Below are 89,294 nucleotides of genomic sequence, written 5' to 3' on the forward strand. Positions count from 1 at the left end.
CGGGTGCCCGTTCGCCCCGCACATCCCATAGGACGCCCCGGCACTGAGAGACCTCTGAGGCATGCCTGAGCAGCCCCTGTGAACAGACCGGGGCGCGGCGCCCCCTTGAGGCCCCGTCGGGCCTCGGCCGCCGCGCCCCGCCCCCCGCTCATGGGCCCCGCTACTCCGCCTCCACCGGCGGCAGCGTCCCCGTCCGCGCCGCCTGCCCGTACCAGAGCGCGCTCGACTTCGGCGTGCGCGCGAGGGTCGCGTAGTCGACGTACACCGCGCCGAAGCGCTTCTCGTAGCCGTACGCCCACTCGAAGTTGTCCAGCAGGGACCACAGGTAGTAGCCGCGGACGTCCGCGCCGTCGGTGATCGCGCGGCGCACCGCCGAGAGGTGGCCGTGCAGATAGGCGGTGCGCTCCGGGTCGTGGACCTTGCCGTCGGGATCGGGCTTGTCGTCGTAGGCCGCGCCGTTCTCGGTGATGTAGAGCGGCAGGCCGGGGGCCTCGCGCGTGTAGCGCATGATCAGCTCGTGCAGGCCCGTCGGGTCGATCGTCCAGCCCATCTCCGTGCGCTCGCCCGGCGTCTGGTGGAAGGCGACGTCGTCCGCGCCCGGCCACGGGGAGTGGTCGCTCGCGCCGTGGCCGTCGGCGCGCGGGCCGCTGGCGTCCGGGTCGGTCGTCGAGACCAGTGCCGGCGTGTAGTAGTTGAGGCCCAGCGCATCCAGCGGCTGGTGGATCGCCTGCAGGTCGCCGTCGAGGACGTAGGACCAGTCGGTGATCAGCTCGGTCGCCGCGAACAGCGACTCCGGGTACGCCCCGTGCAGGATCGGGCCGTGGAAGACACCGTTGGCCAGGTCGTCGATCTTCCGCACCGCCGCCAGGTCCGCCGGGTCCTGCGGCGAAAGCGGCCTGACCACCGAGGAGTTGAGGCTGAGCGCGAGCGAGTTGCGGGCCGGCATGACCGAGCGGAGGGCCGAAGCGCCCAGCCCGTGCGCCAGGTTCAGATGGTGGGCCGCCCGCAGCGAGGCCTCGGGGTCCGTCCGGCCCGGCGCGTGCACCCCGGAGCCGTAGCCCAAGAACGCGCTGCACCACGGCTCGTTGAGCGTGATCCACTGCTCCACCCGGTCGCCCAGCGCCTCGCCCACGATCTGCGCGTACTCGGCGAACCGGTACGCCGTGTCCCGCTCCGGCCAGCCGCCCGCGTCCTCCAGCTCCTGCGGGAGATCCCAGTGGTAGAGCGTGACGGCCGGCTTGATGCCGTGCTCGAGCAGCTCGTCCACCAGCCGCCGGTAGAAGTCCAGGCCCACCTGCACCGCAGGGCCCCGGCCGGTGGGCTGCACCCGTGACCAGGAGATCGAGAAGCGGTACGCGGACAGGCCCAACCCGGCCATCAGCGCCACGTCTTCGCGGTAGCGGTGGTAGTGGTCGACAGCGATGTCACCGTGCTCGCCACCGGCGGTCTTGCCCGGCGTATGACTGAAGGTGTCCCAGATGGAGGGCGTACGGCCGCCCTCCCGCACCGCCCCCTCGATCTGGTACGCGGACGTCGCGGCGCCCCAGAGGAAGGAGGGGGGAAAGGTCACCGTGGTCGCCTGGTGTGCGGACTCAGACATGGAAGCGCTCCCATAAGAGGTCGTGGAGACCGAAGAGTTGGAGGGGGAGGAGAGGGGCCGAGGCGGCGCTGACCCGGCCCCGAAGGGGCGTATGGCAAAAGCGTTATGACGACCTGTCAGCCCTTGATCGCACCCTGCATGATGCCGCCCACGATCTGCTTGCCGAACAGGATGAACGCGATCAGCAGCGGCAGCGTGCCCAGCAGCGCGCCCGCCATGATCACGGCCTGGTCGGGGACGTAGCCGGTACCGAGGGAGTTGAGGGCGACCTGCACGGTCGGGTTCTGCTGGTTGAGGGCGATGATCGGCCACAGGAAGTCGTTCCAGGCGAACACGAAGGTCAGCAGGCCCAGGACGGCCATCGCGGGCCGTGCGGCCGGGAAGACCACGTGCCACACGACGCGCAGGCTGCTCGCGCCGTCCACTCTCGCCGCCTCGATCAGCTCGGTCGGCAGCGCCTGCACCAGGTACTGCCGCATGAAGAACGTGCCGAAGGCCGTCACCAGGGTCGGCAGGATCACCGTCTGCAGCTGGTTCGACCAGCCCAGGTCCGCCATCCACAAGTACAGGGGTACGACGGCCAGTTGCGGCGGGATCATCATCGTGCCGATGGTCAGGAGCAGCAGCACGCTCGAGAACCTGAACCGCAGCTTGGCGAAGGCGAACCCGGCGAGCGTGGAGAAGACGACCGTACTGACGGTGATGGTGCCCGCGACGAGCACGCTGTTGAACATCGCGGTGCCCAGGCCCGCCTGGTCCCAGGCGGACTGCATGTTCTTGAACAGGTTCCCGCCGAACCACAGCGGCGGCGGCGTCTCGGCCAGCCTCCGGTCGGTGCGCGAGGCCGCGATCGCCGTCCACACCAGCGGCGCCAGCGAGATCAGCGCGAACACGGTCAGGACGATGTACGTCACCGGGCCGGCGTGCAGCTGCTTGCCCGCGCCCATCACCCGGCGGCCCCGGTCCTTCTTCGCCTTCTGGACCTGAGGCAAGGTCAGTTCACTGGTGGTCATTGGGACTTCCTCAGGCGTCGGGTGAGCAGCAGATTGATCACGGCGACGATCAGCAGGATCAGGAACATCGACCAGGCGATCGCGGACGCCTTGCCGAGGTTGCCGATGATCCAGCCCTGGTCGTACATGTACAGACCGAGCGTCTGGTACTGGTGCTCGGAGCCGCCCTTGGACCCGCTGACCCCGCCGAACAGCAGAGGCTCACCGAAGAGCTGGGTCGCGCCGATGGTCGACACCACGACGGTGAACAGGATCGTCGGGCGCAGCTGCGGAATGGTGACGTGCCGGAACTGCTGCCAGCGGTTGGCGCCGTCGATCGCCGCCGACTCGTACAGGTCGGTCGGGATCGCCTGCATCGCCGCCAGATAGATCAGCGCGTTGTAGCCGGTCCACCGCCAGATCACGATCGACGACACCGCGAACTGCGAACCCCAGTCGGACTCACGCCAGTTGACCGGATCGATCCCGACGAAGTGCAGCAGCCAGTTGATCATGCCGCCGTCCCACGAGTACAGCAGCGTGAAGACGAGGGTCGCCGCCGCCACCGAGGTGGCGTACGGGGTCAGCATCACGACCCGCCACACGGTCGAGCCGCGCAGCCGGTAGTTGAGCAGGTGCGCAAGTCCGATCGCCGCCATCAGCTGCGGCACGGTCGAGATCACACCGATGGTGAAGGTGTTCTTGAGGGCGTTCCAGAAGAAGTCCGAGCTGAGCAGGTTCTTGTAGTTGTCCAGGCCCGCCCAGGTCTGGGTGTCCAGCGAGGACAACTGCACGTTGTGCAGCGAGTACCACGCCGTGTACAGCAGCGGGACCAGCGAGAACGCCCCGAAGATGATGAAGAAGGGGGCGATGAACGCGTACGGGGACGCCTTCATGTCCCAGCGGTACAGCCGGCTGCGCCACGAGTCGGGGCCCGGGGGCGGCGTACCGCGACCGTGAGCGCCCCGGGCCGCGCCCGGCGGGGTGCCGGGCGCGGCCTCGGCGCTCGACGCGGGATGCGCGAGAGCCTGCTTGGAGCTGCTCACTGGCCGAGCACGTCCTTGATTTCCTTGGACGCGGCGTCCCAGCCCTGGTCGGGCGTCTTGCCCTTCTGCTCGACCTGGAGGATGCCGACGTCGGTGATCGCGGTGTTGATCGGCTGGTCCTTGATGCCGAAGTACTGGACCGGGATGGTCTTCGCCGAGTCGGAGAAGATCTGCGTGATCGGCGCGTTGTCGAAGTACGCCGTGGTGTCGGCGGCCGGCTTCAGGGTCGGGTACGCCGACGGGGTCGACGGGAAGCTGGCCTGCTTGGCGAAGACCTTCGCCTGCTGCTCGGGCGCGGTCAGCCACTTCGCCAGGGCGACGGCCTCCTTCTGGTGCTTGCTCGCCGTCGGCACGCCGAGGAAGGAGCCGCCCCAGTTGGACGCGGTCGGCGCGGCGGCGACGTCCCAGTTGCCCTTGCCCGAGTCACCGGACTTCTGCTCGATGTAGCCGATCATCCAGGCCGGGCAGGCCACCGTGGCGAAGGTCGCGTTGGCGTAACCCTGGTCCCACGGCTTGTCGAACTGCTTCAGCTTGGCCGACATGTTGCCGGTCGCCACCGACATCGCGACGTCCCAGGCCTTCTTCACGCCGTCGGACTTGTCCCAGATGACGTTGCCGTCCTTGTCGTAGTACCGCTCGCTCCCGCCACCGAGAGCCGCGTTGTAGACGGAGGAGGCCGAGTCCACGAACTTGGTGCCCTTGGGCGCCTTCTTCATGTACTCCTTGCCGACGTCGACGTACTTCGCCCAGTCGCCCTTCCACTGCGCGGCGAGCTTGGTGCGGTCCGTCTCCAGGCCGGCCTTCTTGAAGAGGTCCTTGCGGTAACAGATCGCCATCGGGCCGACGTCGGTGCCGAGCCCGATCAGCTTGCCGTCCTTGGTGGTGGCCTGGGCGTTCTTCCAGTTCAGCCACTGGGACTTGTCGACGTCCTTGCCGAGGTCGACGAACTTGGCGCCCTGCGTCTGCACGGCCTCGGTGATGTTGCCGACCTCGATCGCCTGGATGTCGTCGGTGCCGGAACCGGCCTGCAGACGGGTGAGGACCTTCGGCCAGTAGACGTCGGTGCGGGTGGTGACGTTCTCCTTGATGCTGATGTCCGGGTGCAGCTTCATGTACTCGTCGTAGAGGCCGGCCTGCTTGTAACCGAACACACCGAAGGTGCCGACGGTCAGCGTGGTCTTGCCCTTGGCGTTGCCGCCGCCGTCGTTCGACGAGCTGTCGTCCGAGTCCTTGGAGCAGCCGGCCAGCAGCCCCGTGGTCAGCGCGGCCACGGCCGCGAGGGCCATCAGCCTGCGGGACCGTCGGGTACTCGTGCCCATTTGCGTCCTCCTGTTGCCTGACGTGCCGACCCCCCGGCCAACTGCATTGGTTGGGCCCGTTCTTACTCGCTGCGGCTCGGGCGGGGAACGTGCGGGATGTGTATGTGTCAGGTACTGTGGGAGCGCTCCCACAAGTGATGTGTTGAAGAGTCGTCGGTTCGGGCGGGGGTGTCAAGGGAGCGGACGCGGAGTTATGCGTTCAGTTATCGGGACGTTAACTGGAATCCGAGGGTCCGCGATCCGGTCTCGCGAAGGGGGCTCGGCGGCCCGGAGCGGTGGCTCCCGGCGTGCCGGTCGCCGCGGCCGGCAGGACTGTTAGATTCCAGGCCAACGTAGGTGCATGGGAGGGCGGAGCCAATGGCAACAAGCCACGGAGCGCGCGGCCGGAGCGGTGGCCGGCCCACCCTCGAAGAGGTCGCCGCCCGCGCCGGCGTGGGCCGCGGCACGGTCTCCCGGGTGATCAACGGTTCGCCCCGGGTCAGCGACGCGACCCGCGCCGCGGTCGAGGCCGCGGTCGCGGAACTCGGCTACGTCCCCAACACGGCGGCCCGGGCCCTCGCGGCGAACCGCACGGACGCGATCGCCCTGGTCGTCCCCGAGCCGGAGACGCGCTTCTTCGCGGAGCCGTACTTCTCGGACATGCTCAAGGGTGTGGGCGCCGAACTCTCCGACACGGAGATGCAGTTGCTCCTGATCTTCGCGGGCAGCGACCGCGAGCGCCGCCGCCTGGCCCAGTACCTGGCCGCGCACCGGGTGGACGGCGTCCTGCTGGTCTCGGTCCACGCGGACGACCCCCTCCCGGACCTGCTGGCCCAGTTGGAGATCCCGGCGGTGATCAGCGGCCCCCGCTCCGCCGCCGAGACCCTGACCTCGGTGGACTCCGACAACTACGGCGGCGGCCGCTCGGCCGTGGAGCACCTGCTCACCCGGGGCCGCCGCAAGATAGCCCACATCACCGGCCGCCTGGACGTGTACGGAGCCCAGCGCCGCGTCGACGGCTATCGGGACGCCCTGAGCGACGCCGGCCACGAGGCCGACGACCGCCTCATCGAACCGGGCGACTTCACCGAGGAGGGCGGCCGCCGGGCGATGACGAACCTGCTCGCCCGCCACCCCGACCTGGACGCGGTCTTCGCCGGCTCGGACGTGATGGCGGCCGGCGCCCGCCAGGTCCTGCGCGAGGAGGGCCGCCGCATCCCCGACGACGTGGCCCTCGTCGGCTACGACGACTCGGCCATAGCCCGCCACATGGACCCACCCCTCACCAGCGTCCGCCAGCCCATCGAGGAAATGGGCCGCCGCATGATCGACCTCCTCCTGGAGGAAATCGCCGACCGCCGCCCGGCGGTCTCGCGAGGGCTGGAGCGACGGCAGGTGGTACTGGCGACGGAACTGGTGACCCGTACGTCTTCCTGATCACTGCTTCGGAGGTACGGCGCCCCAGCCCGTCTCCGACAGATCGAACGCCGGGTTGACCGTGCCCACCGGGTCGGCCGAGGTGCTGCCCAGGCTGCGGGCCTCCAGGGCGAAGTGGGCCCACGTACGGACACCGGCGCCTCCCGCACCCTCACCGGCTGCTACATGGCCCTGACCGACGTGGGCCTCGGCCTCGCTCTCCAGATGGCCACCACCATCGCCCAGAACAGCGTCGACCTGCGCGACATGGGCTCGGCCTCCGCCCCTACGAACCTCTTCCTCACGGCGGCCGTCCTCTGCGCGGCGGGCTTCCTCGCGGCGATCCTCGTCCAGGAGGTCCCCCTGCGCGGAAAACCGGCTGCCTCCGTCCGCCCCGCGGCGCATGCTGACACCCATGACTCCCCATCCCCTGCTGGACGTTGACGAGGTCCCAGCCGTCGAGCCGTACCTCCGCTCGGTGGGCGAGGTGTTTCGCGCATTCCGCGAACAGGACTCGGGCAATGTGTCGTACGGAGTCCAACTCCCCGGCGGCGACCGCTGGTTCGTCAAAGAGGCGGTGACCGACCGCGCACAGGAGTCCCTCGACCGCGCCTGGGCCTTCCACCGGGCGGTACGGCACCCGGTGATCGTCCCGCAGCTCCACCGCATCACCGTCCGGGCCGGCGGCCGCACGGCCGCGGTGATGCCCTGGCGCCAGGGCGAACTCCTCTACGGCCTCGCCGCACGCGCCCGCTTCCGCGCCCTGCCCGTCCCGCGCGTCCTCCGCGCCCTGGACCGCATCCTCGACGCCCACCTGGCGGTGGAGTCCGCGGGCCGGGTCGCCGTCGACCTCTACGACGGCGCCTTCCTCTATGACTTCGACGCCGACGCCCTGCACCTCATCGACCTCGACGAGTACCGCCCCGGCCCGTTCGTCCTGACCACGGACCGCCTCCCCGGCTCCCGCCGCTTCATGGCCCCGGAGGAGTGGCGCCGCGGCGCGGTGATCGACATCCGCACGACGGTCTACGTCCTCTGCCGCGCCGCCCGTCTCCTCCTGGACGCCGGGAACGAGGAACGCGCCTGGCGGGGTACGGCGGCGCAGCTGGCGGTGGTGCAGCGGGGGACGCGGGCGGATCCGGGCGAACGGTTCGCGGGAGTGAGGGAGTTGACGGCGGCGTGGTGGGCGGCGACGTCAGGGCGTTAGCGAGAGCAGCCACCGCGTCTCGCCGTCGTGCTCCTCGTCCGTCGGCTGCAGCCCGGCGGCCCGGGCGACCGCAGCCGACGCCGCGTGGTCGGGGTGGATATGGGCGACGACCGTATCCGTGCCGGGCCGCTGCGCGAGCCGGGCGACGAGTGCGCAGGCCGCCTCGGAGGCGAAGCCCCGCCCCTGCCAGGGGGTGCCGACGACCCAGGCGATCTCGGCGGTCGTCCCGGTGATCGTGGCCTGCACGGTCCCCACGAGCCGGAGGTCCGCGCGCAGCCTCAGCACCCAGTTGCACCAGATGACGGCGGGGTCGGGGGAGCCGGCGACGAGCCGCTCGTAACGGACGCGCAGCTCTTCGGGAGAGCTGGGACCGCCGCCGATGAAGTCGTGCAGCGCGGGGTCGGAGAGCGCGGCCGCCATTTCGTCGGCGTGCTCGACGCGGAGAGGGAGGAGATCGAGGCGCAGGGTGCGGATGGTGTCGGTGTGCACGAGACCCTCCAGGGAAACGAATCAGCCGGTGACCCTGTCTTCAGGGTCACCGGCTGATTACTCAGGGTGAGTGACGGGACTCGAACCCGCGACATCCTGGACCACAACCAGGTGCTCTACCAGCTGAGCTACACCCACCATGACCGGCGGTTCACTTCGTGGTTCTCCGACCGGCCGAGAAAAAGTGTACAGGGTCCGAAGGGGTGCTCGTGCACGGCTTTTCCGGCACCCCCTCCGGACCGCTACTGCGCAGGCAGGACGTGTTTCGCGGCGATCGACTTGGCGGTGTCGGAGTCGGGGCCGGGCTGCGGGACGAAGATCGCTTCACGGTAGTAGCGCAGCTCCGCGATCGACTCGCGGATGTCGGCGAGGGCGCGGTGGTTGCCGTTCTTCTCCGGGCTGTTGAAGTAGGCGCGCGGGTACCAGCGCCGGGCGAGCTCCTTGACGCTCGACACGTCGACGATCCGGTAGTGGAGGTAGTCCTCGAGGGTCGGCATGTCCCTCAGCAGGAAGCCGCGGTCGGTGCCGACCGAGTTGCCGCACAGCGGAGCCTTGCCGGGCTCCTTGACGTGTTCCCGTACGTACGCGAGGACCTGTTCCTCGGCATCCGTGAGGGTGGTGCCGCCGGCGAGCTCCTCCAGCAGCCCGGAGTTGGTGTGCATCTGCCGGACCACCTCCGGCATCGTCTCCAGCGCCCGGTCCGGCGGACGGATGACGATGTCGACACCTTCACCGAGGATGTTCAGCTCGGAGTCGGTGACGAGGGCGGCCACCTCGATGAGAGCGTCGTCGGACAGCGAGAGGCCGGTCATCTCGCAGTCGATCCACACCATGCGATCGTTCATGCGACCACCCTAAAGCTGGCTTCGCCTTTTGGGGTGACCGGTGTTGCAGCCGGCCTCGCCCAGGGGGCCCGCGCCCCCTGGGCAGATACCGTCACCGGCTCACGTGCCGCTGCGCTGGCTCGGCAGGCTTGCCCGGCTTGTCACGTACGCCTCACGGCCGTTCTCCGTCGCCGCCGCGGTCGACAGCGACGCGCCCGAGCCCACCGCGCTCGCCGCAGCCCGGCGGCTCTGCAGCGGCACCGGGCCCTCCGGATGCAGCACCGGCGGAGGTCCCGGCGGGCCGCCCGTGCCGTCCACGTCGGCCGGCTTGTCGCTCTGTGGACGACGGGCGCGGTACGCGGCGCGGTAGGCGGCCGGGGACGACCCCAGCTGACGGCGGAAGTGACCGCGCAGGGCCACCGGCGAGCGGAAGCCGCAGCGGCCCGCGACCTCGTCGACCGAGTAGTCCGACGTCTCGAGGAGACGCTGGGCCTGGAGGACGCGTTGCGTGATCAGCCACTGCAGCGGGGCGCTGCCCGTCAGCGAGCGGAAGCGGCGGTCGAAGGTGCGGCGGCTCATGTACGCGCGCGCCGCCAGCGTCTCGACGTCGAACTGCTCGTGCAGGTGCTCCAGCGCCCAGGCGACGACCTCCGCGAGCGGGTCGGCGCCGATCTCCTCCGGTAAAGACCTGTCGAGGTAGCGCTCCTGGCCGCCAGAACGGCGCGGCGGCACGACCAGACGCCGGGCCAGTGCGCCCGCCGCCTCGTTGCCGTGGTCCGTGCGCACGATGTGGAGGCAGAGATCGATTCCGGCCGCCGTACCGGCGGACGTCAGTACGTCTCCGTCGTCCACGAACAGTTCTCTCGGATCCACGTGCACCGACGGGTAGCGCTTGGCCAGCGTCGGCGCGTACATCCAGTGGGTGGTCGCGGGCCGGCCGTCCAGCAGGCCCGCCGCCGCCAGTACGAAGGCGCCGGTGCACAGCCCGACTATGCGGGCGCCTTCCTCGTGCGCCCGGCGCAGAGCGTCGAGTGCCTCCTCCGGCGGCGGGGAAGTGATCGAGCGCCAGGCGGGCACGACGACCGTGCCCGCGCGCGAGATCGCTTCCAGGCCATGTGGCGCGGTGAGTTCCAGGCCCCCTGTGGTCCGCAGCGGGCCTTCCTCGCCGCCGCACACCAGCAGTCGGTAGCGCGGCACGCCGGCGTCCTGGCGGTCGATTCCGAACACCGACAGCGGTATGGAACTCTCGAAGATGGGGCCGCCGCTGAACAGCAGCACCGCGACGATCTCCTTGCGGCGTCGCCCGGAAAGCTTCCGGGCCGCGGCTTCCGGCGCGGCAGTGGAGTCGTGGCTCATACTGCTAAGCCCCCCTCGGTGGTCGCGGCTCCTCGGTTGTGTCGCTCCTGCACGTTTCCCCTCGGTCCTGCACGAGTCCCCCGCCGTAAGACGTCAAGATCGAATCTACTGTGTCGCGTGGTGCCGGAGTGACCAGTTCGGCAACCGGCACATTGTCGACATGGCAACTTGGCGTGAAGCATTCGATCACGAAGCGTTGCACTCGTGGGCCGTGCAGGGAAGTGCGCCTCGTCGCAGTGGCCAATCCCCGTAGGGTACGCCGACCCTCCGCACCCCTTTCCGTGCAGGTCGAACGGGGGTTGGGGGGTGGTCGGGGCAAGGGATGCACGGTGTCCGGAAGTTGGCTGAAAAGCGCCGGGCGCGTGCGCGGAAACCGGTCAGGCGACCGGTGTATTTCCCCCAGTGTGACGTCCGCCTCTGTGAGCGCCCGTGCCACTTCTGTGACGACGCCCCCGGCGCGGTGCATGACCCTCGGCGGGCGGGCCGGCCGCGCCGCGTTCGGACTGGCGCAGCAGGAGGCGGCAGACGGCGGTGACGGCGGCGAGACCGAGGGCCGTGCCGGTGGCGCCGGCGAGGGAGGTTCCGTACCAGAGGAGGACCACGGGGACCAGGACGCAGCTGAAGGCCGCCCATCGGACGACATCGGTCGCGGCGTCCTGGGGCGGGGTGGTCGTACGGGGAGTCTCGGGGTTGGGGTGCGGTCCGGACATGCGGGCTCCCTGGGGCGTGGGTCACGGAGTTCAACGCCTGTTCGAGCGGTCGGTCACTGTGGGAGCCCCCCCTCCCCGGCCGCCGGTAAGTGAATCCTGTGCAAACCGCCTGTACAGCGCAGCAACCATTGCGTTACGGGCGCCCCCTCGTGCATGCTCCCTGGAACCCCCACGCACCGTGGGCGGGATCTGGGCTAAGGAGGCGTGCCGCCGTACCCTTGGGGGTATGGGGTTGGGAAGATGATTCCCGGACACAGCTCCGCTGCACACTGTTGTCCCTCCCATAAAGGATCAAAACGCCGAGACAGCCATGGCCGGTCACGAATTCTTCGAACCCGCGGACCGCAAGCGGCCCGTCGCCGACCCTACGGCGGCCGAGCCCCAGGCGGCGGAAGAGCCACGCCATTCCTGCGATCCCGCTTTCAAGCACGGCGTAGTAGTCGGCTTCGACGGCTCCACGTCCAGTGAGCGCGCCCTCGCCTATGCGATCGGCATGGCTCATCGATCTGGCTCGGGCCTGATCATCGTCCATGTGGCCAACCGGCTGCCCACCACGGTGTGGGCGGGCTGCGAGCCACCGGTCTTCGTCGACGTGCCGGACCACCGCACCGAGGTGCTGGGGCTCGAGCTCGCCTGTGCGGAGTATCTGGCCGAGGTGCCCTGGATCCTCGTCGAGCGCGGCGGCGACATCTGCCACGAACTCGAAGAGGTCGGGCGGGAGTACGAAGCGGATGCGATCGTCGTGGGTTCCACGCACGGGATCGTGGGACGTATCTTCGGGTCGGTCGCCGGGCGGCTCGCCAAGCGCGCCAAGCGGCCCGTCGTTGTCATTCCGTAACTCCTCGTTCTCCCTGGTGAGATGTGCCGGGGGAACGGTCAACTTCCTTTGTGCAGCGTGCAAATCTACTCGTGCGTAGAGGTGTTTGTGCCCTTGTGAAGGGCATATATCGGTCACCGCACAACTGCACATGCATGAAGGGAGCCCGCCGTGGACAACGACGTCTCTGCGGGAAGCGGAACCACTACCGTGGTCGGCCGACTCGCCCTGGGTGTCACCCTGTTGGCGTTCGGACTCGGACACACCGACGTGATCGACGGCGTGTCGGCCGCTGACGCCGTATCACTGGCCCACTACGTAGGCGGCGTTGCGCTGTTCGTCGCCGGTCTCTTCGCCTTCCGTGACCGTGACACCGTGACAGGTACGGCCTACTCGGTGCTCGGCGCCCTGTGGTTCACCTGGGCCGTGACGGCCGGGGCGACCGCGTCCGCCAATGCGGCGGGGCTGTTCCTGCTGCTGTTCGCCCTCGTGACGCTCTCCCTGACCCTCGCGGGCGGGGACCAACTCACGCAGGGGACCTACGGGTTGTTCTTCGTCTCCCTCGTGCTGCTCGCGATCGGGCAGTTCGCGACCAGCGACTCCCTGGCGAAGGCCGGCGGCTGGTTCGCCGTGGCGGCCGGGGCGGTGGCCTGGTACGCGGCGACCGCGGCACTCGCGCACTGGCCGACGGTTCTTCCTCGACGCGCTGCCGGCCGGGGGGTGACGGCCACCGGCTAAAGGGCAGCCGCCGCCGGGGTATTGGGCGGCCCCGGCGATGAATGGACCCCCACGTGTCTGGTGGCGACGCGTGGGGGTCCCTTCCGTCATTCCACCGTCACGGACTTTGCGAGGTTCCGGGGCTTGTCGATGTCCCTGCCCAGGGCCAAAGCCGTGTGGTAAGCGAGGAGTTGGAGGGGGATGCCCATCAGGATGGGGTCCAGCTCGTCCTCGTTCTTGGGGACCACGATCGTCTGGTCCGCCTTTTCCTGGTGCTGGTGGGCCACGGCCAGGATGCGGCCGCTGCGGGCCTTGATCTCCTCCATCGCCGCGCGGTTCTTCTCCAGGAGGTCGTCGTCGGGGACGATCGCGACCGTGGGGAGGGCCGGCTCGATGAGGGCCAGGGGGCCGTGCTTCAGCTCGGAAGCCGGGTAGGCCTCCGCGTGGATGTAGGAGACCTCCTTCAGCTTCAGGGAGGCCTCGCGGGCCACCGGGTAGCCTCGGACCCGGCCGATGAAGAGCATCGAGCGGGCGTCGGCGTACTGCTCGGCCAGCTTCTTGATCTCCTCCTCCTGGTCCAGGATCTCGGTGATCTGCGCCGGCAGCTTCCGCAGGCCCTCGATGATCCGCTTGCCGTCGCGGACCGAGAGGTCACGGGTGCGGCCCAGGTGCAGGGCGAGCAGGGCGAAGGCGACCGTGGTGTTCGTGAAGCACTTCGTGGAGACCACGCAGACCTCGGGGCCCGCGTGGACGTAGATGCCGGCGTCCGCCTCGCGGGCGATCGCCGAGCCGACCACGTTCACGATGCCGAAGACCCGCGCGCCCTTGCGCTTCAGCTCCTGGACGGCAGCGAGGACGTCGTAGGTCTCACCCGACTGGGAGACCGCCACGTACAGGGTGTCCGGGTCGACCACCGCGTTGCGGTAGCGGAACTCCGAGGCCGGCTCGGCGTCCGCGGGGATGCGGGCCAGCTCCTCGATCATCTGGGCGCCGATCATGCCCGCGTGGTACGAGGTGCCGCAGCCCAGGATCTTCACGCGGCGGATCTGGCGCGCCTCGCGGGCGTCCAGGTTGAGGCCACCGAGGTGCACGGTGGAGAAGCGGTCGTCGATACGGCCGCGCAGCACGCGGTCCACGGCGTCGGCCTGCTCGTGGACCTCCTTGTGCATGTACGTGTCGTGGCCGCCCATGTCGTACGACGCCGCCTCCCACTCCACGGTGGTCGGCTCGGACGTCGTACGGGTGCCCTCGGTGGTGTACGTCCGGAAGTCGTCGGCCTTGAGGGTGGCCATCTCGCCGTCGTCGAGAGTCACTATCTGCCGCGTGTGGGCGACCAGCGCGGCGATGTCCGAGGCGACGAACATCTCCTTCTCGCCGACACCGAGGACCACCGGGGAGCCGTTTCGTGCCACCACGATCCGGTCCGGGAAGTCGGCGTGCATCACCGCGATGCCGTACGTGCCCTCGATGACCCGCAGGGTCTCGCGGACCTTGTCCTCCAGCTTCTCGGCCTGGGAGCGGGCGATCAGATGGGTGAGGACCTCGGTGTCGGTCTCGGAGAGGAACTCGACGCCGTCCGCCTCCAGCTTGCGGCGCAGGTCGGAGGCGTTGTCGATGATGCCGTTGTGGACGACGGCGACCTTGCCCTCGGCGTCCAGGTGCGGATGGGCGTTCACGTCGGACGGGGCGCCGTGGGTGGCCCAGCGGGTGTGGGCGATGCCGGTCGTGCCCTTGAAACGGGCCGGGACCTTGGCCTCCAGGTCGCGCACACGGCCCTTGGCCTTGACCATCTTCAGGCCCGCCGTCTTGGGAGACGTGACCACGATTCCCGCCGAGTCGTAGCCGCGGTATTCGAGGCGCTGCAGGCCCTCCAGCAGGAGGGGAGCCACGTCACGCTTCCCGATGTATCCGACGATTCCGCACATATACAAGTCTTCCTAGCCGTAGACGATGCGGCGCAGCTGCCTGAGCGTAAGCTCCGGCGGCGCGACCGCCCGGTATTTCAGGTCCGCCTCGATCCGTTCGAAGATCTCCACGTTAACCAGGCCCTGGGCCTGCAGCTCGCGGTGGCGGCGACGGACGTACTCCACGGTCGTCTCGTCGAAGTAGGCGAGCACGTCCTGGATCACCCGCAGCGCCTCGCCCCGGCTCAGAGGCGTGGACCGCGTCAGATGATCAACGAGTTCGTCGTGCACCCGTAGATCCTGAGGTACCGGCAGTCGTTTCGCAAGAAATCTGCCCGATATCGGGCAGGGCGCTGTTGGGGATCTTATTGACCTCTGTTGAATCGCTTATGAGGCTCTGTTCGCACTCTGTCCATCCTTCGTCTTGTGGTTCGTCGTCTGTGGCGACGAGTTTCAGGCGTCATGGACATTCCTCGTATGGGAGTACCGGAGCAGCTGGCCGAGCGCATGAGCATGGCCGAGCAGCACGAGTACCTGCGCGCGAGATTCTCGCGGCGCAACCTGATGAGAGGCGGTGCCGTGACGATCGGCGCCGTCGCCGGTGGCGCGTTCGTGCCGGGTGCGGTCGCCCAGGCCGCGGTTCCGACGCAGAGCACCGCCCCCGCAACGGAGACGGTCGACGGCTCGCTCGTCGCCCCCTTCGGCCGCCACCTCGCGTGGGGCAACGACCCGCGCACCGAGATCACCGTCTCCTGGCAGGTCCCGGTCGCGGTGAAGAAGCCCTTCATCCGCATCGGCGCCCACCCCTGGGACCTCTCCCGCAAGATCGACGCCGAGGTCCGCAGCCTCTACACCCCGGCGGGCGTCGGCGCGAGCGCCGACCACACGCAGTACTACCTGCACGCCAAGCTCACCCACCTGCGTCCCGGCAAGACGTACTACTACGGCGTCGGCCACCAGGGCTTCGACCCGGCGGAGCCGCACCTGCTCGGCACCCTGGGCACCTTCACCACCGCCCCCGCGCACAAGGCGCCGTTCACCTTCACGGCCTTCGGCGACCAGGGCGTCAGCTACCACGGTCTGGCCAACGACAGCCTGCTGCTCGGCCAGAACCCGGCCTTCCACCTGCACGCCGGCGACATCGCGTACGCCGACCCCGCGGGCGCGGGCAAGACGGCCGACACCGGCTTCGACTCGCGGGTGTGGGACCAGTTCCTCGCCCAGACCGAGTCGGTCGCCAAGTCCGTGCCGTGGATGGTCAGTTACGGCAACCACGACATGGAGGCCTGGTACTCGCCGAACGGTTACGGCGGCGAGGAGGCCCGCTTCACGCTGCCCGACAACGGGCCGGACAAGGCGAACCTGCCGGGCGTGTACTCCTTCGTCTACGGCAACACGGCGATCATCTCGCTGGACCCGAACGACGTCTCCTTCGAGATCCCGGCCAACCTCGGCATCTCCGGCGGCACGCAGACCAAGTGGTTCGAGTCGCAGCTGAAGAAGTACCGGGCGGACAAGGACATCGACTTCATCATCGTGTTCTTCCACCACTGCGCCTACTGCACCTCCACGGCGCACGCCTCGGAGGGGGGCGTGCGACAGGAGTGGGTGCCGCTGTTCGAGAAGTACACGGTGGACCTGGTCATCAACGGCCACAACCACCAGTACGAGCGCACCGACGTCATCAAGGGCAACACGGTCGTCAAGAAGCTGCCGATCGGCGAGACCGCGTACTCCGAGACCGAGGGTGTCGTCTATGTGACGGCGGGTGCGGCGGGCCGCAGCCTGTACGCGTTCACCGCGCCGGACTCCTACGAGGGCCACCTCAACGAGCGTGACACCGTCGCCTCGTTCATCAACACCAAGGACGGCAAGGTCAACGAGACCGTCGCCTGGTCCCGGGTGCGCTACCTCAACTACTCGTTCCTGCGCGTGGACGTAGAGCCCGCCTCGAAGGGCCGCTACGCCAAGCTGAAGGTCCAGGGCATCGCCGAGACCGGTGACCGGATCGACCACTTCACGGTGGCGCGCAAGGCCAAGTAGGCGCACACCCCGAAGGCAGGGTGTACGTACGACAGGCGGTCCTCACATGCGCTTGAGGATCGCCTGTTTGGCCATGTGGAACTCCTCGTCCGTCAGCACTCCCGTGCGGTGCAGCTCGCCGAGCTCGCGCAGCCGCCGCAGCAGTGCGTCGTGCTCGTCCTCGCGCCGGTCGGCGGGGCCGGACTGCTGGGGGATCTGCGGCTTCGCCGGTTCCACGTCCGTCAGGGCCGGCGTCGACGGATGCGGCAGCCGCGCCTGCACGGCCGCGGCGACCAGGGCCATCAGCGGGTCCTTCTTGAAGCCCCACAACTCGACGGAGTTGGGGTCGTACTTGGGCGGCGCCTTGGTGGGCGCGTTGCGTACGGCGAAGCGCAGATGCCCGTTCTCCAGGCCGACCGCGGGCTGCCACTCGACGCCGATCAGGTCGGTGACGGCGAGGGTGCGGGTGCCGGCGGCGGCCTTGGCGTCCTCCGTCTTCCAGTTCCACTCCAGGCGGATGTGCTCGCCGTCGAAGCTCGCGGTGCCGTCGCCGGCGGAGACGGAGAGCGGGACGGGCGGGCCCGGGAGCAGGTATTCGTTCACCGGGTCGGAGGCGACCTCGTCCAGCAGCAGGGCATTGCGGACCTCGTCCACGAAGTACTCGGCGACGCCGTAGCGGTCGGACTCGACGAGCAGCTGGTAGGGGTCGTTGGGCTCGGTGAGGCGGCCGCCGGAGGCGTGCAGCAGCGGGTCGGCGCCGTCGCGCAGCCGCAGCCTCAGCCGCCCGGACTTCTTGCCCTGCTCGAACGAGACTCCCGCCAACGCGCCCAGCGGGACGACGAGTTCACCCAGGGTCCGGCGCAGGAGGCTGACGTTTCTGTCCCGTCCTGGAGTCAGTCGCAGGGCGTCGCCGTCGAAGGTCCACGTGCCGTCCTTCTGGATGATTTCCGCCATGGGGCGATTGTTTCACCGGTTCTACGGCAGAGTGGTCTCTACCAATTCTGGTCCCGGTTGAAGGGAGCGCACGTGAGACGGCACCACAGAACGACTCCGCGCCTGGCCCGCGTCCTCGGATGCCTGCTGCTCGTGGCGGCGGCCGGCGCCTTCACGGCCGGTGCGGCACCGGCTCCGAAGGCCACGGCGACCCCGCTCGACCGGGTGGTTCCGGCACCCACGTCGGTCACGCCGGGCGGATCCCCGTACCGCATCACCCGCGACACGGCCATCCGCGTCGACGGCTCGCACGAGGTGCGCCGGGTCGGCGAGTACCTCGCGGACATCCTGCGCCCGTCCACCGGCTACCGTCTGCCCCTCACCACGCAGGACGGCGGAGGCGTCCGACTCCGGCTGGCCAAGGGCCCGTTCGGCGCCGAGGGCTACCGCCTCGACAGTGGCCGCGGCGGCGTCACCATCACCGCCGCCGAGCCCGCCGGCCTCTTCCACGGCGTGCAGACCCTGCGCCAGCTGCTCCCGGCGGCCGTGGAGAAGGACTCCGTGCAGCCGGGGCCGTGGCTGGTCGCGGGCGGCACGATCAAGGACAGCCCGCGCTACGCCTACCGCGGTGCGATGCTCGACGTCTCCCGCCACTTCTTCACCGTGGCCCAAGTCAAGCGCTATATCGACGAGTTGGCCCTCTACAAGGTCAACAAGCTGCATCTGCACCTCAGCGACGACCAGGGCTGGCGCATAGCCATCGACTCCTGGCCGCGTCTTGCGACCTACGGCGGCTCGACCCAGGTGGACGGCGGTCCCGGCGGCTACTACACCAAGGCCGACTACAAGGAGATCGTCCGGTACGCGGCCTCCCGCTACCTCGAGGTCGTCCCCGAGATCGACATGCCGGGCCACACCAACGCGGCCCTCGCCTCCTACGCCGACCTGAACTGCGACGGCGTGGCACCCCCGCTGTACACGGGCACCGACGTCGGCTTCAGCTCGCTGTGCGTCGGCAAGGACCTCACGTACGCCTTCGTGGACGACGTCATCCGCGAGCTGGCGGCGATCACGCCGGGCCGCTACCTGCACATCGGCGGCGACGAGGCGCACTCCACCAGCCACGAGGACTACGTGAAGTTCATGGACCGGGTACAGCCGATCGTCGCCAAGTACGGCAAGACGGTGATCGCCTGGCACCAGCTGACCGGCGCGCACCCGGCCAAGGGGGCCCTTGCCCAGTACTGGGGTCTGGACGACACCGACGCGGCGGAGAAGGCGCAGGTCGCGAAGGCAGCACAGAACGGGACCGGGCTGATCCTCTCGCCCGCCGACCGGATCTACCTCGACATGAAGTACACCGAGGACACCCCGCTCGGCCAGGACTGGGCGGGCCTGGTGGAGGTGAAGCGGTCGTACGACTGGGATCCGGGCAACTACCTTGCCGGGGCGCCGAGTTCGGCGATCAAGGGTGTCGAGGCGCCGCTGTGGACCGAGACCATCGTGACGAACGCGGACATCGACTACATGATCTTCCCGAGGCTGGCCGGTGCGGCCGAGCTGGGCTGGTCGCCTGCTTCCACGCACGACTGGGACGCCTACAAGGTGCGGCTCGCGGCGCAGGGGCCGCGGTGGGACGCGCTGGGGATCAAGTACTACCGGTCGCCGCAGGTTCCGTGGCCGGCGAAGTAGGCCGAACATGCTGAACGGGCACCCCGGAGGACCGTACTCCGGGGTGCCCGTCCGCTCGATCAGAACCCCGCGACGGGATTTCTCAGGGTTCCGATCAGCTGGAGGGCGCCCGACGGGTCCGCCAGGTCGACCATCTGCTTGTTGTTGCGCAGCTGGAGCCGGTTGAGGCAGGACAGCGCGAACTCGGGCGCGAACATGTCGTACTGCCGGAATTTGTCGGCGAGTTCGGGCACCGAGGCCTGGTACTCACGGGTGACGTCCGCGACCGTCCGCCAGAAGTCGTCCTCCTCCAGGATCCCTTCGGTGGCGAGGTTCGCCGCGAGGAAGCGGAAGAAGCAGTCGAAGACGTCCGTGAAGATCGACAGGAGCTTCTTGTCCTCGGGGACCTCGACGCGCAGCCGCTCGACCGTCGGCGGCAGCACCGCGTCCGGGTCCATGACGGCGATCTCCTCGGCGATGTCCTTGTAGATCGCGCGCTGGACGATGCCGTCCTTCAGGGCGAGGATCACGTTCTCGCCATGCGGCATGTACACCAGGTCGTAGGCGTAGAAGCTGTGCAGCAGCGGGGTGTAGTAGGCCCGCAGGTAGTGCCGCAGCCACTCCGTGGGCGGGAGGCCCGACTGCTCGATCAGTGCGCCCGCGAAGGACGCGCCCTCGTGGTCGACGTGGACGAGGGAGGCCATGGTCGCGAGCGACTCGCCGTCCCGGAGGGCGGACACCGGGCTCTCGCGCCACAGCGCCGCGAGCATCTTGCGGTACGGCGAGTAGCGGTCCGTCGCCTTCTCGTACTCCAGGTGCCGGTAGCCGACGGCCGCCCGCTCACGGATGATCGACAGGCCCGTGGACTTCAACACCGGGTCGCCCTCGACGAGTTGGGCCAGCCAGTCGTTGATCGCCGGGGTCGCCTCCATGTAGGCGGCCGAAAGTCCGCGCATGAAGCCCATGTTGAGGACGGACAGGGCCGTCTTCACGTAGTGCTTCTCGGGGTGCGAGCTGTTGAAGAAGGTCCGGATGGACTGCTGGGCCAGGTACTCGTCCTCGCCCTCGCCCAGGCACACGAGGTGGCCGCGGGCGACCTCGGCGGCGAAGGTGACGGTGAGCTTGTTCCACCACTGCCAGGGGTGGACGGGGATGAGGAGGTGGTCGGCGGGGTCCAGGCCGCGGTCGCGCAGGATGCCGTAGAACCGCTCGACGGTCCGCTCGCCCAACTCGTCCCGTACGAAGGACTCGTACTCGATCCCGACGCCCGCGGTGAACGCCGCCCTGTCGCGGTGCGCGGCCAGCCAGACCAGGCGGACCGGGCTCGCGGTCTCGGGGGCGTACGAGAGGTACTCGTGGATGCCGAAGCCGAGCCGCCCGTTGTTGGCGACGAAGCAGGGGTGGCCCTCGGTCATGCCGGTCTCGATGGCCTGGAAGCCGCTTTTGACGAGCTCGGCGACCGGTATCTGCGGCTTGGTGAGCTTGTAGCAGGTGCCGGAGAGAGTGGAGGAGATCTCCTCCAGGTAGACGGGGAGGATCTCGTCGCTCAGGCCGAGGGTGTCCTTCAGCTCGATGAAGAAGTCCAGGGCGGCGAGGGGGAGTTCGGTCCCGTCCCGGTGGCGGGTGATCGAGTCGGCGTCGACCTGCCAGTGGTCGAGGGCGCGGCGGGTGGCGGTGAAGCGGTAGCGGGTGAGGCCGTCGTCGCTGCGGACGACGTAACCCTCGCCCTGCTCCTCCGGCGTGATCAGCCGCTCGTGCGCGAACTCGGCGAGGGCCTTGCGGATCAGGAGGCGGTTGGCCTTCTCCCAGCGTTCGGGGGAGAGGTGGGCCACGGCGTCGGCGAGCGTCATGCGGACACCCCCGTTGCCGCCAAGAACTGCTCCCGGGTGCAGAAGCTCAGCAACGCTTTCTTCTCCGGCTTCTGGATCTCGCGCTCGGCGACGAACCCGACGGCTTCGTTCAGGGCGTGGACGGCCTTGTTGGAGACGTCCGGTTCGACGACGACACGGTCGACGGCCGGGTCCTCGAAGAGGTGGGCCATGACGGCGGTGATGACGGCCTTGGTGAAGCCGTGGACGGGCGTGTCGGTCGCCGGGGTGAGGAAGTGCATACCGACGTCACCGGGCAACGGCTCGTACAGGCCGACCAGTTCGCGGTGCGCGGGGTCGTACTTCTCCATCAGGAAGGCCGGGTCACCGTTCTGCAGGCCGAGCAGCGCGTGGTGGTGCTCGTCGGCCGCGATGTCCATGTAGGCGCGCTCGACGTCCACCAGGGTGGCGTCCTGCATCATCCAGAAGGCGGCCTTGGGATGGGTGACCCAGGCATGGAGGAGTTCGGCGTCCTTCAGCGGGTCCAGCGGGCGGAAGGTGAAGGTCATACGGCGAACTCCTGGAACGCGATGGTCTTCTCGACCGGGTAGTACTCGGTGCCGAGCAGCTCACGGATGATGTAGCTGTTGCGGTACGCGCCCATGCCCAGGTCGGGGCTGGTGATGCTGTGGGTGTGCACGCCGGCGTTCTGCAGGAAGACGCCCCGGCCCGTGGTGTCGATCGAGTAGTTGCGGGCGACGTCGAAGTTGCCCTGGGAGTCGTAGCGCAGCCGCTCCTTGACCGGCGCCAGGAACTCCGGCTCGGCGTACTTGTAGCCGGTCGCCAGGACCAGGCCCTGCGTGTCGAGCTCGTAGTCCTTCTCCTGCTCCTCCTGGCGGAAGGAGAGGGTGTACGCGCCGTTTTCGTAACGCGCGCCGGTCAGCGCGGAGTTGGTGAGCAGGCGGGTGGGCACGGGGCCGCCGAGGTTCTTCTGGTAGAGCAGGTCGAAGATCTCGTTGATGAGGTCGCCGTCGATGCCCTTGAACAGGCCCTTCTGCTGTTGCGTGAGCCGGTAGCGGGTGGCTTCCGGGAGCTCGCGGTAGTAGTCGATGTACTCCGGGGAGGTCATCTCCAGCGTGAGCTTGGTGTATTCGAGCGGGAAGAAGCGCGGGGAGCGCGTCACCCAGTTCAGGCGGTAGCCGTGGACGTCGATCTCGCTGAGGAGGTCGTGGTAGATCTCGGCGGCGGACTGCCCGGAGCCGACGATCGTGATCGACTCCTTCTGCTGCAGCTCCGCCTTGTGCTGCATGTAGCGGGAGTTGTGGAAGAAGTCGCCGTCCAGGCCGCGCACGGCCTCCGGGTAGTGCGGTGAGGTGCCGGTGCCGAGGACGAGGTGCCGGGCGCGGTAGGTGCCGCCGGCCTCGGTGCGGACGAGGTAGTGCCCGTCCTCGTAACTGACCTCGGTGACCGTCGTGTTGAAGCGGACGCTGCTCAGCTTGTTCGCGGCCCAGCGGCAGTAGTCGTCGTACTCGACCCGCAGCGGGTAGAAGTTCTCGCGGATGTAGAACGAGTACAGACGGCCGGACTCCTTGAGGTAGTTGAGGAAGGAGTACGGGGACGTCGGGTCGGCCAGCGTCACCAGGTCCGACATGAACGGGGTCTGGAGGTGGGCGCCGTCCAGGAACATGCCCGCGTGCCACTCGAAGTCCGGCTTCGATTCCAGGAAGACGCCGTCGAGTTCGTCGATCGGCTCGGTCAGACAGGCGAGCCCGAGGTTGAAGGGACCGAGCCCGATCCCCACGAAGTCATGGGTCTTGGTCGGGTGTTCAGGACGCGCGGTCAAGGGACTCTCCCAGGTACTGCTCGGCGTGGCCGGCTATCAGGTCGAGGACGGCGGCGATGTCTTCGGTCGTCGTCTCGGGGTTGAGCAGGGTGAACTTCAGGTAGTGGCGGCCGCCCACCTTGGTGCCCGCGACCACCGCGTCGCCGGAGGCGAACAGGGCCTTGCGGGCGTACAGGTTGGCGCGGTCGATCTCGGCCGGGTCGGTGACGGCGGCCGGTATGTAGCGGAAGACCAGGGTGGAGAGCGTGGGCTGTACGACCACGTCGAAGCGGGGGTCGGCCGCGAGCAGCCGCCAGCCCTCCGCCGCCAGGTCGCAGACCTCGTCGAAGAGCTCGCCGATGCCGTCGGCGCCCATCACCCGCAGCGTCATCCACAGCTTGAGGGCGTCGAAGCGACGGGTGGTCTGCAGGGACTTGTCGACCTGGTTGGGGATGCGCTCGGTCACCATCCGGCGCGGGTTCAGGTACTCGGCGTGGTAGGTCGCGTGGCGCAGGGTGGCGGCGTCCCGGACCAGCACGGCGGACGAACTCACCGGCTGGAAGAAGGACTTGTGGTAGTCGACGGTGACCGAGTCGGCGCGCTCGATGCCGTCGATGCGGCCGCGGTACTTCAGCGAGGCGAGCAGCCCGCAGCCGTAGGCCGCGTCCACGTGCATCCAGGTGTCGTACTGGCCGCAGAGCTCGGCGATCTCGGGCAGCGGGTCGATGGAGCCGAAGTCGGTGGTGCCGGCGGTGGCGACGACGGCCATCGGGACCAGGCCGTCCTTCTTGCAGCGCTCCAGCTCGCGGGCGAGGGCGACGGTCTGCATCCGCTTGTCGTGGTCGACGGGTATGGAGACCACCGAGTCCTGGCCCAGGCCCAGCAGTTTCGCCGACTTCTTCACGCTGAAGTGGCTGACCTCGGAGGCGAAGATGCGCAGTTTGGCGAGGCTGTCGGTCTTCGACTCCTCGCGGGCCAGCAGCAGCGCCTGCAGGTTGGACTGGGTGCCGCCCGAGGTGAACACGCCGTCGGCGGCCGGGCCCAGGCCGATGCGGGCCGTCGTCCAGTCGATGAGCTTGCGCTCGATCAGGGTGCCGCCGGCCGACTGGTCCCAGGTGTCGAGGGAGGAGTTGACGGCGGAGAGGACGGCCTCGCCGAGCACCGCAGGGATGACGACCGGGCAGTTGAGGTGGGCGAGATAGCGCGGGTGGTGGAAGTAGACCGCGTCGCGAAGGTAGACCTCCTCCAGCTCGTCGAGCACGGCCGCGGTGTCGAACAGCGGGGTGTCGAGGTCGATCTGCTCGATGCGGGGAGCGAGGGCGTCGACCGTGACGCCGGTGAACGGACGCTTGGTGGCGGCGAGTTTGGCGGCCACCCGCTCGACGCCTTCGGTCACGGAGCGGCGGTACTGCTCCGCGGTCGTGTCATTGAGCAGGTGCGAGCGCATGTGGGGTGTCCTCCGGTGGGGGCTGCAACTTGAGGGTGGCAACTTAGGTAAGGCTAACCTAAGTAATGCTGGATCAGGGCAGCATCGACCGTGACCGTGATCACTCCGGTCCCGGTGGTGACTATTCGGCGGTGCGCAGCTGTTCTTCGGTCATTCCCTGGCGCCAGTAGCCGACGAAGGTGACCCGCCGCCGGTCGATCCCGCGCTCGCCGACGAGGTGCCGCCGCAGCGCCTTCACGGACCCGGACTCGCCCGCGATCCAGACGTACGGCCGCTCGGCGGGCGGGAGTTGGGCCTCGCGCAGGGCGTCGAGGGCCATGGGGGACCCCTCGACGCGGTCCGGGTCCTGCACCAGCCAGGTGATCTCGGCGTCGGCCTCGGTCGCCAGGTCCTGGATGTCCCCGGCGTCGTGCACCTCCAGCCAGACCCGGGCACGGGTGCCCGACGGCAGCGACTCGAGGATCGCCGAGACGGCGGGGAGGGCGGTCTCGTCGCCCCAGAGGAGCACGAGATCGGTGTCCTCGGGCGGCCGGAAGCGGATCGCCCGGTTGTCGGCGATCGCAGGCCCGAGGAGGAGTACCCGGTCACCGGCGCCGGCCCGGGCGGCCCACGCGGAGGCGGGCCCTGCCGGGGTGTGCAGCACGAAGTCGATGTCGATCTCGTCGGGCTCGCGCCGCAGGGCCCGCAGGGTGTACGACCGCATCACCGCCCGTACGTCGTCGGGCAGTTCGCGCCAGGCCTGCCACCAGCCGTCGCCGAGCTCGATCGGTACGACGGGCTCCGGCTGGCCCGGGTGCGGGACGAACAACGACAGCGACTGGTCGCGCCCGTCGGAGAAGAAGTGGCGCAGGTCCTCTCCGGTGAAGGAGACCCGGACCAGGGACGGGCCGAGCCGCCTCGTCCGTACGACCTGGAGAGAGAAGAAACGGAACGGGGCGGCTACGGCCGTAGTCATGTCAGCTGACCTTCTTCGCCTTCTCGATCGCCTCGGCAAGGCTGGTGAGCAGCGGGGTGCACTTGTCGTAGGACAGGATCGGCTCGGGGTTGCGGGCGATGACCTGGCCCGCCTTCACCGCCGGGAGCTTCTTCCAGGTCGCCTCGGTGATGTCCGCGGGCTGGATCGCCGACGTGCGGTTGTCCATCATGATGATGTCCGCGTCGTACTTGTCGACGTTCTCCCAGCTCAGCGACTCGTACCAGCCGCCGCCCTTCGCCTTGGCCTTCTCCGACGGCTCGACGAAGTTCACGCCGAGCGCCTTGAAGTACTCGAGGTCGATGGAGAGGTTGGAGCCGGAGACGTAGAACAGGTCCTGGCTCGCGGAGCCGGCCAGCACCTTGATGTTCGGCTTGGCCTTGGTGGCCGCGCGCAGCCGGGCCGCGGCGTCCTCGAAGGCCTTCTTCGCCTCGGTCACCTTGCTCGAAGTGGTGTCCGCGCCAAGGGACTTGGCGAGCGCCAGCATGCGCTGCAGCGGTTCGGTCAGCTGGCGGTCGTAGACGGAGATCCCGACGCTCGGGGCGCCGACGGCGAGGATCTTCTTCTTCGACTCCTCCGGGACGTACCAGAGCGTGCCGGCGTCGTCGAACATCGTGGAGATCAGTGCGTCGGGCGCGAGGGCCGCGTACTTCTCGATGTTGAACTGGCCCCACTCGTTGCCGAGGATCGTGACCTTGCTGATGTCCATGTCGCCGGCCTGGACGTCGGCCTTGCCGTCCTTGGTCTTCGTCGGACCGAAGACGCCCTTGGCCTGGATGCCGTAGTCGTACAGCGCCGCGGCGACGCCGACGAACGCGACGATGTGCGAGGGGACCTTGTCGGCCTTCGCGGTCTCGCCGCGGTCGTCCTTGAAGGACCAGGGGCCGGACTTGGCGGCAGCCGTGTCGTCGCTGCCCGAGCCCCCGCTTTTCGCGTCGTCGTCACCGCAGGCCGCGAGCGCGGCCCCGAGGCCGAGGGCGCCGCCCGCGGCGAGGATGCCGCGGCGGGTGAGGTGGGTGGCACGGGCATTGGGCATGGGTGTGGCCGCTTTCGAACGGGGCGGAGCGCCCGCCGGACAAGTTCAAAGGTAGGTTAGCCTAACCTCAGTCCTTGTCCAGGGGGCGGGGCGCTCCGGGCCCGAACCTGTGGCAAGCCTGTGCGGCAGTGTGTGAGCTGCGTCGCTACGGCCCCTGTGTCAGCCCACCAGTCCCAACTCCCGTGCAATCAGCATCCGTTGGACCTCGCTCGTGCCCTCGCCGATCTCCAGGATCTTGGAGTCGCGCCACATGCGGGCCACCGGGTACTCGTTCATGAAGCCGTAGCCGCCGTGGATCTGGGTGGCGTCGCGGGCGTTGTCGACGGCGATCGTGGAGGAGTGCAGCTTGGCAAGGGCCGCCTCCTTCTTGAAGGGGGCGCCCGACACCAGCCGGGCGGCCGCGTCCCGCCAGGCCAGACGGGCCGTGTGGGCCTTCATCTCCATGTCGGCGATCTTGAACTGGATGGCCTGGTTGGCGCCGATCGGCCGGCCGAAGGCGTGCCGCTCCTTCGCGTACTTCACCGACTCGTCCACACAGCCCTGCGCGAGGCCCGTGGCCAGCGCCGCGATCGCGATGCGGCCCTCGTCGAGGATGCGCAGGAACTGGGCGTAGCCGCGGCCCTGTTCGCCCAGCAGGTTCGCCGCCGGGACGCGGACGTCGGAGAAGGACAGCTCACGCGTGTCCGAGGCGTTCCAGCCGACCTTCGAGTACGGCGCCGCGACCGTGAACCCCGGGGTGCCGGACGGGACGATGATCGACGAGATCAGCGGCCTGCCGTCCGGCTTGCGGCCGGTGACCGCGGTCACCGTCACCAACCCCGTGATGTCCGTGCCCGAGTTGGTGATGAAGCACTTGGTGCCGTTGATCACCCACTCGTCCGTCGACTCGTCGAGGCGGGCCGTCGTACGCGTGGCTCCGGCGTCGCTGCCGCCGTCCGGCTCGGTCAGGCCGAAGGCGCCCAGGATCTCGCCGGAGCAGAGGCGGGGGAGCCACTCCTGCTTCTGCGCCTCGGTGCCGAAGAGGTGGATCGGCATCGCGCCCAGGGAGACACCCGCCTCGAGCGTGATGGCGACCGACGAGTCCACGCGGGCCAGTTCCTCGAGGGCCACGCCCAGCGCCAGGTAGTCGCCGCCCATGCCGCCGTACTCCTCCGGGAACGGCAGTCCGAACAGGCCCATGCGGCCCATCTCGCGGACGATCTCGTACGGGAACTCGTGGTGCTCGTAGAACTCGCCGATCTTGGGCGCCACGACGTCGTGCGCGAACTCCTCGACGGTGCGCCGGAGTTCCTCCAGCTCGGGGGAGAGTCGGTAGTCCATGGCTGTGATCACTGCTCCTGGTGGGAGAGGGCTCGGACGGTGCGGGACGGGCTGGGTCGGCCCAGTTGGTCGGCCATCCACACGCTTGTGGCGACGAGGCGGCCGAGGTCGACTCCGGTGTCGACGCCGAGACCCTGAAGCATCCACACGAGGTCTTCGGTGGCGAGGTTGCCGGTGGCGGACCTGGCGAACGGGCAGCCGCCGAGGCCGCCCGCGGAGGCGTCGACGGTGGTGACGCCGTGCTGGAGCGCGGCCAGGGTGTTGGCGAGGGCCTGGCCGTAGGTGTCGTGGAAGTGCACGCCGATGACGTCGGTCCGTACGCCCTCCTCGTTGAGCAGGGAGAGCAGTTCGAGCACATGTCCCGGGGTCGCGACGCCGATGGTGTCGCCGAGGCTCAGCTCGTCGCAGCCCATGTCCATCAGCGCCCTGCAGACGCGGACGACCTGGTGGAGGGGGACCGCGCCCTCCCAGGGGTCGCCGAAGCACATGGAGAGATAGCCCCGGACATGGACCTGCCGGGACTTGGCACGGGCCACCACCGGCTCGAACATCGCGAGCGCCTCGTCCACCGTGCGGTTGAGGTTGGCCTTCGCGAAGGACTCGGTGGCGCTCGCGAAGACGGCGACGCGGGTGGCTCCGAGCGCGAGTGCCCGGTCGAGGCCGCGTTCGTTCGGCACGAGCACCGGGAGGGCGGCCGGGAGGCCGGAGATCTGCGGGAACAGCTGCTCCGCGTCGGCCAGTTGGGGCACCCACTTCGGGTGCACGAAGCTCGTCGCCTCGATCGTCGTCAGCCCCGCGTCGGCCAGGCGGCGGACGAACTCCGCCTTCACCTCCGTCGGCACCGTCGACTTCTCGTTCTGCAGGCCGTCACGGGCGCCGACCTCGTGGATGCGCACCCGCGCGGGCAGGCCCTGGGCCGGTACGGCCATGGGGAGCGTCATTTCTCCTCCTCCGCCGAGTTCTCCACCGGGGTGATGACCGCGAGCACCTGGTCCATGGCGACCGTCGTGCCGGGGGTGACGTCCAACTCGGCGACCGTGCCGGCGTGCGGCGCGGAGATGACGTGCTCCATTTTCATCGCCTCGACCACCAACAGGCTCTGTCCCACGGCGACTTGGTCCCCTACGGCGACCTTCACCACCGTGACCGTGCCGGGCATCGGCGCGGTGAGCGAGTCGGCGCCCGCATGCCCCGCGCCTGTGAGGGACGCGGCGACCGGATCGTGGTCGCGCACGTGCCAGGCGTCGCCGTCGCGGCCGATCCAGTCGGCGGCGCGGTGGAAGGTGTGGCGGACACCGTCGAGGGTGACGGAGACGGTGTCGTCGGTGACGGCGTGCGTGCCGTGCGTCTCATGCGTGACGGGTTCGCGTCCCGGCACTTTCAGGGGGAACCCAACGGACTTGGGCGCGCCGCCCAGCCGCCAGCCGCTCGGCACCGAGAAGGGATCGGTCCAGCCCTCGTCCCGAGGCCGCAGCGCCTCCAGCCGTACGGCCGCAGCCGCCTCGTACACCTCCTCCGGGACGTCGGCCGACACCAGCGAGTCGACCTCCCGCTCCACCAGCCCTGTGTCCAACTCGCCCGCCACGACCGCCGGATGGGCCAGCAGCCGCCGCAGGAACCCGGCGTTGGTCGGCACGCCCAGCGTCACCGTCTCCGCCAGCGCGGCCCGCAGCTTCCGCAGGGCCGTCTCACGGTCCGGCCCGTACGCGATCACCTTGGACAGCATCGGGTCGTACAGCGAGCCGACCTCCGTGCCCTCGCTGAGCCCGGAGTCGGTGCGGATGCCGTCGCCCTGTGGCTCGCTCAGCTTGAGGACGGTGCCGCCGGAGGGGAGGAATCCGCGGGCCCCCTCTTTGATGGACACAGTCTCGGCGCAGATGCGGGCTTCGACGGCATGACCGGTGAGCGTGACGTCGTCCTGCTTGAACGGCAGTTGCTCGCCCGCCGCCACCCGCAGCTGCCACTCCACCAGGTCCAGCCCAGTGATCAGCTCGGTCACCGGGTGCTCGACCTGGAGGCGGGTGTTCATCTCCATGAAGTAGTACGACGACGGGTCGCCGCCGGGGACGATGAACTCCACCGTGCCCGCGCCCCGATACCCGCACGAGCGGGCGGCCTGCACCGCCGCCTCGCCCATCGCGGCCCGGGTCTCCTCGTCGAGGAGCACGCTGGGCGCCTCCTCGATGATCTTCTGGTGCCGGCGCTGCAGGGAGCACTCGCGCTCGCCCAGGTGCACCACGTTCCCGTGGCCGTCGGCCAGGACCTGGATCTCGATGTGCCGGGGCCGGTCGACCCACCGCTCGACGAGGAGCGTGTCGTCGCCGAAGGAGGCGCGGGCCTCGCGGCGGGCGGCGGCGATCTCGTCGTCCAGCACGGCCAGGTCCCGGACCAGCCGCATGCCCTTGCCGCCACCGCCGGCCGACGGCTTGAGCAGCACGGGCGCACCCAACTCACGGGCCGCATCGGCCAGTTCGGGGTCACGCCCGCCGGGGACGACCGGCACCCCGGCCGCCTTCACCGTCTCCTTCGCCCGGATCTTGTCGCCCATCAGCGAGATGGCCTCCGCGGACGGCCCGATGAACACGAGCCCCGCCTCGGCGCACGCGCGCGCGAAGGCGGCGTTCTCCGCGAGGAAGCCGTATCCGGGGTGCACGGCCTGCGCACCCGTGCGCGCTGCCGCCGCCAGCAGGCGCTCCACGGACAGATAGCTCTCGGCCGCCGGCGCCGGACCGATCCGTACCGCCGTGTCGGCCTCCCGGACGTGCCGTGCGTCGGCGTCCGCGTCGGAGAAGACGGCCACCGAGCGCACGCCCAGCGAGCGGAGCGTACGGATCACGCGGACGGCGATCTCGCCCCGGTTGGCCACGAGCACTGTGTCGAACATGGGTCCCCTCCTCACATCCGGAAGACGCCGAACTGGGGCTCACCCAGCGGCGCGTTGGCACAGGCGGTCAGTGCGAGACCCAGCACCTGGCGGGTCTCCAGCGGGTCGATCACACCGTCGTCCCAGAGACGGGCGGTGGCGTAGTAGGCGTTGCCCTGGTGCTCGTACTGCTGCCGGATCGGCGCCTTGAAGGCGTCTTCCTCGTCGGCCGGCCAGGACTCCCCGCGCGCCTCCAACTGGTCCCGCTTGACGGTCGCGAGGACGGACGCGGCCTGCTCGCCGCCCATGACGGAGATCTTGGCGCCCGGCCACATCCACAGGAACCGGGGCGAGTAGGCCCGGCCGCACATCGAGTAGTTGCCCGCGCCGTACGACCCGCCGACGACCACCGTCAGCTTCGGTACGCGGGTGCAGGCCACGGCCGTCACCATCTTGGCGCCGTGCTTGGCGATGCCGCCCGCCTCGTAGTCCCGGCCGACCATGAAGCCGGAGATGTTCTGCAGGAACACCAGCGGGATCCCGCGCTGGTCGCACAGCTCGATGAAGTGGGCGCCCTTCTGCGCGGACTCGGAGAACAGGATGCCGTTGTTGGCGACGATCCCGACCGGGTGCCCGTGGATCCGCGCGAACCCGGTGACCAGGGTCTGCCCGAACTCGGCCTTGAACTCCGCGAAACGCGAGCCGTCGACCACGCGCGCGATGACCTCGCGTACGTCGTAGGGGGTGCGGGGATCGACCGGTACGGCGCCGTAGAGGCCGTAGGGATCCACCTTGGGTTCCACGGCGGGCTGCACCTCCCAGGGCAGCGCCCCGCGCGCGGGCAGCGTGGCGACGATGTTCCGCACGATCCGCAGTGCGTGCGCGTCGTCCTCCGCGAGGTGGTCCGTCACGCCGGAGACCCTGGAGTGCACCTCGCCGCCGCCGAGCTCCTCGGCCGTGACGACCTCACCGGTGGCCGCCTTCACCAGGGGAGGCCCGCCCAGGAAGATCGTCCCCTGGTTCCGGACGATGACCGCCTCGTCGCTCATGGCCGGGACGTATGCCCCACCGGCCGTGCACGACCCGAGGACGGCGGCGATCTGCGGGATGCCCGCCCCGGACATTCGCGCCTGGTTGTAGAAGATCCGCCCGAAGTGCTCCCGGTCCGGGAAGACCTCGTCCTGCATGGGCAGGAAGGCCCCGCCGGAGTCGACCAGATACACGCACGGCAGGCGGTTCTCCAGGGCCACCTCCTGCGCCCGAAGATGCTTCTTCACCGTCATCGGGTAGTACGTCCCGCCCTTGACGGTCGCGTCATTGGCGACGATCACGCACTCGCGGCCACTCACCCGCCCGATGCCGGCGATCACGCCGGCCGCCGGGGCCGCCCCGTCGTACATCCCGTCGGCGGCGAGGGGGGCCAGCTCCAGGAAGGGCGAGCCCGGGTCGAGCAGGGTGTCCACCCGGTCCCTCGGCAGCAGCTTCCCGCGCGCGGTGTGCCTGGCCCGCGCCTTCTCGCCGCCGCCGAGCCGAGCGGCGGCGAGCTTGCCGCGCAGCTCCTCGGCGAGTGCGAGATGGGCCTGCTCATTGGCCCGCCAGGCCTCCGACGCGGGATCTGCCGCGCTCGTCAGCTCCGGTGCCTCGTGCATCCTGCGGTCCCCTCACCCAGTGGTCGACTGTTAATGAGCGTTAACCATTTCCTCCAGGTTAACGACCGCTAACCTCCCTGTCTAGAATTGCTTCCATGGCCACCAGAACCGACGCCCCCACCCGCCGCGAGCAGATCCTCAAGGAGGCTGCGCGGCTGTTCGCCGAGCGCGGTTTCCACGGGGTCGGAGTCGACGAGATAGGTGCCGCGGTCGGCATCAGCGGCCCGGGCCTCTACCGTCACTTCGCGGGCAAGGACGCGATGCTCGCCGAGCTGCTGGTGGGCATCAGCGGCCAGTTGCTGACGGGTGCCAAGCGGCGCCAGCGGGAGGCGGACGGGACCGCGCCGGAGGCGGTCCTGGACTCGCTCATCGAGGGCCACATCGACTTCGCGCTCGACGACCGCCCCCTGATCACCCTGCACGACCGCGAGCTGGACCGCCTGCGCGACAGCGACCGCAAGCTGGTGCGGCAGCTGCAGCGGCAGTACGTGGAGCTGTGGGTGGGTGTGCTCCGCGAGGTCTACCCGGGGCTCGCGGAACCCGCCGCCCGCTCCGCCGTGCACTCGGTCTTCGGGCTCCTGAACTCGACCCCGCACCTCGGGCGGCCGGGCTCGCTCCCGGGCCGCGGGGTCACGGCGGAACTGCTGCACCGGATGGCGCGGGGGGCCTTCGCGGCGGCCGGGGCGGAGTGACGAGCGTTACGGGATCACCTCTGGACGCCTCTCCCTACCCGCCGGTACCTTAAAGTTCTGAGCAAGCGCTTAGACATGGACCCCTTGAGTCAGGTGGAGGTGGCGGCGGTGCGCCGTACGGTGTTCAACGAGGACCACGAGGCGTTCCGGGAGACCCTGCGCGCCTTCATCGAGGCCGAGGTCGTCCCGGTCTACGACGAGTGGTTCGCCGCCGGCCAGGCGCCGCGCGACTTCTACTACAAGCTCGCCGAGCTCGGCATCTTCGGCATCCGCGTGGACGAGGAGTTCGGCGGCGCCGGCATCGACTCGTACAAGTTCGAGGCCGTGATGTACGAGGAGACGGCCCGCGCGGGCGTCCAGTTCGGCGGCTCCGGTGTGCACGTGCTGCTCGGCCTGCCCTACATCAAGATGCTCGCCACCGACGAGCAGAAGAAGCGGTTCCTGCCGAAGTTCGTCTCCGCCGAGGAGATGTGGGCCCTCGCGATGACCGAGCCGGGCACCGGCTCCGACCTCGCGGGCATGAAGACCACCGCCAAGCTGAGCGAGGACGGCACGCACTACGTCCTCAACGGCGCCAAGACCTTCATCACCGGTGGCGTGCACGCCGACCGTGTGATCGTCTGCGCCCGCACCGCCGCGCCCACCGCCGAGGACCGCCGCCACGGCATCTCCCTGTTCGCCGTGGACACCAAGTCCGAGGGCTACTCCATAGGCCGCAAGCTCGACAAGCTGGGTCTGAAGACCTCCGACACCGCCGAGCTGGCGTTCGTCGACGTGAAGGTCCCGGTCGAGGACCTGCTCGGCGAGGAGAACAAGGGCTTCTACTACCTCGGCCACAACCTCGCCTCCGAGCGCTGGGGCATCGCCTTCGGTGCCTACGCGCAGGCCAAGGCCGCGGTCCGGTTCGCCAAGGAGTACGTCCAGGAGCGCACCGTCTTCGGCAAGCCCGTCGCGTCCTTCCAGAACACCAAGTTCGAGCTGGCCGCCTGCCAGGCCGAGGTGGACGCCGCCGAGGCGGTCGCCGACCGCGCCCTCGAGGCCCTCGACGCCGGTGAGCTGACCCCGGCCGAGGCCGCCTCCGCCAAGCTGTTCTGCACCGAGGTCGCGCACCGCGTGATCGACCGCTGCCTCCAGCTGCACGGCGGCTACGGCTTCATGAACGAGTACCCGATCGCCCGCCTGTACGCGGACAACCGCGTCAACCGCATCTACGGCGGCACCAGCGAGATCATGAAGACGATCATCGCCAAGGACATGGGTCTGTAAGGTCCGCGAAACCCCAGGAAATGACTGGCGGGTACAACTGTCTGCCATGAGCCAGGCACTACAGGGTCTCCTCGATCTGCTCGACCTCGAGCAGATCGAGGAGAACATCTTCCGCGGCCGGTCCCGGTCCGCCGTCGTCCCGCGCGTCTTCGGCGGACAGGTCGCGGCCCAGGCGCTGGTCGCCGCCGGGCGTACGGTCCCCGAGGACCGGCACGCCCACTCCCTCCACGCGTACTTCCTGCGCACCGGTGACCCGGGCGCGCCGATCGTCTACACCGTCGACCGCATGAACGACGGCCGCTCCTTCACCGCGCGCCGCGTCGTCGCGGTCCAGCACGGCCAGCCGATCTTCGCCCTCTCCGCCTCCTTCCAGCGGTACGAGGAGGGCTTCGAGCACCAGGCCCCGATGCCCTCCGCGCCCGACCCGGCCACGCTGCCGACCTCCGCGGAGCGGCTGCGCGGCTACGACCACCTCGCCCCCGCCGTCGTGGAGAAGTTCCTGGAGGCGCGCGAGGCGATCGATCTGCGCTACGTCGACGAGCCGCCGTACGGCAGGTTCGGGGAGCCGCGCGAGCCGCACTCCCAGGTGTGGTTCCGCACCAACGGCAAGCTCGCGGACGACCCGCTGCTGCACGTCGTCCTCGCCACCTATGTCTCCGACATGACCCTGCTCGACTCGATCCTCCTCGCGCACGGCCGCGGCGGCTGGGCGGTCGGCGATGTCGTCGGGGCCTCGCTGGACCACGCGATGTGGTTCCACCGACCGTTCCGCGCCGACGAATGGCTGCTGTACGACCAGGAGTCGCCGTCGGCACACGGCGGCCGCGGGCTCGGTCAGGCCCGTATCTACACGCAGGACGGGCAACTGGCCATCTCGGTCATCCAGGAAGGCGTGGTCCGCGTCCCCCGGTAGGGCCGAAGATTGCGTGCATGACAGAGACGTGGAACTGGCGGGGCGGGCGGATCCGGGAGGCGTTCCTGGAGGCGGCCGACACCGTCGCCGAACTGCTCGCCGAACCCGCCGTGGCGGCGGCCTGGGACGAGCCGAGCGTGCTCAAGGACTTCGGGGTGCGCGGGCTGGCCGGGCACATGTTCTGGCAGGAGCTCGCCCTTCCCGGGATGCTCGCCGCGCCGGTGCCGACCGAGCCGGTCGTGTCCCTGCGCGCGTACTACCTGGAGAAGGTCATCTGGCTGGACGCCGGCGCCGACGCGCCGGTCAGCGCCCGTATCCGGCAGGGCGGCGAGGCCACGGCAGCGGACGGGCACACGGCACTGCACGCGCGGGTGCGTGAGGCGCTCGGGCGTCTGCGGACGGACGTGCCCGGCGCACCCGCCGTGCGTTCCGTCCGTGTCTCGTCCTGGGGCGACTGGTCCCTCGAGCTCGACGACTTCCTGCTCACCCGCCTCATGGAACTCGTCGTCCACGCCGACGACTTGGCGTGCAGCGTGGGACTGCCGACCCCTCGGTTCCCGGAACACGTGACCGCGCCGGTCGTCGAACTGCTGGCCCGCCTCGCGGTGCGCCGCCACGGTGTCGTGGACGTCGTACGGGGGCTCGCCCGCGCCGAGCGCGCCCCCGCATCGATCGCGGCCATCTAGGAGAGACCGGCCTCCGCCAGCAGATACGCCGTCATCGGGTCGTAGTGCCGCGGGCTGACCACGTGGTCGTCCAGCGGGACCACGACCTGGACGGTGCCCTCCGACTCGGCGAGGAAGAGCGCCGGGTCGTTGCAGTCGGCGTAGCCCACGGAGTCGATGCCGTGCTGGCCCGCGTAGCCCGCCCAGCCGTGGTCGGCGACGACCAGGTCGGGCAGCGGGCGGCCCTCCTGCTCCAGGGCGGTGAGGATGGCCTTCATCGGCTCGCCGGAGTGCGTGTGCCACAGGGTGGCGCCGTGCTCCAGGACCGCCACGTCCGCGAGCTGCCAGACGTAGCCCTCGTCGGTCTGCAGCCCCTCCGGGATGACGACGATCTCGCAGCCGGCGGCACGCAGCGCGGCGGCCGTGGCGCGGTGCACGTCGAGCAGGCCGCCCGGGTGGCCGGTCGCGAGCAGCACCCGCTGCTGCCCCTCGGCCGCCTTGCGCAGCCGCGCGGCCATGCGCTCCAGGCCGTCGACGGTCAGCTCGGGGTCGATGGTGTCCTGGCCGTACCGGTACTCGGCGTCGTCGTTCACGCCGACCCGCTCGGCCATCACCGCGAGCACGTCCTGCTCGTCGTTCCAGCGGTCGCCGAGCTCCAGGCCCAGCCAGAAGTTGCGGACGCCGTTCGCCAGCTGGCGGTAGTGGCTCAGATTGTTCTCGCGGGGCGTCGCGACATCGCCCGCGATACGGGTCCGTACAAGGTGGTCGACGAGCTCGGCGCGGCTGGGGGTCCCGGGTATCGGCATGAATCCCATTGTGGGGCAGCGGACTGTGCGAGTCCCTGGCGTCCCGCACGCTGGGACGTGGGTCACGTACTCAGAGTTCTGGTACGCCGTACCTATTGCCGTGCCCCTACGGCTGTCGCAGTGCGAACCACAACTCCATGCGTACGTCCGGGTCGTCGAGGTCCGTGCCGAGGAGTGCCGCGCAACGGGCGACGCGCCCGCGGACGGTGTTGCGGTGGACGGACATCGCCACCGCCGTGCGGTCCCAACTGCCGTGCAGGGACAGCCAGGTGCGCAGCGTCTCGGTGAGGGCCGGGGTGCCGGCGATCGGGGCGAGGAGCGTGCGGGCGTGCGCGGTGGCCTCGTCCGCGGACACCAGGTCGGCGAGCCCGGCCCGCTCGCCGTGCCGGACCAGGGCGGAGCGGGTGGCGCGGGCGCGGGCCAGCGCACGCGCCGCCTGGGTGTCGGCGGACGGCCAGCCGGACGGGGCCACGGCGGCGCTGACGCCCAGCGTCCAGCCCGGCTGTGCGGCCGGTTCGCGGCCGGCGGGCACCAGGACCCGTACGACGTCGTCCGCCAGATCGACCAGCGGCGACCCGAGAGCGGCGCCCAGCGCGGAGGCGGCCATCGCGTCGGGGACCTGCGCGTCCGTCCGCGCATGTACGACGAGCCACCGCTCGGCGCCGAGGAGCGCGGCGACGTCCGCGGGCGGCGCCCCCAGCAGCAGCCGGACGAGCGCCGACGACCTCGCCGCGCCGCTGCCGCTCTGGTGCTCGCCGGTGAGCAGGGAGAGCAGCACGGCGGCGACCGAGGCGATGGTGTGGTCGCCGGGTTCGCGCCGCGGGGCGGCGACGCCGAGGACGAAGCCCTGTCCGGCGCCGAGGGCGTAGGCGGCGAGGTGGGTGCCGGCGGCGGTGTCGGTGGCGGAGGTCGGCGTCCCCGGACCCGAGGGGCGCACGACCTCCGCGAGCTCGGCGAGCGCCTCGCGGACATGGGCCGGCACCGGGCGTCCCGCGGACGCGATCTCCACCCCGTCCGGCCCGTACAGCGCGGCCCGGCCCGCCACCCGCTGCCCCAGCTGCCGCAGCACCGAGGGCACCGGATCCGGGCGGGAGGCGGCGGAGGCCAGGCTCTGCTGGGCCTCCGTCACGCGGCGCAGTTCGGCGAGACGGGCCTGGGCCATCAACTGCCAGACCGCGCGGGCCACCCCGGAGAAGGTGGTCTGCGGCGGGACCTCGATCAGCGGGAGCTCGTACGCGTCGCAGGCCACCACCAGGGCGCGCGGCACCGTGTCGTGCACGGGCGCGAGCCCGAAGCCGAGGGCGGCGCCGCCCGCCGCGACGATCCGCGACACGTAGTCGTCGAAGTAGGTGCCCGAGCCGGCCGCGTCCGGAATGTGCACGCCGGCCGTCAGCAGCAGCTCGCCGCCGAGCAGATACGGGTACGGGTCGGCCATCTCCGAGGTGTGCGCCCAGTGGATGACGATGTCCGGATCGGAGGGGCCCGCGATCTGCTGCAGGGCCAGGTCCTCACGGGCCAGGAGGGACGCCAGAGGCACCGGTGGAGTGGGGGGAACTGCGGGATCCGGCATGGTGTGCGTTCCCTCCATCCGCAGTGGCTCGAATGGATGAAACGTACACTTCGCAGTCGCTTTCCGGCCACCTACTGTCGATCCGGACCGGCCCGGCAGCGACTGCGCGAAGGAGGCCCTCATGGCCGTCGACTACACAGTGATCGTCGTCTATCTCGTCGGCATGCTGGCCATGGGCTGGTGGGGCATGCGCCGCGCCAGGTCGAAGAGCGAGTTCCTGGTGGCGGGACGCCGCCTCGGGCCCGCCATGTACTCCGGCACCATGGCCGCGATCGTTCTCGGCGGCGCGTCCACCATCGGCGGGGTCGGGCTCGGCTACCAGTACGGCCTCTCCGGCGCCTGGATGGTCTTCACCATCGGCCTCGGCCTGCTCGCGCTCTCCGTCTTCTTCTCCGCCCGCATCGCCCGCCTCAAGGTCTACACCGTCTCCGAGATGCTGGACCTGCGCTACGGCGGCCGGGCCGGCGTCATCTCGGGCGTGGTCATGTGGGCGTACACGCTGATGCTGGCGGTCACCTCGACCATCGCGTACGCCACCATCTTCGACGTCCTCTTCGACATGAACCGGACCGTCGCGATCGTCCTCGGCGGCTCGATCGTCGTCGCGTACTCGACGCTCGGCGGCATGTGGTCCATCACCCTCACCGACATGGTGCAGTTCGTGGTGAAGACGATCGGCGTGCTGCTGCTCCTGCTGCCCATCGCCGTCGTCAAGGCCGGCGGCTTCTCCGAGATGAAGGCCAAGCTGCCGACCGAGTACTTCGACCCGCTGGGCATCGGCGGCGAGACGATCTTCACCTACGTCCTGATCTACACGTTCGGCATGCTCATCGGGCAGGACATCTGGCAGCGCGTGTTCACCGCCCGCAGCGACAGGACGGCGAAGTGGGGCGGCACGGTCGCGGGCACCTACTGCCTCGCCTACGCCCTCGCCGGAGCCGTCATCGGTACGGCGGCCAGGGTGCTGTACCCGAAGCTCGGCAGCCCGGACGACGCCTTCGCGACCATCGTCAAGGACGAACTGCCGGTCGGCGTGCGGGGGTTGGTGCTCGCCGCCGCCCTGGCCGCCGTGATGTCGACGTCCTCCGGCGCGCTGATCGCCTGCGCGACCGTCGCCAACAACGACATCTGGTCGCGGTTGCGGGGGCGGACCGTTTCCGGTGACCATGACGAGGTGCGCGGCAACCGCGCCTTCATCCTCATCATGGGTGTCGGGGTGATCTGCACGGCGATCGCCCTCAACAACGTCGTCGAGGCCCTCACCGTCGCCTACAACCTCCTCGTCGGCGGCCTCCTCGTCCCCATCCTCGGCGGGCTGCTGTGGCGGCGTGGCACGGCCCAGGGCGCGCTGGCCTCCGTGGTCGTCGGTGGTCTCGCCGTCATCGGCCTCATGGCGGGCTACGGCATCCTCGCCAACGAGCCCGTCTACTACGGCCTCCTGTCCTCCCTGGTCGCCTACGTCGCCGTATCCCTGGCGACCCCGGCGACCGACACCGCCGTACTCGAGGCCTGGCGGGAACGACTCGCCGGGCGCGAGATTCCCGAGCCGGTTCCGGCAGCCCGGTAGACCGAACGGTAAAGACAGAAAGAAGGCATACGACCATGAGCAGCAACGAGACGCCCCGCGGCCCCGTCGACTCCTCCCGCATCCCGCGGTACGCCGGACCCGCGACCTTCGCCCGGCTGCCCCGCCTCGACGAGGTCGGCCGCGCCGACGTCGCCGTCGTGGGCGTGCCGTTCGACTCCGGCGTCTCGTACCGGCCGGGCGCCCGCTTCGGCGGCAACGCGATCCGCGAGGCGTCCCGGCTGCTGCGGCCGTACAACCCGGCGCAGGACGCGTCCCCCTTCGCGCTGGCGCAGGTGGCGGACGGCGGCGACATCGCCGTGAACCCGTTCAACATCAACGAGGCCGTGGAGACCGTCGAGGCGGCGGCGGACGAACTGCTGGGCACCGGCGCGCGGTTGATGACCCTGGGCGGCGACCACACCATCGCGCTGCCGCTGCTCAGGTCCGTCGCGAAGAAGCACGGCCCGGTGGCGCTGCTGCACTTCGACGCGCACCTCGACACCTGGGACACGTACTTCGGCGCGGAGTACACGCACGGGACGCCGTTCCGGCGGGCGGTGGAGGAGGGCATCCTCGACACGTCGGCCCTGTCCCATGTCGGCACCCGCGGCCCGCTCTACGGCAAGCAGGACCTCACCGACGACGAGAAGATGGGCTTCGGCATCGTCACGTCGGCGGACATCTACCGCCGCGGCGCCGACGAGGTGGCCGACCAGCTGCGCCAGCGCATCGGCGACCGCCCGCTCTACATCTCCATCGACATCGACTGCCTCGACCCGGCGCACGCGCCCGGCACGGGTACGCCGGAGGCGGGCGGCATGACCTCGCGCGAGCTCCTGGAGATCCTGCGCGGCCTGGCGTCCTGCAACCTCGTATCGGCCGACGTCGTCGAGGTGGCGCCCGCGTACGATCACGCGGAGATCACGTCGGTGGCCGCGTCCCACACGGCGTACGAACTGACCACGATCATGACCCGCCAGATTGCCGAGGCTCGTTCGAAGTGACCCACGACCACGACCTGGAACTCCGCCCCACGGCCGCCCAGACGGAGGCGGCACTGAATCCTCCGCCGGGCCGGGTCGGCGGGGACCTGGTCGTGGAGACGCTGGCCGGGCTCGGCGCGACGACGGTCTTCGGCCTGCCCGGCCAGCACGCGCTGGGCATGTTCGACGCGCTGCGCCGCTCCTCGCTGCAATACATCGGCCTGCGGGTGGAGAACAACGCGGGGTTCGCGGCGGACGCGTACGGCCGGATGACCGGTGAGGCCGCCCCGCTGCTGCTCTCGACCGGCCCGGGCGCGCTGACCTCGCTCGCGGCGCTGCAGGAGGCGCGCGCCGCCTCCGCCCCCGTGGTGGCGATCAGCAGCCAGGTCCCGACGCCGGGGCTGGGCGGCGGCCGCCACGGCTATCTGCACGAACTCCCCGACCAGGCGGGCTCGTTCAGGGGCGTGGTCAAGTCGGTCCACACCGTCCGCACCCAGTCCCAGATCCCGTCCGCGATCGCGGAGGCCTGGAAGTCGGCGCTGACCGCGCCGCACGGCCCGGTGTGGGTGGAGATCCCGCAGGACGTACTGCTCGCGGAGACGATCATCCCGGTGGTGACCGGTGTCGACGCGACACCGGAGGACCTGCCGCCGCGCCCCGAACTGACGGCCGTGGCAGCCGACTTGCTGTCGCGCGCCGAGCGTCCGGCGATCATCGCGGGCGGGGGAGTGGTACGCGCCGACGCCTCGGGGAAGCTGCAGCAGCTGGCCGAGGTCTTGCGGGCCCCGGTGGTCACCACGCCCGGCGGCAAGGGCGCGTTCCCCTGGAAGCACCCGTTGTCCCTCCAGTCCTGGATCGAGGACCGGCACACCACCGACTTCCTGGAGGACGCGGACGTACTCCTCGTCGTGGGCTCGGGCCTCGGCGAACTCTCCTCGAACTACCACACGTTCAAGCCGCGCGGCCGGGTGGTCCAGATCGAGGCCGACCTCGGCAAGCTGGAGTCCAACCACCCGGCGCTGGGCATCCACGCGGATGCGCGACTGGCGTTGCAGGCGCTGCTGGAGACGGTGTCGCAGCGGCAGGACAAGGAGGCTCCGGAGCGGGTGCGCGAGGTGCTCGCGAAGGTCGCCGAACGCATCGCGTCCCAGGAACTCACCCTGGAACAGCACGTGTTGGCGTCGGTGCGCAAGGCGCTCCCGGCCGACTCCCCGTCCTTCTGGGACATGACCATCCTGGCCTACTGGGCCTGGTCGGCCTTCGACGCCAAGGGCCCCAACCGCATGCACTCCGCGCAGGGCGCCGGCGGCCTCGGCTACGGCTTCCCGGCGGCCCTGGGCGCGGCGGCCGCCGACCCGACGACCCCGGTGCTCGCGGTGTCCGGCGACGGCGGAGCCCTGTACTCCGTCGCGGAGTTGGCGACGGCCCGCCAGTACGACCTGAACGTCACCTGGCTCATCGTCGACGACGGCGGCTACGGCATCCTGCGCGAGTACATGACCGACGCCTTCGGCCAGGCCACGGCGACGGAACTGACCCGGCCGGACTACGTGGCCCTCGCCGAGTCCTTCGGCGTCCCGGGGGTGCGCACGACCCCCGAGACGCTGGAGACCGACCTGGCGAGGGCGCTGTCGCAGTCGGGGCCGTCGGTGGTCGTACTCCCGGCCGTGCTGCGGATGTTCGCGCCCACTCACCTGGACGGCTGACCGGCTACCAGATCGCGTCCACCCACTCCGGGTGGTCGATGAACGGGTTGCGGTTGTGCTGGTAGGTGTCGTAGATGACCTGGTTGCGCTTCTCCTCGAAGGCGCTCGGCGGGTCCTCGTCGTTCCACTGCTTGAGGACGGAGAGCTTGCCGATGTACGGGTTGCTGCCGTTGTTGACCTTCTCGTTGGGCTCCAGGTCGGCGAAGCCGTCGCCGCCGTCGTAGCGCACGGCCATGTAGAGGATCATGCGGGCCACGTCGCCCTTGTCCGCGTCGCGCGGCTCGAAGGAGTCGGAGTCGACCAGGCTGCCGCCGCCGTTGGTGACCGTGCTGCCGCCGTTGTCGAAGTCCAGGTTGCCGCGGATGCTGTTGACCTGGACGTCCGCGGGGCGCAGGTGGTGCAGGTCGGTGCCGGGACCGGTCACCTCGCCGAAGTCGCCGTGGGACTTGGCCCACACGTGCTCGCGGTTCCAGTCGCCGACGTCGCCGCCGTTGAGGGACTTGCTGCGCGAGACACCGCTGTACAGCAGGATCACGTTGTTGCTGTTGTTCGGGTCCTGGTCGGTGACCTTCAGCGCGTTCCAGACCGCGGAGTACGAGATCTTGGACTGGCTGCTGATGATCGTGTGCAGGGACGACTTCAGGCTCGCGCCCGTCTTGCCGATCGCGTTCTTGTAGTACGTCGAGTCGTAGTCGGTCGTCGTGGCGGCGGCCGGAGCCGCGGTCAGGGCCGGGGTGGCCAGACCGACCAGGACGGCAGCGGTGGCCAGCGCCACCGACTTCCATCGGCGTGTGCGTGTCGCCAGCATAAAGAGAGTCCCATCTACGCGGGTTGAATGGAGGCGGCAAACGGGAGCGTGACATGAACATGAGGTCATGTCGATTAACGGGACGTTAAAAGCGGCCCCCGACCGTGTGGTCGGAGGCCGCTCGGTGCCGGTGTGCGTCAGCTGACGTCCGACGGGTCCAGACGGTAGATCGTCGAGGTGTTCGACGACGCCGAGGAGTTCGAGGAGGACGACCCCGAGGAGTTCGAGGAGTTCGACTCCGACGTCGCGTTCTTGTTGTACGCGCTCTCCTTCACCGCCGTACCGTGCTTCTGCACCCAGGTGGTGAGCTCCTGGTTCGCGTTGTTGCCGCCGCCGGGACCGCCGCCCATGCCGCCGCCGAGCTGGATGTAGTGCAACTCGCCCTTCTTCACCAGTTCCTTGAGCTTGGCGAGTGTCATCGCCTTGTCGGAGCCGGTGAAGCCGAACATGGAGATGACAGGCTTGCCGGTGCTGAGGATCATCTGGCCGGCGCTCTGCGAATTGGACACCGCGATCAGCCACTTGGCGCCGTCCTGGTGCTTCTCCAGGTACGAGATGAGCCGGCTGTCGGCACCGCCCATGCCGCCGCCACCGAAGCCGCCGCTGTTGCCGTTCCCGCCGGGAGCCGTACCGCTGCCGCTCTCGCCGCCGCCCGGCATGGTCTGGCCGTTGCCGCCGCCGGGGAACTCCCCGTTCGCACCGCCCTGTTGGCCACCCTGCTGCCCATTGGGCGCACCGCTCGGCGCACCGCCGCCCTGCGGAAGCTCACCGCTGCCGCCGCCCGGCATGGCCTGGCCGTTGCCGCCGCCCGGCAGCTCCCCGCTCGCCTGGCCGCCCTGCTGCGTACCGCCGGGCAGCTGCCCGCCCGGACCGCCGTTGCCGCCGCCCATGCCGCCCCGGCCGCCGCCGGGACCGCCCATGCCGCCGCCGGTGGACGGGCCCGCGGTCGGGTTGGTGCCGCCCATCATGCCGCCGCCGGAGGAGGAGAAGGCCGGCGAGGCCGCGTACGCCGTGGGGCCGGCGAGGGCCGCCACGATCGCCGCGACGACGGACGCGCCGAGCAGCCGGACCCGCGTACCGGAGCTCGCGGAGCGGAAGACGAACAGGCCCACGATCGCCGCGACCATCACCACACCGACGACCGGCCACAACCACGTGTTCCAGCCGGTCGCCCGGCGCAGCAGCACGATCGCCCAGATGCCGGTGACGGCCAGACCGGCCGGAAGGACCCAGGACCAGCGAGCGTCACCGCTGCGGAAGGCGCGCCACATCATCACGCCGCCCGCACCGGTCAGCGCCGCGATGCCGGGGGCGAGCGCGGTCGTGTAGTACGGGTGCATCGTGCCCTCGGCCATCGCGAAGGTCAGGTAGTGCAGCACCAGCCAGCCGCCCCACAGGACGAGCGCGGCGCGGGTGGCGTCGGTGCGCGGGGCACGGCCGCACAGCACCAGGCCGGCGACGAGTGCGACGAACGCGAAGGGGATCAGCCAGGAGATCTGGCCGCCGAGGATGTCGTTGAACATACGGCCGATGCCCGCCGTACCGGCGAAGGTGCCACCCCCGCCACCGCCGCCTCCGCCGTTGCCCTCGCCGCCGAGGACCCGGCCCAGGCCGTTGTAGCCCATGATCAGGTTCCAGGCCGAGCCGTCCGTCGAACCGCCGATGTACGGCCGGTCGTCGGCGGGGACCAGGGACACCGCAGTCGCCCACCAGAAGCTGGAGACCGCCAACGCCACGGCCGCCAGGGCCAGGTTGACGACCTTCTTCTTCCAGCCCAGCTTCGAGGCGTACACGTACACGGCGAAGACGGCCGGCAGGGCGATGTAGCCCTGGAGCATCTTGGTGTTGAAGGCGAGCCCGAAGCAGACCGCGGAACCGATCAGCGGCAGCAGCTTGTCGTTGCGCACCGACCGGAGCGCGAGGGCCGCACCGGCGACCATCAGCAGCACCAGGATGGTGTCGGGGTTGTTGTCGCGGTTGATGGCGACCGTGATCGGCGTCAGCGCGAGGACCAGCGCCGCGACGGCGGCCGCCACATGCCCGAAGTACCGCTTCACGGAGGAGTGCAGGATCCAGATCGTGCCCAGCGCGGCCCCGATCTCGGGCAGCATCATCTGCCAGGTGCCGAAGCCGAAGACCCGGCAGGACAGGCCCATGATCATGAGCGCGAACGGCGGCTTGTCGACGGTGATGAAGTTCCCGGCGTCGAGCGAGCCGAAGAACCACGCCTTCCAGCTCTTCGTACCGCTGTAGATGGCCGCGCTGTAGAAGCTGTTGAGGCTGTTGCCGGACAGGTTCCAGCCGTACAGGACCGCCGCAAGGACCAGGATCGCGATCAGGGCGGGCAGCGACCAGCGCGGTGCCTTGTCCGGGGGCGCCGCGGGGGGAGCCGGCGGCGGCCAGTCGGCGGACACGGTCTCGGTGTGGGGGAGTGGATCGGTGGCAGATGTCACGAGCGCATCGTGCAAACGGGGGGTGAGTGCGCGCTGTGGCGAACCTGGCTCCTGCCTGTGAATTGGCAAAGGGCGCGGTAACGCCTTGTACAGCCTTTGCCCAACGGGTCCGGAGTGGCGTACAACCTTTCGGTCGAACCCGTGAGTCAACAGGGGCATGACTCACGGGAATTCCGGAATATCGACCAGACGCGCCAGAGCGCTCGTCACAGGAGCCGTCGGACTCGGCGTGCTCATACCCGCCGTGGCCGCCGCCGCGCCCGCCGCGGCCGCCACGACACCGACGGTCAGCTGTACGTCGTCCAAGTCCGCTCTGGCCACCAAGCTCCAGAAGGACATCACCGCCGCCCTCGTCAACCGCAAGGGCACCATCGCGGTCGGCCTCTACGACCGCTCCACGAACACCACCTGCTCTTTGCGGGCCTCGTCCTCCTACGACTCGGCGAGCGTCGTGAAGGTCACCGTCCTCGCCACGCTCCTGTGGGACGCGAAGAAGCACAACCGCTACCTGACCGACACCGAGGCCTCGCTCGCCAAGGCCATGATCACCAAGTCGGACAACACCGCGACCAGCAAGCTCTGGAAGCAGCTGGGCCTGACGAAGATCAAGGGTTTCCTGAGCGCGGCCGGCATGACGAAGACCGTCCCCGGCTCGAACGGCTACTGGGGCCTGACCCAGATCAACGTCACCGACGAGCAGAAGCTGCTCAAGCTGATCACCGCGAAGAACTCGGTGCTGAGCGACAACTCCCGTGCCTACATCCTGAAGTTGATGGGCCAGGTCATCTCCTCGCAGCGCTGGGGAACGCCGTACGGCCGTCCGTCCGGGGTCTCCTGGCACGTCAAGAACGGCTGGCTGCAGCGCTCCACGCACGGCTGGCGGGTGCACAGCGTCGGCACCTTCAACGGCGGCGGCCACGACTACATGATCACGGTGCTCACCTGGGGCAACAGCACCATGGACTACGGCATCAACACCATCCAGGGTGTGGCCAAGGTGATTCACAAGGATCTTGCGGCCAGTTGACGCCTGCCGGTCTCCCGCCCGTCACCGTCCCGTCCTACGGTGACGCCCATGCGCCTGAGAACCGTAATAGCGACCGCCACCGCGGCCCTGGCGGCGGCCACCGGCCTCACCGCCGCCGGGCCCGCCGCGGCCACCCCCGACTCCGCGGCGGCCAACGCCTGTTCCCCGTCCGTCTCCATCGACCGCTTCTCCGACGCGCTCGACAAGACGACGTACGAGGGGACATTCGTCGGCAACTTCTCCGCGCTCGCCGTGGACCGGGACGGCTCCATCGCCGCCCTGGAGGACCGCTCGTCTCTCTTCGACCTGGACGCGAGGAGCCTGCAGCCGAAGCGCGTCGTCCAGCTCGCCGACGAGAAGGGTGCCGCGCTCGACAGCGAGGGCCTGGTCATCGACCGGGACGGCACCCGCCTGATCACCTCGGAGACCGAGCCGTCGATCCGCCGCTACAGCACCGACGGCAAGATCCTCGACCGCCTCCCGGTCCCGTCCTCGCTCCTGGTCGCCCCCGCCGGCCGCGCCACGTCCAACCAGACCTTCGAGGGCCTGACCCTGCTGCCCGGCGGCCACACCCTGCTGGCGTCGATGGAGAACGCGATCTCCGGCGACTCCACGACCATCGTCCGCTTCCAGACCTGGACCCGGACCAAGGGCAACCACTTCCGCCTCGCCGCCCAGTACGCGTACCCGCTCGACTCCGGCCTCGGCGTCCCCGAGGTGCAGGCGACCCCCGACGGCCGTCTCCTCGTCCTGGAGCGCGGCTTCACCTCCGGCGTCGGCAACACGGTCCGCCTCTACCTGGCCGACCCGCGCCACGCGACGGACACCAGCGGCATCGAGAACCTCACGGGCCAGGACGGCGTACGCCTGATCAGGAAGACCCTCCTGACCGACATCGTGACCTGTCCGTCCCTGGGGGCGATCGCCAAGCAGCCCCAGCCCAACCCCCTCCTCGACAACATCGAGGGAATGGCGATCACGGGGTACTCGAAGGGCCGTCTGAAGGTACTCCTGGTCAGCGACGACAACCAGAACGCGGCACAGACGACCCGCTTCTACTACCTGCGGGTACGCGTCTGAGCCCCGCCCCTGTTTGTTGCGGCGGGATGAAATCCGCTTCGTTCCGTGTTGGTGCCTTCCGGTAGATCAGGGTTTCCGGCAGACGGAGGGCACCGGCGTGAGCGGGCAACAGGGCGGGGCCGGGTGGGAGAAACCCGGCTGGGCACGGCGGCTGGCCGGATACGCCTGGCGGTATCCGAAGGACGTCGTGCTCGCCCTCGGCTCCTCGCTCGGCGGTATGGCGGTCATGGCGCTGGTGCCGCTGGTCACGAAGGTGATCATCGACGACGTGATCGGTGATCACAGCCGGGACATGGCGCCCTGGGCCGGCGTGCTGCTCGGCGCCGCCGTCCTCGTCTACGCGCTCACCTACGTCCGCCGCTACTACGGCGGCCGTCTCGCCCTCGACGTCCAGCACGACCTGCGGACCGAGATGTTCGAGACGATCACCCGGCTCGACGGCAGCCGCCAGGACGAGCTGTCCACCGGCCAGGTCGTCGGCCGTGCCACCAGTGACCTCCAGCTGATCCAGGGCCTGCTGTTCATGCTCCCGATGACCATCGGGAACATCCTGCTCTTCCTGATCTCCCTCGTGATCATGGCCTGGCTGTCGCTGCCGCTGACCCTGGTCGCCCTCGCCGTGGCCCCCGCGCTCGTCTACATCGCCAAGCGCAGCCGCTCCAAGCTGCATCCCGCCACCTGGTACGCCCAGGCCCAGGCCGCCGCCGTCGCGGGCGTGGTCGACGGCGCCGTCAGCGGCGTACGCGTGGTGAAGGGCTTCGGGCAGGAGGACCAGGAGACCGGCAAGCTCAGGGAGGTCGGGCGGCGGCTGTTCGCCGGGCGCCTGCGCACCATCCGGTTCAACTCCAAGTACACCCCGGCCCTCCAGGCCGTCCCCGCCCTCGGCCAGGTCGCGATGCTGGCGCTGGGCGGCTGGCTCGCGGTCCGCGGGCACATCACCCTCGGCACCTTCGTCGCCTTCTCCACCTACCTCGCCCAGCTGGTCGGCCCGGTCCGCATGCTCGCCATGGTCCTCACGGTCGGGCAGCAGGCACGCGCGGGCACCGAGCGCGTCCTCGAGCTGATCGACACCGAGCCCTCCCTCACCGACGGCACCAAGACCCTCCCCGCCGACGCCCCCGCGACCGTCGAGTTCGACGACGTGTCCTTCGGGTACGACCGCGCCCCCGGCAAAACCACCCCCGTCCTGGACGGGCTCAGCTTCGAGATCCGCCCCGGCGAGACCCTCGCCGTCGTCGGCTCCTCCGGCTCCGGCAAGTCCACCGTCTCCCTCCTCCTGCCGCGCTTCTACGACGTCACCCACGGCGCCGTCCTCATCGGCGGCCACGACGTCCGCGAGCTCACCCTCGACTCGCTGCGGGCCGCGATCGGCCTGGTCCCCGAGGACTCCTTCCTCTTCTCGGACACGGTCCGCAACAACATCGCGTACGGCCGTCCCGACGCGACCGAGGAACAGATCCTGACCGCCGCCCGCGCCGCCCAGGCGGACCGTTTCATCGCAGAGCTCCCGGACGGTTACGACACCACGGTCGGCGAGCACGGCCTCACCCTCTCCGGCGGCCAGCGCCAGCGCGTCGCCCTCGCCCGAGCGATCCTCACCGACCCGCGGCTCCTCGTCCTCGACGACGCCACCTCCGCCGTGGACGCCCGCGTCGAGCACGAGATCCACGAGGCGCTGAAGCAGGTCATGCAGGGCCGCACGACCCTGCTCATCGCCCACCGCCGCTCCACCCTCAACCTCGCCGACCGCATCGCCGTCCTCGACGCCGGCCGCCTCGCCGACATCGGCACCCACGAGGAACTGCAGGAACGGTCCGCCCTCTACCGCCGCCTGCTCACCGACCCCGACGAGCTCGGCGGCGTCTCGCCCGGCCACACCCAGCCCGCGTGCCCGCAGGAGGACACCTCCGTACGGGACGAGCTGGACGCCGAGTTCGACGCCGAGCGCGGTGTGACGCCCCGTCTGTGGACCGGCGACCGCGAGCCCAAGGACACCGCGCTCGCCGGGGCACCGGCCACCCCCGAACTCCTCGCCCAGGTCGACGCGTTGCCCCCGGCGACCGACACCCCGGACATCGACGAGGGCCAAGCGGTGCGGCCCGAGGAGTCGTACGGACTGAAACGGCTGCTACGCGGCTTCGGGCTCCCTCTTCTCGTCAGCCTCGCCCTCGTCGCCGTGGACGCCGGCATGAGCCTGCTGCTGCCCGTGCTGATCCGGCACGGCATCGACCAGGGCGTCACCGCGATGGCACTCGGCGCGGTCTGGGCGGCCTCGCTGCTCGGGCTGCTCGCGGTGGTCGTGCAGTGGGCGGCGCAGATCGGCGAGACCCGGATGACCGGACGCACGGGGGAGCGGGTCCTGTACTCCCTTCGTCTGAAGATCTTCGCCCAGCTGCAGCGGCTCGGACTCGACTACTACGAGCGGGAGTTGACCGGCCGGATCATGACGCGGATGACGACCGACGTCGACGCGCTCTCGACCTTCCTGCAGACGGGACTCGTCACCGCGTTCGTGTCCGTCGTCACCTTCTTCGGCATCATGGTCGCCCTGCTGGTGATCGACGTGCAGCTGGCGCTGGTCGTGTTCGCGACCCTGCCGCCGCTGATCGTCGCCACGTTCTTCTTCCGCCGGGCGAGCGTGAAGGCGTACGAACTCGCCCGTGAGCGTGTGTCGGTGGTGAACGCCGATCTCCAGGAGTCGGTGTCCGGGCTGCGCATCGTGCAGGCCTTCCGGCGCGAGGGTGACGGTGGCCGGCGGTTCGCGGAGCGCAGTGACAGCTACCGCCAGGCCCGTATCCGGGGGCAGTGGCTGATCTCGATCTACTTCCCGTTCGTGCAGCTGCTGTCGTCCGTCGCGGCGGCCGCCGTGCTGATCGCGGGTGCGGGGCGGGTCGACGACGCCACGCTGACCACCGGCGCGCTGGTGGCATACCTCCTCTACATCGACCTGTTCTTCGCGCCGGTCCAGCAGCTCTCCCAGGTCTTCGACGGCTACCAGCAGGCCACCGTCTCCCTCGGCCGCATCCAGGAGCTCCTCCAGGAGCCGACCTCCACCAAGGCCGCCGACGAACCCCTCGAAGTCCTGTCCCTGCGCGGCGAGGTCGCCTTCGAGGACGTGCACTTCGCGTACGGGGACGACGAAGAGGCGCTCGGCGGCATCGAGTTGAGCATCCCGGCGGGCCAGACGGTGGCCTTCGTCGGCGAGACCGGCGCCGGCAAGTCGACCCTTGTGAAGCTGGTGGCGCGCTTCTACGACCCCACCGGCGGCCGCGTCACCGTCGACGGCCAGGACCTGCGCGCCCTCGACATCACCTCGTACCGGCACCGTCTCGGCGTCGTCCCGCAGGAGGCGTACCTCTTCCAGGGCACCGTCCGCGACGCCATCGCCTACGGCCGCCCGGAAGCCACCGACGCCGAGGTCGAGGCGGCGGCCCGCGCGGTCGGCGCGCACGAGATGATCGCCACGCTCGACGGCGGCTACCTCCACGAGGTCGCCGAACGCGGCCGCAACCTCTCGGCCGGCCAGCGCCAGCTGATCGCCCTGGCCCGCGCGGAACTCGTCGACCCCGACATCCTCCTCCTCGACGAGGCCACGGCCGCCCTCGACCTGGCCACAGAGGCCCAGGTCAACCAGGCCACAGACCGCCTGACAGGCCGCCGCACCACCCTGGTGGTGGCCCACCGCCTGACCACGGCCGCCCGCGCGGACCGGGTGGTGGTCATGGACCACGGGCGGGTCGTGGAGGACGGCACCCACGACGAACTGCTCCGGCTGGAGGGCCATTACGCCGAGCTGTGGCGGACGTTTGTGGGGGAGGACGCGCCTTTGGCGGCCTGACCGGCTGTCGCTGCGGTTCGGGGGACGTGGTGGCCTGCGTCCACGTCGGGCGCCGGGCGGAGTCCGGCCAGTCGTCTCGATGCCCGGGAGGCGCGCCAGGGCCGAGCGGTGCGAGGGCGACATCGGGGGGTTCAGCTCACGGGCGTGTGGTGGAGGACGGCACCCACGGCGAACTGCTCCGGCTGGAGGGCCATTACGCCGAGCTGTGGCGGACGTTTGTGGGGGAGGACGCGCCTTTGGCGGCCTGACCGGCTGTTGCTGCGGTTCGGGGGGCGTGGTGGCCTGCGTCCACGTCGGGGATCGAGCCCACGGGCGTGTGGTGGAGGACGGCACCCACGGCCAACTCCTCGCCCTGGACGGGGCGTACGCCGAGCTGTGGCGGACGTTCGTCGGGGAGCCGGATGCCGAGGAGACGGTCGGCGTGCCTCGGTGACCGGCGTGCAACCATCCGACATACGTCGTGCGTCCGTACACCCGTACGCTCTTCGACGGCGGTACGGGAGGGACGACAGTGGACACTGGTGCGATACGGCGGCGGACCGCGCTCGGCATGGCCCTGCTCACCGCGTCCGGACTGCTCGCACTCGCTGCGCCCGGTGAGGCGCAGGCGGCGTCGGGGCCCTGCCAGGGGCGCAAGATCAGGACATTCACCTTCTCCACCGGCGCCCTGAAGCTCTACAAGAGCGGCCCCTACCTCTGCGCCGTGACCGTCCCCAAGAACCCCGGCGCCGAGCGCCATATGACGGTCAGCCTGCGGGTGCGCGGCTTCAAGCCCGTCGAGGACAAGGGTCTGTACACGAAGTACGCCGGCCCGGTGCGCGCGTACGTCGGCCACCGCAAGGTATGGCTCAAGGCCTCGGTGGGCAGCGGCTCGTACGACTCCGATGGCTGGAAGCGGTACTGAACCCGCCGGCGACCCAAGGATTTCTTTACCTCCCCTGGTGCGTAAGGGAGTTGCTCCGATAGCTTCCGCACGCACATCTGACTCACAGGGGAGGGTGCATGCGCAAGGCGCTCAGATGGCTGCTGGCGCTCGCCGTGCTCATAGGCACGCTGAGCACGGCGGGGGCGGCCACCGCCGCCCAGCCGGAGGCCACCGGACCGACCGACATCAAGGATCAGTTGCTCGCCATCCCGGGGATGAGCCTGATCGAGGAGAAGCCGTACACCGGCTACCGCTTCTTCGTCCTCAACTACACCCAGCCGATCGACCACCGCCACCCGTCCAAGGGCACCTTCCAGCAGCGGATCACCGTGCTGCACAAGGACGTCAGCCGCCCGACGGTCTTCTACACCGGCGGCTACAACGTCTCCACGAACCCCAGCCGCCGCGAGCCCACGCAGATCGTGGACGGCAACCAGGTCTCCATGGAGTACCGCTTCTTCACGCCGTCCCGGCCAAACCCGGCCGACTGGTCCAAGCTGGACATCTGGCAGGCGGCCAGCGACCAGCACCGTATCTTCAAGGCGCTCAAGTCCATCTACACCAAGAACTGGATTTCCACGGGCGGTTCGAAGGGCGGCATGACCGCCACCTACTACGAGCGCTTCTATCCCAAGGACATGGACGGGGTCGTCGCGTACGTGGCCCCGAACGATGTGGTCAACGACGAGGACTCCGCCTACGACCGCTTCTTCACGCAGGTCGGCACCAAGGAGTGCCGCGACCGGCTGAACGCCGTGCAGCGCGAGGCGCTGGTGCGCCGGGAGCCGCTGGAGAAGAAGTACGCGGCGTACGCGGCCGACAACGGCTACACCTTCAACACCATCGGCAGCCTGGACCGCGCCTACGAGGCCGTCGTCCTCGACTACGTCTGGGGCTTCTGGCAGTACAGCCTGCTCTCCGACTGCGACTCGATCCCGGCGAACGCGGCGACCGCGACCGACGACGACATCTGGAACTCCGTCGACACGATCTCCGGGTTCTCCTTCTACACGGACCAGGGGCTCGAGCCGTACACGCCGTACTACTACCAGGCGGGCACCCAACTCGGCGCCCCCACCATCAACTTCCCGTACATCGAGAAGAAGTACATCCGCTACGGCTACCAGCCGCCGCGGAACTTCGTGCCACGCTCGATCCCGATGAAGTTCCAGCCGTGGGCGATGCGCGACGTCGACACCTGGGTGCGGCACAACGCCCACCACATGCTCTTCGTCTACGGCCAGAACGACCCGTGGGGCGCGGAGCGCTTCCGTGTCGGCAAGGGCTCGAAGGACTCGTACGTCTTCACGGCACCGGGCCTGAACCACGGCGCGAACGTGGCCGGTCTGGTCGCGGACCAGAAGGCGCTGGCCACCGCCCGGATCCTGGAGTGGGCCGGTGTCCCGGCCGCCACCGCGGCCCAGGCGAAGCCGCTGGCCAAGTTCGACAAGAAGCTGGACGTACGGGACGTGGAGCGCGAGCCGGCGCTGCGCCCGTAGCCGCCCGTAGTCCCGTGTCGTAACTCCCTTGCTGCGCCCGGCCGTTGATCACACCGGCCGGGCGCAGCCCACTTTCCTCCCGCCCTTCAGCTGCACGTACAGCGCGGTGTCCGCCGGGCACTGGGCCCGCTTCGCCACCGCCTTGACCACCTTGTACTGCGGCTGGTTCTTGCCGCTGCCGTCGCACGCGGTCTCGCGGACCTGCCCGCTTCCGGAGCCGTAGACGCAGTCGCCGACGATGGTGCGCGGACCGCCCCCGCCGCCCGGGTCGCCGGGATGCGGCGGTTCCAGGTTGCGCATGCAGGCGTAGCCCTGCGGCACCGAACCGTCGCCGTCCTCGTCGGACGAGGCGCTCTGCCGGCTGATGTGCAGCACGAAGTCGGTGGTCGCCGGGCACAGCGGACCGTCGCCCACCTTGCCGTCGTAACGGGCGATCACCCGCGCCGCCGCGCGTTCACTGGTGCACGGCACCTCGGTGAAGCTCGTCGTACCGAACGAACTGCACTCGTCGACCGCGAGGAACACCGCCCCGTATCCCGACGGCTGCGTCGAGGTCGCCCGGCCGCTTCCCTCGGGCGCCCTGCTCGGCTCGTCGCCGCCCGAACCGGACGGCGACAGGGCCTGGCAGCCGGTCAGCAGGGCAGCGAGCAGTACCAGCAGTGTGCGGACCACCCCCACGGAACATCTCTCACGCATCGCGATCCCCCCGGGCACCTCCCCAGATGACCCGCATCCAGCGTGACCCGCCTCGGCGGGCGCACGCCAGACGCGCGGGAGGCTTTGCGCCTGTTGGGGGTCGTACGCCGGGTGCGAGGCGTATGGGCCCTACGCCCCGTCTAGTACGACAGCCCGTATCCGATGGGGTACAGCACCTGCGCCGGATCGTCCGCCCGCTGCACCGGCACCGGCAGCTTCCCGCGAGGCGCGACCTTCCCGGCGATCACCCGGGCGGCCGCGCGCAGCTCGACGTCGGTCCAGGAGTAGGACGCCAAGTGGGCCGGGGCGGAGGGGAGCTGGGCCACGTCGTACGGGTTGCGGATCGCGACCGCGACCACCGGCTTCCCGGTGGCCACCAGCTGTTCGACGAGCGTCTTCTGCGAGCTGCCCGCGGTCACGTTGTAGGTACCGACGACCACCGCGTCCGCGTCCTGAGCCGCCGCGACGGCCTTGGTGATGGTCGCGGAGGAAGGCGCCGTACCCGTGGACAGGGGGGTGGCCGTGAAGCCCAGTTCGGTGAGGGCCGTCGCGAGGACACCCGTCGGCGGGCCCGTCGTGCCGGACGGGGAGGCCGGGTCGGCGCCGACGACGAGCAGCTTCTTGTGCGTACGGCTCGACAGCGGCAGCAGGCCACCCTTGTTGACCAGCAGCGTTGTCGTCCGCTCGGCGATGTGGTCGGCCGCCGCCAGGTGCGCCTTCGTGCCGACCACCCGGTCCACGGCACCCTGCCTGACGTACGGATCGTCGAACAGCCGGAGCCTCGACTTCAGCCGCAGGATGCGCAGGATCGACTCGTCGAGCCGGGACTCGGCCAGCTCCCCGCCCTGGACGGCCCTGAGGACGGCGTTCCAGGCGACCGCGAGGTCGGGCGGATTGAGGAGCTGGTCGACGCCGGCCTTGAGGGCGAGGACGGGGACGCGGTCGTCGCCGTACTTCGTCCGTACGCCCTCCATGCCCAGGGAGTCCGTCACCACGACCCCGTCGTAGCCGAGCTCCCCGCGCAGGATGCCGGTGAGGATCGGGTGGGAGAGGGTGGCCGGGTCGCCGGAGTCGTCGAGGGCCGGGAACTGGATGTGCGCGGTCATGATCGAGTCGATGCCGGCCTTCACCGCCGCCCGGAAGGGGACGGCGTCCAGCTTCTCCCAGACCTCGCGGGTGTGGGTGATGATCGGGAAGCCGTAGTGGCTGTCGACCGCTGTGTCCCCATGTCCCGGGAAGTGCTTGGCGGTTGCGGCCACGGACGAGCGCTGGTAGCCCGCGACCTCGGCGGCGACCAGTCCGGCCACCGCGTTCGGGTCGGCGCCGAAGGACCGTACGCCGATGACGGGGTTGGCCGGGTTGACGTTCACGTCGGCGTCCGGGGAGTAGTCCTGGTTGATGCCGATCGCGCGCAGCTCCGCGCCGGAGATCCGGCCGAGGGTGTGGGCGTCCTTGCGGGAGCCGCCCGCGCCGATGGCCATCGCGCCCGGGAAGAGGGTGGCCGGTTTGCCGACGCGGCAGACGATGCCGTGCTCCTGGTCGGTGGTGACGAGGACGGGCAGGCCGCGGGGTTGGCTGAGGGAGGCGCGCTGGATCCCGTTGGAGAGGTCGGCGATCTGATGGGGATCGCGCGTGTTGTGCGCCCAGGTGAAGTAGATGATGCCGCCCACGCGGTACTTGGCGATCAGCTCGGCGGCCGTGCGGACGCCGATCTCCTTGAGGTTGGCGTCGATGTCGGCCTGGTCCGGGGCGGTCGCGGAGTGGCCGTAGACCCGCATGACGAAGAGCTGGCCGACCTTCTCCTCCAAGGTCATACGGGAGATGAGCGAGCGGAGCTTCTTGTCGTCGGGGATGCCCGCGTAGGCGGTGGTGCCGAGGGCCAGGGCCGCGGTGACGCCTGCGCCGGCGGCGAGGACGGTACGTCTGGAGGGCACGTGCGCTCCTTCCGGAGGTGATCCGCTGAAGGAAACTTCCGTGAGGGAAGCAATATCCGGGAAGTTTCTGCCAGTCAAGGGAGCGCGCACGGCAGGGCGTTGGCCGCGGGGCCTGGGGGAGGGGCCGCCATCGGCGCTGTTGGAGGGGGGCGCGCCGATGGCGGCTGTGCTGCCGGCCGCAGTACGGCGGAGAGGGTAGGTCAGCGATCGCAGCCAGCAGCGAGGGCCGACACCGCACGGCGGAGACTCATCCGACAGCTTGCGGGTTGGACGAACCGTATTAGGGGTGGGTTCCCGCGTTCCCGGCGAATCCGGGAAGTCGTTGCCGGTGGGGTCAACGGGACGGGTGAGCCGTGACCTCGGGCCACTGCTCCTGCAGAGTGCGTACGGTCTCTGCGATCGCCGGACGACGAGCGGCTCCTTTGCGCCACAGGGCGTACAGCCGCCTTACGGGGGTCGGGTCGAGGTGCACCTCGACGACCCCGGCCGGGAGCGGACCGCGACCCAGACGCGGGACCAGACAGACGCCGAGGCCGCCGGCGACCAGCGCGACGAGCGTCGGGTTCTCGTCGGCCTGGTGCACGATCTCCGGCTCGTGCCCGGCGGCACGCATCGTCCGCAACAGCCAGTCGTGGCAGACCCGCCCCGGCGGCTGGCACACCCACCGCTCCCCGCCCAGCTCCTCGCGCCGCACGGAGGCCCGCCCGGCGAAGGGATGGCCGGCCGGCACCAGCAGCGTGCTGCGGTCGTCGCCGATCACCGCGTGCTCGACGCCCGGCGGCACGGGCAGCGGCGCGATGTCCCAGTCGTGCACCACGGCCAGGTCGAGGGCGCCCTTGGCGACCAGATCGACGGAGAGATGCGGGTCGATCTCGCTGAGCCGGGCGTCGAGGGCGGGGTGCCGGGCGGCCAGGTCGGCGAGCACGGCCGGCATCAGCCCGCGCGCGGCAGACGCGAACGCGGCGATCGTCAGCCGCCCCGCCGGCACCCCGCGCCGCTCCTCCAGCTCGGTCTCCGCGCGCTCGACTATCGCGAGCAACTCCTGTGCTGTGTCGACGAGTTGATGGGCCTCGGGGGTAAGCCGCACGCCGCGCCCGTCCCGCTCGAGCAGCACGGTCCTGGTCTCCCGCTCCAGCTTGGCGATCTGCTGGGACACGGCGGACGGGGTGTACCCGAGCGCGGCCGCAGCGGCGCCGACGGTGCCGTGGACGGAGACGGCGTGCAGCGCGCGAAGGCGTTGGAGGTCGAGCATGCGGAGTCCCATTCGTTAGCAGCGCTTCATCCAACAGTGCAGCAATCATCGCTGGTGCTACACGGTCGCCGGACATGATGCTCGACGCATGCGACCAGCACACCTTGCTCTTGCCCTCGTCGTGGCCGCCGTATGGGGCGTGAACTTCACGGTCGTCGAGATCGGCCTCGGTCACTTCCCGCCCCTGCTCTTCTCCGCCCTGCGCTTCCTGGCGGCCGCACTGCCCGCCGTCTTCTTCGTGGGCCGCCCGAAGGTGGCGTGGAAGTGGATCCTGGCGGTGGGGCTGGTGCTCGGGGTGGCCAAGTTCGGCCTGCTGTTCATCGGCATGGACGCGGGGATGCCGGCGGGCCTGTCGTCGCTGGTCGTGCAGATCCAGGCGGTCTTCACGGCGGGCGTGGCCTTCGTCGTCCTCGGTGAACGGCCTTCCCGCATACGGGTGTCGGGCATGTTCGTGGCCCTGGCGGGCATCGGTGTCGCGGCCGTGGACGAGGGCACGTCCGGACCGCTCGGCGCGTTCGCCCTGGTGATCGCGGCGGCGGCCTGCTGGGGCGTCTCGAACGTCCTGACCCGCAAGGCGGCCCCGCCGGACGCGCTCAACTTCATGGTGTGGGTGAGCACGGTCCCGGTCCTGCCGCTGCTCTGCCTGTCCCTGCTCCTGGAGGGCCCGAGCCGGGACTACGACGCCCTGCGCGCCCTGGACCGGCAGGGCGCCGGCACGGTCGTCTACGTCGCCTGGGTCACCACGGTCTTCGGTTTCGGGGCGTGGGGCTGGCTGCTGCGCCGCCACCCGGCGTCGACGGTGGCGCCGTTCTCGCTGCTGGTCCCGGTCTTCGGGATGTCGTCGGCGGCGGTCTTCCTGGGGGAGTCGGTGAGCCCGCTGAAGTGGTGCGCGGCGGTGCTGCTGGTGGGCGGGGTGGGGCTGGCTTCGGTGACGCGGGGGCGACCGGAAGTGGTCCATCCCGTGGACGAGGGAGCGCCCGAACCCGTACTCGGCCGATCATGAGGACATGCCCGCAGTAGCCATCCCCGGTTCCAAGTCCATCACCGCCCGCGCCCTGTTCCTGGCGGCCGCGGCCGACGGGGTCACCACCCTCGTACGCCCGCTCCGCTCGGACGACACCGAGGGCTTCGCCGAGGGCCTGGTGCGGCTCGGGTACCGCGTCGGCCGCACCCCGGACGCCTGGCAGGTGGACGGTCGCCCGCAGGGCCCGGCGTTGACCGAGGCGGACGTGTACTGCCGCGACGGTGCGACGACGGCCCGTTTCCTGCCGACGCTGGCGGCGGCGGGCCACGGCACGTACCGCTTCGACGCGTCCCCGCAGATGCGCCGCCGCCCCCTCCTGCCGCTGTCCCGCGCCCTGCGCGACCTGGGCGTGGACCTGCGGCACGAGGGGGCCGAGGGGCACCATCCGCTGACGGTGCGGGCGGCGGGCGTCGAGGGCGGGGAGGTGGTGCTGGACGCGGGCCAGTCCTCGCAGTACCTGACGGCGTTGCTGCTGCTGGGCCCGCTGACGCGCAAGGGTCTGCGGATCCGGGTCACCGACCTGGTCTCCGTGCCGTATGTGGAGATCACGATCGCGATGATGCGGGCGTTCGGGGTGGAGGTGGAGCGGGACGGCGACGTGTTCGTGGTCCCGGCCGGCGGCTATCGCGCCACCACCTACGCCGTCGAGCCCGACGCTTCGACGGCGAGCTACTTCTTCGCCGCGGCGGCCGTGACACCGGGCGCCGAGGTGACGGTGCCCGGGCTGGGCGCGGGGGCCTTGCAGGGAGACCTGGGCTTCGTCGACGTACTGCGGCGGATGGGCGCGCAGGTGTCCGTCGGCGCGGACGCCACGACGGTCCGGGGCACCGGCGAACTCCGCGGCCTGACGGTCAACATGCGGGACATCTCGGACACCATGCCGACGCTGGCGGCGATCGCGCCGTTCGCGTCCGGGCCGGTGCGGATCGAGGACGTGGCGAACACGCGCGTGAAGGAGTGCGACCGCCTGGAGGCCTGCGCGGAGAACCTGCGGCGGCTGGCCGTCGAGGTGTCGACGGGCCCGGACTGGATCGAGATCCGGCCGGGCACTGCTGTCCCGCGGGGCGCGGAGATCAAGTCGTACGGCGACCACCGCATCGTGATGTCCTTCGCGGTCGCCGGCCTTCGGGTGCCGGGTATTTCGTTCGACGACCCGGGGTGCGTACGGAAGACTTTCCCGGGCTTTCATGAGGCGTTCGCGGAGCTGAGGAGCGGGCTGGGGGATGACCGGTGAGCTGCGAGCCGTGCTCTTCGACTCGGGCGGCGTACTGATCCGTCCGATCGGCGGGCGCTGGAATCCGCGGGCCGACTTCGAGGAGACGGTCCTCGGGTACGACCCGACGGTCACGCCGGAGCGGTTCGCGGGGGCGATCGCGGCCGGCGAGGCCTTCTTCGCTGCCTCCGAGACAACCCCGGACTACGACGACTATCACCGGGTCCTCCTGCGCCACTTGGGCCTGGAGCCGACGCCCGAGTTCCTGGCCGACCTGGGCCGGGAGGTCCCGGCGACATCGGTTCTCGAAGTCTTCCCGGACGTGGTGGAGACCCTGGAGGAGCTGAGGCGGCGGGGCGTGCGGATGGCGGTGGTGTCGGACGCGTGGCCGGGGCTGCCGCAGGGGCACGCCGAACTCGGCATCGGCGGCTACTTCGAGGCATACGCGATCTCGGCGGTCCTCGGCTGCCGCAAGCCCGACCCGCGTATGTACCGGCATGCGAGCGAGGCGCTGGGACTGCGGGCGTAGGAGTGCGCGTTCGTGGACGACGACCCGGAGCTGGTGGCGGCGGCCATCGAACTCGGGTACGTGGGGCGGGTGTTGTGCCGTGACGGGGCGGTCGAGCCGCCCGGGGTTGCGTCGATCACCGCGCTGACCGAGATCATCGACCTGTTCTGAGGGGGAGTTCTGCATGGGGTACGTGCTCGAAGGGCCGGTGCTGGAGGGCGAGTTGGTGCGCCTGGAGCCGCTGGAGCACCGGCACGCGGCCGACCTGGCGGTGGCGGCCGAGGAGAACCGGGGCACGTACGAGTTCACCTGGGTGCCCAGAGCCGCCGAGATCGGCGCCTACATCGACGCGCAGCTCGCCCGCGCGGCGACGGGACGGCTGGCGCCGTACGCCCAGGTGTCGCTCGCGACCGGCCGGGCGGTCGGCGCGACCTCGTACTGGGAGCCGCGGTGCTGGCGCGACGAGGACCGACTCGACGCCGTGGAGGTCGGCTTCACCTGGCTCGGCGCCTCGGCGCAGGGCACGGGCGTGAACGCCGAGGCCAAGCTGCTGCTCTTCCGGCACGCCTTCGAGGTGTGGGACGTGGCGAGGGTCGACCTGAAGACGGACGCCCGCAACAGCCGTTCGCGCGCGGCGATCCAGAGCGTGGGGGCACGCTTCGAGGGCGTACTGAGGAACTGGTCGCGCTCCTGGGCCCCGGGCGAGGAGGGGCGGCTGCGCGACTCGGCGATCTTCTCGGTCACGGCGGGGGAGTGGCCGGAGTGCCGGGAGCGGTTGGAGGCGCGGGTGGCGCGGTTCGTGGCGCGGGTGTAGGCGCCTCGGCGTCCGGGGGTGAGGGGCATCGCGTCAGTCGACGTCGGCGCTCAACTTGTCCGCGCCGGCCCGCAGTTGCTCCACCACCGCCCCCAACACCGCGTCGCCCTCCGCCCCCGCGCGCACCGCCGCGAAGACGTTCCGCGACGCCGGCTGCCCCTCCGTCGGCAGCAGCGCCACCCGGCGATGCTCGTACGACGGCCGCACCAGCCGCGGGATCAGCGCCACCCCCTGGCCCGCCTCGACCAGCGCCGCGAGGGCGGCCCAGTCGTTCACCGCGTGGCGGACGTCCGGGGTGAAACCGGCCGCCGCGCACACCGAGCGCGCCACCGCGCCGCAGCAGCTGTCCGCCGCCCCCACGATCCACGGGTCACGGGCCAGCTCCCGCAGTGCCACCCGCCCTTGCCCGGCCAGACGGTGGTCGGCCGGTACGACGAGGTCCAGGACGTCGGTGAACAGGTCCACCCTGCTGTAGCGGTCGTCCGTGTGCGGCGGCGCCTTCGCGAAGTCCACCGCCACCGCCACGTCGACCTGCCCCGCGTCGAGCGCGGTGAACAGGTCCGGCGGCTCCGCCTCCACGACGTCCACCCTGAGGCGCGGGAGGCGCTCGGCCAGGGCCCGCATCACGCCCGGCAGCAGGCCCAGGACGCCGCTGGAGAAGCAGCCGATCGTCACCGAACCGCGCCCGCCCGCCCCGTACCCCGCCAAGTCGGCCCGCGCCCGCTCCAGTTGGGCCGCGATCAGATCGGCGTGCGCCAGCAGCACCCGCGCCTGTCCGGTGAGCCGTACGCCCCTGCCCTCCCGCTCCGTCAGCGGTACGCCCACCTCGCGGGCCAGGGCCGCGAGCTGCTGGGAGACGGCGGAGGGAGTCAGATGCAGTGCCTCGGCCGTCCTCGCGAGGCTGCCCCGGCGCTGCAGCTCGCGCAGGAGGGTCAGCCGGCGCAGATCGACCGTGAAGCCCCCACCGACCGTGAAGGTCTCGCTTACCTGTTCCACCGCGAAAGATTAACTGGACCAGGCCCCGCTGTTCGGAAACCATCGGTCCCATGACCTCGCACTTCCTCATCCTCCACGGCTGGCAGAACCACCGCCCCGAGGCCCACTGGCAGCACTGGCTCGCCGACCGCCTGAGCGAGCTCGGCCACCACGTGACCTACCCCCAGCTCCCCGACCCCGACGACCCGAGCCTCGAGGTCTGGCTGTCCGAGCTGACCCGGCATCTGGACGGCCTGCGCGGTGGCGAGGGCGAGCGCGTCGTCCTCGCCCACAGCGCCTCCGCCCTGCTCTGGCTGCACGCCGTCTCGCGCGGACTCGTGAAGGAAGGGGACGTGGACCGGGTGCTGCTCGTCGCGCCGCCGTCCGCCTCCGTCCTCGCACGGTTTGCGGAAGTCGCCGAATTCGCCCCGCCCGCCCTCGACTTCACGCTCCCCGCCCCCACCCGCCTGGTCGCCGGCGACGACGATCCGTACTGCCCGGAGGGCGCGCGGGACGTCTTCGGCGACCCCCTGCGCATCCCCACCGACCTCCTGCCCGGCGCCGCCCACCTCGACCTCGACGCCGGTTACGGCTCCTGGCCCGCCGTACTGGACTGGTGCCTGGACGGGACGGCGAAGCTCACGGTGCGTCCGGCTCGGGCGTAGCGGCCGTTCCGGCCCGCAGTTCCGGGGTGCTCGCGCCCACCGACAGCACCGCCAGCAGGCAGAGCAGACCACCGGTCACCAGGGCCGTCGCGCCCGAGGTCCAGCCGGCGACCAGACCGCCGCGCAGATTGCCGATGTTGGGCCCGGCCTGGCCGACGATCTGCTCGGCCGACGTCACCCGGCCCAGCAGGGAGTCCGGGGTGCGGGTCTGCACGATCGTGCTGCGTGCGACCACCGAGGCATTGTCGGCGGCACCGGCGACGACCAGACAGGCAAGTCCCGCCCAGGGGCTGCTCATCAGGCCGAACGCGGCCAGCGCGACGCCCCACGTCCCGGCGCCGCACAGCATCACCAGACCGGGGCGGCCCAGCCGGGTGACCGCCCCGGAGAACACCGACGACACGATGCCGCCGACGGAGATCGCAGACAGGAACAGACCGAGCGTGCGCGGATTTCCGCCGAAGCGCTCCGCGTTGACCAGCGGGAACAGACTCACCGGCATCGACAGCACGGTGGCCGCCAGGTCGGTGACCAGGGCACCGCGCACCACCCGATGCCCGTACAGGAAGCGCAACCCGTCCAGCACGCCGTGCAGTCCGGCCCGCGACGGCTCGCCCTCCGGCGGCAGCGCGGGCAGCCCGAAGGCACCGTAGAAGGCGAGCGCGAAGCTCAGGGCGTCCACCAGGTAGCAGAAGCCGACGCCCGCCCAGCCGATCAACAGACCGCCCAGGGCCGGGCCGAGAAGCATCATCGTCGTGAACGACATCATGTTCAGCGCCAGCCCGGCCGGCACCTGCTCCTTCGGCAGCAGCCGCGGCACGAACACCCCTGCCGCCGGCCCGCCCACCGCACCGAAGCCGTACTGCGCGGCCACCAGCGCCAGCACGACGGCCACGGGTACATGACCGGTGAACCCCTGCACCGCGAGCAACAGCGAACAGACCGCCTGGGCAACGGTGTTGAACAGGAAGATCCGGCGCCGGTCCCCACGGTCCACCCACGCGCCCGCGAACAGGCCCACGACGACGGTCGGCAGCGCACCCGCAAGACCCACCGCACCGGTCCAGACCGTGCTGTGCGTCATGTCCCAGACCTGGTACATGACGGTCACCATGGTCATGAACGTGCCGAGCACGGACACGGTCCGCCCGATCAGCAGCCGCCGGAACAGCGGCGAGGTGCGCAGCGGCCGCACGTCGACGAGCGCCCGGCCGAGGTCGAGGCTCATGAGGGCATGACGGGGTAGAGAGCGGGCTGCGCAGGCATGCGGGGGAGGCTATACGGCAGCCCGCACACCCGGCGACTCAATTACCGCCAGTGGTGCAGCGCCCTAAAGGGGCGCGGGGAACTGCGCGACCAGCCACAACGCACCCGCAGACGCACGACGGCCCAATCCGGCCCCCCGCGGAGCGCTACGCACACTCGTTCAGCAACCGCCCCAAATGCTCCCGCCCGGCGGCAAGCAGATCCGGCAGCGGCGCAGCCTCCTCGTACCACCGCTTCTCGTACTCCCAGCACAGCCACCCGTCCCAGCCGTGCCGGGAGAGGACCTCCACGCAGTCCGTGAGCGGAAGCACCCCCGCGCCGAGCGGCAGCGGGGTCGTGTCGTCGGCGGAGGCGATGTCCTTGACCTGGACGTAGCCGAGGAACGGCGAGAGCGCGGCGTACGACTCCGAGGGCTGCTCGCCGCCCAGCCAGGTGTGCATGACGTCCCACAGGGCGCCGACCTGGCGGTGGCCGACCAGACCGAGGATGCGGATCGCGTCGGCGCCGGTGCGGTGCGAGTCGTGGGTCTCCAGCAGGATGCGTACGCCGAGGTCGGCGGCGTACTCCGCGGCCGTGCCCAGCCGCCGGGCGGCCGTCGCGTCCGCGCGCTCGCGGCTCTGCTCGTGGCCGCCGCCGGGGAAGACCCGGACGTACGGGGCCCCCAGGTCGCGGGCGAGGTCGAGGAGGCTCTTGACCTCGTCGATGACGGGGCCGTCGTCGCCGGGTGCCGCCACGCGCGCGTACCCGGCGAGTCCCAGGATCTCGATGCCTCCCGCCTTGAACTCGGAGGCCACGTCGGCCCGTTCGGAGAGGTCGATGCCGGGGTGGACCGGCTCCTCGGGATGTGCACGCAGCTCGACGCCGTGGTAGCCGTGGGTGGCCGCCAGCCGGACCACGTCCGGGATGGGCAGACCGGGGACGCCGAGGGTGGAGAAGGCCAGTCTCATGGTCCCTACTGTCACTCGGGTGTGCTGTGCAGGTCCAGCCGCCAGTCCTGGCCGTTCAGGTCCTTTCCGAAGGAGCGGTGCGGTTTCTCGGCGACGAGGACGAAGCCGTGGCGCTGGTAGATACGGCGGGCGGCGGCGAGGACGTCGTTGGTCCACAGGACCAGCTCGCGGTAGCCGACACCGCGCGCGAAGTCGACGACCGCCGTGACGAGCCGGTCGCCGACACCGAGCCCGCGCGCGTCCGGCTCGACGAGCAGCAGCCGCAGCCGCGCAGTGGCCGGGGCCTCGTCCCGTACGCACATCACGCACCCCACCGGCCGCCCGTCGAGCTCGGCGATCCACACCCGCTCCAGATGCGGGTCGTGGTCCTCCGCGAAGTCGGCGACGATACGGGCCACCAGCCCCTCGTAGTCGGTGTTCCAGCCGAACTCGGAGGCGTACAGGGCGGCGTTGCGCTGGACGATCCAGCCGAGGTCGCCGGGGGACGGCTCACGCAGCACGACGTCCTCCCGGCGCGGCGGGCGGCCGTCGGAGAGGATCTCGCGGACGGCGAGCATCGCCTCCGCGAGGCGCGGCCGGTCGGCGGACGGCACGGTGGACAGCAGCGCACCGACGGACTCGTTCGCCCGCTCGGCGAGCAGGTCGGCGGTCTCGCGGCCGCGGGCGGTGAGGGTGATGTGCCGGCGTCGTGGATCGGTGGCGGAGGGGGCCCGCTCGATCAGCCCGGCCTCCTCGAACTTGTTGAGGATCCGGCTCAAGTACCCGGCGTCCAGGGAGAGTTCGGCCCGCAGATCGGCCGCGTCCGTACGCGGGGAGTGCGCGAGCTCGTAGATGACGCGGGACTCGGTGAGGGTGTACGGGGCGTACAGCTGGCGGCTGTAGTCGAGGGCGCCGATGACGTTCGTGTAGAAGCGGTTGAAGGTGCGGATGTCCTGGACGGTCATGGTCGTCGACCCCCCGTTGCTCGGCCCGATGGTTGACTCAGTCAGAGATACCGTCGGTCCGAGCCTAGAACACCCGCCCCTCCGCGACTACCCCTCGGCTATCCCTCGCCGGCCGGCCGGTAGACGTTCACCTGCACACCGGTCTTGCCCTGCGCCGTGGAGACCAGCTCGAACGGCCGCTTGGCCCCGTCCTCCGGGAAGATCGACTTGCCGCCGCCGAGGATGACCGGCATCTGGATGAGCTGGAGTTCGTCGACGAGCCCTTCGCTGATCAGCGTCCGGACGAGCGTGGGGCTGCCCATCATCGCCAGGTCGCCGCCGGGGGCGGCGCGCAGTGCCCGAATCCGCTCGACGGCCTCGCTCCCCGCGATCCGCTCGGTGTTGTTCCAGGTCAGCTCGTCGTCGCTCAGGGTGTCGGTCACGACGTACTTCTTCAGCGCGTTGAGCCGGTCGGCGAACGGATCCCCGGCCCGCTCGGGCCAGGCCCCCGCCATGGTCAGATAGGTCCGCCGCCCGTACAGCAGCGCCTCGGCCTGCTCCAGCCCGGCGGCGAAGGCACCCCCGACCACCTCCGGGTCGAAGTACGGGTGCGACCAGCCGCCGTGCGCGAAGCCGCCGTCGGTGTCCTCCTCCGGGCCGCCGGGCGCCTGCACGACCCCGTCGAGGCTGATGAACTCGCTGATGACGATGCGCATGGAACTCTCTCCTGTCGTTCGCTCGGATGATCACGGCGATTACGGCAATGAAGACCGGGGCGCAGCGCGGAAATCATCGGTGGGTCGAGCGTAGGCCCGGATCCCGGGCCGTGCAGCCGTCAGCGAACGCCGTCGCTCGGCAGCACGGCCCTCCCTAACCTCACATCCATGGAGGCATCGGGAAGCACGATCGCGGTGTACGACGACCACGCCGACTGGTACAACGCCCACATGTCGGCCGACGGCGTCGGCGGCTACGTCCGGCAGGTCCACGCGACCCTGGGCGAGTTGCTGGGCCCGGGTAGCGGCACCTGCCTGGACGTCTGCTGCGGCACGGGCGCCCACGCCCGCCCGCTGTCCACCCTGGGCTGGACACCGGTGGGTGTCGACCTCTCCCGCAACCAACTGCGCCACGCCGCAGCCCGGTTGCCGGTCGCGGTGGCCGACGCCACCGCGCTCCCGCTGGCCGACGCGTCCGTACCGGCGGTGGTCTGCGTCCTGGCGAGCACGGACGTGCCCGACTACGCGGCCGTGCTCCGGGAGGCCGCCCGGGTCCTGACGCCGGGCGGTCGTTTCGTCCACCTCGGCATCCACCCCTGCTTCGTGGGCGCGTTCGCCGACCGCCGCGAGGAACCGAAGGTCGTGGTGGACGCCGGTTACGCCGACCGTTCCCGAACCTTCGCCGGCTGGAACCCCGCAGGCGTACGAGCCCGGGTCGGCGCCTGGCACGTCCCGCTGGCCGACCTGCTGAACGCAGCTACGGGGGCGGGCCTGCGCCTCGTACGGACGGCGGAGGCGGGGCAGGGCGACGTGCCGGAGTTGTTCGGGTTCCGGGCGGTGAAGGACTGACGGCGTGCGCCGACAAGGCCGGCCCCCAGCCGACGGCAACGGAAGTGCCGGAGCCCGATCAAGGCAACGGCGCGCCCTCAGCCGCGCGGCACCCCCGAAGACCCCCGAACCATCAGCTCCCCCCGAACCGTCGCGATCCCACCCGGCGGCGGCTCCTCCCGCCCCATGGCGATCCGCCCGGCCCGGGCCCCCGCCTCCGCCAGCGGCAGCCGCACAGTCGTCAGCGCAGGCACCGCGTCCACGCTGAACGGCAGATCGTCGAAGCCGGCGACCGAGACGTCCTCCGGAATCCGCAGCCCCGACTCCCGCAGCGCGGCGCACGCCCCCAGCGCGACGGAGTCGTTCGCCGCGACCACCGCCGTGAGCGACGGGTCGCGCCGCAGCAGCTCCAGCGTCGCCTCATAGCCCGACGTCCGGTCGTAGCGCCCGTACACGCTCCACCGCGGATCCTCGGAGATCCCCGCCGCCGCCAGCGCCGCCCGGTGTCCCTCCAGCCGGTGCCGCGTCGTCGTCCGCTCCTCCGGCCCCGCGATGTAGCCCAGCCGCCGGTGTCCCAGCCCGATCAGGTGCTCGGTCAGCCGCTGCCCGCCCCCGCGGTTGTCGAAGGTCAGCGCGATCGCCCCGGTGTCCGCCGCCGGCGGCCGCCCGCAGAGCACCACCCGCGTCCCCGCGTCCGTCAGCTTCCGCAGCTTCGCCGCGACCGCCGCCGCATGCGGCTCGTTCTCCATGGCCCCGCCGGTCAGCACCACCGCCGCCGCCCGCTGCCGCTGCAGCAGGGTCAGATACGTCAGCTCGCGCTCCGGCGAACCCCCCGTGTTGCAGACCACCGCCAGCCGCTCGCCACCGGCCCGGCCGCCGGGCCCGCCGATCTCCGACTGGATCGCACTCGCCATGATCCCGAAGAACGGGTCGGCGATGTCGTTCACCAGGATCCCGACCAGGTCGGACGTGGCCGCGGCCAGCGCGCTCGCCGGCCCGTTGAGCACGTAGTCCAGCTCGTCGACCGCCTTCAGCACCCGCTCACGGGTGGAGGCGGCCACGGGATAGTTCCCGTTCAGCACGCGCGACACCGTCGCGGGCGAGACCTGCGCGCGGGCCGCCACGTCCGCCAGGGTCACCGTCATCTCGTCGTCCTCCGGTCGCGCATCATCGTCGTACCTCGTCGTACGCCCGCCCACCTAGACAGGCCGCCCCACCACCACGGTTCCGAGCGTGCCGAGCGGACTTGCTGAGCAGACATCGAGCAGACCTTACGGCCACAACCCCCTGCTGTTCGTCCCCTCGAACAACTCGAAGCGGTCACGGTCTTGTCCGGACCACTGGTCAGAGGCTAGCTTCTCCTTGTATAGAAAGCGCTTGCTGTGACGCTCATCAGTAGGGCCGACGCGGCGCACACCACCCGCGTACGACGCTGTGTACGACGCCAGCGAAGGGAATGACGTGACACGCAAGACGGTGCGTATCGCCATGAACGGCGTGACCGGGCGCATGGGCTACCGCCAGCACCTGGTCCGCTCCATCCTCGCCATCCGCGAACAGGGCGGCCTCGACCTCGGCGACGGCACCGTGCTGTGGCCGGAGCCGATCCTGGTCGGCCGCCGCGAGCACGCCCTGCGCGCACTCGCCGAGCAGCACGGTCTGGACCCGGAGAACATCTCGACCGACGTCGACGCGGTCCTCGCCGACCCGACCGTCGAGATCTACTTCGACGCCCAGGTGACCTCGGCCCGCGAGGAGGCGATCAAGAAGGCGATCGCGGCGGGCAAGCACATCTACACCGAGAAGCCGACTGCCACCGGTCTGGAAGGCGCCCTGGAGCTCGCCCGGCTGGCGAACGACAGCGGCATCAAGCACGGCGTGGTCCAGGACAAGCTCTTCCTCCCGGGCCTGCTCAAGCTCAAGCGCCTCATCGACGGCGGCTTCTTCGGCCGCATCCTCTCCATCCGCGGCGAGTTCGGCTACTGGGTCTTCGAGGGCGACTGGCAGACCGCGCAGCGCCCGTCCTGGAACTACCGCTCGGAGGACGGCGGCGGCATCGTCGTCGACATGTTCCCGCACTGGGAGTACGTCCTGCACGAGCTGTTCGGCCGCGTGAAGTCCGTCCAGGCCATCGCCACCACCCACATCCCGCAGCGCTGGGACGAGAACGACAAGCCCTACGACGCCACCGCCGACGACGCCGCCTACGGAATCTTCGAGCTCGACGGCGGCGCGATCGCCCAGATCAACTCCAGCTGGGCCGTCCGCGTAAACCGCGACGAGCTGGTGGAGTTCCAGGTCGACGGCACCGAGGGCTCCGCGGTCGCGGGCCTGCGCAACTGCCGCGTCCAGCACCGCTCCCTGACCCCCAAGCCGGTCTGGAACCCCGACATCCCGGCCACCTACTCCTTCCGCGACCAGTGGCAGGAGGTCCCGGACAACGACGAGTTCGACAACGGCTTCAAGGCCCAGTGGGAGCTCTTCCTCAAGCACGTCTACGCCGACGCCCCCTACCACTGGGACCTGCTCGCCGGCGCCCGCGGCGTCCAGCTCGCCGAGCTGGGCCTGAAGTCCTCGGCGGAAGGCGTCCGCATCGACGTACCGGAGATCGCGCTGTGACCATCCAACTCCCGGACTTCAAGGGCGGACTGAGGGCATACGACCCTCGCCCCGAGCCCCTGGCCGTGACTCCCGGCTCGCCTTTCACCTCTCGTACGGTCTTCTCCGCGGCGCACGTCGTGGCCGACCCGTACGCGGACGTGTCGCCCGACTCGCCCGCCGCCGTCGACTGGGACGCCACCCTCGCCTTCCGCCGCCACCTCTGGTCGCACGGGCTCGGTGTCGCCGAGGCCATGGACACCGCCCAGCGCGGCATGGGCCTGGACTGGGCGGGCGCGGCCGAGCTGATCCGCCGCAGCGCCGCCGAGGCCAGGTCGGTCGGCGGCCGCATCGCCTGCGGCGTCGGCACGGACCAGATCACCGCCGGGTCTCTCGTGGAGGTCCGGGCGGCCTACGAGGAGCAGCTCGCCCTCGTGGAGGAGTCCGGTGCGCAGGCGATCCTGATGGCGTCCCGCGCGCTGGCCGCCGCGGCGTCCGGCCCCGAGGACTACCTGGAGGTCTACGGCCACCTCCTGCGCCAGGCGTCCGAGCCGGTCGTCCTGCACTGGCTGGGCCCGATGTTCGACCCGGCGCTGGAGGGCTACTGGGGCTCCAGCGACCTCGACACGGCCACGGACGTGTTCCTGGACGTCATCGCCGCGCACCCCGACAAGGTGGAGGGCATCAAGGTCTCGCTGCTGGACGCCCAGCGCGAGATCGACATCCGCCGCCGGCTCCCGCAGGGCGTCCGCTGCTACACGGGCGACGACTTCAACTACCCCGAGCTGATCGCGGGCGACGAGAAGGGCTTCAGCCACGCCCTGCTCGGCATCTTCGACCCGCTGGGCCCGCTGGCGGCGGAGGCGGTACGGGTGCTGGACACGGGGAACGTGGCCGGCTTCCGTGAACTCCTCGACCCCACGGTCGAGTTGTCCCGCCACCTCTTCCAGACCCCGACCCGCTTCTACAAGACGGGCGTCGTCTTCCTCGCCTGGCTCGCGGGCCATCAGTCGCACTTCACGATGGTCGGCGGCCTCCAGTCGGCCCGCTCCCTCCCGCACTTCGCCCGTGCCTACGAACTCGCCGACGGCCTGGGCCTGTTCCCCGACCCGAAGCTGGCCGAGGAGCGGATGAAGAACCTGCTGTCGCTGTACGGAGTGGCCCAGTGAGCGAGCTCGAACGCTTCAGCATCAACCAGATGACCGTGAAGCAGCTGTCGATGCCGGAACTGGTCGACGCCTGCCGCGAGTTGGGCATCGGCAACGTCGGTCTCTGGCGCGAACCGGTCCAGTCGTACGGCCTGGACGCGACCGCCAAGCTGATCCGCGACGCTGGCCTGACGGTCACGACGCTGTGCCGCGGCGGCTTCTTCACGGCGATCGACCCGGGGGAGCGTGCCAAGGCCCTGGAGGACAACCGGCGCGCGATCGACGAGGCGGCGACGCTCGGCACCGACACGCTGGTCCTGGTCTCCGGCGGCCTGCCCGCCGGCTCGAAGGACCTGCACGGCGCCCGGGAGCGGATCGCGGACGCCCTGGGCGAGCTGGGCCCGTACGCGGAACAGCACGGCGTCCGCCTGGCCATCGAGCCGCTGCACCCGATGTACGCCTCCGACCGCTGCGTGGTCTCGACGCTCACTCAGGCCCTGGACCTCGCGGAACGCTTCCCGGCCCGGCAGGTCGGGGTCACCGTCGACACCTACCACATCTGGTGGGACGACAACGCGCCCGCGCAGATCGCCCGGGCGGGCGCGGGCGGCCGTATCCACACCTTCCAGCTCGCCGACTGGACCACGCCGTTGCCGGAGGGCGTGCTCAACGGCCGTGGGCAGATCGGCGACGGCGCGATCGACATGCGGGAGTGGAAGGGGTACGTGGAGGCCGCCGGCTACACCGGCGCCATCGAGGTCGAACTGTTCAACGACGGCCTGTGGGCCCGGGACGGCCGCGAGGTGCTGGCGGAGACGGCACGACGCTTCGTGGAGCACACGTGACCCGGTAGACGGGCAGAGGCATTCCGAGGGATTCGCCCCGCATCGGCGCAAAGTCCGTGCGGGGCGAATCCATGTCCGGATCCTTCACCGCCAAGGCCGTCGCCCTGTACCGGTACCCGGTCAAGTCGATGCTCGGTGAGCGGCTCAAGACCACGGAGATCACAGACCGGATTTCCGCGCTGCCGGGCCGTGCGCCGGAACCGTGCGCCGGGGTGTATGCACAGGTCGTGAGGGGTGGACGGGTGCGCGAGGGGGACGCCGTCAGGGTCTGAGGGCCGCGTCGGAAAAAAATTCCGAAGTGCCGTGCAACCCTTCCCCCACCTTGCGGGTCGTACTTGGCATCAGAACTTCTGGAGGGGGATCTGGGGGGATCGCGGGGGTTCTGATGTTGGAGGGGAAAACCCGAGGGGGCCCGGTCGACGGATCGGGCCCTCTCGAATTTGTCCGAAGTGTTCGCATCCAGCAGCGTCCGCGTCTAGAAGAAGACGCCGCACCTCAGCAGCACATTCGCGTACGGCCGTGCCTCCCCCGTCCGCACCACCAGCCGCGCCCCCGCCGACAGCTCCTTCAGCCGCTCGTGCGAGACCAGCTCCAGCCTGGGGAAGTGGTCGTCCAGCAGCGTCGATGCCGGCGGGTTGGCGTCGCGCACCTCCGTCGCTGCCGTCGCACCCTCCACCACCAGCTCGGCCAGCAGCCCGTCCAGCACCTCCGCGAAGGAGGGCACTCCGGCGCGGAACGCCAGGTCCACCACGCGCGGACCCTTCGGTATCGGCATGCCCGCGTCGCACACCAGCACCCCGTCCCCGTGGCCCAACTCGGCCAGCGCGCCGGAGAGATGGCGGTTCAGGATTCCCGCCTTCTTCACAGGGCGTCGACCTCCTCGGCCGTGGGGAAGGACACCTGCGCGCCCTCCTTGGTGACGGCAGCAGCCCCGACGCGGGCCGCATACGCCGCGGCCTCGGCCAGCGAAGCCCCGCCCCCGAGCCGGAACGCCAGCGCCGCCGTGAACGCGTCGCCCGCACCCGTCGTGTCCATCGCGTCCACCTTCACCGAAGGCACCCGCGCGACCCCGCCCGAGGAGGCCACCAGCGCCCCCTCCGCGCCGAGGGTGACCACGACCGAGCGCGGGCCCTTGGCGAGCAGCAGCCGGGCCCAGTCCTCGGGCCGGTCGGACACGCACGCGTCGCCCAGCACGACCTTCGCCTCGTGCTCGTTGACGATCAGCGGGTCGCATGCCGCCAGCACCTCGGACGGCAGCGGCCGCGGCGGCGACGGGTTCAGCACGAAGCGGCTGTCCGGGGGCAGACTGCGTACGACCTCCACGACCGTCTCCAGCGGGATCTCCAGCTGCGTCGAGACCACCCGCGAGGCCTGGAAGAGGCATGCCGCGGCCTTGACGTCCCCCGGCACCAGCTTCCCGTTCGCGCCCGGCGACACCACGATGCTGTTGTCCCCGGACGGATCGACGGTGATGAGCGCGACGCCCGTCGGCGCCCCGCCCACCAGCACACCCACCGTGTCGACCCCGGCCGCCCGCTGCGAGTCGAGCAGCAGCCGGCCGTACGCGTCGTCGCCGACCCGGGCCAGCAGCGCCGTACTGGCCCCGAGGCGGGCGGCGGCGACCGCCTGGTTCGCGCCCTTGCCGCCCGGGTGGACGGCGAGATCGGAGCCCAGCACGGTCTCGCCGGGCCCCGGCCGCCGCTCGACGCCGATGACCAGGTCGGCGTTGGCCGAACCCACGACCAGTAGGTCGTAGTCGTACATCAGAAGGACTCCCCGTCGTACATCAAGTGACTTCCTTTGTGAACGAGATGCGAACAAGATACGGAGGAATCGAGGCGGCCGGGACCCGATGAGCCGCTCGGCCGCCTCCTTGGTGCCTCAGCCCGTGAATCCGGCCACGTTGTCCCTCGTGATCACCTTCACCGGCACCTTGACCGCCGATTCGACCTTCTTGCCCTGGATCGCCCTGAGTGCGTTGTCCACCGCGATCTTGCCCAGCAGGGTGGGCTGTTGGGCGACCGAGGCGTACAGCCGGCCCGACTCGACGGCCTTCAGTCCGTCGGCGGTGCCGTCGAAACCGAGCACCGTCACCGACGTACCGGCCTTGGAGCCGAGCGCCTTGATCGCACCGAGCGCCATCTCGTCGTTCTGGGCGAAGACGCCCTTCACGTCGGGGTGTGCCTGGAGCAGGTTGGTCATCACGTCCAGGCCCTTGGTGCGGTCCCAGTCGGCGGGCTGCTGGGCGATGACCTTGATGCCCGGGTAGGCCTTCAGCCCCTCGGCGAAACCTGCCCCGCGCTCACGCGCCGCCGACGTACCGGCCTGGCCCTGCAGGATTACGATCTTGCCGGTGCCGCCCAGCTTCTCGGCGAGCGCCTTCGCGGCGAGCTTTCCGCCGGTGATGTTGTCGGAGGCGACCAGCGCGGCCGTGTCGGCGTTGTTGACCGCGCGGTCGACGGCGACGAGCGGGATGCCGGACTTGTTCACGGCTTTCGCCGCCGGAGTCACCGCGTCGGAGTCCACCGGGTTGACGATGATCGTGCCGAGGCCCTCGCTGGTGAAGTTCTGCAGCTGGTTGGCCTGCTGGGAGGCGTCGTTCTGGGCGTCGGTGACGGTCAGGTCCACGCCCAGCTTCTTCGCCTCGGCCTGCGCACCGGCGCGGATCTGCACGAAGAACGGGTTGTTGAGGGTCGACAGCGACAGGCCGATCTTCTCGCTCCTGGCCGCGGACGTGCCCGTGTGCAGGAAGGACATGGCGCCGACGAGAGCCGCCGCGACCACGGCCGCGAGGACGTACGTCGCCGCCTGCCTGCCCTTGTTGCCGCCGGTACCGGTGGTCACCGGAGTGGCCCCGGCCTTGCGGCGAACGGTGTCCAGCAGCACCGCCAGCGCGATCACGACACCGATGACGACCTGCTGCCAGAAGGCGGACACCGACAGCAGGTTGAGCCCGTTGCGCAGCACCGCCAGGATCAGCGCACCGATCAGCGTGCCGGAGGCCTTGCCCGTACCACCGGCCAGCGAGGCACCGCCGATGACGACCGCGGCGATCGCGTCGAGCTCGTAGCCCTGCGCGGCCTGCGGCTGCGCGGAGGACAGCCGGGCGGCGAGCACGATGCCCGCGGCGGCGGCGAACAGACCGGAGAACGCGTAGATCGCGAGCTTCTGCTTCTTCACCCGCAGACCCGACAGCCGGGCCGCTTCCTCGTTGCCGCCGATCGCGTACATCGAGCGGCCGATGTACGTGCGGCCGAGCACGAACGCGGTGATGAGACCCATGCCGACCATCACGAGCACCGGTACCGGCAGCCAGCCGCCGAGGGTGTCACCGAGGTGCGAGACCGAGTCGGGGAAGGCGATGGGGGAGCCCTGTGAGATCACCAGGGACAGACCGCGGGCCACCGACAGCATGGCGAGCGTGGCGATGAACGGCGGCAGTTTCCCGTACGAGATCAGGAAGCCGTTGACCAGGCCGCACACCATGCCGGTCGCGATGGCGAGCACGACCGCCAGGACGACCGGCATGCCCTGTGAAGTGGCGCTCCAGGCAAGGACGGTGGCCGACAGGGCGGCCACCGAGCCGACCGACAGGTCGATGCCCGCCGAGACGATCACGAAGGTCACACCGAAGGCGAGGATGGCGGTCACGGCCGCCTGGACGCCGACGTTGAGGAGGTTGTCCGTCGTCATGAAGTCGCCGGACAGCGCCGACATCGCGATGACGAGGACGATCAGCGCGGTCAGCGCACCGTTGTCGAGCAGAAGGCGGCGAAGCCCCGGGGCGCCACTCGCGCCCGTCGTGCTCTTGAGCGTGTCAGCGGCCACGGGTGGCCTCCAGTTCGGTGGTAGGGGTGCTCACGGCGAGGGACATGACGGCGTCCTGGGTGGCCTCGTCGGCGGAGAGTTCGCCCGCGATCCGGCCCTGGGCCATCACCAGCACCCGGTCGCTCATGCCGAGCACCTCGGGCAGATCGCTGGAGATCATCAGTACGGCGGCCCCGGCGGCCGTGAGTTCGTTGATCAGCTGGTAGATCTCGACCTTGGCGCCGACGTCGATACCGCGCGTCGGCTCGTCGAGGATCAGCACCTTGGTGTCGGCGAGCAGCCACTTGCCGATCACGACCTTCTGCTGGTTGCCGCCGGACAACGTCCGTACGTGCTGGCCGAGTCCGGCCATCCGCACGCCGAGCTGCTCGGCGATCCGGGCGGCGGCCTCCCGCTGTCCCTTGAGGTCGACGAGCCCCGCGCGCGTGGCCGAACGCAGCGTCACCAGACCCAGGTTCTCCTCGACGGACGCGTCCAGGAGCAGGCCCTGACCCTTGCGGTCCTCGGGGATCAGCCCGAGGCCGGCCGCCATCGCGGCGCCCACGTCGTGGCCCCTCAGAGACGCCCCGGAGACCTTCACGGCCCCCTTGTCGTACGGATCGGCCCCGAACACGGCCCGCACGACCTCCGTACGGCCGGCACCGACCAGCCCCGCGATCCCGACGACCTCGCCGGCGCGCACCTCGAAGCTCACGTCGTGGAAGAGACCGTCGCGGGTCAGCCCCTCGACGGTGAGCAGCGCGGCGCCCTTCTCGGGCTGTTCACGGGGGTACTGCTGCTCGATCGACCGTCCCACCATGAGCCGTACGAGCTCGTCCTCGGGCGTGGAAGCGGGCACCTGTCCGACGGACTTGCCGTCGCGGATCACCGTGACCCGGTCTCCCAGGGCGGCGATCTCCTCCAGGTGATGCGTGATGAAGACGATCCCGACGCCGTCCTCGCGCAGCGAACGCACGATCGCGAAGAGCTTCTCCACCTCTTCCGAGGTGAGCACGGCGGTCGGCTCGTCCATGATCAGCACGCGCGCGTCCAGGCTCAGCGCCTTCGCGATCTCGACCATCTGCAGCCGCGCGATGCCGAGTTCACGCACACGCGCGCGTGGCGACACGTTCACGCCGACGCGCTTCAGCAGGACCTCGGCGTCGGCCTCCATCGTCTTCCGGTCGATCACCCCGAAGCGGCGCGGCTGCCGCCCCAGGAAGATGTTCTCGGCGACCGTGAGGTCCGGTACGAGATTGAACTCCTGGTAGATGGTGGCGATCCCGAGGCGCTCGGAGTCCTGCGCACCATGGATGCGCACCTCCTCGCCGCCCACCAGGATCCGCCCGGCGTCGGGGGTGTAGGCGCCGGAGAGCATCTTGATGAGGGTGCTCTTGCCCGCGCCGTTCTCACCGAGCAGCACATGCACCTCGCCCCGGCGCAGATCGAAGTCGACGCCGTCCAGCGCGACCACGCCCGGGAAGGTCTTCCGTATGCCCTCGATGCGCAGCAACTCGTCCGCGTTGCTCACGTCTGGCTCCTGTTCATTACGGGGACGGCTCTCAAGAGGGCTCTCGAGAAGCCGGTGACTCGCCGCACGAGCGGCGTACGACGAGCCGGGCGGGGAGGGTGACGGACTTGGGGGGCCGTCCCTCGATGCGGTCGACCAGGGCCCGTACGGCGGCCCGGCCCAGCTCGCCCGTGGGCTGGGCGATCGCGGTGATCGGCGGATCGGTGTGCACGAACCACGGGATGTCGTCGAACGCGGCCAGTGCGATGTCGTCCGGTACGCGCAGTCCACGCGCGCGTACGGCGTCCAGCGCGCCGAGCGCCATCAGGTTGTCGGCGGCGAAGACGACCTCGGGCGGCTCGGGCAGGTCGAGGAACCCCTCGGTGACCCGCCGCCCGCTCTCGGCCTGGAAGTCGCCCTGGCCCGTGTAGGCCTCGGGCAGTTCGAGGCCGTACGCGCCGAGCGCCTCCCGGAAGGCCTCGACACGCTCCCGCCCGGTCGTGGTGGCCGCCGGCCCCGCGATGATCGCGAGCCGCCGGTGCCCCAGCCCGTGCAGATGCGCGACGAGATCCCGTACGGCCGCCTCTCCGTCCGCCCGCACCACCGGCACGTCGACACCCGGGATCCACCGGTCGACGAACACCATGGGCGTCCCGGCCCGTACGGCGTCCAGCATCAGCGGCGAGCCGCCGTCCGTGGGGGAGACCAGCAGCCCGTCGATACGGCGGTCCAGCAGGTTCCGTACGTGATGGTCCTGCAGGTCGGGCCGCTCGTCGGCGTTGCCGATGATGACGCTGTAGCCGAGCGCGCGGGCCTCCTCCTCGACGGAGCGGGCCAGTTCGGTGAAGTAGGGGTTCATCACGTCGCTGATGACCAGGCCGAGGGTGTGGGTCTGGTCGGTCCGCAGGGAACGGGCGACGGCGTTCGGACGGTAGCCCAGCGCCTCGACTGCGGTCAGCACACGCGCGCGTGCGTCGGCACTGACCGACGGATGGTCGTTCAGGACGCGCGAGACCGTGGCGACGGAGACCCCCGCCTCGGCAGCGACGTCCTTGATGCTCGCCATCGCCGCTCCACCTCCTCGTGGAATCGATTACACGACTCGTGCAGGAGGATTGGAATCGATTACACATCTCTTAATCAAGCCCTCAACCACATCCCGAAACCGGATCGTGATGAAGCGGGATGGGGTGGAGCCGAGGTGGCGGCGGGGCCTATGCGCGAGAGGGCCGGCTCAGGCCGGACGTGACGCGATCGAGCGCCGCCCGGCCTGCGGCGGACGCCTGAAAGCGTGCCCGCCGCTGCCGGTCGGTCGTATCCACTGTCGTCACGCGGCCTGCGGTTCGACCTGTGCCGCCGCAAGTTCGCACCACACGTACTTCCCCCGGTTGCCGTGCCTCGACAGCGGGTGCCAGCCCCACAGGTCGGAGCAGGCCCGCACCAGCACCAGTCCTCGCCCGTCCTCCGCCTCGCCGAGCCGCGCCAACGGCACGGGCGGCTCGGGCGGTTCGGGGTCCGCGTCCCACGCCCCGAGCCGCAACGTCCCCGGCGGCGCCCAGCGCACGCGCAATGCAGCCGGCCCCTTCGTATGCCGTACGGCGTTGGTGACCAGCTCGGTGGCGAGCAGTTCGGCGACGTCGACGAGACCGATCAGTCCGTGCGCGGTGAGGATCAGACGGAGGGTGCGGCGACTGATGGTGACGGCGCGCGGGTCGTTGGGGATGGAGAGGCAGTACTCCCAGGGTTCTGGGGTGGTTTCGGGCATGCGTCAACTCCGGTTGGGTGGTGGGGGGTTGGTGGCGGTGGCATCGCCGCAACCGTCGTCACTCGGGCAGGGCAGGACGGAGCGGTGCACTTCCGCAGAGTGTGCGTCTCGTCACTGACGGTAGATCTAAATGTAGGGACGTGGCAAGCTGATCGCGTAATCCGCTGCTGCAAAGAAGGGTCGTTCGATGGTGAAGAGGCGCGAACCGACGGCACGTCAGCTGCGCCTGGCGACCGAGTTGCGCAAGCTCCGTGAGGCTGCGGGCTTCACCTCCCGCCAGGCGGCGTCACTGCTCGGTGTGAGTCCTGCTCAGATCACTCACATCGAGTCCGCGCTCGCGGGGGTCAGCGAGCAGAGGATCCGGCGCCTCGCGTCCCACTACGCCTGTACGGATGAGGAGTTCATCAACGCCCTGGTCGCGATGGCCACCGACCGCACACGGGGGTGGTGGGAGGAGTACCGGGGCCTGCTGCCCACGCCGTTCCTGGACCTCTCCGAGTTGGAGCACCACGCCCGGTTCCAGCGGCACGTGGCCATCCTGTACGTGCCCGGCCTGTTGCAGACCGAGGACTATTCCCGTGCCGTCTTCCGGTCCAGGCTGCCCGAACTCACCAGCGAAGAGGTCGAGTTGCGCATCCAGCATCGAAAGGCGCGCCAGCAGTTCACTATCCCGTACGAGGCGGTGATCCACGAAGCGGCCCTCCGGATCAGGGTCAGTGACCGAGCCGTCTCAAGGGCCCAACTGGCCCGGCTTGTTGAGCTTTCCGAAGCGGACCACATCACCGTTCGTGTCATCCCCTTCGACCTAGACGGTTTTGCCAGTGCCGCAAGCACGATGACGTACGTGGGCGGCCCCGTGCCCAAGCTGGACACGGTCGTCCGCGACGCGCTGCACGGCTCGGCCTTCATGGATTCCGAGGCCCAGCTCAACACGTACCGAACGGGCTTTCGTAAAGTGGAGGACGCGTCACTCGACCCCGAACAGTCGCGCGAGTTCATCCACAGGCTGACGAAGGAACTGTGAGGTCCCCATGGACAATTGGCGGAAGTCGTCCTACTCGGGCCCCGGCGACGGCAACGAGTGCGTGGAGATAGCCACCACCCCCACCCACACCGCCGTCCGCGACTCAAAGGCCCCCACCCGAGCCACCCTCACCTTCCCCGCCCCCTCCTTCACCACGTTCCTCGAAGCCCTGAAGAAGCACCCCCGCCCCCGACCCTGATACGAGTCAAGGCGTCGGTGCCACCCCGCCCAGCAGGTCCGTGAGCTCCTGCGCAGTCTCCGTCACCCGGCGCCCGATCTCCGGTAGCCGGTCATGGGTCACCCGAGACGCGGGGCCCGAGATGCTGATCGCCGTGACGACCATGCCCGCGTGGTTGAAAGCCGGCGCGGCCACGCAGCGGATGTCGAGTTCGTTCTCCACGTCGTCGATGGCGTAGCCGCGCTCGCGGATCACGGCGAGGTCGGCGCGGAGCCCTTCCGGGGACGTGATCGTGGCCGGCGTGCGGGCGGGGAGGCCGGCCGCGATCACCTTGTCGAGGGTCTCGTCGGCCGCGTGCGCGAGGAACGCCTTGCCGGTCGCCGTGCAGTACGCCGGCTGGCGCCCGCCCACGCGGGAGTGCATGCGTACGGCCTGCGGGCTCTCCACCTTGTCGATGTAGACGATCTCCGGCGGGTCGAAGCTGACCAGGTGCACGGCCTCGCGCGCCTCCTGGGCGAGCCGGTGCAGCAGGGGTGACGCCGTGCGCCGGATGTCCAGCCGCTCCAGGTAGACCTGCCCGAGTAGAGCGTTCTGCGGGCCGAGCCGGTAGTGGCCGTTCTCCGGGTCCTGGTCGACCAGGCGGGTGTCCCGCAGGGGGGCCAGGAGACGCAACACCGTGCTCTTGCTCAGCTGGAGACCGGTGGCGAGGTCGGTGAGGGACGTGCCATGGGGGTGGCCGTCGTCCTCGGCCAGGTACATCAGGATGCTCAGCGCGCGCCGCAGGGAGGACGAGGAGTTGCGGCGGGGTTCGGGGGCGTCCGGGGCGTCTGGGGTCACGCGGCGCACCTTACCGTACTGCATTGCAAAACTGAATGTTACATATTGAAATCCACCGTTGACGGCTCTGAGGGTCGGGGCTAATTTCTCCGCAACGCAATGCGAAACGCAGTTTTGCATTGCAGAACACTCGTTTTTTAGTCCCCGCCCCGCCTCCCCCTCGCACCCTCCTGGAAGGGAACTCATGTGATGAGACTTCGTCACGGTACCCGCAACCTAATGGCGATTTGTATCGGTGTGACCGCTGTCGCATCCCTGTCCGCCTGCACGTCCGCCTCCGCCGGTACCTCCGGCACGGCCTCCGGCCGGCAGTCCTCCACGCTCCAGGACGTCATCAAGCGCGGCACCCTCAACGTGGCCAGCTGCCTGACGTTCCCGCCGTTCGGCTCGATGGACAAGAGCAACAAGCCGCAGGGCTTCGACGTCGACGTGGCCACCGCCATGGCCACCGCGCTCGGCGTCAAGGTGCACATCGTCGACACCACCTCCGCCAACCGCATCCCGAACCTGCAGACCAAGAAGGTCGACGCGGTGGTCTGCAACTTCACCACCACGGCCGAGCGGGCGAAGCAGGTCGCCTTCAGCGATCCGTACATCGTCGCGGGCGAGGTGCTGCTGGTGAAGAAGTCCAGCGGCATCAACGCCCTCAAGGACCTCACCGGCAAGACGGTCGCCGTCACCAAGGGCTCCACCAACGGCGATGCCGTCACGGCCGGCAACCCCAAGGCGAAGATCCAGGAGTACGACACCTCCTCCGCCGCCGTCCTCGCGGTGAAGCAGGGCCAGGCCGACGCGATGGTCGAGGACTCCAACTTCCTCAACTACCAGGCCAAGCAGGACCCCTCACTGAAGGTCACCAAGGACTCCGTGGTGCCGCTGGAGTACAACGGCATCGGCGTGCCGCTCGGCGACGCCACCTGGCTGCAGTGGGTCAACACGTGGCTGCGGGAGTTCAACACCTCCGGGCAGGCCGCCGACCTCTACAAGAAGTGGTTCGGCGTCAGCCGCCCCTACCCGCTCGACCCGTCCTACTGAGTCCCGGCCGGGCGGCGGGGTCCTTCCCGCTGCCCCGGGAGGAGTCCCATGTTCGTCGACTGGAGCTACGCCCTCCGGGACTGGCCCACGTATCTGGACGCCGCCTGGCTGTCCCTGAGACTGTCGCTGGAAGCCTTCGTGCTCGCCTCAGCCCTCGGTCTGCTCGGCGCACTCGCCCGCGGATCCCGCCTCCTCGTGCTGCGCGCGCCCGCCGCCGTCTACGTCGAGGTCATCCGCAACACCCCCGTACTGCTGCAGATGTTCGTCGCCTACTTCGCACTCCCCTCGGCCGGCCTCCGGCTGAGCCCGGTGCAGGCGGGCGTACTCGCCCTCGGCGTGAACGTCGGCGCGTACCTCACCGAGATCTTCCGCGCCGGCATCCAGGCCGTCCCGCGCGGCCAGCGCGAGGCCGCCCGGGTGCTCGCTCTCAGCCCGGTCCGAACCTTCGCGCACGTCGTACTGCCGCAGGCGCTGCGCAACGTCTACCCGGCCGTCGTCAACCAGCTGGTGCAGATCATCCTCGGCTCGTCCCTGCTGTCCGCCATCTCGGTGCCCGAACTGACCGGAACCTCCATGGTCATCAACTCCCGCACCCTGCTGACCGTCCAGGTCTTCGGGATCGCCGCCGTGCTCTACCTGATCCTCACCAACGCGGTGGTCGTGGTGGCAGGGCTCGTCGGCCGCGTCGCCTTCAAGCCCCCGCTGCGGCCCGCCGCGCGGCCGCGTGCGCTGAGTGCCGTACGACGTCTGGTGGCCGCCCGGCCCGCCCCGAAGGAGGTCTGAGATGGACTGGTCCGTCATCTGGTCCAACCGCGAGCTGTACCTCTCCGGGCTGTGGGCCACCGTCCTGCTCTCGCTCGCCGCGATCGCCACCGGTACGCTCCTCGGCCTGGTCGTCGCCGCGATCCGCACCAGCCGCGTCCCGGTGCTGGCCCAGTTCGCCCGTGGCTATCTGGAGGTCTTCCGCGGCACCCCGCTGCTCATCCAGATGCTGTTCATCTACTTCGGCGCCGCCTACCTGAGCGGCTTCGGAATCACCATCTTCGGCGCCGCCCTGCTCGCCCTCACCCTCTACCAGGGCGCCTACATCGCCGAGATCTTCCGGGCCGGCATCGAGGCGGTGCCGCGCGGCCAGTGGGAGGCGGCGCGGGTGCTGGGGCTGAGCCGGGGGCGGACGTTCGTGAGCGTCGTACTGCCCCAGACCCGGGCGATCGTCCTGCCGCCGCTGGTCGGCCAGTACCTCTCCCTGATCAAGGACACCTCCATCGCCGTGGTCATCGGCTACGTCGAACTGGTCCGCCAGGGCCAGGCCGTCATCGACCGCATGGGCGACCCGGCGACCTCGTACGTCGCCGTCGCCGTCCTCTACTTCGTCATCTGCTACCCGCTGTCGCTCCTCGTGCGGCACATGGAGCGAAAGGCCGTCACCGCATGATGATCACCGATCCCGCCGCACAGCAGAAGGCGGTGGCCGCCGCCCGGATCTCCCTCTCCGGCGTGCACAAGCGCTTCGGCGACCTGGAGGTCCTCAAGGGCGTCGACATCGACGTGGAGCCGGGCGAGGTCGTCGTCCTCATCGGCGCCAGCGGCTCCGGCAAGTCCACCCTGCTGCGCATCATGTGCGACCTGGAGCGCGCCGACAGCGGTGAGGTCTGGGTGAACGGCGTACCGCTGCACGACCGCAAGCGCGCCCCCGAGATCTTCGGCCATGTGGGCATGGTCTTCCAGCAGTTCAACCTGTTCCCGCACAAGACCGCCCTCGGCAACGTCACCCTCGCCCTGCTCAAGGTGCGGGGGCTCTCCCGCGCGGAGGCCGAGGAGCGTGGCCGGGCGGCCCTGAAGCGGGTCGGGCTCTCCGAGAAGGCCGACTCCTATCCCGCCCAGCTCTCCGGCGGCCAGCAGCAGCGCGTCGCCATCGCCCGCGCGCTCGCCATGGACCCCGCGATCATGTTCTTCGACGAGCCGACCTCCGCCCTCGACCCCGAACTCGTAGGCGAGGTCACCGGTGTCATGCGCTCCCTCGCCGAGGACGGCATGACCATGGTCGTCGTCACCCACGAGATGCGCTTCGCCAAGGACACCGCCGACCGCGTCGTATTCATGGACGGCGGTGTCGTCCTCGAACAGGGCCCGCCTGAGCAGGTGTTCGGAAACCCGGCCCAGCAGCGCACGCAGCAGTTCCTGCACCGGGTTCTGGACACATGAGGGGCGATTGCGCCGATGGCGGTTGTGGCGTGGACGTGGTCTGCGTCGGCGAGACCATGGCCGTGCTGGGTCCTGCCGACGCCGCCCACCCCCTCGCCCACCAGACAATCCTTGCCCTCTCCGTCGGCGGCGCCGAGTCCAACGTGGCCTGCGCCCTGGTCGCCCTCGGGCACCGCGCGGCCTGGCTGGGCCGGGTGGGCGACGATCCGCTCGGCCGGCGCGTCCTCGACGACCTGGCCGGCCGCGGCGTGGACGTCTCCGCCGCCCGGACCGACGTCGAGCGGCCGACCGGCGTCTACTTCAAGGACCCCGGCGCCGACGGCACCGGCGTCCACTACTACCGCCGCGGCTCGGCCGCCTCCGCCATGGACCCGTCTGTGGCCGCCCTGCCGTTGCTCCACCGGGCCCGGGTCCTGCACCTCTCTGGGATCACCGCTGCCCTCTCGGACAGCTGCGCCGAACTGCTCACCCACCTCGTTGTCCGCCGCGCCGTCCCCGGGCCGCTGATCTCCTTCGACGTCAACCACCGCCCGTCCCTGTGGCGGGACCGACCGAAGGACGCGGCCCCCGTACTCCTCGGACTGGCCCGCGCCGCCGACCTGGTGTTCGTCGGACGCGACGAGGCCGAGACGCTGTGGGGCACCCGCACCCCCGCAGACGTCCGCGACCTGCTCGGCCCCGGCCGGACCCTCGTCGTCAAGGACGCCGGGTACGGCGCGACGGCGTACGGCGCCGACGGCACCGAGGCCTTCGTCCCCGCCCCGGACGCCCGGATCGTCGAACGGGTGGGCGCCGGCGACGCCTTCGCCGCCGGTTACCTGGCGGCCCTCCTCGAAGGCCGTACCCCCGAAGCCGGCCTGCGCCTGGGCCACCTGGCCGCCGTCGCGGCCCTGGCCACGCGTGAGGACGTCCCGGCCGCCCTGCCCCGGGACACCCTCTTCGTTCCGCTGTGTCAGACCCCACCGGTACCGTCGGATCATGGCTCAACAGGCGGGGAACCCCACGGGTGAACGGCGACTGGCCGTACTCGAAGGCGTACTCGAACGCATCACCTACGCCAACGAGGAGAACGGCTACACGGTCGCGCGCGTCGACACCGGCCGGGGCGGCGGCGACCTCCTCACGGTCGTCGGCGCGCTGCTCGGCGCCCAGGTGGGGGAGTCCCTGCGGATGGAGGGCCGCTGGGGCTCGCACCCGCAGTACGGCAAGCAGTTCACCGTCGAGAACTACACGACCGTCCTGCCGGCCACCGTCCAGGGCATCCGCCGCTACCTCGGCTCGGGTCTCGTCAAGGGCATCGGACCCGTCTTCGCCGACCGCATCACCCAGCACTTCGGCCTGGACACCCTCCAGATCATCGAGGAGGAGCCGAAGCGGCTGATCGAGGTCCCCGGCCTCGGCCCGAAGCGCACCAAGAAGATCGCCGACGCCTGGGAGGAACAGAAGGCGATCAAGGAGGTCATGCTCTTCCTCCAGACGGTGGAGGTGTCCACGTCCATCGCCGTCCGGATCTACAAGAAGTACGGCGACGCCTCGATCTCCGTCGTCAAGAACCAGCCGTACCGCCTCGCCGCCGACGTCTGGGGCATCGGCTTCCTCACCGCCGACAAGATCGCCCAGTCCGTCGGCATCCCGCACGACAGCCCGGAGCGCGTGAAGGCCGGCCTGCAGTACGCCCTGTCGCAGGCCACCGACCAGGGCAACTGCTATCTCCCCGAGGAGCGGCTGATCGCCGACGCGGTGAAGCTGCTGCAGGTCGACACGGGTCTGGTCATCGAGTGCCTCGCCGAACTGGCCGCACCTCCCGAGGACGGCGAGGACCCCGGTGCCGTGCGGGAGAAGGTGCCCGGGGAGCACGGGGAAGCGGTCACCGCCGTCTACCTCGTCCCCTTCCACCGTGCCGAACTCTCCCTCTCCGCCCAGCTGTTGCGCCTCCTGCGCACCGACGAGGACCGGATGCCCGGCTTCCACGACGTGGCCTGGGACAAGGCGCTCGGCTGGCTCAAGGCCCGCACCGGCGCCGATCTCGCCCCCGAGCAGGAGGCCGCCGTCAAGCTGGCGCTCACCAAGAGGGTGGCCGTCCTGACCGGCGGCCCCGGCTGCGGCAAGTCCTTCACGGTCCGGTCGATCGTGGAGCTGGCGCGGGCGAAGAAGGCGCGCGTCGTCCTCGCCGCCCCCACCGGCCGTGCCGCCAAGCGCCTCGCCGAGCTCACGGGCGCCGAGGCCTCCACCGTCCACCGCCTGCTGGAGCTCAAGCCCGGCGGCGACGCGGCGTACGACAAGGACCGCCCGCTCCAGGCCGACCTGGTGGTCGTCGACGAGGCCTCCATGCTGGACCTGCTGCTCGCCAACAAACTGGTGAAGGCGGTCCCGCCGGGGGCGCATCTGTTGTTCGTGGGGGATGTCGACCAGTTGCCCAGCGTGGGCGCGGGCGAGGTGCTGAGGGACCTGCTCGTGGACGGCAGTCCCATCCCCGCGGTGCGCCTCACGCGCGTGTTCCGCCAGGCCCAGCAGTCCGGCGTCGTCACCAACGCGCACCGGATCAACGCCGGGCAGCACCCGGTCACCGACGGCATGAAGGACTTCTTCCTCTTCGTCGAGGACGACACCGAGGAGGCCGGCCGGCTCACCGTGGACGTGGCCGCCCGTCGTATTCCGGCCAAGTTCGGCCTCGACCCACGCCGGGACGTCCAGGTGCTCGCGCCCATGCACAGGGGCCCCGCCGGCGCCGGCAACCTCAACGGCCTGCTCCAGCAGGCCATCACACCCGGCCGCCCGGACCTGCCGGAGAAGCGGTTCGGCGGCCGGGTCTTCCGCGTCGGCGACAAGGTCACCCAGATTCGCAACAATTACGAGAAGGGAAAGAACGGTGTCTTCAACGGCACCGTGGGCGTAGTCACCTCACTCGACCCGGTCGACCAGCGCCTCACGGTGCTGACCGACGAGGACGAGGAGGTGCCGTACGAATTCGACGAACTGGACGAGCTGGCGCACGCATACGCGGTGACCATTCACCGCTCCCAGGGGAGCGAATATCCGGCAGTGGTGATCCCGGTCACCACCGGCGCCTGGATGATGCTCCAGCGGAACCTGCTCTACACGGCGGTCACCCGCGCCAAGAAGCTTGTCGTGCTCGTCGGCTCGCGCAAGGCGATCGGCCAGGCGGTGCGCACGGTGTCGGCCGGACGGCGTTGCACCGCACTCGACTTCCGGCTCTCACCAGGCCTCCTTGAGGTGTGAGGCGCAGGGCTGAGGCAGGGATCACAAAAAATGATCGATCAAATGAGTCGCGAAGGTCACAGAGCACTTCCGGATGGGGAATCAAGGGGGCAGGATGAGCAAGTTGGCGGCACTCAGTGCCGCCGATAGGCCCGATGGTCGACCCCGAGTGCACTCTCCTGAGCCAATTGGGGGAAGGTAGAGACAGTCAGGGCAACCTCGAAGATGAGGCACTACGTCGGTGAGGGAAGACGTGAGCGACAACTCTGTAGTACTGCGGTACGGCGACGGCGAGTACACCTACCCGGTGATCGACAGCACCGTCGGCGACAAGGGCTTCGACATCGGGAAGCTCCGCGCCCAGACCGGGCTGGTGACCCTGGACAGCGGTTACGGGAACACCGCCGCCTATAAATCCGCCGTCACCTACCTCGACGGCGAGGCGGGGATCCTCCGGTACCGCGGCTACCCGATCGAGCAGCTCGCCGAGCGCTCGACGTTCCTGGAGGTCGCCTACCTGCTGATCAACGGTGAGCTTCCGACCGTCGACGAGCTCTCCGTGTTCAAGAACGACATCACGCAGCACACCCTGCTGCACGAGGACGTCAAGAACTTCTACAAGGGCTTCCCGCGCGACGCCCATCCGATGGCCATGCTGTCGTCGGTCGTCTCCGCGCTGTCCACCTTCTACCAGGACAGCCACAACCCCTTCGACGAGAAGCAGCGCAACCTCTCGACGATCCGTCTGCTCGCCAAGCTTCCGACGATCGCGGCGTACGCGTACAAGAAGTCGATCGGTCACCCGTTCGTCTACCCGCGCAACGACCTCGGCTACGTCGAGAACTTCCTCCGGATGACCTTCTCGGTCCCGGCGCAGGAGTACGAGCTCGACCCGGTCGTCGTCTCGGCCCTGGACAAGCTCCTCATCCTGCACGCCGACCACGAGCAGAACTGTTCGACGTCGACGGTCCGTCTGGTGGGCTCGTCCCAGGCGAACATGTTCGCGTCGATCTCGGCCGGCATCAACGCGCTCTGGGGCCCGCTGCACGGCGGCGCCAACCAGTCCGTGCTCGAGATGCTCGAGGGCATCCAGGCCAACGGCGGCGACGTCGACTCCTTCATCCGCAAGGTGAAGAACAAGGAGGACGGCGTCCGCCTGATGGGCTTCGGCCACCGGGTGTACAAGTCCTTCGACCCGCGCGCCAAGATCATCAAGGCGGCGGCGCACGACGTCCTCTCGGCCCTCGGCAAGTCCGACGAGCTGCTGGACATCGCGCTCAAGCTGGAGGAGCACGCGCTCTCGGACGACTACTTCGTCTCGCGCAACCTCTACCCGAACGTCGACTTCTACACCGGCCTGATCTACCGCGCCATGGGCTTCCCGACCGAGATGTTCACGGTCCTGTTCGCCCTCGGCCGCCTCCCGGGCTGGATCGCCCAGTGGCACGAAATGATCAAGGAGCCCGGCTCCCGCATCGGCCGCCCCCGCCAGATCTACACGGGCGTGGTCGAGCGCGACTTCGTGCCGGTCGAGGAGCGCTGACACCTGCCGGTGGGGGCGCCGCTCCAGTGGTGCCCCGCCGCTGATCGTGCCCGTTGGTATTGGCCGTGGCCGTCCTTCCTTGTGTAGTGCGCCGGCGGTCG

General features: G+C 70.2%; 80 protein-coding genes and 1 tRNA gene. 39 read left to right on the top strand and 42 right to left on the bottom strand.

The features are described 5' to 3' along the window. Positions 1-160: 160 nt before the first annotated feature. The 4 genes from ABZ880_RS05465 to ABZ880_RS05480 all read right to left on the bottom strand — a co-directional run bounded on the left by ABZ880_RS05465 (position 161) and on the right by ABZ880_RS05480 (position 4,957). Entirely contained in the window at positions 161-1,600 is a 1,440-nt protein-coding gene (locus ABZ880_RS05465; protein WP_361257265.1) for a GH1 family beta-glucosidase, read from the bottom strand. A gap of 116 nt (positions 1,601-1,716) precedes the next feature. Further along, entirely contained in the window at positions 1,717-2,547 is an 831-nt protein-coding gene (locus tag ABZ880_RS05470) for a carbohydrate ABC transporter permease (RefSeq protein WP_361258160.1), read from the bottom strand. A gap of 62 nt (positions 2,548-2,609) precedes the next feature. Further along, positions 2,610-3,638 carry a sugar ABC transporter permease gene (locus tag ABZ880_RS05475; RefSeq protein WP_361257268.1) on the bottom strand — a complete coding sequence of 343 codons (1,029 nt, stop codon included), beginning with the start codon at positions 3,636-3,638 and terminating at the stop codon, positions 2,610-2,612. Next, entirely contained in the window at positions 3,635-4,957 is a 1,323-nt protein-coding gene (locus ABZ880_RS05480) for an ABC transporter substrate-binding protein (protein WP_361257271.1), read from the bottom strand. Before ABZ880_RS05480 ends, ABZ880_RS05475 begins: the two co-directional genes overlap by 4 nt. Positions 4,958-5,314: 357 nt before the next feature. On the opposite strand from ABZ880_RS05480, the gene ABZ880_RS05485 reads away from it, so the two are divergent. The 3 genes from ABZ880_RS05485 to ABZ880_RS05495 all read left to right on the top strand — a co-directional run bounded on the left by ABZ880_RS05485 (position 5,315) and on the right by ABZ880_RS05495 (position 7,559). Then, positions 5,315-6,373: a LacI family DNA-binding transcriptional regulator gene (locus ABZ880_RS05485; protein ID WP_361257274.1), complete on the top strand. Its 1,059-nt coding sequence runs from the start codon at positions 5,315-5,317 to the stop codon at positions 6,371-6,373. 114 nt (positions 6,374-6,487) lie between these two features. Then, positions 6,488-6,796 carry a hypothetical protein gene (locus ABZ880_RS05490; protein ID WP_361257277.1) on the top strand — a complete coding sequence of 103 codons (309 nt, stop codon included), beginning with the start codon at positions 6,488-6,490 and terminating at the stop codon, positions 6,794-6,796. Continuing rightward, complete coding sequence (locus ABZ880_RS05495; protein WP_361257279.1) at positions 6,768-7,559, top strand: serine/threonine protein kinase; 792 nt, start codon at positions 6,768-6,770, stop codon at positions 7,557-7,559. The genes ABZ880_RS05490 and ABZ880_RS05495 overlap by 29 nt, the downstream gene beginning before the upstream one ends. On the opposite strand, the gene ABZ880_RS05500 is transcribed toward ABZ880_RS05495, so the two are convergent. The 5 genes from ABZ880_RS05500 to ABZ880_RS05520 form a co-directional block, all read right to left on the bottom strand. Then, entirely contained in the window at positions 7,548-8,048 is a 501-nt protein-coding gene (locus ABZ880_RS05500; protein ID WP_361257281.1) for a GNAT family N-acetyltransferase, read from the bottom strand. The two genes, ABZ880_RS05495 and ABZ880_RS05500, sit on opposite strands and share 12 nt — an antisense overlap. Positions 8,049-8,113: 65 nt before the next feature. Then, a tRNA-His gene (locus ABZ880_RS05505) sits at positions 8,114-8,186 on the bottom strand. A gap of 104 nt (positions 8,187-8,290) precedes the next feature. Then, on the bottom strand, positions 8,291-8,893 hold the full coding sequence (orn, locus tag ABZ880_RS05510; protein ID WP_361257284.1) for an oligoribonuclease: 603 nt from the start codon (positions 8,891-8,893) through the stop codon (positions 8,291-8,293). Positions 8,894-8,992: 99 nt separating this feature from the next. Then, a complete protein-coding gene (locus ABZ880_RS05515) occupies positions 8,993-10,228 on the bottom strand; it encodes a helix-turn-helix domain-containing protein (protein WP_361257287.1) in 1,236 nt (411 codons plus the stop codon). Between the two features lie 377 nt (positions 10,229-10,605). Continuing rightward, positions 10,606-10,938 (bottom strand): hypothetical protein, encoded by a 333-nt coding sequence (locus tag ABZ880_RS05520; RefSeq protein ID WP_361257290.1) that lies wholly within the window; start codon positions 10,936-10,938, stop codon positions 10,606-10,608. Between the two features lie 310 nt (positions 10,939-11,248). Between ABZ880_RS05520 and ABZ880_RS05525 the strand changes: the two genes are divergently transcribed. Beyond that, positions 11,249-11,776, top strand: a complete 528-nt coding sequence (locus ABZ880_RS05525) for a universal stress protein (protein ID WP_361257292.1) — start codon at positions 11,249-11,251, stop codon at positions 11,774-11,776. Positions 11,777-11,926: 150 nt separating this feature from the next. Next, a complete protein-coding gene (locus ABZ880_RS05530) occupies positions 11,927-12,493 on the top strand; it encodes a GPR1/FUN34/YaaH family transporter (protein WP_361257295.1) in 567 nt (188 codons plus the stop codon). An 86-nt stretch (positions 12,494-12,579) separates the two neighbouring features. Here ABZ880_RS05530 and glmS read toward each other — a convergent pair whose 3' ends face one another. Together glmS and ABZ880_RS05540 are read right to left on the bottom strand one after the other, a co-directional pair. Beyond that, on the bottom strand, positions 12,580-14,397 hold the full coding sequence (gene glmS / locus ABZ880_RS05535) for a glutamine--fructose-6-phosphate transaminase (isomerizing) (protein WP_361257298.1): 1,818 nt from the start codon (positions 14,395-14,397) through the stop codon (positions 12,580-12,582). A gap of 12 nt (positions 14,398-14,409) precedes the next feature. Beyond that, positions 14,410-14,667, bottom strand: coding sequence for a hypothetical protein (locus ABZ880_RS05540; protein WP_361257300.1), 258 nt, complete (start codon positions 14,665-14,667; stop codon positions 14,410-14,412). A gap of 186 nt (positions 14,668-14,853) precedes the next feature. On the opposite strand from ABZ880_RS05540, the gene ABZ880_RS05545 reads away from it, so the two are divergent. After that, on the top strand, positions 14,854-16,419 hold the full coding sequence (locus ABZ880_RS05545) for a metallophosphoesterase family protein (RefSeq protein WP_361257303.1): 1,566 nt from the start codon (positions 14,854-14,856) through the stop codon (positions 16,417-16,419). 42 nt (positions 16,420-16,461) lie between these two features. Here the strand turns inward: ABZ880_RS05545 and ABZ880_RS05550 are convergent, their stop codons facing one another. Then, complete coding sequence (locus ABZ880_RS05550; protein ID WP_361257306.1) at positions 16,462-17,352, bottom strand: DUF4429 domain-containing protein; 891 nt, start codon at positions 17,350-17,352, stop codon at positions 16,462-16,464. 72 nt (positions 17,353-17,424) lie between these two features. On the opposite strand from ABZ880_RS05550, the gene ABZ880_RS05555 reads away from it, so the two are divergent. Continuing rightward, entirely contained in the window at positions 17,425-19,023 is a 1,599-nt protein-coding gene (locus tag ABZ880_RS05555) for a beta-N-acetylhexosaminidase (RefSeq protein WP_361257309.1), read from the top strand. 59 nt (positions 19,024-19,082) lie between these two features. Here the strand turns inward: ABZ880_RS05555 and ABZ880_RS05560 are convergent, their stop codons facing one another. The 10 genes from ABZ880_RS05560 to ABZ880_RS05605 form a co-directional block, all read right to left on the bottom strand. After that, complete coding sequence (locus ABZ880_RS05560) at positions 19,083-20,852, bottom strand: IucA/IucC family siderophore biosynthesis protein (RefSeq protein WP_361257312.1); 1,770 nt, start codon at positions 20,850-20,852, stop codon at positions 19,083-19,085. Beyond that, positions 20,849-21,379 (bottom strand): GNAT family N-acetyltransferase, encoded by a 531-nt coding sequence (locus ABZ880_RS05565; protein ID WP_361257315.1) that lies wholly within the window; start codon positions 21,377-21,379, stop codon positions 20,849-20,851. The genes ABZ880_RS05560 and ABZ880_RS05565 overlap by 4 nt, the downstream gene beginning before the upstream one ends. Continuing rightward, on the bottom strand, positions 21,376-22,653 hold the full coding sequence (locus ABZ880_RS05570) for a SidA/IucD/PvdA family monooxygenase (protein WP_361257318.1): 1,278 nt from the start codon (positions 22,651-22,653) through the stop codon (positions 21,376-21,378). The genes ABZ880_RS05565 and ABZ880_RS05570 overlap by 4 nt, the downstream gene beginning before the upstream one ends. Beyond that, positions 22,637-24,079 carry a lysine decarboxylase DesA gene (desA, locus tag ABZ880_RS05575; protein ID WP_361257321.1) on the bottom strand — a complete coding sequence of 481 codons (1,443 nt, stop codon included), beginning with the start codon at positions 24,077-24,079 and terminating at the stop codon, positions 22,637-22,639. The genes ABZ880_RS05570 and desA overlap by 17 nt, the downstream gene beginning before the upstream one ends. Positions 24,080-24,200: 121 nt before the next feature. After that, positions 24,201-25,034 (bottom strand): siderophore-interacting protein, encoded by an 834-nt coding sequence (locus tag ABZ880_RS05580; RefSeq protein ID WP_361257323.1) that lies wholly within the window; start codon positions 25,032-25,034, stop codon positions 24,201-24,203. Position 25,035: 1 nt separating this feature from the next. Further along, entirely contained in the window at positions 25,036-26,088 is a 1,053-nt protein-coding gene (locus ABZ880_RS05585) for an ABC transporter substrate-binding protein (RefSeq protein ID WP_361257326.1), read from the bottom strand. Positions 26,089-26,247: 159 nt separating this feature from the next. Then, positions 26,248-27,408 carry an acyl-CoA dehydrogenase family protein gene (locus ABZ880_RS05590; RefSeq protein ID WP_361257329.1) on the bottom strand — a complete coding sequence of 387 codons (1,161 nt, stop codon included), beginning with the start codon at positions 27,406-27,408 and terminating at the stop codon, positions 26,248-26,250. A gap of 8 nt (positions 27,409-27,416) precedes the next feature. Then, positions 27,417-28,349 (bottom strand): hydroxymethylglutaryl-CoA lyase, encoded by a 933-nt coding sequence (locus tag ABZ880_RS05595; protein ID WP_361257332.1) that lies wholly within the window; start codon positions 28,347-28,349, stop codon positions 27,417-27,419. Beyond that, positions 28,346-30,292: a biotin carboxylase N-terminal domain-containing protein gene (locus ABZ880_RS05600; protein ID WP_361257335.1), complete on the bottom strand. Its 1,947-nt coding sequence runs from the start codon at positions 30,290-30,292 to the stop codon at positions 28,346-28,348. Before ABZ880_RS05600 ends, ABZ880_RS05595 begins: the two co-directional genes overlap by 4 nt. Positions 30,293-30,303: 11 nt before the next feature. Continuing rightward, positions 30,304-31,920 carry a carboxyl transferase domain-containing protein gene (locus ABZ880_RS05605; protein WP_361257338.1) on the bottom strand — a complete coding sequence of 539 codons (1,617 nt, stop codon included), beginning with the start codon at positions 31,918-31,920 and terminating at the stop codon, positions 30,304-30,306. Between the two features lie 95 nt (positions 31,921-32,015). On the opposite strand from ABZ880_RS05605, the gene ABZ880_RS05610 reads away from it, so the two are divergent. The 4 genes from ABZ880_RS05610 to ABZ880_RS05625 all read left to right on the top strand — a co-directional run bounded on the left by ABZ880_RS05610 (position 32,016) and on the right by ABZ880_RS05625 (position 35,477). Continuing rightward, the gene (locus tag ABZ880_RS05610) at positions 32,016-32,612 is read left to right on the top strand and encodes a TetR/AcrR family transcriptional regulator (protein WP_361257341.1); all 597 of its coding nucleotides are present in this window, start codon (positions 32,016-32,018) and stop codon (positions 32,610-32,612) included. A gap of 108 nt (positions 32,613-32,720) precedes the next feature. Beyond that, positions 32,721-33,878 (top strand): acyl-CoA dehydrogenase family protein, encoded by a 1,158-nt coding sequence (locus ABZ880_RS05615; RefSeq protein WP_361258163.1) that lies wholly within the window; start codon positions 32,721-32,723, stop codon positions 33,876-33,878. A 46-nt stretch (positions 33,879-33,924) separates the two neighbouring features. Then, the gene (locus ABZ880_RS05620) at positions 33,925-34,791 is read left to right on the top strand and encodes an acyl-CoA thioesterase II (RefSeq protein WP_361257344.1); all 867 of its coding nucleotides are present in this window, start codon (positions 33,925-33,927) and stop codon (positions 34,789-34,791) included. Between the two features lie 17 nt (positions 34,792-34,808). Then, positions 34,809-35,477 (top strand): maleylpyruvate isomerase N-terminal domain-containing protein, encoded by a 669-nt coding sequence (locus tag ABZ880_RS05625; RefSeq protein ID WP_361257346.1) that lies wholly within the window; start codon positions 34,809-34,811, stop codon positions 35,475-35,477. Here ABZ880_RS05625 and ABZ880_RS05630 read toward each other — a convergent pair. Both ABZ880_RS05630 and ABZ880_RS05635 read right to left on the bottom strand, forming a co-directional pair. Further along, a complete protein-coding gene (locus ABZ880_RS05630; RefSeq protein ID WP_361257349.1) occupies positions 35,474-36,262 on the bottom strand; it encodes a phosphatase in 789 nt (262 codons plus the stop codon). The two genes, ABZ880_RS05625 and ABZ880_RS05630, sit on opposite strands and share 4 nt — an antisense overlap. A 106-nt stretch (positions 36,263-36,368) precedes the next feature. Next, on the bottom strand, positions 36,369-37,832 hold the full coding sequence (locus ABZ880_RS05635) for a PucR family transcriptional regulator ligand-binding domain-containing protein (protein WP_361257352.1): 1,464 nt from the start codon (positions 37,830-37,832) through the stop codon (positions 36,369-36,371). A gap of 121 nt (positions 37,833-37,953) precedes the next feature. Between ABZ880_RS05635 and ABZ880_RS05640 the strand changes: the two genes are divergently transcribed. From ABZ880_RS05640 to ABZ880_RS05650, 3 genes are read left to right on the top strand one after another with little or no spacing between them, the layout of a single operon-like run. Further along, a complete protein-coding gene (locus ABZ880_RS05640; protein WP_361257356.1) occupies positions 37,954-39,399 on the top strand; it encodes a sodium:solute symporter in 1,446 nt (481 codons plus the stop codon). A 35-nt stretch (positions 39,400-39,434) separates the two neighbouring features. Next, entirely contained in the window at positions 39,435-40,403 is a 969-nt protein-coding gene (speB, locus tag ABZ880_RS05645) for an agmatinase (RefSeq protein ID WP_361257359.1), read from the top strand. Continuing rightward, positions 40,400-42,088 (top strand): thiamine pyrophosphate-binding protein, encoded by a 1,689-nt coding sequence (locus ABZ880_RS05650; protein ID WP_361257362.1) that lies wholly within the window; start codon positions 40,400-40,402, stop codon positions 42,086-42,088. Before speB ends, ABZ880_RS05650 begins: the two co-directional genes overlap by 4 nt. 4 nt (positions 42,089-42,092) lie before the next feature. Here ABZ880_RS05650 and ABZ880_RS05655 read toward each other — a convergent pair whose 3' ends face one another. Next, entirely contained in the window at positions 42,093-42,896 is an 804-nt protein-coding gene (locus ABZ880_RS05655; protein ID WP_361257365.1) for an endonuclease, read from the bottom strand. A gap of 137 nt (positions 42,897-43,033) precedes the next feature. Continuing rightward, positions 43,034-45,349, bottom strand: coding sequence for a glycosyltransferase family 39 protein (locus ABZ880_RS05660; protein ID WP_361257368.1), 2,316 nt, complete (start codon positions 45,347-45,349; stop codon positions 43,034-43,036). A gap of 157 nt (positions 45,350-45,506) precedes the next feature. On the opposite strand from ABZ880_RS05660, the gene ABZ880_RS05665 reads away from it, so the two are divergent. From ABZ880_RS05665 to ABZ880_RS05685, 5 genes are all read left to right on the top strand, one after another. Then, entirely contained in the window at positions 45,507-46,376 is an 870-nt protein-coding gene (locus ABZ880_RS05665) for a serine hydrolase (RefSeq protein WP_361257371.1), read from the top strand. Between the two features lie 48 nt (positions 46,377-46,424). Beyond that, positions 46,425-47,456: an esterase-like activity of phytase family protein gene (locus ABZ880_RS05670; protein WP_361257373.1), complete on the top strand. Its 1,032-nt coding sequence runs from the start codon at positions 46,425-46,427 to the stop codon at positions 47,454-47,456. 97 nt (positions 47,457-47,553) lie between these two features. Continuing rightward, positions 47,554-51,294 (top strand): ABC transporter ATP-binding protein, encoded by a 3,741-nt coding sequence (locus ABZ880_RS05675; protein WP_361257376.1) that lies wholly within the window; start codon positions 47,554-47,556, stop codon positions 51,292-51,294. A 511-nt stretch (positions 51,295-51,805) separates the two neighbouring features. Beyond that, on the top strand, positions 51,806-52,198 hold the full coding sequence (locus ABZ880_RS05680) for a hypothetical protein (protein ID WP_361257379.1): 393 nt from the start codon (positions 51,806-51,808) through the stop codon (positions 52,196-52,198). 98 nt (positions 52,199-52,296) lie between these two features. Continuing rightward, on the top strand, positions 52,297-53,718 hold the full coding sequence (locus ABZ880_RS05685; RefSeq protein WP_361257382.1) for a S28 family serine protease: 1,422 nt from the start codon (positions 52,297-52,299) through the stop codon (positions 53,716-53,718). Positions 53,719-53,766: 48 nt separating this feature from the next. Here ABZ880_RS05685 and ABZ880_RS05690 read toward each other — a convergent pair whose 3' ends face one another. The 3 genes from ABZ880_RS05690 to ABZ880_RS05700 form a co-directional block, all read right to left on the bottom strand. After that, entirely contained in the window at positions 53,767-54,414 is a 648-nt protein-coding gene (locus ABZ880_RS05690; RefSeq protein ID WP_361257385.1) for a hypothetical protein, read from the bottom strand. A 140-nt stretch (positions 54,415-54,554) separates the two neighbouring features. Further along, positions 54,555-56,348, bottom strand: a complete 1,794-nt coding sequence (locus tag ABZ880_RS05695) for a glycoside hydrolase family 3 protein (RefSeq protein WP_361257388.1) — start codon at positions 56,346-56,348, stop codon at positions 54,555-54,557. Between the two features lie 334 nt (positions 56,349-56,682). Beyond that, a complete protein-coding gene (locus ABZ880_RS05700) occupies positions 56,683-57,600 on the bottom strand; it encodes a LysR family transcriptional regulator (protein ID WP_361258165.1) in 918 nt (305 codons plus the stop codon). Between the two features lie 88 nt (positions 57,601-57,688). On the opposite strand from ABZ880_RS05700, the gene ABZ880_RS05705 reads away from it, so the two are divergent. From ABZ880_RS05705 to ABZ880_RS05725, 5 genes are read left to right on the top strand one after another with little or no spacing between them, the layout of a single operon-like run. Next, the gene (locus ABZ880_RS05705) at positions 57,689-58,603 is read left to right on the top strand and encodes an EamA family transporter (protein ID WP_361257391.1); all 915 of its coding nucleotides are present in this window, start codon (positions 57,689-57,691) and stop codon (positions 58,601-58,603) included. Between the two features lie 4 nt (positions 58,604-58,607). Next, entirely contained in the window at positions 58,608-59,858 is a 1,251-nt protein-coding gene (gene aroA, locus ABZ880_RS05710) for a 3-phosphoshikimate 1-carboxyvinyltransferase (protein WP_361257394.1), read from the top strand. Then, on the top strand, positions 59,848-60,366 hold the full coding sequence (locus tag ABZ880_RS05715; protein ID WP_361257397.1) for an HAD family hydrolase: 519 nt from the start codon (positions 59,848-59,850) through the stop codon (positions 60,364-60,366). The genes aroA and ABZ880_RS05715 overlap by 11 nt, the downstream gene beginning before the upstream one ends. Before the next feature lie 12 nt (positions 60,367-60,378). Then, positions 60,379-60,516, top strand: a complete 138-nt coding sequence (locus tag ABZ880_RS05720) for a hypothetical protein (protein WP_361257400.1) — start codon at positions 60,379-60,381, stop codon at positions 60,514-60,516. Positions 60,517-60,529: 13 nt separating this feature from the next. Continuing rightward, positions 60,530-61,159 (top strand): GNAT family protein, encoded by a 630-nt coding sequence (locus ABZ880_RS05725; RefSeq protein ID WP_361257402.1) that lies wholly within the window; start codon positions 60,530-60,532, stop codon positions 61,157-61,159. 33 nt (positions 61,160-61,192) lie between these two features. On the opposite strand, the gene ABZ880_RS05730 is transcribed toward ABZ880_RS05725, so the two are convergent. Continuing rightward, positions 61,193-62,155 (bottom strand): LysR family transcriptional regulator, encoded by a 963-nt coding sequence (locus ABZ880_RS05730; protein WP_361257405.1) that lies wholly within the window; start codon positions 62,153-62,155, stop codon positions 61,193-61,195. A 50-nt stretch (positions 62,156-62,205) separates the two neighbouring features. Between ABZ880_RS05730 and ABZ880_RS05735 the strand changes: the two genes are divergently transcribed. Beyond that, positions 62,206-62,799, top strand: a complete 594-nt coding sequence (locus ABZ880_RS05735) for an alpha/beta hydrolase (RefSeq protein WP_361257408.1) — start codon at positions 62,206-62,208, stop codon at positions 62,797-62,799. On the opposite strand, the gene ABZ880_RS05740 is transcribed toward ABZ880_RS05735, so the two are convergent. The 4 genes from ABZ880_RS05740 to ABZ880_RS05755 all read right to left on the bottom strand — a co-directional run bounded on the left by ABZ880_RS05740 (position 62,774) and on the right by ABZ880_RS05755 (position 66,651). Next, complete coding sequence (locus ABZ880_RS05740) at positions 62,774-64,027, bottom strand: MFS transporter (RefSeq protein ID WP_361257411.1); 1,254 nt, start codon at positions 64,025-64,027, stop codon at positions 62,774-62,776. The two genes, ABZ880_RS05735 and ABZ880_RS05740, sit on opposite strands and share 26 nt — an antisense overlap. Positions 64,028-64,211: 184 nt before the next feature. Then, positions 64,212-65,012, bottom strand: coding sequence for a sugar phosphate isomerase/epimerase family protein (locus ABZ880_RS05745; RefSeq protein WP_361257414.1), 801 nt, complete (start codon positions 65,010-65,012; stop codon positions 64,212-64,214). 11 nt (positions 65,013-65,023) lie between these two features. Next, positions 65,024-65,956: a helix-turn-helix domain-containing GNAT family N-acetyltransferase gene (locus ABZ880_RS05750; RefSeq protein ID WP_361257416.1), complete on the bottom strand. Its 933-nt coding sequence runs from the start codon at positions 65,954-65,956 to the stop codon at positions 65,024-65,026. A gap of 98 nt (positions 65,957-66,054) precedes the next feature. Then, a complete protein-coding gene (locus tag ABZ880_RS05755; RefSeq protein ID WP_361257419.1) occupies positions 66,055-66,651 on the bottom strand; it encodes a dihydrofolate reductase family protein in 597 nt (198 codons plus the stop codon). Positions 66,652-66,819: 168 nt separating this feature from the next. Between ABZ880_RS05755 and ABZ880_RS05760 the strand changes: the two genes are divergently transcribed. Further along, a complete protein-coding gene (locus ABZ880_RS05760) occupies positions 66,820-67,500 on the top strand; it encodes a class I SAM-dependent methyltransferase (RefSeq protein WP_361257422.1) in 681 nt (226 codons plus the stop codon). Between the two features lie 77 nt (positions 67,501-67,577). Here the strand turns inward: ABZ880_RS05760 and ABZ880_RS05765 are convergent, their stop codons facing one another. After that, positions 67,578-68,624: a LacI family DNA-binding transcriptional regulator gene (locus tag ABZ880_RS05765; protein WP_361257425.1), complete on the bottom strand. Its 1,047-nt coding sequence runs from the start codon at positions 68,622-68,624 to the stop codon at positions 67,578-67,580. A gap of 316 nt (positions 68,625-68,940) precedes the next feature. Between ABZ880_RS05765 and ABZ880_RS05770 the strand changes: the two genes are divergently transcribed. The 4 genes from ABZ880_RS05770 to ABZ880_RS05785 all read left to right on the top strand — a co-directional run bounded on the left by ABZ880_RS05770 (position 68,941) and on the right by ABZ880_RS05785 (position 72,342). Further along, a complete protein-coding gene (locus tag ABZ880_RS05770; protein ID WP_361257428.1) occupies positions 68,941-70,098 on the top strand; it encodes a Gfo/Idh/MocA family oxidoreductase in 1,158 nt (385 codons plus the stop codon). After that, positions 70,095-71,246, top strand: a complete 1,152-nt coding sequence (locus ABZ880_RS05775) for a dihydrodipicolinate synthase family protein (RefSeq protein WP_361257431.1) — start codon at positions 70,095-70,097, stop codon at positions 71,244-71,246. Before ABZ880_RS05770 ends, ABZ880_RS05775 begins: the two co-directional genes overlap by 4 nt. Then, the gene (locus ABZ880_RS05780; RefSeq protein ID WP_361257434.1) at positions 71,243-72,070 is read left to right on the top strand and encodes a sugar phosphate isomerase/epimerase family protein; all 828 of its coding nucleotides are present in this window, start codon (positions 71,243-71,245) and stop codon (positions 72,068-72,070) included. The genes ABZ880_RS05775 and ABZ880_RS05780 overlap by 4 nt, the downstream gene beginning before the upstream one ends. Positions 72,071-72,141: 71 nt before the next feature. Next, the gene (locus tag ABZ880_RS05785; protein ID WP_361257437.1) at positions 72,142-72,342 is read left to right on the top strand and encodes a hypothetical protein; all 201 of its coding nucleotides are present in this window, start codon (positions 72,142-72,144) and stop codon (positions 72,340-72,342) included. Positions 72,343-72,545: 203 nt separating this feature from the next. Here ABZ880_RS05785 and rbsD read toward each other — a convergent pair whose 3' ends face one another. From rbsD to ABZ880_RS05815, 6 genes are all read right to left on the bottom strand, one after another. Next, entirely contained in the window at positions 72,546-72,935 is a 390-nt protein-coding gene (gene rbsD, locus ABZ880_RS05790) for a D-ribose pyranase (RefSeq protein ID WP_361257440.1), read from the bottom strand. Beyond that, positions 72,932-73,834 carry a ribokinase gene (locus ABZ880_RS05795; protein WP_361257443.1) on the bottom strand — a complete coding sequence of 301 codons (903 nt, stop codon included), beginning with the start codon at positions 73,832-73,834 and terminating at the stop codon, positions 72,932-72,934. The genes rbsD and ABZ880_RS05795 overlap by 4 nt, the downstream gene beginning before the upstream one ends. Positions 73,835-73,951: 117 nt before the next feature. Then, positions 73,952-75,898, bottom strand: coding sequence for a substrate-binding domain-containing protein (locus tag ABZ880_RS05800; RefSeq protein WP_361257446.1), 1,947 nt, complete (start codon positions 75,896-75,898; stop codon positions 73,952-73,954). After that, positions 75,888-77,408, bottom strand: coding sequence for a sugar ABC transporter ATP-binding protein (locus ABZ880_RS05805; protein ID WP_361257449.1), 1,521 nt, complete (start codon positions 77,406-77,408; stop codon positions 75,888-75,890). The genes ABZ880_RS05800 and ABZ880_RS05805 overlap by 11 nt, the downstream gene beginning before the upstream one ends. Before the next feature lie 31 nt (positions 77,409-77,439). Then, positions 77,440-78,453, bottom strand: a complete 1,014-nt coding sequence (locus tag ABZ880_RS05810) for a LacI family DNA-binding transcriptional regulator (RefSeq protein WP_361257452.1) — start codon at positions 78,451-78,453, stop codon at positions 77,440-77,442. Between the two features lie 261 nt (positions 78,454-78,714). Further along, complete coding sequence (locus tag ABZ880_RS05815) at positions 78,715-79,152, bottom strand: ATP-binding protein (RefSeq protein ID WP_361257455.1); 438 nt, start codon at positions 79,150-79,152, stop codon at positions 78,715-78,717. Between the two features lie 187 nt (positions 79,153-79,339). Here ABZ880_RS05815 and ABZ880_RS05820 point away from each other — a divergent pair, with 187 nt between their 5' ends. Beyond that, positions 79,340-80,176, top strand: a complete 837-nt coding sequence (locus tag ABZ880_RS05820; protein ID WP_361257458.1) for a helix-turn-helix transcriptional regulator — start codon at positions 79,340-79,342, stop codon at positions 80,174-80,176. Positions 80,177-80,183: 7 nt separating this feature from the next. Further along, complete coding sequence (locus tag ABZ880_RS05825; protein ID WP_361257461.1) at positions 80,184-80,375, top strand: DUF397 domain-containing protein; 192 nt, start codon at positions 80,184-80,186, stop codon at positions 80,373-80,375. Positions 80,376-80,381: 6 nt separating this feature from the next. Here the strand turns inward: ABZ880_RS05825 and ABZ880_RS05830 are convergent, their stop codons facing one another. Then, entirely contained in the window at positions 80,382-81,191 is an 810-nt protein-coding gene (locus ABZ880_RS05830; protein ID WP_361257464.1) for an IclR family transcriptional regulator, read from the bottom strand. Between the two features lie 237 nt (positions 81,192-81,428). On the opposite strand from ABZ880_RS05830, the gene ABZ880_RS05835 reads away from it, so the two are divergent. From ABZ880_RS05835 to ABZ880_RS05865, 7 genes are all read left to right on the top strand, one after another. Then, positions 81,429-82,226 carry a transporter substrate-binding domain-containing protein gene (locus ABZ880_RS05835; RefSeq protein WP_361257466.1) on the top strand — a complete coding sequence of 266 codons (798 nt, stop codon included), beginning with the start codon at positions 81,429-81,431 and terminating at the stop codon, positions 82,224-82,226. Positions 82,227-82,274: 48 nt separating this feature from the next. Beyond that, positions 82,275-83,009: an amino acid ABC transporter permease gene (locus ABZ880_RS05840; RefSeq protein ID WP_361257469.1), complete on the top strand. Its 735-nt coding sequence runs from the start codon at positions 82,275-82,277 to the stop codon at positions 83,007-83,009. Between the two features lies 1 nt (position 83,010). After that, positions 83,011-83,661 carry an amino acid ABC transporter permease gene (locus tag ABZ880_RS05845; protein WP_361257472.1) on the top strand — a complete coding sequence of 217 codons (651 nt, stop codon included), beginning with the start codon at positions 83,011-83,013 and terminating at the stop codon, positions 83,659-83,661. Beyond that, the gene (locus ABZ880_RS05850; protein ID WP_361258168.1) at positions 83,661-84,431 is read left to right on the top strand and encodes an amino acid ABC transporter ATP-binding protein; all 771 of its coding nucleotides are present in this window, start codon (positions 83,661-83,663) and stop codon (positions 84,429-84,431) included. The genes ABZ880_RS05845 and ABZ880_RS05850 overlap by 1 nt, the downstream gene beginning before the upstream one ends. A gap of 29 nt (positions 84,432-84,460) precedes the next feature. Further along, positions 84,461-85,441, top strand: a complete 981-nt coding sequence (locus ABZ880_RS05855; protein WP_361257475.1) for a sugar kinase — start codon at positions 84,461-84,463, stop codon at positions 85,439-85,441. Next, entirely contained in the window at positions 85,410-87,671 is a 2,262-nt protein-coding gene (locus ABZ880_RS05860) for an ATP-dependent RecD-like DNA helicase (RefSeq protein ID WP_361257478.1), read from the top strand. The genes ABZ880_RS05855 and ABZ880_RS05860 overlap by 32 nt, the downstream gene beginning before the upstream one ends. A gap of 232 nt (positions 87,672-87,903) precedes the next feature. Next, positions 87,904-89,193: a citrate synthase gene (locus ABZ880_RS05865; RefSeq protein WP_361257481.1), complete on the top strand. Its 1,290-nt coding sequence runs from the start codon at positions 87,904-87,906 to the stop codon at positions 89,191-89,193. The last annotated feature ends 101 nt before the right edge of the window (positions 89,194-89,294 follow it).

The organism is Streptomyces sp. NPDC047043 (assembly GCF_040644055.1).
Taxonomy (GTDB): domain Bacteria; phylum Actinomycetota; class Actinomycetes; order Streptomycetales; family Streptomycetaceae; genus Streptomyces.

What these genes read in the sequence shown, in the direction of transcription:
- ABZ880_RS05465 (WP_361257265.1), bottom strand. Translation starts at nt 1,600, where the DNA reads ATGTCTGAGTCCGCACACCAGGCGACCACGGTGACCTTTCCCCCCTCC.
- ABZ880_RS05470 (WP_361258160.1), bottom strand. Translation starts at nt 2,547, where the DNA reads ATGGGCGCGGGCAAGCAGCTGCACGCCGGCCCGGTGACGTACATCGTC.
- ABZ880_RS05480 (WP_361257271.1), bottom strand. Translation starts at nt 4,957, where the DNA reads ATGGGCACGAGTACCCGACGGTCCCGCAGGCTGATGGCCCTCGCGGCC.
- ABZ880_RS05485 (WP_361257274.1), top strand. Translation starts at nt 5,315, where the DNA reads ATGGCAACAAGCCACGGAGCGCGCGGCCGGAGCGGTGGCCGGCCCACC.
- ABZ880_RS05495 (WP_361257279.1), top strand. Translation starts at nt 6,768, where the DNA reads ATGACTCCCCATCCCCTGCTGGACGTTGACGAGGTCCCAGCCGTCGAG.
- orn (WP_361257284.1), bottom strand. Translation starts at nt 8,893, where the DNA reads ATGAACGATCGCATGGTGTGGATCGACTGCGAGATGACCGGCCTCTCG.
- ABZ880_RS05515 (WP_361257287.1), bottom strand. Translation starts at nt 10,228, where the DNA reads ATGAGCCACGACTCCACTGCCGCGCCGGAAGCCGCGGCCCGGAAGCTT.
- ABZ880_RS05520 (WP_361257290.1), bottom strand. Translation starts at nt 10,938, where the DNA reads ATGTCCGGACCGCACCCCAACCCCGAGACTCCCCGTACGACCACCCCG.
- ABZ880_RS05525 (WP_361257292.1), top strand. Translation starts at nt 11,249, where the DNA reads ATGGCCGGTCACGAATTCTTCGAACCCGCGGACCGCAAGCGGCCCGTC.
- glmS (WP_361257298.1), bottom strand. Translation starts at nt 14,397, where the DNA reads ATGTGCGGAATCGTCGGATACATCGGGAAGCGTGACGTGGCTCCCCTC.
- ABZ880_RS05545 (WP_361257303.1), top strand. Translation starts at nt 14,854, where the DNA reads ATGGGAGTACCGGAGCAGCTGGCCGAGCGCATGAGCATGGCCGAGCAG.
- ABZ880_RS05550 (WP_361257306.1), bottom strand. Translation starts at nt 17,352, where the DNA reads ATGGCGGAAATCATCCAGAAGGACGGCACGTGGACCTTCGACGGCGAC.
- ABZ880_RS05560 (WP_361257312.1), bottom strand. Translation starts at nt 20,852, where the DNA reads ATGACGCTCGCCGACGCCGTGGCCCACCTCTCCCCCGAACGCTGGGAG.
- ABZ880_RS05565 (WP_361257315.1), bottom strand. Translation starts at nt 21,379, where the DNA reads ATGACCTTCACCTTCCGCCCGCTGGACCCGCTGAAGGACGCCGAACTC.
- desA (WP_361257321.1), bottom strand. Translation starts at nt 24,079, where the DNA reads ATGCGCTCGCACCTGCTCAATGACACGACCGCGGAGCAGTACCGCCGC.
- ABZ880_RS05580 (WP_361257323.1), bottom strand. Translation starts at nt 25,034, where the DNA reads ATGACTACGGCCGTAGCCGCCCCGTTCCGTTTCTTCTCTCTCCAGGTC.
- ABZ880_RS05585 (WP_361257326.1), bottom strand. Translation starts at nt 26,088, where the DNA reads ATGCCCAATGCCCGTGCCACCCACCTCACCCGCCGCGGCATCCTCGCC.
- ABZ880_RS05590 (WP_361257329.1), bottom strand. Translation starts at nt 27,408, where the DNA reads ATGGACTACCGACTCTCCCCCGAGCTGGAGGAACTCCGGCGCACCGTC.
- ABZ880_RS05595 (WP_361257332.1), bottom strand. Translation starts at nt 28,349, where the DNA reads ATGACGCTCCCCATGGCCGTACCGGCCCAGGGCCTGCCCGCGCGGGTG.
- ABZ880_RS05600 (WP_361257335.1), bottom strand. Translation starts at nt 30,292, where the DNA reads ATGTTCGACACAGTGCTCGTGGCCAACCGGGGCGAGATCGCCGTCCGC.
- ABZ880_RS05605 (WP_361257338.1), bottom strand. Translation starts at nt 31,920, where the DNA reads ATGCACGAGGCACCGGAGCTGACGAGCGCGGCAGATCCCGCGTCGGAG.
- ABZ880_RS05610 (WP_361257341.1), top strand. Translation starts at nt 32,016, where the DNA reads ATGGCCACCAGAACCGACGCCCCCACCCGCCGCGAGCAGATCCTCAAG.
- ABZ880_RS05620 (WP_361257344.1), top strand. Translation starts at nt 33,925, where the DNA reads ATGAGCCAGGCACTACAGGGTCTCCTCGATCTGCTCGACCTCGAGCAG.
- ABZ880_RS05625 (WP_361257346.1), top strand. Translation starts at nt 34,809, where the DNA reads ATGACAGAGACGTGGAACTGGCGGGGCGGGCGGATCCGGGAGGCGTTC.
- ABZ880_RS05630 (WP_361257349.1), bottom strand. Translation starts at nt 36,262, where the DNA reads ATGCCGATACCCGGGACCCCCAGCCGCGCCGAGCTCGTCGACCACCTT.
- ABZ880_RS05635 (WP_361257352.1), bottom strand. Translation starts at nt 37,832, where the DNA reads ATGCCGGATCCCGCAGTTCCCCCCACTCCACCGGTGCCTCTGGCGTCC.
- ABZ880_RS05640 (WP_361257356.1), top strand. Translation starts at nt 37,954, where the DNA reads ATGGCCGTCGACTACACAGTGATCGTCGTCTATCTCGTCGGCATGCTG.
- speB (WP_361257359.1), top strand. Translation starts at nt 39,435, where the DNA reads ATGAGCAGCAACGAGACGCCCCGCGGCCCCGTCGACTCCTCCCGCATC.
- ABZ880_RS05655 (WP_361257365.1), bottom strand. Translation starts at nt 42,896, where the DNA reads ATGCTGGCGACACGCACACGCCGATGGAAGTCGGTGGCGCTGGCCACC.
- ABZ880_RS05665 (WP_361257371.1), top strand. Translation starts at nt 45,507, where the DNA reads ATGACTCACGGGAATTCCGGAATATCGACCAGACGCGCCAGAGCGCTC.
- ABZ880_RS05670 (WP_361257373.1), top strand. Translation starts at nt 46,425, where the DNA reads ATGCGCCTGAGAACCGTAATAGCGACCGCCACCGCGGCCCTGGCGGCG.
- ABZ880_RS05685 (WP_361257382.1), top strand. Translation starts at nt 52,297, where the DNA reads ATGCGCAAGGCGCTCAGATGGCTGCTGGCGCTCGCCGTGCTCATAGGC.
- ABZ880_RS05690 (WP_361257385.1), bottom strand. Translation starts at nt 54,414, where the DNA reads ATGCGTGAGAGATGTTCCGTGGGGGTGGTCCGCACACTGCTGGTACTG.
- ABZ880_RS05700 (WP_361258165.1), bottom strand. Translation starts at nt 57,600, where the DNA reads ATGCTCGACCTCCAACGCCTTCGCGCGCTGCACGCCGTCTCCGTCCAC.
- ABZ880_RS05705 (WP_361257391.1), top strand. Translation starts at nt 57,689, where the DNA reads ATGCGACCAGCACACCTTGCTCTTGCCCTCGTCGTGGCCGCCGTATGG.
- aroA (WP_361257394.1), top strand. Translation starts at nt 58,608, where the DNA reads ATGCCCGCAGTAGCCATCCCCGGTTCCAAGTCCATCACCGCCCGCGCC.
- ABZ880_RS05715 (WP_361257397.1), top strand. Translation starts at nt 59,848, where the DNA reads ATGACCGGTGAGCTGCGAGCCGTGCTCTTCGACTCGGGCGGCGTACTG.
- ABZ880_RS05725 (WP_361257402.1), top strand. Translation starts at nt 60,530, where the DNA reads ATGGGGTACGTGCTCGAAGGGCCGGTGCTGGAGGGCGAGTTGGTGCGC.
- ABZ880_RS05735 (WP_361257408.1), top strand. Translation starts at nt 62,206, where the DNA reads ATGACCTCGCACTTCCTCATCCTCCACGGCTGGCAGAACCACCGCCCC.
- ABZ880_RS05740 (WP_361257411.1), bottom strand. Translation starts at nt 64,027, where the DNA reads ATGAGCCTCGACCTCGGCCGGGCGCTCGTCGACGTGCGGCCGCTGCGC.
- ABZ880_RS05745 (WP_361257414.1), bottom strand. Translation starts at nt 65,012, where the DNA reads ATGAGACTGGCCTTCTCCACCCTCGGCGTCCCCGGTCTGCCCATCCCG.
- ABZ880_RS05750 (WP_361257416.1), bottom strand. Translation starts at nt 65,956, where the DNA reads ATGACCGTCCAGGACATCCGCACCTTCAACCGCTTCTACACGAACGTC.
- ABZ880_RS05755 (WP_361257419.1), bottom strand. Translation starts at nt 66,651, where the DNA reads ATGCGCATCGTCATCAGCGAGTTCATCAGCCTCGACGGGGTCGTGCAG.
- ABZ880_RS05760 (WP_361257422.1), top strand. Translation starts at nt 66,820, where the DNA reads ATGGAGGCATCGGGAAGCACGATCGCGGTGTACGACGACCACGCCGAC.
- ABZ880_RS05765 (WP_361257425.1), bottom strand. Translation starts at nt 68,624, where the DNA reads ATGACGGTGACCCTGGCGGACGTGGCGGCCCGCGCGCAGGTCTCGCCC.
- ABZ880_RS05785 (WP_361257437.1), top strand. Translation starts at nt 72,142, where the DNA reads ATGTCCGGATCCTTCACCGCCAAGGCCGTCGCCCTGTACCGGTACCCG.
- ABZ880_RS05795 (WP_361257443.1), bottom strand. Translation starts at nt 73,834, where the DNA reads ATGTACGACTACGACCTACTGGTCGTGGGTTCGGCCAACGCCGACCTG.
- ABZ880_RS05810 (WP_361257452.1), bottom strand. Translation starts at nt 78,453, where the DNA reads ATGGCGAGCATCAAGGACGTCGCTGCCGAGGCGGGGGTCTCCGTCGCC.
- ABZ880_RS05815 (WP_361257455.1), bottom strand. Translation starts at nt 79,152, where the DNA reads ATGCCCGAAACCACCCCAGAACCCTGGGAGTACTGCCTCTCCATCCCC.
- ABZ880_RS05820 (WP_361257458.1), top strand. Translation starts at nt 79,340, where the DNA reads ATGGTGAAGAGGCGCGAACCGACGGCACGTCAGCTGCGCCTGGCGACC.
- ABZ880_RS05825 (WP_361257461.1), top strand. Translation starts at nt 80,184, where the DNA reads ATGGACAATTGGCGGAAGTCGTCCTACTCGGGCCCCGGCGACGGCAAC.
- ABZ880_RS05840 (WP_361257469.1), top strand. Translation starts at nt 82,275, where the DNA reads ATGTTCGTCGACTGGAGCTACGCCCTCCGGGACTGGCCCACGTATCTG.
- ABZ880_RS05845 (WP_361257472.1), top strand. Translation starts at nt 83,011, where the DNA reads ATGGACTGGTCCGTCATCTGGTCCAACCGCGAGCTGTACCTCTCCGGG.
- ABZ880_RS05850 (WP_361258168.1), top strand. Translation starts at nt 83,661, where the DNA reads ATGATCACCGATCCCGCCGCACAGCAGAAGGCGGTGGCCGCCGCCCGG.
- ABZ880_RS05860 (WP_361257478.1), top strand. Translation starts at nt 85,410, where the DNA reads ATGGCTCAACAGGCGGGGAACCCCACGGGTGAACGGCGACTGGCCGTA.